At 70.6% G+C, this 114337-nt stretch carries 104 protein-coding genes, 2 tRNA genes and 2 pseudogenes (1 of these 108 only partly in view); 32 read left to right on the top strand and 76 right to left on the bottom strand.

Annotation, left to right across the window (positions count from 1 at the left end):
- The 3 genes from ACYVO2_RS01110 to bldG form a co-directional block, all read right to left on the bottom strand.
- Positions 1–1271, bottom strand: partial view of a sodium-translocating pyrophosphatase gene (locus tag ACYVO2_RS01110; protein WP_461005581.1) — the 5' portion only. 1234 nt of this gene lie to the left of the window's left edge; 1271 of the gene's 2505 nt are visible here — the first part of the coding sequence; the start codon lies at positions 1269–1271; the stop codon falls past the left edge of the window.
- Positions 1272–1939: 668 nt separating this feature from the next.
- The gene (locus ACYVO2_RS01105) at positions 1940–2356 is read right to left on the bottom strand and encodes an ATP-binding protein (RefSeq protein WP_461005580.1); all 417 of its coding nucleotides are present in this window, start codon (positions 2354–2356) and stop codon (positions 1940–1942) included.
- Between the two features lie 86 nt (positions 2357–2442).
- Positions 2443–2784: an anti-sigma factor antagonist BldG gene (gene bldG / locus ACYVO2_RS01100; protein ID WP_461005579.1), complete on the bottom strand. Its 342-nt coding sequence runs from the start codon at positions 2782–2784 to the stop codon at positions 2443–2445.
- 135 nt (positions 2785–2919) lie between these two features.
- On the opposite strand from bldG, the gene ACYVO2_RS01095 reads away from it, so the two are divergent.
- Positions 2920–5424 (top strand): DEAD/DEAH box helicase, encoded by a 2505-nt coding sequence (locus ACYVO2_RS01095; RefSeq protein WP_461005578.1) that lies wholly within the window; start codon positions 2920–2922, stop codon positions 5422–5424.
- Positions 5425–5529: 105 nt separating this feature from the next.
- Here ACYVO2_RS01095 and ACYVO2_RS01090 read toward each other — a convergent pair.
- The 7 genes and pseudogenes from ACYVO2_RS01090 to ssd form a co-directional block, all read right to left on the bottom strand.
- Positions 5530–5763 (bottom strand): annotated as a pseudogene (locus tag ACYVO2_RS01090) (Rv3654c family TadE-like protein); the annotation flags it as partial.
- Between the two features lie 41 nt (positions 5764–5804).
- Complete coding sequence (locus ACYVO2_RS01085) at positions 5805–6131, bottom strand: TadE family type IV pilus minor pilin (RefSeq protein ID WP_461005577.1); 327 nt, start codon at positions 6129–6131, stop codon at positions 5805–5807.
- A 157-nt stretch (positions 6132–6288) separates the two neighbouring features.
- Entirely contained in the window at positions 6289–6552 is a 264-nt protein-coding gene (locus ACYVO2_RS01080) for a DUF4244 domain-containing protein (RefSeq protein ID WP_461005758.1), read from the bottom strand.
- A gap of 55 nt (positions 6553–6607) precedes the next feature.
- Positions 6608–7441, bottom strand: coding sequence for a type II secretion system F family protein (locus ACYVO2_RS01075; RefSeq protein ID WP_461005576.1), 834 nt, complete (start codon positions 7439–7441; stop codon positions 6608–6610).
- Positions 7438–8343 carry a type II secretion system F family protein gene (locus ACYVO2_RS01070; protein ID WP_461005575.1) on the bottom strand — a complete coding sequence of 302 codons (906 nt, stop codon included), beginning with the start codon at positions 8341–8343 and terminating at the stop codon, positions 7438–7440. The genes ACYVO2_RS01075 and ACYVO2_RS01070 overlap by 4 nt, the downstream gene beginning before the upstream one ends.
- Complete coding sequence (locus tag ACYVO2_RS01065; RefSeq protein WP_461005574.1) at positions 8340–9545, bottom strand: TadA family conjugal transfer-associated ATPase; 1206 nt, start codon at positions 9543–9545, stop codon at positions 8340–8342. The genes ACYVO2_RS01070 and ACYVO2_RS01065 overlap by 4 nt, the downstream gene beginning before the upstream one ends.
- Positions 9542–10747, bottom strand: a complete 1206-nt coding sequence (gene ssd / locus ACYVO2_RS01060) for a septum site-determining protein Ssd (protein WP_461005573.1) — start codon at positions 10745–10747, stop codon at positions 9542–9544. The genes ACYVO2_RS01065 and ssd overlap by 4 nt, the downstream gene beginning before the upstream one ends.
- Before the next feature lie 548 nt (positions 10748–11295).
- On the opposite strand from ssd, the gene ACYVO2_RS01055 reads away from it, so the two are divergent.
- A complete protein-coding gene (locus tag ACYVO2_RS01055) occupies positions 11296–12129 on the top strand; it encodes an HAD family hydrolase (RefSeq protein ID WP_461005757.1) in 834 nt (277 codons plus the stop codon).
- Positions 12130–12518: 389 nt separating this feature from the next.
- Here ACYVO2_RS01055 and ACYVO2_RS01050 read toward each other — a convergent pair whose 3' ends face one another.
- A complete protein-coding gene (locus ACYVO2_RS01050; protein WP_461005572.1) occupies positions 12519–13358 on the bottom strand; it encodes a Fic family protein in 840 nt (279 codons plus the stop codon).
- 259 nt (positions 13359–13617) lie between these two features.
- Between ACYVO2_RS01050 and ACYVO2_RS01045 the strand changes: the two genes are divergently transcribed.
- Positions 13618–14598: an ATP-binding protein gene (locus ACYVO2_RS01045; RefSeq protein WP_461005571.1), complete on the top strand. Its 981-nt coding sequence runs from the start codon at positions 13618–13620 to the stop codon at positions 14596–14598.
- Between the two features lie 149 nt (positions 14599–14747).
- On the opposite strand, the gene ACYVO2_RS01040 is transcribed toward ACYVO2_RS01045, so the two are convergent.
- On the bottom strand, positions 14748–16106 hold the full coding sequence (locus ACYVO2_RS01040) for a polysaccharide deacetylase family protein (protein ID WP_461005570.1): 1359 nt from the start codon (positions 16104–16106) through the stop codon (positions 14748–14750).
- Between the two features lie 444 nt (positions 16107–16550).
- Between ACYVO2_RS01040 and ACYVO2_RS01035 the strand changes: the two genes are divergently transcribed.
- From ACYVO2_RS01035 to ACYVO2_RS01015, 5 genes are all read left to right on the top strand, one after another.
- Positions 16551–19061 (top strand): SulP family inorganic anion transporter, encoded by a 2511-nt coding sequence (locus tag ACYVO2_RS01035; protein WP_461005569.1) that lies wholly within the window; start codon positions 16551–16553, stop codon positions 19059–19061.
- Between the two features lie 256 nt (positions 19062–19317).
- Positions 19318–21276, top strand: a complete 1959-nt coding sequence (acs, locus tag ACYVO2_RS01030) for an acetate--CoA ligase (protein ID WP_461005568.1) — start codon at positions 19318–19320, stop codon at positions 21274–21276.
- Between the two features lie 291 nt (positions 21277–21567).
- A complete protein-coding gene (gene nhaA / locus ACYVO2_RS01025) occupies positions 21568–23031 on the top strand; it encodes a Na+/H+ antiporter NhaA (RefSeq protein WP_461005567.1) in 1464 nt (487 codons plus the stop codon).
- Between the two features lie 173 nt (positions 23032–23204).
- The gene (locus tag ACYVO2_RS01020) at positions 23205–23651 is read left to right on the top strand and encodes a phage holin family protein (protein WP_461005566.1); all 447 of its coding nucleotides are present in this window, start codon (positions 23205–23207) and stop codon (positions 23649–23651) included.
- Positions 23652–23887: 236 nt separating this feature from the next.
- On the top strand, positions 23888–24808 hold the full coding sequence (locus tag ACYVO2_RS01015; protein WP_461005565.1) for an alpha/beta fold hydrolase: 921 nt from the start codon (positions 23888–23890) through the stop codon (positions 24806–24808).
- Positions 24809–25193: 385 nt separating this feature from the next.
- Here ACYVO2_RS01015 and ACYVO2_RS01010 read toward each other — a convergent pair whose 3' ends face one another.
- The 4 genes from ACYVO2_RS01010 to ACYVO2_RS00995 all read right to left on the bottom strand — a co-directional run bounded on the left by ACYVO2_RS01010 (position 25194) and on the right by ACYVO2_RS00995 (position 28277).
- Positions 25194–26399, bottom strand: a complete 1206-nt coding sequence (locus ACYVO2_RS01010) for a MarP family serine protease (RefSeq protein ID WP_461005564.1) — start codon at positions 26397–26399, stop codon at positions 25194–25196.
- On the bottom strand, positions 26396–27121 hold the full coding sequence (locus ACYVO2_RS01005; protein ID WP_461005563.1) for an NUDIX hydrolase: 726 nt from the start codon (positions 27119–27121) through the stop codon (positions 26396–26398). The genes ACYVO2_RS01010 and ACYVO2_RS01005 overlap by 4 nt, the downstream gene beginning before the upstream one ends.
- Positions 27118–28002, bottom strand: a complete 885-nt coding sequence (locus ACYVO2_RS01000) for an endonuclease III domain-containing protein (protein ID WP_461005562.1) — start codon at positions 28000–28002, stop codon at positions 27118–27120. The genes ACYVO2_RS01005 and ACYVO2_RS01000 overlap by 4 nt, the downstream gene beginning before the upstream one ends.
- A gap of 128 nt (positions 28003–28130) precedes the next feature.
- Positions 28131–28277 (bottom strand): hypothetical protein, encoded by a 147-nt coding sequence (locus ACYVO2_RS00995; protein WP_461005561.1) that lies wholly within the window; start codon positions 28275–28277, stop codon positions 28131–28133.
- 354 nt (positions 28278–28631) lie between these two features.
- Between ACYVO2_RS00995 and ACYVO2_RS00990 the strand changes: the two genes are divergently transcribed.
- Positions 28632–28910 carry a GntR family transcriptional regulator gene (locus ACYVO2_RS00990; protein ID WP_461005560.1) on the top strand — a complete coding sequence of 93 codons (279 nt, stop codon included), beginning with the start codon at positions 28632–28634 and terminating at the stop codon, positions 28908–28910.
- A 51-nt stretch (positions 28911–28961) separates the two neighbouring features.
- Positions 28962–29159, top strand: coding sequence for a hypothetical protein (locus ACYVO2_RS00985; protein WP_461005559.1), 198 nt, complete (start codon positions 28962–28964; stop codon positions 29157–29159).
- Between the two features lie 65 nt (positions 29160–29224).
- Here the strand turns inward: ACYVO2_RS00985 and ACYVO2_RS00980 are convergent, their stop codons facing one another.
- From ACYVO2_RS00980 to ACYVO2_RS00965, 4 genes are all read right to left on the bottom strand, one after another.
- A complete protein-coding gene (locus tag ACYVO2_RS00980) occupies positions 29225–29557 on the bottom strand; it encodes a hypothetical protein (RefSeq protein WP_461005558.1) in 333 nt (110 codons plus the stop codon).
- A gap of 51 nt (positions 29558–29608) precedes the next feature.
- A complete protein-coding gene (locus ACYVO2_RS00975) occupies positions 29609–30463 on the bottom strand; it encodes a JmjC domain-containing protein (protein WP_461005557.1) in 855 nt (284 codons plus the stop codon).
- Positions 30464–30552: 89 nt separating this feature from the next.
- Positions 30553–30801, bottom strand: a complete 249-nt coding sequence (locus ACYVO2_RS00970) for a DUF397 domain-containing protein (RefSeq protein ID WP_461005556.1) — start codon at positions 30799–30801, stop codon at positions 30553–30555.
- Positions 30802–30887: 86 nt separating this feature from the next.
- The gene (locus tag ACYVO2_RS00965; protein WP_461005555.1) at positions 30888–31118 is read right to left on the bottom strand and encodes a helix-turn-helix domain-containing protein; all 231 of its coding nucleotides are present in this window, start codon (positions 31116–31118) and stop codon (positions 30888–30890) included.
- Positions 31119–31837: 719 nt separating this feature from the next.
- On the opposite strand from ACYVO2_RS00965, the gene ACYVO2_RS00960 reads away from it, so the two are divergent.
- Together ACYVO2_RS00960 and ACYVO2_RS00955 are read left to right on the top strand one after the other, a co-directional pair.
- Positions 31838–32710 (top strand): helix-turn-helix domain-containing protein, encoded by an 873-nt coding sequence (locus ACYVO2_RS00960; protein ID WP_461005554.1) that lies wholly within the window; start codon positions 31838–31840, stop codon positions 32708–32710.
- Positions 32707–32928: a DUF397 domain-containing protein gene (locus ACYVO2_RS00955; protein ID WP_461005553.1), complete on the top strand. Its 222-nt coding sequence runs from the start codon at positions 32707–32709 to the stop codon at positions 32926–32928. The genes ACYVO2_RS00960 and ACYVO2_RS00955 overlap by 4 nt, the downstream gene beginning before the upstream one ends.
- A gap of 100 nt (positions 32929–33028) precedes the next feature.
- On the opposite strand, the gene ACYVO2_RS00950 is transcribed toward ACYVO2_RS00955, so the two are convergent.
- The 3 genes from ACYVO2_RS00950 to ACYVO2_RS00940 all read right to left on the bottom strand — a co-directional run bounded on the left by ACYVO2_RS00950 (position 33029) and on the right by ACYVO2_RS00940 (position 34851).
- Positions 33029–33901: a hypothetical protein gene (locus ACYVO2_RS00950; protein ID WP_461005552.1), complete on the bottom strand. Its 873-nt coding sequence runs from the start codon at positions 33899–33901 to the stop codon at positions 33029–33031.
- A 99-nt stretch (positions 33902–34000) separates the two neighbouring features.
- Positions 34001–34390: a hypothetical protein gene (locus ACYVO2_RS00945; RefSeq protein ID WP_461005551.1), complete on the bottom strand. Its 390-nt coding sequence runs from the start codon at positions 34388–34390 to the stop codon at positions 34001–34003.
- Between the two features lie 209 nt (positions 34391–34599).
- A complete protein-coding gene (locus ACYVO2_RS00940) occupies positions 34600–34851 on the bottom strand; it encodes a hypothetical protein (protein ID WP_461005550.1) in 252 nt (83 codons plus the stop codon).
- 220 nt (positions 34852–35071) lie between these two features.
- Here ACYVO2_RS00940 and ACYVO2_RS00935 point away from each other — a divergent pair, with 220 nt between their 5' ends.
- The gene (locus ACYVO2_RS00935) at positions 35072–35521 is read left to right on the top strand and encodes an endonuclease domain-containing protein (RefSeq protein ID WP_461005549.1); all 450 of its coding nucleotides are present in this window, start codon (positions 35072–35074) and stop codon (positions 35519–35521) included.
- Positions 35522–35579: 58 nt separating this feature from the next.
- Here ACYVO2_RS00935 and ACYVO2_RS00930 read toward each other — a convergent pair whose 3' ends face one another.
- The 34 genes and pseudogenes from ACYVO2_RS00930 to ACYVO2_RS00765 form a co-directional block, all read right to left on the bottom strand.
- On the bottom strand, positions 35580–35834 hold the full coding sequence (locus tag ACYVO2_RS00930; protein WP_461005548.1) for a hypothetical protein: 255 nt from the start codon (positions 35832–35834) through the stop codon (positions 35580–35582).
- Positions 35835–35859: 25 nt separating this feature from the next.
- The gene (locus ACYVO2_RS00925; protein WP_461005547.1) at positions 35860–36024 is read right to left on the bottom strand and encodes a hypothetical protein; all 165 of its coding nucleotides are present in this window, start codon (positions 36022–36024) and stop codon (positions 35860–35862) included.
- 17 nt (positions 36025–36041) lie between these two features.
- A complete protein-coding gene (locus ACYVO2_RS00920; RefSeq protein WP_461005546.1) occupies positions 36042–36845 on the bottom strand; it encodes a sigma factor in 804 nt (267 codons plus the stop codon).
- 392 nt (positions 36846–37237) lie between these two features.
- Positions 37238–39094: a DNA polymerase gene (locus tag ACYVO2_RS00915; RefSeq protein ID WP_461005545.1), complete on the bottom strand. Its 1857-nt coding sequence runs from the start codon at positions 39092–39094 to the stop codon at positions 37238–37240.
- A gap of 72 nt (positions 39095–39166) precedes the next feature.
- Complete coding sequence (locus tag ACYVO2_RS00910) at positions 39167–41266, bottom strand: phage/plasmid primase, P4 family (RefSeq protein ID WP_461005544.1); 2100 nt, start codon at positions 41264–41266, stop codon at positions 39167–39169.
- Between the two features lie 469 nt (positions 41267–41735).
- Positions 41736–42275 carry a hypothetical protein gene (locus ACYVO2_RS00905; RefSeq protein WP_461005543.1) on the bottom strand — a complete coding sequence of 180 codons (540 nt, stop codon included), beginning with the start codon at positions 42273–42275 and terminating at the stop codon, positions 41736–41738.
- 257 nt (positions 42276–42532) lie between these two features.
- A complete protein-coding gene (locus ACYVO2_RS00900; protein ID WP_461005542.1) occupies positions 42533–42814 on the bottom strand; it encodes a hypothetical protein in 282 nt (93 codons plus the stop codon).
- Between the two features lie 174 nt (positions 42815–42988).
- Positions 42989–43699 (bottom strand): recombination directionality factor, encoded by a 711-nt coding sequence (locus ACYVO2_RS00895; protein ID WP_461005541.1) that lies wholly within the window; start codon positions 43697–43699, stop codon positions 42989–42991.
- Positions 43700–43832: 133 nt separating this feature from the next.
- On the bottom strand, positions 43833–44705 hold the full coding sequence (locus ACYVO2_RS00890) for a hypothetical protein (RefSeq protein WP_461005540.1): 873 nt from the start codon (positions 44703–44705) through the stop codon (positions 43833–43835).
- Between the two features lie 161 nt (positions 44706–44866).
- Positions 44867–45181, bottom strand: coding sequence for a hypothetical protein (locus ACYVO2_RS00885; protein ID WP_461005539.1), 315 nt, complete (start codon positions 45179–45181; stop codon positions 44867–44869).
- 108 nt (positions 45182–45289) lie between these two features.
- Entirely contained in the window at positions 45290–46969 is a 1680-nt protein-coding gene (locus ACYVO2_RS00880) for a hypothetical protein (protein WP_461005538.1), read from the bottom strand.
- Between the two features lie 178 nt (positions 46970–47147).
- Positions 47148–47711 (bottom strand): deoxynucleotide monophosphate kinase family protein, encoded by a 564-nt coding sequence (locus ACYVO2_RS00875; protein ID WP_461005537.1) that lies wholly within the window; start codon positions 47709–47711, stop codon positions 47148–47150.
- A 64-nt stretch (positions 47712–47775) separates the two neighbouring features.
- Positions 47776–47994, bottom strand: a complete 219-nt coding sequence (locus ACYVO2_RS00870) for a hypothetical protein (RefSeq protein ID WP_461005536.1) — start codon at positions 47992–47994, stop codon at positions 47776–47778.
- A 106-nt stretch (positions 47995–48100) separates the two neighbouring features.
- A complete protein-coding gene (locus tag ACYVO2_RS00865) occupies positions 48101–48859 on the bottom strand; it encodes a peptidoglycan-binding protein (protein ID WP_461005535.1) in 759 nt (252 codons plus the stop codon).
- Between the two features lie 79 nt (positions 48860–48938).
- Positions 48939–50990, bottom strand: coding sequence for a hypothetical protein (locus tag ACYVO2_RS00860; protein WP_461005534.1), 2052 nt, complete (start codon positions 50988–50990; stop codon positions 48939–48941).
- A gap of 100 nt (positions 50991–51090) precedes the next feature.
- Complete coding sequence (locus tag ACYVO2_RS00855) at positions 51091–51333, bottom strand: hypothetical protein (protein WP_461005533.1); 243 nt, start codon at positions 51331–51333, stop codon at positions 51091–51093.
- Between the two features lie 12 nt (positions 51334–51345).
- A complete protein-coding gene (locus ACYVO2_RS00850) occupies positions 51346–52116 on the bottom strand; it encodes a hypothetical protein (protein ID WP_461005532.1) in 771 nt (256 codons plus the stop codon).
- 19 nt (positions 52117–52135) lie between these two features.
- On the bottom strand, positions 52136–53197 hold the full coding sequence (locus ACYVO2_RS00845) for a hypothetical protein (protein ID WP_461005531.1): 1062 nt from the start codon (positions 53195–53197) through the stop codon (positions 52136–52138).
- An 8-nt stretch (positions 53198–53205) separates the two neighbouring features.
- Positions 53206–54003, bottom strand: a complete 798-nt coding sequence (locus ACYVO2_RS00840; RefSeq protein ID WP_461005530.1) for a hypothetical protein — start codon at positions 54001–54003, stop codon at positions 53206–53208.
- A 47-nt stretch (positions 54004–54050) separates the two neighbouring features.
- Positions 54051–56381, bottom strand: coding sequence for a phage tail tape measure protein (locus tag ACYVO2_RS00835; protein ID WP_461005529.1), 2331 nt, complete (start codon positions 56379–56381; stop codon positions 54051–54053).
- A 275-nt stretch (positions 56382–56656) separates the two neighbouring features.
- Entirely contained in the window at positions 56657–56935 is a 279-nt protein-coding gene (locus tag ACYVO2_RS00830) for a hypothetical protein (RefSeq protein ID WP_461005528.1), read from the bottom strand.
- A gap of 2 nt (positions 56936–56937) precedes the next feature.
- Positions 56938–57366, bottom strand: a complete 429-nt coding sequence (locus tag ACYVO2_RS00825) for an HK97-gp10 family putative phage morphogenesis protein (RefSeq protein WP_461005527.1) — start codon at positions 57364–57366, stop codon at positions 56938–56940.
- Between the two features lie 38 nt (positions 57367–57404).
- Positions 57405–58406: a phage tail tube protein gene (locus ACYVO2_RS00820; RefSeq protein ID WP_461005526.1), complete on the bottom strand. Its 1002-nt coding sequence runs from the start codon at positions 58404–58406 to the stop codon at positions 57405–57407.
- 8 nt (positions 58407–58414) lie between these two features.
- Entirely contained in the window at positions 58415–58846 is a 432-nt protein-coding gene (locus ACYVO2_RS00815; RefSeq protein ID WP_461005525.1) for a hypothetical protein, read from the bottom strand.
- Positions 58847–58854: 8 nt separating this feature from the next.
- The gene (locus ACYVO2_RS00810) at positions 58855–59220 is read right to left on the bottom strand and encodes a hypothetical protein (RefSeq protein WP_461005524.1); all 366 of its coding nucleotides are present in this window, start codon (positions 59218–59220) and stop codon (positions 58855–58857) included.
- A gap of 76 nt (positions 59221–59296) precedes the next feature.
- On the bottom strand, positions 59297–60475 hold the full coding sequence (locus ACYVO2_RS00805; RefSeq protein WP_461005523.1) for a phage major capsid protein: 1179 nt from the start codon (positions 60473–60475) through the stop codon (positions 59297–59299).
- Complete coding sequence (locus ACYVO2_RS00800; RefSeq protein ID WP_461005522.1) at positions 60475–61092, bottom strand: HK97 family phage prohead protease; 618 nt, start codon at positions 61090–61092, stop codon at positions 60475–60477. The genes ACYVO2_RS00805 and ACYVO2_RS00800 overlap by 1 nt, the downstream gene beginning before the upstream one ends.
- Positions 61055–62413, bottom strand: a complete 1359-nt coding sequence (locus tag ACYVO2_RS00795) for a phage portal protein (RefSeq protein WP_461005521.1) — start codon at positions 62411–62413, stop codon at positions 61055–61057. The genes ACYVO2_RS00800 and ACYVO2_RS00795 overlap by 38 nt, the downstream gene beginning before the upstream one ends.
- A 61-nt stretch (positions 62414–62474) precedes the next feature.
- Positions 62475–64037, bottom strand: a complete 1563-nt coding sequence (locus ACYVO2_RS00790) for a terminase large subunit domain-containing protein (protein ID WP_461005520.1) — start codon at positions 64035–64037, stop codon at positions 62475–62477.
- A gap of 41 nt (positions 64038–64078) precedes the next feature.
- Complete coding sequence (locus ACYVO2_RS00785; RefSeq protein ID WP_461005756.1) at positions 64079–64447, bottom strand: phage terminase small subunit P27 family; 369 nt, start codon at positions 64445–64447, stop codon at positions 64079–64081.
- A gap of 266 nt (positions 64448–64713) precedes the next feature.
- Positions 64714–64917 carry an HNH endonuclease gene (locus tag ACYVO2_RS00780; protein ID WP_461005519.1) on the bottom strand — a complete coding sequence of 68 codons (204 nt, stop codon included), beginning with the start codon at positions 64915–64917 and terminating at the stop codon, positions 64714–64716.
- A gap of 226 nt (positions 64918–65143) precedes the next feature.
- A tRNA-Leu gene (locus ACYVO2_RS00775) sits at positions 65144–65217 on the bottom strand.
- Between the two features lie 412 nt (positions 65218–65629).
- Positions 65630–67417, bottom strand: coding sequence for a recombinase family protein (locus tag ACYVO2_RS00770; protein WP_461005518.1), 1788 nt, complete (start codon positions 67415–67417; stop codon positions 65630–65632).
- A 154-nt stretch (positions 67418–67571) separates the two neighbouring features.
- Positions 67572–68069, bottom strand: a pseudogene (locus ACYVO2_RS00765) (endonuclease III domain-containing protein); the annotation flags it as partial.
- Positions 68070–68452: 383 nt separating this feature from the next.
- On the opposite strand from ACYVO2_RS00765, the gene ACYVO2_RS00760 reads away from it, so the two are divergent.
- Entirely contained in the window at positions 68453–69127 is a 675-nt protein-coding gene (locus tag ACYVO2_RS00760; RefSeq protein WP_461005517.1) for a Crp/Fnr family transcriptional regulator, read from the top strand.
- Between the two features lie 196 nt (positions 69128–69323).
- Here ACYVO2_RS00760 and ACYVO2_RS00755 read toward each other — a convergent pair whose 3' ends face one another.
- The 5 genes from ACYVO2_RS00755 to ACYVO2_RS00735 form a co-directional block, all read right to left on the bottom strand.
- Entirely contained in the window at positions 69324–70151 is an 828-nt protein-coding gene (locus tag ACYVO2_RS00755) for an MBL fold metallo-hydrolase (RefSeq protein WP_461005516.1), read from the bottom strand.
- A gap of 27 nt (positions 70152–70178) precedes the next feature.
- Positions 70179–71120 (bottom strand): NUDIX hydrolase, encoded by a 942-nt coding sequence (locus tag ACYVO2_RS00750; protein WP_461005515.1) that lies wholly within the window; start codon positions 71118–71120, stop codon positions 70179–70181.
- Positions 71121–71146: 26 nt separating this feature from the next.
- On the bottom strand, positions 71147–71620 hold the full coding sequence (locus ACYVO2_RS00745) for a RidA family protein (RefSeq protein WP_461005514.1): 474 nt from the start codon (positions 71618–71620) through the stop codon (positions 71147–71149).
- Positions 71617–71778, bottom strand: a complete 162-nt coding sequence (locus tag ACYVO2_RS00740) for a DUF4177 domain-containing protein (protein ID WP_461005513.1) — start codon at positions 71776–71778, stop codon at positions 71617–71619. The genes ACYVO2_RS00745 and ACYVO2_RS00740 overlap by 4 nt, the downstream gene beginning before the upstream one ends.
- Positions 71779–71867: 89 nt before the next feature.
- A complete protein-coding gene (locus tag ACYVO2_RS00735) occupies positions 71868–72422 on the bottom strand; it encodes a DoxX family protein (protein ID WP_461005512.1) in 555 nt (184 codons plus the stop codon).
- A gap of 336 nt (positions 72423–72758) precedes the next feature.
- Here ACYVO2_RS00735 and ACYVO2_RS00730 point away from each other — a divergent pair, with 336 nt between their 5' ends.
- Entirely contained in the window at positions 72759–73760 is a 1002-nt protein-coding gene (locus ACYVO2_RS00730) for an ArsA-related P-loop ATPase (protein ID WP_461005755.1), read from the top strand.
- On the top strand, positions 73757–75139 hold the full coding sequence (locus ACYVO2_RS00725) for an ArsA family ATPase (RefSeq protein ID WP_461005511.1): 1383 nt from the start codon (positions 73757–73759) through the stop codon (positions 75137–75139). Before ACYVO2_RS00730 ends, ACYVO2_RS00725 begins: the two co-directional genes overlap by 4 nt.
- A gap of 549 nt (positions 75140–75688) precedes the next feature.
- Here ACYVO2_RS00725 and ACYVO2_RS00720 read toward each other — a convergent pair.
- A complete protein-coding gene (locus ACYVO2_RS00720) occupies positions 75689–76036 on the bottom strand; it encodes a WhiB family transcriptional regulator (protein ID WP_461005510.1) in 348 nt (115 codons plus the stop codon).
- 416 nt (positions 76037–76452) lie between these two features.
- Here ACYVO2_RS00720 and ACYVO2_RS00715 point away from each other — a divergent pair, with 416 nt between their 5' ends.
- Positions 76453–78777 (top strand): transglycosylase domain-containing protein, encoded by a 2325-nt coding sequence (locus tag ACYVO2_RS00715; protein ID WP_461005509.1) that lies wholly within the window; start codon positions 76453–76455, stop codon positions 78775–78777.
- Positions 78778–78851: 74 nt separating this feature from the next.
- Here the strand turns inward: ACYVO2_RS00715 and ACYVO2_RS00710 are convergent, their stop codons facing one another.
- Positions 78852–79316 carry a GatB/YqeY domain-containing protein gene (locus ACYVO2_RS00710; RefSeq protein ID WP_461005508.1) on the bottom strand — a complete coding sequence of 155 codons (465 nt, stop codon included), beginning with the start codon at positions 79314–79316 and terminating at the stop codon, positions 78852–78854.
- A 60-nt stretch (positions 79317–79376) separates the two neighbouring features.
- On the opposite strand from ACYVO2_RS00710, the gene ACYVO2_RS00705 reads away from it, so the two are divergent.
- The 3 genes from ACYVO2_RS00705 to ACYVO2_RS00695 all read left to right on the top strand — a co-directional run bounded on the left by ACYVO2_RS00705 (position 79377) and on the right by ACYVO2_RS00695 (position 83958).
- The gene (locus ACYVO2_RS00705) at positions 79377–80309 is read left to right on the top strand and encodes a metallophosphoesterase (protein WP_461005507.1); all 933 of its coding nucleotides are present in this window, start codon (positions 79377–79379) and stop codon (positions 80307–80309) included.
- A 108-nt stretch (positions 80310–80417) separates the two neighbouring features.
- Positions 80418–80491: transfer RNA gene (locus ACYVO2_RS00700), tRNA-Pro, on the top strand.
- A 281-nt stretch (positions 80492–80772) separates the two neighbouring features.
- Positions 80773–83958 carry an ATP-binding protein gene (locus ACYVO2_RS00695; RefSeq protein WP_461005506.1) on the top strand — a complete coding sequence of 1062 codons (3186 nt, stop codon included), beginning with the start codon at positions 80773–80775 and terminating at the stop codon, positions 83956–83958.
- A gap of 23 nt (positions 83959–83981) precedes the next feature.
- Here the strand turns inward: ACYVO2_RS00695 and ACYVO2_RS00690 are convergent, their stop codons facing one another.
- The 8 genes from ACYVO2_RS00690 to ACYVO2_RS00655 form a co-directional block, all read right to left on the bottom strand.
- Entirely contained in the window at positions 83982–84860 is an 879-nt protein-coding gene (locus ACYVO2_RS00690) for an ABC transporter permease (protein WP_461005505.1), read from the bottom strand.
- Entirely contained in the window at positions 84857–85891 is a 1035-nt protein-coding gene (locus tag ACYVO2_RS00685; protein ID WP_461005504.1) for an ATP-binding cassette domain-containing protein, read from the bottom strand. The genes ACYVO2_RS00690 and ACYVO2_RS00685 overlap by 4 nt, the downstream gene beginning before the upstream one ends.
- 143 nt (positions 85892–86034) lie before the next feature.
- Positions 86035–86376 carry a hypothetical protein gene (locus ACYVO2_RS00680; RefSeq protein ID WP_461005503.1) on the bottom strand — a complete coding sequence of 114 codons (342 nt, stop codon included), beginning with the start codon at positions 86374–86376 and terminating at the stop codon, positions 86035–86037.
- Between the two features lie 79 nt (positions 86377–86455).
- A complete protein-coding gene (locus tag ACYVO2_RS00675; protein ID WP_461005502.1) occupies positions 86456–87280 on the bottom strand; it encodes an SURF1 family protein in 825 nt (274 codons plus the stop codon).
- A gap of 132 nt (positions 87281–87412) precedes the next feature.
- Positions 87413–88738, bottom strand: a complete 1326-nt coding sequence (locus ACYVO2_RS00670; protein ID WP_461005501.1) for a hypothetical protein — start codon at positions 88736–88738, stop codon at positions 87413–87415.
- Positions 88735–89376 carry a SigE family RNA polymerase sigma factor gene (locus ACYVO2_RS00665; protein WP_461005500.1) on the bottom strand — a complete coding sequence of 214 codons (642 nt, stop codon included), beginning with the start codon at positions 89374–89376 and terminating at the stop codon, positions 88735–88737. The genes ACYVO2_RS00670 and ACYVO2_RS00665 overlap by 4 nt, the downstream gene beginning before the upstream one ends.
- 416 nt (positions 89377–89792) lie before the next feature.
- Positions 89793–90857, bottom strand: coding sequence for an aspartate-semialdehyde dehydrogenase (locus ACYVO2_RS00660; RefSeq protein ID WP_461005499.1), 1065 nt, complete (start codon positions 90855–90857; stop codon positions 89793–89795).
- The gene (locus tag ACYVO2_RS00655) at positions 90854–92125 is read right to left on the bottom strand and encodes an aspartate kinase (RefSeq protein ID WP_461005498.1); all 1272 of its coding nucleotides are present in this window, start codon (positions 92123–92125) and stop codon (positions 90854–90856) included. The genes ACYVO2_RS00660 and ACYVO2_RS00655 overlap by 4 nt, the downstream gene beginning before the upstream one ends.
- A gap of 482 nt (positions 92126–92607) precedes the next feature.
- Between ACYVO2_RS00655 and ACYVO2_RS00650 the strand changes: the two genes are divergently transcribed.
- On the top strand, positions 92608–93921 hold the full coding sequence (locus tag ACYVO2_RS00650; RefSeq protein ID WP_461005497.1) for a hypothetical protein: 1314 nt from the start codon (positions 92608–92610) through the stop codon (positions 93919–93921).
- Between the two features lie 6 nt (positions 93922–93927).
- On the opposite strand, the gene ACYVO2_RS00645 is transcribed toward ACYVO2_RS00650, so the two are convergent.
- Complete coding sequence (locus ACYVO2_RS00645; protein ID WP_461005496.1) at positions 93928–95172, bottom strand: FAD-binding protein; 1245 nt, start codon at positions 95170–95172, stop codon at positions 93928–93930.
- Between the two features lie 342 nt (positions 95173–95514).
- Between ACYVO2_RS00645 and ACYVO2_RS00640 the strand changes: the two genes are divergently transcribed.
- Positions 95515–97179: a hypothetical protein gene (locus ACYVO2_RS00640; protein ID WP_461005495.1), complete on the top strand. Its 1665-nt coding sequence runs from the start codon at positions 95515–95517 to the stop codon at positions 97177–97179.
- On the opposite strand, the gene ACYVO2_RS00635 is transcribed toward ACYVO2_RS00640, so the two are convergent.
- Complete coding sequence (locus ACYVO2_RS00635) at positions 97119–98642, bottom strand: polysaccharide pyruvyl transferase family protein (protein WP_461005494.1); 1524 nt, start codon at positions 98640–98642, stop codon at positions 97119–97121. The genes ACYVO2_RS00640 and ACYVO2_RS00635 overlap by 61 nt on opposite strands.
- Before the next feature lie 238 nt (positions 98643–98880).
- Between ACYVO2_RS00635 and ACYVO2_RS00630 the strand changes: the two genes are divergently transcribed.
- From ACYVO2_RS00630 to ACYVO2_RS00595, 8 genes are all read left to right on the top strand, one after another.
- Positions 98881–99786, top strand: a complete 906-nt coding sequence (locus ACYVO2_RS00630) for a class I SAM-dependent methyltransferase (RefSeq protein WP_461005493.1) — start codon at positions 98881–98883, stop codon at positions 99784–99786.
- 54 nt (positions 99787–99840) lie between these two features.
- Positions 99841–100284, top strand: a complete 444-nt coding sequence (locus ACYVO2_RS00625; RefSeq protein ID WP_461005492.1) for a DUF3093 domain-containing protein — start codon at positions 99841–99843, stop codon at positions 100282–100284.
- Positions 100285–100401: 117 nt separating this feature from the next.
- Positions 100402–101169, top strand: coding sequence for a MerR family transcriptional regulator (locus ACYVO2_RS00620; protein ID WP_461005754.1), 768 nt, complete (start codon positions 100402–100404; stop codon positions 101167–101169).
- Positions 101166–101846 (top strand): hypothetical protein, encoded by a 681-nt coding sequence (locus ACYVO2_RS00615; RefSeq protein WP_461005491.1) that lies wholly within the window; start codon positions 101166–101168, stop codon positions 101844–101846. Before ACYVO2_RS00620 ends, ACYVO2_RS00615 begins: the two co-directional genes overlap by 4 nt.
- Positions 101847–102093: 247 nt before the next feature.
- Positions 102094–102810, top strand: a complete 717-nt coding sequence (locus ACYVO2_RS00610; protein ID WP_461005490.1) for a Crp/Fnr family transcriptional regulator — start codon at positions 102094–102096, stop codon at positions 102808–102810.
- A gap of 162 nt (positions 102811–102972) precedes the next feature.
- Positions 102973–103686, top strand: a complete 714-nt coding sequence (locus ACYVO2_RS00605) for a hypothetical protein (protein WP_461005753.1) — start codon at positions 102973–102975, stop codon at positions 103684–103686.
- Between the two features lie 13 nt (positions 103687–103699).
- A complete protein-coding gene (locus ACYVO2_RS00600; RefSeq protein WP_461005489.1) occupies positions 103700–105841 on the top strand; it encodes a hypothetical protein in 2142 nt (713 codons plus the stop codon).
- Complete coding sequence (locus tag ACYVO2_RS00595) at positions 105838–106698, top strand: hypothetical protein (RefSeq protein ID WP_461005488.1); 861 nt, start codon at positions 105838–105840, stop codon at positions 106696–106698. Before ACYVO2_RS00600 ends, ACYVO2_RS00595 begins: the two co-directional genes overlap by 4 nt.
- Before the next feature lie 15 nt (positions 106699–106713).
- On the opposite strand, the gene ACYVO2_RS00590 is transcribed toward ACYVO2_RS00595, so the two are convergent.
- Complete coding sequence (locus tag ACYVO2_RS00590; protein ID WP_461005487.1) at positions 106714–107250, bottom strand: hypothetical protein; 537 nt, start codon at positions 107248–107250, stop codon at positions 106714–106716.
- Positions 107251–107366: 116 nt separating this feature from the next.
- On the opposite strand from ACYVO2_RS00590, the gene ACYVO2_RS00585 reads away from it, so the two are divergent.
- Together ACYVO2_RS00585 and ACYVO2_RS00580 are read left to right on the top strand one after the other, a co-directional pair.
- On the top strand, positions 107367–108635 hold the full coding sequence (locus ACYVO2_RS00585; RefSeq protein WP_461005486.1) for an OmpA family protein: 1269 nt from the start codon (positions 107367–107369) through the stop codon (positions 108633–108635).
- A 113-nt stretch (positions 108636–108748) separates the two neighbouring features.
- Complete coding sequence (locus ACYVO2_RS00580) at positions 108749–109942, top strand: hypothetical protein (protein ID WP_461005485.1); 1194 nt, start codon at positions 108749–108751, stop codon at positions 109940–109942.
- A gap of 140 nt (positions 109943–110082) precedes the next feature.
- On the opposite strand, the gene ACYVO2_RS00575 is transcribed toward ACYVO2_RS00580, so the two are convergent.
- Positions 110083–114021: a glycoside hydrolase family 2 TIM barrel-domain containing protein gene (locus ACYVO2_RS00575; RefSeq protein WP_461005484.1), complete on the bottom strand. Its 3939-nt coding sequence runs from the start codon at positions 114019–114021 to the stop codon at positions 110083–110085.
- Positions 114022–114337 lie beyond the last annotated feature (316 nt).

The raw sequence follows: 114337 nt of genomic DNA, 5'->3' as shown, positions 1-114337 counted from the left end.
ATGAGCGCGGCGAGCACGATGCCGATGCTGACCGCGGCGAGCGCGAACACCCGCGGGTCGCCGTCGTGCTCGCTGATCCCGCTCGGCACGTTGTCGAGTTCGGCGAAACTCGACGGCAGATAGGCGAACGCGGCGATCGCGACCAGTCCCAGGGAGATCAGCGCGGAGATGAAGAATCCCCGGTTGATCGCGGTCATTCCGCTGCGGTCGTTCACCCGCGGGGAGACCGCGAAAATTCCGATCATCGCGGTGAGCACGCCGATCGCGGGAACGATCAACGGGAACGCCAGTCCGTCGTTCCCGAACGCCTCCAGGCCGAGGATCAACGCGGCCACCAGGGTCACCGCGTAGGACTCGAAAAGGTCGGCGGCCATGCCCGCGCAGTCGCCCACGTTGTCGCCGACGTTGTCGGCGATCGTGGCCGCGTTCCGCGGGTCGTCCTCGGGAATGCCCTGTTCGACCTTGCCGACCAGGTCGGCGCCGACATCGGCTGCCTTGGTGAAGATCCCGCCGCCGACCCGCATGAACATCGCCAGCAGCGCGGCGCCGAAACCGAAGCCCTCGAGCACCTTGGGGGCGCTCTCCTCGTAGATCAGCACCACCACGGCCGCGCCCAGCAGGCCGAGGCCGACGGTGAACATGCCGACCACACCGCCGGTGCGGAACGCGATCCGCATGGCGCGGTGGGAGACGGTCTTCACGTCCACGGCGGACTTCACCGCGCCGCCCTCGTCCGCGGCGCCCGACTGCGACGGGACACCGGGGGTGGCCGCGCGGGCCGCCGCGGCCACCCGCACGTTGCTGCGGACCGCGAGCCACATGCCGATGTAGCCCGTGGTCGCGGAGAACACCGCGCCGACCAGGAAGAAGAGCGATCGGCCGATCCGCTCGTTCCAGTCGTCCGCGGGCAGCAGCATGAGCAGGAAGAAGACGATGACGGCGAAGGTGCCGAGGGTGCGCAGTTGCCGCGCGAGGTAGGCGTTGGCGCCCTCCTGCACGGCCGCGGCGATCTCCTTCATCCTCGGCGTGCCCTCGTCCGCGCGGAGCACCTGGCGCACCAGGATGCCCGCGAGCACGAGCGCGGCCAGGGCCACGGCCCCGACGGCGAGGACGATGGCCCGGTTGCCCCCGGTGAGTACGGCCGTCACCTCGTTGGAATCCGCGGCGAGACTCCATTGTGCAATGAAATGATCTTTTGGCGGCCCGGTGGGAATGATCTCCGAGGAAGTGATCTCGGCAGCCTGATTTCCGGGGAAGGGAGACCCCGCCATTCGTCCTCCTTGACGTTTGGCACGTGGGTGCCGCGGAGGTCCTAGCGACCGCGGAACAGTCGCGACCATCGACGGTGCGCACGTAACTGCTCGGCTGTGCGGGCACGCTGAACCGGCCGGCGCGGGCCGGATCCAGCACCGCGGGACAGGGAGGAATTCTAGGGATCAAGGCGTGATCAAAACAGGGCGCGACGGACCATAATCACTTTCGTTCGCCCCTTGCAGTGAAGGTAAATGCAGAGTACTGACGCAGGAAACCCGGTAATGGGCAATGGGAATGATTTGATGTTTGAATTACCGGCGGGCCGGGGATCATTCCTGTTTGCGGTTCGCGCGCTGCATGTGACGCCTGGAGGGCGGGGGTGGGCGCTCGCGGCCTGCGGGGCGGTGGGGCCCTCGGGGGCGGTGCCGGGCGGTTGGCAGTGCCGGGCGGGCCGGGTGGCCTGGGGCCGGTGTCCTGCGGCTGTGCGGCGCGGGGTACCGCCCGCCGTACCGGGACGGAGGTGGCGGCGGTGCGCAGGCGGGGGGAGGGCGATTCGGCCCCGGGCGGGGACCCGCGGGGCGCGGAGTTCGGGCCGGGCGGGTCCGGGCGTGTCGGGGGGCCGGTGTCAGGGGCCGGTGGGCCGGGGCCAGCGGGCCGGCGCGGGGCGGGAGCCGCCCCGGCCGGGTCAGGAGAGGACGGAGGCCGGGGTGGTCGGCCAGCTCATCCTGATCGTGCCGCCGGTCTCACCGCTGGTGACCTCGACGTCGTCGACGAGGCCGCTGATCACCGCGAGGCCCATCTCGCCCTCCTCGCCGACGTCCTCACCGGGCGCGCCCACGGCCCCGGCGCTGCCCGGGACCTCGTCGCCCACCTCGATCGAGAACTTCTTCTCCTCCTCGACGAGCAGCACCCGCACGGGCCGGTCCACCCCGCTGCTGCGGTGGAGCCCGACGGCCCGGGAGCACGCCTCACCGACGGCGAGGCGCACCTCGTCGAGGACGGACTCGTCGACCCCGGCACGGCGGGCCACCGCCGCGGCGACCAGCCGCGCGGTCCGCACGTGTTCCGGCAGTGCGCTGAAGCGCAGTTCGACGGTGGCCATGTCGTCCCCCTCGGTGCTCGGGCGTGCCGCGCGGGGGCCCCGGACAGGTGCCCGGTGCCCCCCTGATTGCCGACCCTACGCGGTCGTCAGTCGGTCGCGGCGACGGCCTCGTCCACCGAGGTGTGGATGGGGAACACCTTGGTGAGGCCGGTGATCCGGAAGATCTTCAGAATGCGCTCCTGGTTGCACACCAGGCGCAGGGAGCCCTCGTGGGCACGCACACGCTTCAGACCCCCGACGAGCACCCCGAGGCCGGTCGAGTCGAGGAAGTCGACACCCTCCATGTCAACGACCAGGTGGTATTTGCCGTCGTTGACGAGCTCGACGAGCTGCTCCCGCAACTTGGGCGCGGTGTACACATCGATCTCGCCGCCGACATCGACGATCGTGCGATCGCCGACGGTACGGGTCGACAGGGACAGGTCCACGGATCCTCCAGCACCTTGCATCGAGCGGTCGCCCCCCATGGATCGGCAGCCGCGATGGCATTCAATCACTTACGCACAGGCGCGCACGACGCCTTGAAGCGATTGTCCGTCATGCCAGTGACACACTGAGTGTCAATGGCTCACGATTCCTTCCCGCAGGCGACGCGCCAACACGCTGCTCCCGGCGCGGTGCTCCGGCGGCTGGCCGAGGTACCGGACAGGGGTCAGCGCCTCACTCATACGGAGCACTTGCCCCCGCGCGTCGGCCGCCATGCCCCCTGGCCGGAGCGGATCCGGCCCGAGGTGGTGGCCGCGGTGCGGGCCACCGGGATCGACCGGCTCTGGGAGCACCAGGCGCGGGCCGCGGAGGCCGCCCTGGACGGCCGCTCGGTGGTGGTGGCCACCGGGACGGCCTCGGGGAAGTCGCTGGCCTATCTGCTCCCGGTCCTCACCTGCCTGCTCGACGGCGCCGAGGCCCCGAACGGCCGCGGCGCCACCGCGCTGTACCTGGCGCCCACCAAGGCCCTGGCCGCCGACCAGAAGCGGGCCCTGTCCGGCCTGGCGGCCGGCCTCGCCCCGGGCGTGCGGGCGGCCGTGTACGACGGCGACACCCCCGTGGAGGAGCGCGAGTGGATCCGCGGGTACGCCAACTACGTCCTCACCAACCCGGACATGCTCCACCGCGGCGTGCTGCCCGCCCACGCCCGCTGGTCCTCCTTCCTGCGCGCGCTGCGCTACGTGGTGGTGGACGAGTGCCACACCTACCGGGGCGTGTTCGGCTCGCACGTCGCCCAGGTGCTGCGGCGGCTGCGGCGGATCTGCGCCCGGTACGGCGCCGACCCCGTGTTCCTGCTGGCCTCCGCCACGGCCGCGGACCCCGGGGCCTCGGCCGGCCGCCTGACCGGCACGGACGTGATGGAGATCACGGAGGACGCGTCGCCGCGCGGCGAGGTCGTCTTCGCCCTGTGGGAGCCGCCGCTGACCGAGCTCAGCGGGGAGCACGGCGCCCCCGTGCGGCGCACCGCCACCGCGGAGAGCGCCGAGCTGCTGGCGGACCTGGTGACCAGGCGGGTGCGCACCGTGGCCTTCGTCCGCTCCCGCCGGGCCGCCGAGCTGATCGCCCTGGTGACCCAGGAGCGGCTCGCCGACTCCGGGACCGGCCTGTCCGGCCGGGTCGCCGCCTACCGGGGCGGCTATCTGCCGGAGGAGCGCAGGGCGCTGGAGCGGGCCCTGCACTCCGGGCGGCTGCTCGGCCTGGCCTCGACCAGCGCCCTCGAGCTCGGCGTGGACGTCTCCGGTCTCGACGCCGTCCTGCTCGTGGGCTATCCGGGGACCCGCGCCTCCCTGTGGCAGCAGGCCGGCCGGGCCGGGCGCGCCGGGGAGGGAGCTCTGGCCGTGCTGGTGGCGCGCGACGACCCGCTGGACACCTATCTGGTGCACCACCCCGACGCCCTGTTCCGGCGGCCGGTGGAGACCACCGTGCTCGACCCGGACAACCCCTATGTACTGGCGCCGCACCTGTGCGCCGCCGCCGCGGAGTTCCCGCTCACCGAGGCCGACGTGGACCTGTTCGGCCCCTCGGCCGCCGAGCTGCTGCCGCAGTTGGAACGGCGCGGGCTGCTGCGGCGCCGGGAGCTCGACGGGTCGGGGCGGGCCTCCGGGCGGGGCGGCGGGCGCACCGGGTGGTTCTGGACCCGGCGGGAGCGGGCCGCCGACCTGACCGACATCCGCGGCGCCGGGGGCCGCCCGGTGCGGGTGGTGGAGGAGGGCACCGGCAGGCTGCTGGGCACCGTGGACGCCGCTGCCGCCCACACCGCCGTGCACGAGGGAGCCGTCCACCTCCATCAGGGCCGCACCTATCTGGTCCGCACGCTGGACCTGGAGGAGTCGGTCGCCCTGGTCGAGGAGGCCGACCCGCCGTACACCACGATGGCCAGGGACACCACCTCCATCTCCGTGCTGGACACCGACGCCGAGGAGTCCTGGGGCGAGGCCCGGCTCTGCTTCGGGTCGGTGGAGGTCACCAACCAGGTGGTCTCCTTCCTGCGGCGCAAGCTGATCACCGGCGAGGTGCTCGGCGAGACGAAGCTGGACCTGCCGCCGCGCACCCTGCGCACCCGGGCCGTGTGGTGGACGGTGACCATGGACCAGTTGGAGCGGGCGAACGTCCTGCCGGAGGAGCTGCCCGGCGCCGCGCACGCCGCCGAGCACGCCTCCATCGGCATGCTGCCCCTGTTCGCCACGTGCGACCGCTGGGACATCGGAGGCGTGTCGGTGCCGCTGCACCCCGACACCGGCCTGCCCACCGTCTTCGTCTACGACGGGCACCCGGGCGGCGCGGGCTTCGCGGAGCGCGCCTTCCGCACGGCCCGCTCCTGGCTGACCGCGACCCGTGAGGCCATCGCCTCCTGCGAGTGCGAGTTCGGCTGCCCCTCGTGCATCCAGTCCCCCAAGTGCGGCAACGGCAACGAACCCCTGGACAAGCCCGGCGCGGTCCGCCTCCTGGACGCGCTGCTGTCCGCGGCCCCGGTGGCTCCCGAGACCGTCGATGGCGCAGGCACCACCACCCGGCCGGAGGGCTCCGGAGCCGCCGGGGCAGGGGCGGACGGCGAGGGACGAGGAGCCCCGGAGAGGGGCTGAGGAGGCTTGGGTGGCGGCGCCCGGCCCCGTGGCGGTCGCCGCCGCGGGGCCGGCCCGTGAGCGGGCCCGGGCGGGTGGCGCGGGCCACGGCAGCCCGTGCGGCCGGGTCTCCGCCGTGACGTCGGCGACATCGCCCCGCACATGGCACTCCACCAGCCGGGCGCCCTGCGCGGCGGCCACCCTCGCGGCCGAGGCACACGCCTTCCGCGGCCCGTCCAGGGCGAGGTCCGCCGCGGCGAGCGCCGCGAGGTCGGCCGCCGTCCACGCCCGGTGCCGCGCCGCCACCGCCTGCCCGAAGGCCAGCACCGCCGCGAACGCGCCGACCGCGGCGACCGCCATCACCAGCGCCCACACCGTCGCCGAGCCCCGGTCCCGCCCGCTCACGGCTCCCCCCGCCCGACGGTGTCCTCGGCGAGCGCCACCGCCTCGGCCCGCACCCGGGCGGACAGCAGGGACGACAGCCGCCCGGGGCCGAGCGCCCGCGCCACCACCTCCACCCGGACCAGGTCGCCCTCGCGCCAGGACCGCACCGAGGCCCCCTCCGGGGCGCTCCGCTGGGCCGCGGCGACCACCACCTCCTCCCCCTCGCCGCGCGCCGCCGCCCTGGCCCCGGCACCGGCCGCGTCCACGCAGGCGATCCGCGCCCCCGCCGCCAGCACCCCCCACACCAGCATCGCCGTGAACAGCACCAGGGCCGGGATCACCACGGCGGTCTCCGCCGTGACGTAGCCGCCGTCGCGCCGCCACCGGCCCCGCCCCGGCGGCCGGTCCTCCTCCGCCGCGGCGCCGCGGTTCCGCCGGGTGCCCGGCGCGGGCGGGCCGGGGGGCGCGGACGCCCTCCCGCCCTCGCGCCCGCCGCCCCTGTCAGAAGGGCGAGCGCAGCGCACTCTCCACCATCCCGCTCAGCGCGGAGGCGACCGCGTCGCTGGAGAGGACCTTGACCAGCACGGCGCCGAACCCGCAGGCCGCCACCGTCCCCACGGCGTACTCCGCCGTGGTCATCCCCGCGTCCCGCCGCCGTGCCGCGAGCACCCTGGCCCCCGCCCACCGCCGCACCGCGGTCACCGGACGCGCGACCGCCCACCGACCCCGCGGCGCCCGGCTTCCGTCCGGCCGCCCGCACGGCATGTGCCTCACCGTCATGTCTGTCCCCCTCCTGGGAGGTGCCGTATGTGTCGTTCCGTCAGTTGTGGGTGAGCATCGTGCCGGTCAGGCCGATCACCAGGGGCACGACGCCGACCAGCAGAAAGGCGGGAAGGAAGCACAGCCCCAGCGGTGCCGTGGCCAGCACTCCCGCGCGGCGGGCCCTGGCGTGCGCCTCCCTGGCGGTCTCGGCCCTGCACTGGGCGGCCAGGGCCTCCACCGGCCGCACCGGAGGGGCCCCGGAACCGCACGCCCGCTCCATCCGGCGGCCGAGCACCGCCGCGCCCGGCACCGCCCCGAACCTGGCCCAGCACCGCGCCGGATCACCGCCCAGGCGCAGCTCGGCTGCCACCCGCACCAGCCGCTCCCCCAGCGGGCCGCCGATCGACCCGCCCACCGCGGCGGCGGCCTGCCCCGGCCCGGCGCCCGCCGCCAGGCAGGCGGCCAGCAGGTCCGCGGCGAGCGGGAGCTGCCGCCGTATCCGCTCCGCGACAGCCGCCTCCTCAGCCCGCCCGGCCTCGGCGGACCGCCCGCGCTCCCGGACGAACACGGCGACCCCCACCGCGAGCCCGAGCACGGCCCCGACCAGGCCGCCGACCAGCAACGCGGTACCCGCGCCCGCCCCGGCCGCCCGCACATGCCCCGCGGGCACCCGCCGCCCGGAGCCGCGCCACCGCCGCAGCGCCCGCAGTCGCGCGACCACCCCGGGCCGGCCCTTCCCCGGCGGCACCCCTCCCGCCGCGGGCAGGACCGCCGCCAGGCGCCGCCGCACCCGCCCCGCCCTTCGCCTGCCGGCGAGGAGGGGCCACACCGCGCACACCGCCGCGACCAGCAGCGCCGCCACCAGCGCCTCGCGCACCGCGGGACCGCTCATGACGCGCCCCGCACGATCCGGGCCGTCCACGCGAACCCGGCCCACTCCAGGGCGGCGCCGAGGACCAGGCAGGCCAGCCCGGCCGGGGTGTGCAGCAGCACCCGCAGCGGGTCGGCCCCCAGGGCGGTGCCGAGCAGCACACCGGCCGCGGGCAGCAGGGCGAGCAGCACGGCCGTGGACCGCGGACCCGCCAGTTGGGCCTTGAGGTCCTCCCGCTGCCGCTCCTCGGCGCGCAGCGCCGCCGTCACCCGCTCCAGCCCCTCGGCGAGCCCGCCTCCGCTGTCCACGGCGACCTCCCAGCAGGCGGCCATCCCCGCCAGCCCCTCGGCGCCCGGCGCGGCGGCGGCCCGGCGCAGCGCCCCCGGCACGTCCCCGCCGAACCTGGCCGCGGCCAGCACCCCCGTCCGCGCGGCCGGGTCCTCCCGCAGCCCGCCGTCCGCGACGGCCTGCGCCAGCGCGTGCAGGGGCGGCCGTCCCGATCGCAGCTCCCCTGCCACGCAGGAGCACAGCTCGATCACCGCGGACCTGCGGGCGGCGGCGAGGCGCTCGGCGGCACGCCGCCGCAGCAGGCGGCGGACGACCGGCACCGCGGCCAGCCCGGCGAGCGCGGGCGCGGGGGAGCGCAGCAGCACCGCCGCGAGCACGCCGAGGCCCACGCACAGCCCTTCCCGCGCCCAGCGCGCCCGTACGAGGGCGAGCAGCTCACGCGGCGCTCCGGCCCGCTCCGCCCAACGGCGCGGCAGCAGGCCCCCGCCCAACGGCCCGGGCGGAGGCGCGCCGACCACCTGCCCGGCTGCGCCGGTGAGCCGGCGCGCCCGGCGCAGCGTCTCGTCGTGCCCGGACAGCGTCCAGGCGGCGGCGCCCGCCAGCCCCACCAGGGCGGCGGCCGTGACCTGGTTCACCGGGCACCTCCGCGCCGGCACAGCTCGTCCAGCCTGCGCCAGCCCCGCTCCCGCACCAGCCGGCCGTCCCGCTCCATGACGGCCGCCGGGACGGTGGCCACCAGGCCCGACGGGGTGCGCTCCAGCACGTGCACCTCGGCCACGCGGCGCCCGCCGCCGCGCTCGCGCACCATGTGCACCACCGCGGCGACCGCGGCGGCCAACTGGCTGTGCAGCGCGGGCCGGTCGAGCCCGGCCGCGGCGCCGAGGGCCTCCAGACGCGCGGGCACGTCGGCGGCGGCGTTGGCGTGCACCGTGCCGCAGCCGCCCTCGTGCCCGGTGTTCAGGGCGCTCAGCAGCTCCGTGACCTCGTGGCCGCGGACCTCGCCCACCACCAGGCGGTCGGGCCGCATCCGCAGCGCCTGCCTGACCAGGTCCCGCAGGGTCACCAGGCCCGCGCCCTCCTGGTTGGCCGGGCGGGCCTCGAGCCGCACCACGTGCGGGTGGTCGGGCCGCAGCTCCGCCGAGTCCTCGGCCACCACGATCCGCTCGTCGGGGGCCACCCGGCCGAGCAGGGTGCCGAGCAACGTCGTCTTGCCGCTGCCGGTGCCCCCGCTCACCAGGAAGGACAGCCGCGCGTCGAGCACCGCGCCGAGCAGCGCCGCGCCCTCGCGGCCGAGGGTGCCCGCTGCCACCAGCTCCTCCAGGGTGAACGCCCGCTCGCGCACCACCCGCAGCGACAGGCAGGCCGACCCGACGGCCACCGGCGGCAGCACCGCGTGCAGCCGGGTGCCGTCCGGCAGCCTTGCGTCCACCCACGGCCGGGCGTCGTCCAGCCGCCTGCCCGCCGATGTCGCGAGCCGCTGCGCGAGCCTGCGCACGGCGGCCGCGTCCGGGAAGGAGACACCGGCGCGCTCCAGGCCGCGCCCGCGGTCCACCCAGACCTCGTCGGGGCCGTTGACGAGCACGTCCGTGACGTCCTCGTGGGCGAGCAGCGGCTCCAGCGGGCCCGCCCCGACCATCTCCGAGCGCAGGGCGCGCACCACTCCGAGCACCGCGGTGTCACCGAGCAGCCTGCCCTGGGCCCGCAGGGCGGCCGCCACCCGGGCGGGAGTCGGTTCGTCGCCGGACTCGGCGAGCCTCAACCGGACGGCGTCCACCAGCGAGGCGTGGTCCTGCGCCGGTGCCGCGGTGCCCCGGGCCGGGGGCGGCAGCCCGCTCACGCCGCCACGCTCCCGGCCGCCGGGGGCAGCACCTCGGCGAGGAACGCGGAGCAGAACCGCGCCAGCGGGCCCTGAGGGCTGCCGCCTGGCGGCTGCCCGTCGGCCGGCGCCGCGGCGAGCCCCGGCTCGGGAGGGAGCTGCCCGGCGAGGCGCAGGCCCAGGGTCTCCGCGATCGCCTCGTCGTCCAGCCCGCGCGCCACCGGCCCGCGCACCACCACGCGCAGATCCCTGAGCACCATCCCCGCGGCCGCGGCCACCCGGCCGGCCGCCACCACGGCACGCACCTCGGACGGGACGACCAGCAGCCCCAGATCGGTCTGGGACAGCGCCTCGGCCACCGAGTCGTCCACCCGCCGGGGGAGGTCCACCACGACGAGGCCGCCGCGCCTGCGCACCGCGGCGAGCACGGAGCGCATCGCCTCCGGCGGGATGCTGACCGCGTCCCTGCGGTCCCACGAGAGCATCGCCAGCTTGTGGGAGCGGGGCAGGGACCTGTCCAGCACGCCCGTGCTGACCCGCCCCCGGGAGCCGGTCAGATCCGGCCAGCGCAGGCCCTCGGCGTCCTCGGTGCCGAGCAGGGCGTCCAGACCGCCGCCGAGCGGATCGCCGTCCACCAGGACGGCGCGCTGCCCGGAGCGCGCGGCCGTCACCGCCAGGGCGCAGGCCAGCGTGCTCGCCCCGGCGCCGCCGCGGCCGCCCAGCACGGCGACGGTGAGCGCCTGCCGGCCGACGCCCTCGGCGGCGTCGGCGATCCGGTCCACCAGCCACTGCTCGGCGTCGGGCAGGAACAGCACGTGGTCCGCGCCGATGTCGACGGCCCGCCGCCACACGTCGGGGTCGTCCAGGTCCCGTCCGATGAGCAGTACACCGCCGCGCCTCGCCGCGACACCGGCCCACGGCCCGGACACCCGCGCCGCCGACTCGTCCCCCACCAGCACCAGCGGCGCCCGCTCCCAACTGGCCCGGCCCGGTGGCGCCCCGTAGGCCACCTCCGGCTCGGTGCCCGCCGCCGCGCACAGGCGCAGCAGGTCGTCGAGCAGTTGCTCGTCCTCGGTGACGATCAGCGGACTGCCCGCGCGCTCCGTCGCGGGTGGGCGCCGCCGGCCGTCGCTCCCCCGCTGTCCCGGCTCCCCGCCGTCCCGGTGCTCCGCCTCGCGCCGCTCGCGCGGCTCCCATCCGTCGGTTCCGGTCGGTCCGGCCATGGTCCCTCCCCTCGTCGGCGCGCCCGGCGGCGCGCCGACGACCACGGTGGACCCGCTGCCGCCTCCCGTGCGGATCTTGCTGCCGATCTGTGGACAACTGACCGCTCGAGGAAAACTCCGTCACCCGTATGGGTGACTTAGTGGCTGTTCCGGAACATCGCGGCTCGGCAGGGCGTACTCACGAACAGAGCGCACAGTCCTCGGCACGGTTCGTACTCGCCCGCACATCGATCCCGACACAGCGCCACCGGCAGAACACTCATTGCAATGATGCGGCCAAGGAACTATCGGGCACGTCACAACGAAACGCGAAGATAGAGAGGAAGGGGTGCCGCGACGGAAGTCAGACGAAGACGCCGGAAAAGTATCCGGACATGCGACGACCCCCGCCGGGGGGGAGAGCGGGGGTCGTCCCCACGGCCGACTCGGGGGGGGAGGAGTCGGGCCGGGTTAGCACGGTCGCGAACGATCCGTGACTTCCATGGTGTACCCGAGAGCCTTCTCAAGCAAACCCACGCGCCCCAGCTTACGCCGAATGGTGGGCGCATATCCTCATCCTCGTGGAAAATCGCCCCCAGCCCCGCGCAGCGGCCTTCTTCGACCTGGACAAGACAGTCATCGCCAAGTCCAGCACTCTCGCCTTCGGCAAGCCCTTCTACCAAGGCGGCCTGATCAACCGCCGGGCGGTCCTGCGCACCGCCTACGCGCAGTTCGTCTACCTGGCCGGAGGCGCCGACCACGAGCAGATGGAGGGGATGCGCGAGTACCTCTCCAAGCTGTGCCGGGGGTGGAACGTCCAGCAGGTCAGGGAGATCATCGCCGAGACGCTGCACGAACTGATCGACCCGATCATCTACGACGAGGCGGCCTCCCTGATCGAGGAGCACCACGCGGCGGGGCGGGACGTGGTGATCGTGAGCACGTCCGGCGCCGAGGTGGTCGAGCCCATCGGCGAGATGCTCGGAGCCGACCACGTGGTCGCCACCCGCATGGCGGTCGAGGACGGGTGCTACACCGGCGAGATCCTCTACTACGCCTACGGCGAGACCAAGGCCCAGGCCGTGCGGGAGCTCTCCGAACTCGAGGACTACGACCTGACCCGCAGCTACGCGTACAGCGACTCGATCACGGATCTGCCCATGCTCGAGACCGTGGGCCATCCCCACGCGGTGAACCCGGACCGCGCGCTGCGCCGCGAGGCGGTCTCGCGGGGCTGGCCGGTGCTGGTCTTCAGCCGCCCGGTCCGGCTGCGCCAGCGCATCCCGTCACTGACGGCGGCCCAACTGCCGATGCTCGCCGCGGCCGCCGTGGGCGCCGCCGCGACCGCCGCGGGGCTGGTGTGGTTCGCCTCGCGCCGGCGCAGGCCGTCCGGTTTGGCGTGATTGGTGACCGAAGCCAAAGAAGTGCGGTGAACCCTTCCGGTCCGTCCCGGAGCGCGGTAGAAAGGAAGTAGGCCCGCGAGACCAGGGAAGACTCAAGAGGTCGCCCGCAGTGGCCCACGGACCGAGCACAGAAGTCGGGTACCCACGCGCAGCCGACCCGCGATAGGGCCAGCCGCACCAGGTACGGGCAAAGAACCCGGCCTGATGGGCAGAGAAGGTGCACGCACTGGTAACCCGGCGGACGTGCCAGCGGCGGCGCCCCACGGACGCCGCCGCATCTCTGTGTCAGCGCACCTCCGTGCCCGCGCGGACACGGCACACGCCTCAAGCGTCGGCGCGCGCCAACCCGGCCGACGCCGCGCCCGCCGCGCGCTCCCCTCGGCACCGCTTCAGGCCGCGCCTCGTTGCAGGGCCTCGCACACCGCGGTCGACTCGCGCGCGCCCAGCGTCACCGCCTCGGCGCAGTGGCCGATCCACGCCGCCACACCCTCCGGCGTCCCCGACGCATAGCCCTCCAGGGCCCGCGCGTACGCCTCCGTGCCCAGTTCGGCCAGCCCCACCTCGGCCGGGCACACGGACTTGGGGTCCAGTCCCGAGGCCACCAGGACGACGCGCTGCGCGGCCCTCGCGACCAGCCCGTTCATCGAGCCGAAGGGCCGCAGGGCGAGCAGTTCGCCGTGCACCACCGCGGCCTGCACCAGCGCCGGGGCGCCCGTTCCCGCGAGCATCACCCGGGCGAGCCCGTCCAGCCGCGCGGAGACCTCGTCCGCCGGCGGCACGGGCAGCCCCGCGGCCGGAGCCGGCGAGGGCACGGACTCCCCGTCGCGACGCGGGCGCCCGACCCGCTCCTCGTCCAGGACGCCGCTCGCCGCGACCAGGTGCAGCCGCGCCAGGACCCGCAGCGGCGACTGCCGCCACACGCCGAGCAGTTGCCCGGCCTCCGCGCACAGGCGCAGCGCGGCGCCCACCTGCTCGGCCCCGCTCTGCCCGCCGTCGGCGCCCGGCCGGAAGTCCGTGCGCCGGCGCACCTCCTCCAGCGCCCAGTCCGCGCCCTCGCACGCCGCCGATGCCCTCGCTCCGCGCAGCGCCGCCTCGGAGGAGACCTCGTTGCTGCGCCGGCGCATCACCCGGTGCCCGTAGACGCGGTCCACGGACCGGCGCACGGACTCCACGGACTCGGCCACGCCAGGCAGTCCGGCCAGCGCGGCGAGAGGGTCGCTCGTACTCATGGGTCAAGACCCTACGCACTCCCGCACGCCGGGTCCGGGAGACCCCCGATGGAGTGACCCGCACGGAGGGAGGGTCACTCTGCGCACAGGCACGGCTACGATTGCCCCCATTCACTCGGTGACGATAACGGTTACCAGTTCCGCCGAGACCGGCCGCCAGGACCGGCCGGGGGCACCGCGGGCCGGGTCGGCCCCGGCCTCGCGCCGCCCTCGGTCCGTACCTTCACCGGTCACGTTTCCGCAGTTCAGGAGCTCGCTCATGAAGATCGCCTTCGTCGGCAAGGGCGGCAGCGGCAAGACCACGCTGTCCTCGCTGTTCATCCGGCACCTGGCCGCCGCCCGGTTTCCCGTCGTCGCGGTGGACGCCGACATCAACCAGCACCTGGGCGCGGCCCTCGGCCTGGACGAGCGCGAGTGCGCCGCGCTGCCCGCGATGGGCGCCCACCTGCGCCGGATCAAGGACCATCTGCGCGGCACCAACCCCCGGATCACCGACGCCGACACGATGATCAAGACGACTCCGCCGGGCCGGGGCTCCCGGCTGCTGCGGGTGACCGAGGACAACCCGGTGTACGACCTGTGCGCGCGCCCCGTCCCCCTGGAGGGCGGAGTGGTCAGGCTGATGGCCACCGGCCCGTTCGAGGAGGCCGACCTCGGGGTCGCTTGCTACCACTCCAAGGTCGGCGCGGTGGAGCTGTACCTGAACCACCTGGTGGACGGCCCCGCCGAGTACGTCGTGGTGGACATGACCGCGGGCTCGGACTCCTTCGCCTCGGGCATGTTCACCCGGTTCGACATGACGTTCCTGGTGGCGGAGCCGACCCGCAAGGGCGTCTCCGTCTACCGGCAGTACCGCGACTACGCGCGCGACTACGACGTCGCGCTGCGCGTGGTGGGCAACAAGGTGCAGGGGCCGGACGACGTGGCGTTCCTGCGGGAAGAGGTGGGGGACGACCTGCTGGTGGCGTTCGGCCACTCGGACTGGGTGCGGTCGCTGGAGAAGGGGCGCCCACCCCGGTTCGACGCCCTGGAGGCGGACAACCAGGATGCGCTGGCCACGCTGGTCCGGACCGTGGACGCCGCCCTGGAGCGGCGCGACTGGGCCCGCTACACCCGGCAGATGGTGCACTTCCATCTGAAGAACGCCCGGAGCTGGGGCAACGCCAGGACGGGGACGGACCTGGCGGCGCAGGTGGACCCGGACTTCTGCCTCGGTGACGCCGCCGCCGCACCGGCCTGACGGTGCGCGCACCCCGAGCGGCCGGACGGAGTCAGCACCCTCCGAGCGGCCCGCCGCGGCTCTCCCCCCTCCCCCGGGCGACCGCGGCGGGCCTTCAACTCACGTGCGGCACGACGGCGCGGGCGCCGCCCTTGCCGCCGCCGCGGACCTCAGTCCGTCCGCGTGCGCCGGCGCGCCCCGCTCCCGCGCGCCCCCCTGCCCGCCGCCGCACGACCGGCCGTGGTGCCCGCGTCCTCGGGCCCGGACCGCGAGCCCGGCGCGGCGCCGCCGGAGGCGGCCAGGAACGTGGACCAGTCCGGCTTCTGCCCCACCTCGAGCGTCCGCAGCTTGTCCAGCACCTCGGGATCCTGCGCGTCGAGCCAGTCGGCGAGCTGGCGGAAGGACACGCACCGGACCTCGTCCTTCACGCACACCGTCTTGATGACGTCCTCCACGGCGCGCATGTAGATGCCGCCGTTCCACTGCTCGAAGTGGTTCCCGATGAACAGGGGCGCGCGGTTGCCTTCATAGGCGCGTTCGAAACCCGCGAGGAAGCCGTCGCGCGTCTGCTTCTCCCACTGGGCGTGCTTCGACGGGTCCCCGTTGACGGTGCCGGACTGGTTGGCGAGGAAGTTGTAGTCCATCGACAGCGTCTCGAAGCCGCGCCCCGGCATGGGGATCTGCTGCAACGGGAAGTCCCAGATGCCGCCCTTCTTCGACGGCCACACCTGGCGCCCGCCCGAGGAGCTGGCGTCGTAACGGAAGCCCATCTCCTTGGCGGCGGGAATCAGGTTCTCCTGGCCCTCCAGGCAGGGCGCGCGACCGCCGACAAGTTCCTTGCGGTAGTCGAAGGGCAGGGGTTCGACGTCCGTGAGACCGGTGTTGGTCCTCCAGTTGGCGACGAACGACCGGGCCTGCTTGATCTCGCTCTTCCACTCGGCCGTGGTCCAGGTGCCCACCCCGCCGTTCGGGCCGCAGAAGTGCCCGTTGAAGTGGGTGCCGATCTCGCTGCCGTCGAGCCAGGCGAGGCGGAGCTGCTCCAGCGTGGGCCGCAGGTCCTCATCGTCGATGAAGCCGATGTCGGAGGCGCCGCGCGGATGGCGCGGCGGGTCGTACAAGTCGCGCCGGGACTCGGGCAGGACGTAGACACCGCTGAGGAAGTACGTCATCGAGGCGTCGTACTTGCGGCCGACCTCGCGAAAGTGCGAGAAAAGCCGATTTCCGTCCTCGCCCGCGCCGTCCCAGGAGAAGACGACGAACTGGGGCGGGCGTTCTCCCGGGGCGAGGCGGGTCACCTTCGGCTGGTTGGGCTGCGGTCCGGTGTCCGCGGTCGACCCGTCGCCGATCAGCCGTTCCGGGCGGGTGTGGGGATTGTCCAGCGGGCCACGGCCGGGATTTCCGGTGCGGCCTCCCTCGCCGCGCCCGGTGTTCGTTTTCCCCGACGGGCCGTCACCGGCCGCGCACGCAATGGCGGTCGACGCCAGAACGGCCGCGGCGGCCGTCACGGCAATTGCCCGAGCGGACTTCATGGACCTACCTCGTTCCGTGTAGCGCACCCACGACATCCGTCTCGCGGGTCGAGCCTGCACACTCAAGGTGGCATGGCGCTCCGTCACCACGGTCCTGGGACACGTTTTTTCAGCTAATCATTTTTATTTCACTCGTTGGGGGGAACTTCGGTTGTCTCAGCGTCGACATACTTACCGGAACATTGGTTCGCCATTACGCTCTATTTACCGAAGGCTCGATCGCCAGTGACGCGTTCGAGCGTGTGTCGCACCGACCGCACCGGCCCCCGCCCCTGGGCGGCCGCCTCCCGCCGCACAGCCGTGACCCACGGAAGCCACCGCCCCGAGCACCCCTCGGGCTCCAGTGACTGCCCGGGCCCGCGTTCCCCCGGGCCCGGTACCCCGAAGCGCATCCGCGTCCGGACGCACCGTCCGGCCGCGCCGCTCACGAGGAGACGGGATCTCATGGACTCCGGCCCTGCCCGCAGTGGCAAGCCCCTGCCCGAACCGCCCACGACCGACCCCACCCCCGGCCCGCCGCCCGGTCCCCCGGCCGCACCGCGGGCCACCGCCCGCGAGCGCCGGCGAGCGGATCTGTCCGCGTCCGTCGTGGTGTTCCTCATCGCGATACCGCTGTCCCTCGGCATCGCCCTCGCCACCGGCGCGCCGCTCCAGGCGGGGCTGATCGCCGCCGCCGTCGGCGGCATCGTCGTCGGGGCGCTGGGCGGAGCCCCGTTGCAGGTCAGCGGGCCCGCCGCGGGCCTGGTCGTGGTCACCGCCGACCTGATCCAGCAGTACGGCTGGCGCACGACCTGCGCCATCACCGTGATGTCCGGGCTCGCCCAGCTCCTGCTCGGGTCGCTGCGCGTGGCCCGCGCCGCGCTGGCGGTGTCCCCCTCGATCGTCCACGGGATGCTCGCCGGGATCGGGCTCACCGTGGCGCTCGCCCAACTGCACGTCGTCCTCGGCGGCGGCCCCGAGAGCTCCGTCGTCGCCAACCTCGAGGCCCTGCCCGGCCAGCTCGTCGGCCACCACCCCACGGCGGTCGGCGTCGGGCTGCTCACCCTCGCGGTGCTGGTGGTCTGGCCCCGGCTGCCCGGCCGCGCCGGCGAGGGGCTGCGCAAGGTCCCGGCCCCGCTGGCGGCGGTGGTGACCGCCACGGCCGTCGCCTCCGGGTGCGGCCTCGACCTGGACCGGGTGGAGCTGCCCTCGTGGAACAGCCACGCCCTGCCCGGGCTGCCGGACGGCCCCGTGCTGGGCATCGCCGCGGCGGTGCTGACGGTGACGCTGGTGGCCAGCGTCGAGTCGCTGCTGTCCGCCGTGGCCGTGGACCGGCTCGCCGCCGCGCGCCCCGGCGGCGGCCCCCGCTCCGACCTGGACCGCGAACTGCTCGGCCAGGGCGCGGGGAACGTGGTGTCGGGCGCGCTCGGCGGCCTGCCCGTCACCGGGGTGGCCGTCCGCAGCAGCGCCAACGTCCGCGCGGGCGCGGCCACCCGCGCCTCCGGCGTCATGCACGGCTGCTGGGTGCTGCTGTGCGTCGGCCTGCTCGCCGGGCTGCTGGAGCGGATCCCGCTGGCCGCGCTGGCCGCGCTGGTGATGATGGTCGGGTTGCAGATGGTCAGCCTGCTGCACATAAGGAACGTCCGGCGGCACCGCGAGTTCCCGGTGTACCTGGCCACCGTCGTCGGCGTGCTGCTCGGCGGGGTGCTGGAGGGCGTCGCCGTGGGCATCGCCGTGGCCGTGGTGCTCGCGCTGCGCCGGCTCGCCCACACCCGGGTGCAGGTCGCGGAGGTGGACGGCGGGTACCGGGTGGACGTCGGCGGCCAGCTCACCTTCCTGGCGGTGCCCAAGCTGAGCCGCGCGCTCGCCCAGGTGCCGGACGGGGCGCGGGCGGTCCTGGAGCTCGGAGCCTCCTCCATGGACCACGCCGCGTCCGAGACGGTGCAGGCGTGGCGGGCCGGGCACGAGGCCCGCGGCGGCACGGTGGCCGTCCACGGCGAGCCCGGCCGGTACACGCGGGAGCCGGCCCCCTTCGAGCCGTCGGGGCCGCCCGGGTCCCCGGGTGGGACCGGGTCCGCGGGACGGGACGAGCGGGAGCAGGACGGGCTCACCAAGCGGGACGGGTCGCGGCGGGACGAGCGGGAGCAGGACGGTTCCGCGGGACGGGACGAGCGGGAGCCCGCAGCGCCCGGCGGGTCCGCGTGGGGCGGCGCCCCGCCGGTGGGCGCGGCCGGACGCCGGCCGTGGACGCCGTGGGGCGGCACCGGGCTCGACGGCTCCCGCGCCGCGGCCGGGCCGGCAGCCTGCGGCGGCGTGCGGCTGGTCGGCGGGGTCAGCACCTTCCAGCGGGAGACGGCGCCGCTGGTGCGCACCGAGCTCGCCCGGCTCGCCCGCGAGGGCCAGCGCCCGTCCCACCTGTTCCTGACCTGCGCGGACTCCCGGCTGGTCACCAGCATGATCACCTCCAGCGGCCCGGGCGACCTGTTCACCGTGCGGAACATGGGCAACCTGGTCCCGCCGCCCCACGAGGAGGACGGCGACGCCTCGGTGGCCGCCGCCATCGAGTACGCCGTGGAGGTGCTGCGGGTCGGCACCGTCACCGTCTGCGGGCACTCCGGCTGCGGCGCCATACAGACGCTGCTGCGCGGCGGCCGCGACGGTGACGCGGACACCTCGATGGCCCGCTGGCTGCGGCACGGCCGTCCCAGCCTGGAGCGGCTGGGCGACGCCGCGCCCCGGCTCGGCGACCGGCCCGCCGCCGACGACGTGGAGCGGCTGGCGCTGGCCAACGTGGTGCGGCAACTGGAGAACCTGCGGGCGCACCCGTGCGTGGCCGAGCGGGAGAAGGCGGGCGACCTGCACGTGACGGGCATGTACTTCGACTTCACCGCCGCCCAGGCGTACCTGCTCGACCCGGTCTCCGGCGCCTTCGAGCCGGTGCGGCCGGACGCCGAGGTGTGCGGCTGCGCGCCGTAGCGGCGCCGCCGCCGGGGCTCCCGCCCGCACCGGGAGCCCTCGCCGGGTCCGCGCGGGCCGCCGTCCGCGGAGGCGCGCGCGGCCCGCCGGCGGCGTCCGCGAACGGGGCATGCGGACGGGGCGCGCGGACGTCGGCCCTTGTCAGGCGATCGTGCTCCTGATGAGCTAGCCCCCGGGACACCCGTGACACGCCCGGAAAGGGAGATGTCGTGAGCAACGAGAGCCTGGCGAACCTGCTCGGGAAGGAGACGGGAAAGTGAGCGAGAACCCTTCCCTCTCCAACCTCCTCAAGGAAGACCGTAGGTTCCCGCCGCCGGCCGAGCTGGCGGCCGCGGCGAACGTCACCGCGGAGGCCTACGCACAGGCCGAGGCCGACCGGCTGGGGTTCTGGGCGGAACAGGCCCGCAGGCTCACCTGGAGCAAGGAACCGCAGGAGACGCTGGACTGGTCCAACCCGCCGTTCGCCAAATGGTTCGCCGACGGCGAGCTGAACGTCGCCTACAACTGCGTGGACCGGCACGTCGAGGCCGGCAACGGCGACCGCGTGGCCATCCACTTCGAGGGCGAGCCCGGCGACACGCGCACCATCACCTACGCGGAGCTGCGCCGCGAGGTCTGCAAGGCCGCCAACGCGCTGACGGAGCTGGGCGTGCGGGCCGGGGACCGGGTCGCGATCTACATGCCGATGATCCCGGAGGCCGTCGTCGCGATGCTGGCCTGCGCCCGCCTCGGCGCGCCGCACTCGCTGGTGTTCGGCGGCTTCTCCGCGGACGCGCTCGCCACCCGCATCGAGGACGCCGACGCCCGGCTGGTGATCACCGCCGACGGCGGCCACCGGCGCGGCAAGCCGACCTCGCTCAAGCCCACCGTGGACGAGGCCGTCTCGCGCACCCCGAAGGTGCGCAACGTCCTGGTGGTGCGCCGCACCGGGCAGGACGTGGGGTGGACCGAGGGCCGCGACCTGTGGTGGCACGAGGTGGTGGACGGCCAGTCCGACGAGCACACTCCGCAGTCCTTCCCCGCCGAGCACCCGCTGTTCATCCTGTACACCTCGGGCACCACCGGGAAGCCGAAGGGCATCCTGCACACCTCCGGCGGCTACCTGACGCAGACGGCGTACACCCACCACGCGGTGTTCGACCTCAAGCCGGAGACGGACGTGTACTGGTGCACGGCCGACGTCGGCTGGGTCACCGGGCACTCCTACATCGTCTACGGGCCGCTCGCCAACGGCGTCACCGAGGTGCTGTACGAGGGCACCCCGGACACCCCGCACCAGGGCCGCTGGTGGGAGATCGTCCAGAAGTACGGCGTGACGATCCTGTACACCGCGCCGACCGCGATCCGCACCTGCATGAAGTGGGGCGACGACATCCCGGCCGGCTTCGACCTGTCCAGCCTGCGCGTCCTCGGCTCCGTCGGCGAGCCGATCAACCCGGAGGCGTGGGTGTGGTACCGCAAGCACATCGGCGGCGACCGAACCCCGGTGGTGGACACCTGGTGGCAGACGGAGACCGGCGCCATCATGATCAGCCCGCTGCCGGGCGTCACCGCGGCCAAGCCGGGCTCGGCGCAGGTCCCGCTGCCGGGCATCGCCGCCACCGTCGTGGACGACGAGGCCAAGGAGGTGCCCAACGGCTCCGGCGGCTATCTGGTCCTCACCGAGCCGTGGCCGTCCATGCTGCGCACCATCTGGGGCGACGACCAGCGCTACCTGGACACCTACTGGTCGCGCTTCGAGAACAGGTACTTCGCGGGCGACGGCGCCAAGAAGGACGACGACGGCGACGTCTGGCTGCTCGGCCGGGTGGACGACGTCATGCTGGTCTCCGGGCACAACATCTCCACCACCGAGGTGGAGTCCGCGCTGGTCTCCCACCCGAAGGTGGCGGAGGCGGCCGTCGTGGGCGCGGCGGACGCCACGACGGGACAGGCCATCGTCGCGTTCGTCATCCTGCGCGGCAGCGCGTCGGAGGACGAGGGGCTCAGTGACGAGCTGCGGGCGCACGTCGGCCGGACCCTCGGCCCGATCGCCAAGCCCAAGCGCATCCTGCCGGTCGCGGAGCTGCCCAAGACCCGCTCCGGGAAGATCATGCGCCGTCTGCTGCGGGACGTGGCGGAGAACCGCGAGCTGGGTGACATCACCTCGCTCACCGACTCCACCGTGATGGAGCTGATCCAGGCCAAGCTGCCGAGCGCGCCCAGCGAGGACTGACCGGGCTGCCCGCCCTTCAGGGGGCGCCTTCGCTCGCCGAAGGCGCCCCTTTCTCTACCCCGGAGACCGCCCGCGCCGGTGAGCGCCGGATTGGCCCACGTCAGACGGGGCATGCGTAGGTATGCTGGCTCGCGGTCATACGGGATGACCATCGGACCGCAGGGAAGCCAGGACCGTCCCCGCGGACCGCCGAAGGCCGCGGACCGCGGGAAGAGAGCCACCGGGAGGGCATCGAGCAGGGACAGGTCGGTACAGGGCGCGCCGGGAAGTCTGGTCGGCATCGGTTCACGCATGCCCCGCCACCAGCCGGAGGTCGTCCCCTTGTCCGCCAAGCCCAGCCCCTCCCAGCAGCCGTCCCCGCCCGAGCCCACCCGCCGCTCCGTCTTCCTCGGCCGCCTGTCGCTGCCCGAGCGGACCTATGTCGCGGACGCGCTGCGCACCGAGACCGTCGGCGGGATGCTCCTGCTGCTGGCGGCCGTCACGGCGCTGGTCCTCGCCAACACCGGGCTGAGCGGCCTCTACACCGACGTCCGCGACCACCACCTGGGTCCGGAGTCGCTGCACCTGCACCTGTCGGTGGCCGACTGGGCCAAGGACGGCCTGCTGACGATCTTCTTCTTCGTCGCGGGCATCGAACTCAAGCGCGAGCTCGTCGCGGGGGAGCTGCGCAACCCGGCCGCCGCCGCCCTGCCCGTCGTCGCCGCCTTCTGCGGCATGGCGGTGCCCGCCCTGATCTACACGGCCGTCAACCTGGGCGCCGGCGGTGACACCGCGGGCTGGGCCGTGCCCATGGCCACCGACATCGCGTTCGCCCTCGCGGTGCTGGCCGTGCTCGGGACCGGGCTGCCGTCCGCGCTGCGCGCGTTCCTGCTCACCCTCGCGGTGGTGGACGACCTGGGCGCCATCCTGGTCATCGCCGTCTTCTTCACCTCCGAGCTGGACTTCCTCGCGCTCGCCGGGGCCTTCGCCGGGCTGGCGGTGTTCTGGCTGCTGCTGCGCAAGGACGTGCGCGGCTGGTACGTGTACGTGCCGCTCGGCGTGGTGGTGTGGGGGCTGATGCACGCCAGCGGCGTCCATGCCACCGTCGCCGGTGTCGCCATGGGCATGATGCTGCGCTGCGTGCGGCGCGAGGGTGAGGAGCACTCGCCGGGCGAGCGCGTGGAGCACCTGGTGCGGCCGCTGTCCGCAGGGCTGGCGGTGCCGCTGTTCGCGCTGTTCGCGGCCGGGGTGGCGGTGTCCGGCAGCGCCCTGGGCGAGGTGTTCACCGAGCCCGAACCGCTGGGCGTCGTGCTCGGCCTGTTCCTGGGCAAGGCCATCGGGATATTCGGCGGCTCGTGGCTGGCCGCGCGCTTCACCAAGGCGGAGCTCAACCCCGATCTGGAGTGGGCGGACGTCTTCGCCGTCTCGGTGCTGGCGGGGATCGGGTTCACCGTCTCCCTGCTCATCGGCGACCTGGCGTTCCCCGGCTCCCCCGAAACCGCCGAACGGGTGAAGGCCGCGGTGCTCACGGGGTCGCTGATCGCCGCCCTGGCCGCCGGGGTGCTGATCAAGCTGCGCAACCGCCGCTACCGCGACCTGCTGGCCGAGGAGGAGCGGGACGAGGACGGCAACGCCATCCCCGACATCTACGAACGCGACGACCCGGCGTGGCACGAGCGCATGGCCGCCCTGTACGACGCGAAGGCCGCCGAGCACCGCAGGCTCGCCGAGCAGGCCCGCCTGGGCGGCGGGCGGGGGACCGAGGACGGCGGCTGAGGGCGGTCACCCGCGCCCCGCGCCCCCTCCGGCGGCGGTGTCACCCCGGCGCGGCAGGGCAAAAGGCGGGGCGGAGTGGCCCGGTCGTCCCCTCTTGGGCATGATCGGGCATACTCCCGGGCCCGTCCGGAAAAGCGGCGGACCATCCGACAACGAACGACGGAGATTCCCCGATGAGCACTGCTGAGCGGCCGGTCCTCGCCGCCGACACTGACACCCGCACGGACAGCTCCCTCGCCGAGCTGGTGTCGAAGGCGACGGTCGAGATCTCGGGCCTGGTCCACGACGAGATCGCGCTGGCGAAGGCCGAGCTGCGGCAGGACGCCAAGACGGGCGGCATCGTCGGCGGCGCGGCGGCGGTGGCGGGGGGCCTGGTCGCGTTCTCCCTGCCCGTGCTGAGCTTCGCCGCCGCCTACGGGCTGCACAACCTCGGCCTCGGCCTGGCCTGGGCGTTCCTGATCGTGGGCGGGGCCTTCCTGGTGCTCGCGGCCGTCGTGGGCCTCGTCGCCGCGCGGGCCGTCAAGCGCATCTCGTTCGCCAGGCGCAGCATCGCCTCGATGAAGGAGACGGCGGCCACCTTCAAGGGCGTGAAGTCCCGCCCGGCGTCCGACCAGCCCTGACACCCGGCGCCCGGCCAAGCCCCGCACGCCGACCGGCCGACGCCGGGACCGCACCGCCACCGCACCGCCACCGCGTCCGGAGCGGCGTGCGGCCGCCCGCGCGCCCGCCGCGCCACCTCGCCGCCGCGTATGCCGAAGCCCCGGAACCCGCCCCTCCGCCTGCGGTCCGACAATACGGCCAATACGGCCGAAGGGTGCCGGGCCAAGCCGTTCCCCGCTGTGACACGCTCTAGGGCATGTCCGATCCTGATACCTCGCCGGTGCGGCTGGAAGGCCCGTGGACCCATCGGGACGTCGCCGCCAACGGCGCCCGGTTCCACGTCGTCGAGGCCGGCGAGGGCCCGCTGGTCCTGCTGGTGCACGGCTTCCCCCAGTTCTGGTGGGCCTGGCGGCACCAGTTGACGGCACTCGCCGCCGCCGGCTACCGGGCCGCCGCACTCGACCTGCGCGGGGTCGGCGGGAGCGACCGCACACCGCGCGGCTACGACCCGGTCAACCTCGCCCTGGACGTGTGCGGGGTGATCCGCTCCCTGGGCGAGCCCGACGCGGCGCTGGTCGGCCACGACCTGGGCGGTTATCTCGCCTGGACCGCCGGCGCGCTGCGCCCGAAGCTGATCCGGCGGCTGGCCGTGTGCTCCATGCCGCACCCGCGCCGCTGGCGCTCGGCGATGATCACCGACCCGCGGCAGACCGCGGCGGGCTCCTACGTGCTGGGCTTCCAGCGGCCATGGGTGCCGGAGCGGCAGCTCGTCGCGGACGACGCCGCGCTGGTCGGCAGGCTCGTCCACGACTGGTCGGGCCCCCGCAAGCCCGACGAGGCGGCGCTCGCCGTCTACCGCCGCGCCATGCTCGTCCCCAGCACCGCGCACTGCTCGGTGGAGCCCTACCGCTGGATGGTGCGCTCGCTGTTCCGGCCGGACGGATTCCAGTTCAACCGCAGGATGAAACGCCCGGTGCGGGTACCCACCCTGCACCTCCACGGTTCACTCGATCCGGTGATGCGCACTCGCAGCGCGGCGGGGTCGGGGGAGTATGTGGAGGCGCCCTACCGGTGGCGGCTGTTCGAAGGGCTCGGCCACTACCCCCACGAAGAGGACCCGGACGTCTTCTCGTCCGAGCTGGTCAACTGGCTGAAGGACCCCGAGCCCGACCGCTGAGCCACTCCGGCCCGGTTCGAACACCGCCCGTATCACGGCCCGTTGGTCCTGGCATAGGTCAGACGCATAGGCCGATTGGCGGGCCCCGGCGCGGTTACCGGTGGCAGGAGCGGGCACAACCGGGGGTATGGGTTGGACGCACGACTACCGTGACGTGTCTCACAATCGCCGCCGGGCCCCGAATCAGGCTGCCCCGCTCACACCCCCGCCGGACCGCAACGAAGTGGTCGATGCCAACCGCCTCGGACCGGCCACGGTGGGGATCCCCCGCATCATCGGGCGCCGGGCCCGCTGGATGACGGCCCGGCTCCGCCACGCCCGCAACGCCTGACGGGATCGCGGGCGCCGCGCGGCAGGGCGCGGCCCTGCCGGCCCGCGGCGCCCCCTACAGCGCGCAGCCCTGTGTGTCAGCCCGCGCCTGGGCGGTCAGGCCCGCCTCGGCGTCGGCGCGCACCTCGTCGGCGGTGAGCGCGTACCCGGTCTGGGAGTCGTCGAGCGACTTGGCGAATATCACGCCGTAGACCTCGCCCTGCGGGGTGAGCAGCGGCCCGCCGGAGTTGCCCTGGCGCACCAGGGCGAACAGCGAGTACACGTCGCGCCGCACCGTGTCGCGGTGGTAGATGTCCGGGCCCGACGCCTGGAGGCGCCCGCGCACCCGGGCGGCGCGCACGTCGAACCCGCCGTTCTCGGGGAAGCCCGCCACGATCGCGTCGTCCCTGGCCTCGGCGTCGTCGTCGGCGAAGGGCAGCGCGGGGGTGCTGTCGGGCAGCGACGGCACGTCCAGCACGGCGATGTCGCGCTCCCAGTCGTAGAGCACCACCGTGGCGTCGTACAGCCTGCCCTCGCCGCCGATCTGGACGGTCGGCTCGTCCACACCGCCGACCACGTGGGCGTTGGTCATCACCCGGTCCCTGGCGTAGACGAAGCCGGTGCCTTCGAGCACCTTGCTGCAACTGGTCGCGGTGCCGACGACCTTCACTATGCTCTGCCTGGCCTGCGCCACCACCGGGCTGCCGACCAGCGCGGCGTCCGGCGCGGGCACGTCGGTGATGGGCTCGTTCTGGAACGGCTGGAAGACCTGCGGCAGCCCGTTCTGCGCCAGCACCGCGCTGAAGTCGGCGAACCAGGTGTTGGCCTCGTGCGGCATCGCCTCCGAGACCCCGGCCAGGATCCGCGAGGAGCGCACCTCCCGGCCGACGGTGGGCAGGGTGGTGACGGCGAGCGCCGAGCCGATCAGCCACGCCACCAGCAGCATCGCCAGCACGTTGACCAGCGCGCCGCCGGTGGCGTCCAGCGCCCGGACCGGCTGCCAGGTGATGTGGTCGCGCGCCTTGTTGCCCAGGTGCGTGGTGAGCGCCTGCCCCACGGAGGCGAAGACGATCACCACCACCACGGCGAGCACCGGCACCACCGTGCCCTGCGCGTCCGGGGACGAGACCTGGTTCCACACCAGGGGCAGCAGGTAGACGGCGACTATGCCGCCCCCGACGAAGCCGATCACCGACAGGATGCCGACCACGAACCCCTGGCGGTAGCCGATCACGGCGAACCAGACGGCGGCGAGCAGCAGCAGGATGTCCAGCACGTTCACTGCCCGTGGCCCCTCCGTCGGAGCTCGTCGCGGTGGTCGAGGCGCAGCGCGTCGGCCGAGAGCTCCACCTCGCGCCCGCGGTCCCACTCCCGCTCCAGGGAGGAGAAGTGCAGCACCCGGTCGATCACCCCGGCGGTGAAGCCCCACACCAGCACGTCGCCGACCAGGAAGCCGGGCCCGCGGTGGCCGCTGGGATGGCGCACCCGCACCCGGTTGCCGGGGTCGGTCAGCTCGCTCAACGGGACTCTCATCACGGCGGCCACCTCGGAGTGATCGACAGGCGCGACCGGTGATGGAGTGCGCCACCAACCGAGTACGGGCGTGACCACGAAGTCGCTCACCGGGATGTACAGCCGGGGCAGCACGGCGAACACCTGGACGCCCTCGCGGCGCAGCCCCGTCTCCTCCTCGGCCTCCCGCAGCGCCGCCACCAGCGGGCCGTCGCCCTCCGGGTCCCCGTCCTCGGGGTCGAGGGCGCCGCCGGGGAAGGACGCCTGCCCCGCGTGGGAGCGCAGCGACTTGGCCCGCTGGATGAGCAGCAGGTCGGGGCCCGAGGGGCCCTCCCCGAACAGGACCAGGACGGCGGAGGCGCGGCCGCCGCGCGCGGGCGGCAGGAAGCGGCTGAGCTGCTCGGGGCGCACGGCGCCGGCCGCCCGCGCGAGGGGCCGCAGCCACTGCGGCAGCCCCTCGGCGGTGACCGTCACCGGACCCGCCGTCGTCACCGCGCCTCCCCGGGCGGGGTCCCGTCGCCCGCGGAGGCGTCGCCGGCCGCCGGCGGGCCGCCCGCCAGTGGCTGCGCGGGCTTGCCGGGGTAGCCGGAAGGGGGCTTCAGGCGCTGGCCCGGCAGACCGCCGAGCTCGTACTTGAGCAGCTTGCGGGCCTTGTCCGGGTCGGTCTCGCCCTCGCCGTAGGACGGGCACAGGGGGGCGATCGGGCAGGCGCCGCAGGCCGGCCTGCGGGAGTGGCAGATCCGGCGGCCGTGGAAGATCACCCGGTGGGAGAGCATGGTCCACTCGCTCTTGGGGAACAGCGCGCCGACCTCCTTCTCCACGCGGTCCGGGTCCTCCTCCGCGGTCCAGCGCCAGCGCCGCACCAGCCGTCCGAAGTGGGTGTCCACCGTGATGCCGGGCACCCCGAAGGGGGCATGCACATTAGCACCATGGTTCGGATCACCCTCCCTGCTCGCCTCACAGGCACAGGCGTTGCCAGTCACCACAAACGCGGTTTTCCGCCCCACGCCGGGGAGTTTGACCAGGTCAGCAAGGGTCTTGGGTACCCTGCCGCCATGGTCAGCCACGATGGCAGCGGCCAGACCCGTGATGCTCCGAGTCTTGGCGCGAAAGAACCCCGTGGGCTTGATCAGCTCCTCAACCTCTGCCGGGTCTGCCCCTGCTAGATCAGCGGGACGGGGGTACTTGGCGAACAGGGCCGGGGACACTTGGTTGACTCGTAGGTCCGTGGTCTGGGCGCTGAGCACCGTTGCGACCAGCAGTTGCCATGCGTTGACGTGATCAAGTTCGCAGTGCGCATACGGGTAAGTCTCAGCAAGAGCACGGTTGATCCTCCGTGCCCTTCTCACAAGCGCTAGCCGGGTCTCCGCCATACGGGTCAGCCTACGGGCCAGCGCAAAGCCCCGGGCCGTGACCGACCAGGACCCGAGTCGCCCCGTGGCCCAGCAAAAAGCCCCGCACCGGTCAGCGACCAGAGCGGGGCTTAGTGGCTCGTAGGGGCCTACTGCCTGCGTAGCTGCACGCCGGGGTAGTCGAGCCCCATCGTCGCCCAGAACAGCTCACGACGACGCTTCCGGCACTGCCGCTGCTCTAGGTGGGCGAGGTAGTACGGAGGGATGCGGTGCCGGGGGACTTCGACTATCGGCATGCTGCGCCGGAGCACGTGAACGGGCACGGGGAGCCTCGCAGAGCAGATCACCACGGGAGCGGGGGCAGGGGCGGGCACACGGTGCTTCCCGGTCGCGGGGAACAGCGCCTCAGTCCACCGCAGCAGAGTCCCCCGGGGGTTTGCTCCGGGAATGAGCGCCAGGGCGAGCCGCCCGAGAAGGCGCACGATAAGGTCACGCATGTCTTCAGCTCCTTGGAAGCTGTGGGCCATGCCCCGGGGCGGTGCCAGCCGCCGCCGGGGTCTTTCGTTGGTGACTCTACGCCTTTACGTCAAGACACGTAAAGGAACGTAAGAGCATGAGCGATGACGTTGGCGTGCGGCTAGCGTGAAGTCATGAGCTACGGACCAGACGACCAGATTGAGCGGGACGCGCCGGAGCCCCCGTTCCGGCAGCTTGCGGGGATTCTCAAGGCGCGGATTGAGCGCGGAGACTGGAAGCCCAACCGCCCGATCGCATCGGAAGCCCGCCTTGTAGATGAGTTCGGACTGAGCCGCCCGACCGTGCGCCGGGCCATTGCGGCGCTCGTTGATGAAGGGGTCGTCTTCGTCGTGCCGCAGCGCGGCACCTACGTAGCTGAGCGCTCCGGCCGCAGTGACCAAGCCGAGACCTGACTCCTACCTCGGTCGGAGGTATGCCCCAGCCTCGCCGCTTACGGTCGAAGCATGGACACGACACGACGGCTTACCGGCTGCCTGAGCCGGACGGACGCAGAGCGGCAGTGGCATGAGATGGCCGCCACCTTCACGGCGCTGCGCCTGCCTGAGCGTGTCGCCTGCCGGAAGTGGGGCCGAGGCTGGGCGCTGTTCGCTGTGCCTGCCGACGACGCCAGGACCAACAGCGGGCAGTCATCTGCGGCGTGAGCACTCCCGCCCGATGCCACCCCGAGCGGGAGTTCTGCCCAATTCCGACTGTAGCCCGCAACGGACTAGCGCCAGCGCTGATCGAGGCCCTTGCCGAACCTCTTCAGGATTTGAGCGTACGGACCATCTAACGAGCCCTTCGGAAACCCGATTTCCTGATAGTCAACGATTGGGTCACCCGCCTCGATCATCTCGGTTGCACAGTCGGTGCACCACACCAGAAAGAGCGGCAGCGGGTTATCGGCAGAGCGCGGAGCCTGAAAAATGCGCTCCTCGTCCGCGTACTCTTCCAAGTCAACTAACAGGCTGACCTGTTTTCCGGGGAACTTCGTGGACGGCGCCCCGGCGGTCTTCCCGCAGTGATTACAGAGCCGGTTTCGCCGGTGCTTGCCCGCCATACTGCCCCCTGCTGTTCCGTCGCCTGGGTGGTCAGTGGGGGAGTCTACTCGTCACTTCCTGCCCAGCATGGCCATCTGCTGAGCCAGCCAGAGATCCTGCCCTACCGGGGCCTCTTCCCACCCGTTGATCGTGTCCACGGCGAGTGCCGCCGTGTCCAGAACGAGCTGGGCGAAGTCGGCGTCACTCAGGCCCGGGGGCAGCGCGGCCCGCAACTCGACCTCTTCCGTCAGCTTGTCAACGAGCCTTTCTAGCACCCAATGCCGGGTCAAGAGCTGCACACCCAACGTGACGTGCAGGCTGTGTTCTTCGCCGGTCCGGCCGTGATGCACCCATCCCCGGGGAATCCACAGAACCTCTCCGGCGTGCAGCGTGATTTCGAAGTCCGGGGCTCCTGCGGTCACCGCTTCCCGCTGCTCCGGGGTGAAGCCGACCTTTGTCCAAGCGTGCCGCTCCAAGGGGTCGGTGAATACCGGCCGGTTGAGCCGCCAGAGCTTCGCCCCCTCGACCTGAGCGAGCCACACATGATGGGTGTCCCAGTGCGGCGGATACCCCTTGGCGTTCGGCGGAGTCAGGTAGGCATTCCCGGTTACCTGGTGCCCAAGCTCTCCGGCCAATGCGCGGCAGAACGAAATGAGCGGGGGCCACGTCAGATGCAGGCCGTTAAGCCCAAGCGTGTCGGTCACGTGATCGGCGCTCGGCCGAGAACCGGTCAATACACCTTCCCGAACCATGGCCATCTGGAAGGGCTGACATCCCGGCTCGGAGACGATACGGCGGGCGTCGTCCCGACTGAGGAGCGAGTGAATGTCTCGCGGGGAGGGAGACTTGAACACCCGGGGCGTGTCCGGCCACTTCCGGCGGAACACTTCCGGGTCATCGACTAAGCGAGCAAGCGCCGAGGTCATTCTCTTTTCTCCTTTCTGTGACGAGGTTGAGGAGAGCGGCCCCCCGCCGCATCAGTGGCGAGGGGCCGTTCCGCTGACGTGTTCGCGCGTCAGCCGTTCAGCAGGTGGTCGAACTCGCCCGCCTTGGCGCCCGACAGGAACGCGCGGAACTCGGAGTCCGTGAACTGCATGCCGCTGCGGGTCTTCGTGTCACCGATGGCGACACCGGCACCGTTGGGCAGCGCGGCGAGGGTGACACAGTCGTCCAGGGTGCCCGGGGTGGAAGCCGACGACTTCTCCCACTGGACGCCCGGGAACTCCGGGATGCTGAAGTTGTCGAGCTTGATCGACTCACTCATGGGTGATTCTCCCTAGCTTCTCGCTTGGTGCGGGGTGCGTCCCCGCGCCGTTGTGCTCCCCCGTCCGCCCCAACCGGGACGGAGTCTCAGGTTTTCTTCCGCAGAGCGCCTGCGCCTCGGGTGACTCCGCCACGCTTTCGGAATTTCACTCCGGACTCTGACAGAATCCGATGGACGAAGCCATAGGACCGGCCAGTACGTCTCATCAGGGAACGAATAGGTACTCCGCGTTCGTACTCCTGTTTGTAGTAGGCCGCTACCTGTATACGCTGTGCGCCCAACACTTTTTCTTTGGGCTTTATCACCGGCGCCTGCATACATTCCCTTTGTTGTTCGTTTTGCGCTAAGGCCAGCCACTCCGACTATCGAGGCCGAAGTTTGGTGCCCGTCCAGCGGGGGATTGGCGGCGCCTACCGACGTCCCCGCCAGACGGGAGCTTTTAGGTGCCCCTCCTCCTTCATTCGCTTGCCGAGAATTGAACAAGGCGGGGCGGTCCGCTCCGAATTGATACTCGTGAGCACGTTGCTCATCGTGGGAGAGCAGCAACAAGCCGGAGCGGAGTTCATGAGGCGCCGCAGAGATGGCGTGGCCCGCTCACCCCGCCTTCATGCGGCTCTGCTGATTGGCCTCAGCCACCGGGGGAAGGAGCTGATCGCTCAAGGGAACCGGCCGCAGATTCTCGGGACGGGCAGACCACTCGTAGCCTCCACCCTCCGGCCTCAGCCACGTCTTGGAGTTCCACCAGCGGTTTACGACGCGCCCGACACGTGGGTTGCCGTGGCGGTCCACGTTGCCCAGATCCTTGACCAGCGTCCCCAGCTCGGGCGCGTCGGGCTCGTGGTCCGGGGCGGGTGCCTGTGTGCTGTCCGCGTGGTGTTGAGGGGGTGTGGGAGTCATGAGAACCTCTTGCCGTCTCTCGCTACGCTCCTTGAGCGGGCCGTCACTTGATGCACTGACAGGCTGGCCGACCGCGCACAGCGGTTGCTAGAGGTTGCCGCTGGACAGTTTGAACTGTCCAAGACCTTCGGGAGTTCAGATGAGCACCGAACACCAGGACGACGACCCGGCGGCCTCACCGCTCCGCCACTTCGGCAACGAAGTGCGGCTAGAGCGTGAGCGGTTGGGGATGACCCGGGATCAACTAGGCGACGCGGCCAACTGCGGTTACTCCCTGGTTGCCAAGATTGAGGCAGGCGAGCGCCTTCCCTCGGAAGAGTTCGCGAAGGCGTGTGATCGCGTGTTCCCCCACTCAGGGGGACGCTTCGCGCGACTGTGGCCACTAGCGTTGCGGTTCGCGTTTCCGCCGTGGTTCCGCCCGTACGTTGAGTTGGAGCGGAAGGCAGTCGAGATCCGCATGTTCCATCCGCAACTGTTGCCGGGCTTGGTGCAGACTCCCGAGTACGCGCGGGCGGTTCTCCGGCCGGGCCGACCGACCAACCTTGACGACTTGGTGACGGCTCGCATTGAGCGTCAGCGCGTGCTAACCCGAGAGAAGCCCGCGCGTCTGTGGCTTGTCCTCAACGAAGCGGTTCTTACCAACACCGTCGGCAACGCGAAGATCATGCAAGGTCAGCTTGCGCGCTTGCGTGAGCTTGCCGAGACGCCTGTTCACCGTGTCCAGATCATCCGCAACCGGGGCCAGCACCACGGATGGGCGAGCCCGTTCGGTCTCCTCTCGTTCAACAAGAGCGACAAAGGGCCCGCGCGAGGCGGGCGGCAGCCTAGGGCCGGGGCCGACGCAGGGAACGACGTCGTACACGTAGACGGGTTCCCCCGGGGGTACATCCTTGCTGAGCCGGACGACGTTGCAGCGGCGCAAGATGCCTATGATCTCCTCAGAGCCATGGCCGCTTCGCCGGACGAGTCGGCAGAGATCATCGACGCCGTTTTGAAGGATCACTATCCATGAGCAACCGCCCCCACATATCAGAAGCGGACTGGCACAGTTCGTCCTACAGCCAGGTGAACGGCGGTGAGTGCGTTCAATGGGCCCCGGGGTACGCGAAGGCGCAAGGCATCGTCCCCGTCCGTGACAGCAAAGACCCAGCCGGGCCCGCACTAACCTTCTCGCCGGACGGCTGGGCATCGTTCGTCGCTGCCGTCCGCCGTGGAGACTTCGAGGAGTAGGCCCCGTCTTCACCCACCGCCCCGCCGCTCTGCTTCCTCGGAGTGGCGGGGCGGCTCATTACTCTGCGTGAAAATTTTAGCTCCAGCCGGCAGAGAATCCCTAGGGCGAAACGGACATAGATGGCACCGCGGCCTCACTGCGAGTGAGGATCGCGTCAGCGGCGCGGCCGTCCGCCAGCACGTCAGAGACCGTCGTCACGGTGGCGACCGTGGCCATGACCGTGACCGCTTCCGGCGTGCTCTCCCGCTCTGCCGTCGCTCGCTCCCCCGTTGCCGTGTTGGTCACCTCAACGGCGACTTCGGTCGGTGCCCCGGGAAGCGGCGCGGGGGGTGGCGTGACCGTCACCTCAACTACTAGCGGTACGCCCTCTGCTGAGCCGTCAGCGGCCGTCAGCGTGGCCGTCACGGTCACGGCGTCCGTCTGCGGGTCGGTGGCTGTCACCTCAAGCTCAACGGCCGTGTCGGCAACGGTCGTGAGGTAGGCGCGGAGCGGCGACGCCCAATCAGGTACCGCGTCAGCGATCCGTTCACCGCCGGGTGCCATGCGGTCGAGCACGTCACCAAGGTTTTCCTTGTCGAACAGTCCGCGACGCTGGTCCTGGTCCTGGTCCTGGTTGCTGCCGCTGTCCTTCGGCTGGCCCACGGGGGCGCGGGGTGGCGTCGCTGCTTCGCCGGGGTTGCTCTCGCCCAGCTCCTTGCCGTCGTCCACTCCGGGGCCGCTGCCGTGCGCGGGCGGCGCGTCGGGGGACGCGGGAGGTTGGGGCGCCGCAGGGGGCACAGTGGCCGTTGACGGCCGCTCAGGGCCCGGTGTGTGGCCGTCGGGCTTGGTGGCGTCGGCCGGTTCACTGTCGGGCTCGATGGTCACGCCGCGCCCGCCTTCCGGCTGGCGTTCGGCGACGGCCGAAGTCCATGTCAGCAGTCCGAAGACAGCGAGCGAAGCGCCGAGCGCTGCGGCGTTGCGGATGTGGTGCATGAGTACCCCTGCGATGGTGCGGCCCTCTTGGGCGTGCGGTGCGTCGGCGCGTCTGCGTCGGCGTTCCCCCGGTGTGGTCGTTGGTGGTGGTGTCCGCCGTCACGCTGCGAGCGTTGCGGCAAGCTCTTCGTCGTCGTCCTGGCCGTGGCAGTGCTGGCCGTAGTCGCATGCCGACCAGACGCCTTCCGGGTACGGGAGGTAGATGCCGGTCTCTGGGCTCAGGTACCACTCAGACGACCCCGCGAGGTCCCCTGAGAGCCGAGCACGGGCCAGCAGGCGGAAACCGTCGTAATGCCCGATCCGAGCGAGCAGACGGGCCACCAGTGCCCCTTGGGCCCTCAGCACGGCCCCCATGTCGGTGCACGTCGTGATGCGCTCTTCCCCCACAGGAGACGGCAGGTCGGGGCACGGATGCCAGTCAAGCCGGTTGTCCCCCAGCTCAGGCACCCATGCCGACACCAGCACGACCCCTGCACTGTGTGTAGTCATGCCGTCACCATAGAACACATGTTCGGGAAGTGGTAGCGACCAGGCTCGATGTCCTACCTCAGTAGGAGTAGAGACTCCCCGACTCATCCGGGGGTTGTATCTCGCCGCATGGTGATTTTCTCATGTGGTCAGCGTCACAAACACGAAAGAGCCCTCGCCATTTCTGACGAGGGCTCATTTCAGGTCACCGACTCACGTGAGTCGGTGCTTTAATCGTTCGCGCTCTCCATCATCGCGAAGCCTTCAAGGGCGACCCAGCGGCGCCGGGCATCATCCGTCGCTTCTTCGTAGTTGGCCACCAGCCAGTCACAGGCGCCTTGCCAGTTCGCAGAGTTGCCCAGCGCTCGCCCCTCGCGCTTTACGAGGCAGTAAGCAGCCGTCACCTGCTCCGGCGTTGAGGCATCCCCCAGCGCCTCACTGACGCGAGCCAGAAACGCCGCACGCTCTTCCTTGGTCGCCACGACGCCCCCCTCACCCTCCGAACAGCGAAGCCAAGACGATGATGGTCAGCACGAACAGGAACACCTTGGTTCCCGGCGTCGCCCCCATCTGCCTGCGCCCGCCGCATGTACATGACCATCCCCCGTGCCAGTAGCACGCCGGGTGGTGATCCTTGGAGCGATTCACGACTCCCCCTTTAATGAGCCACCGACTCACGTGAGTCGGTGGTATTCTGCTCCGATGCCCGATACGTCGAAACGTTGCAATGCATGCGGAGAAACGAAACCGGTAGACGAATTCCCCGCGAACGGCCGCCTTCGTAGCGGCGAAGTGAAGCGGACCCAGCCGTGCAAGCAATGCAAAGCCCTGAAGATGGCAGAGCAGCGCAAGGCTGAAGCAGAGGCAGGCGTAGCAAGGGACCACGGCCAAGAGAAGGTGCGCCGACTGGCGAAGGCTCTGGGCATGTCGGTGGACGATCTCAATGCGCTGATGGATCGCGCGTGCGATGTCTGCGGCGCAGAGTCAGGGTCGAGACGGCAGCGCAACAGTGCCTACCGCAAGGGGGGAACAGGGGAAATCCTTGGAACCGTGTGCCAGAGCTGTGCATCCGGCATCGGCTATTTCGAGCACGACCCGGAGCGGATCGAGCGAGCCTTGACGTTCCTCCGGAGGGTGGACGCGGGCCGCTGACACTCCGCCCCTGACGGTCACGCCAGACCACCGACTCACGTGAGTCGGTGGTCTGCGGCTACCAGCGGGAGGCGCGCGCTTCGGCGTGGACCCTCGCAGTGCGAAGCGGCGACCGGTCCGGGGTCTCGACGGCGTTCGCTGCGTCTATGAGCCATGCGGCAAGGTTGCGCGCTTCTGTCGGGGTCAGCTTCACACGGTCACCCGGCACGGCGACACTCAGCGTCCCCCGCTCCTTGTCGTTGTGCCACGCGAGCACGCGCCCGCCGCCCTTCGCGGCAAGGGTTGCCTTCGTCTCTCGGGTCACGTTCAGCACTGCGATTCTCCTCAGGTTGGGCGGTTCAGGGGTTGAGGTCTTCGATTTTCCGCATGAGCCGGAAGGCGTCATCGGCCGACATGTCCACCGTGGCGACAGTCCGCCCGGCAGCGTCACGTACGTGGATGTCGTAGGAGGCTCCCACGCGGGTCACTTCGACGGTTCCGCCTTCAGCGGTCGCAAAACGCATTGCGCTGACCCTTTCGACTAGGCGGCGGCGAGCCAGAGTTCAGCGAACCGATCTTTGGCTTTGCTGCGAACGACGCGGACTTGACGCGGTGGAATGCCGTAGTCGGCGGCAAGTTCGTCGTCTCGTTCGGTGCCGTAGAAGTCCACGGGAACGATTCCGGTAAGCGCCATGAGTACGATTCGCTGTTGCTCGCCGAGTCGAGCAAGCACCTTGCGCACCTTCAGGCCGGTCTTCTTGCTGCGCTGCCGCGCGTAGTCGCTGGGGTCCAGCAGATCGACCGGCACGCCGCTTTCAGCGGCGAGTGTGTCGGCCAGGGTGACGACTTCACCGGTTTCGCTCTCGCCACGCGGAGCGTCCAGGTACTCAAGTCCCTGGTAACTCAGACGGGCCGCGTAGGCGGTCTCGGGGCTGAGTCGCCGGTCCCCCATGGCTTCCTTCGTGGTGGCCACCCACTCCGCTTCGTATGGGTCGCCCCCGGCGAGGGATAGCGCCCGCTCGAATGCGGCTGCCACGGACCGCGAGACTCCGTGTCGGGTCTCTTCCTTCCGGGTGTCGCTCATGACTCCCTTGAGGGTCCGGTCCATGAAGGTGAAGAACTCCGCGACCGTGCGGCCTTTGAAGCGCTTGAGCCCTTCCCACACGGCTATGCGTCCGGTCTGGGCAAGGTCGTCGGCAAGGGTTTGGTCCGTGCGTCCGGCGCCAGTGGCGTACTTCCAAGCCAATTGCTGTATCCGCTGCTCCGTTGCCTTGACGACTGCCGTGACGGCCTTAAGGTCGTTGTCCTTCGCGGCGGCAATCTGGGCTTCGGTGAGGTCTATCAAGGAGTGCTCCGCGTATTCCGGGGACGCTGCACTCCGCTGGGGAGCGCAAGGGTTGCCCGGAACGGGGGCAGAGCGCGCTAGACCGTTTGGTGAGCCGAATCACCGAAGCGTCTGGACATGCGGGGGCATGACAAAGCCCCGTCCGGGATCGCTCGAACGGGGCTTGCGCATTGCCTTCGTCGTTGCGGTGGCGTTGAACCTAGGCAGCGCAACGACCAGCAACAACAGGCGTGTTGGCGGGTTAGACCGCTTGTCTTTTGGAAGGTTGTTGAGTGTTCTAAAGGCGATACTGGGGCTCAGCCTTCGGGCGGAGCGCTCCCCTTTCGGTCATCCTTGAGGCGGAGTCAGGTCACGCCGAGGTAACAGACCACCGACTCACGTGAGTCGGTGGTCTAGAAGTCGGCTCCATACAGCGAACCCCACGAACGGCCCCCTATGTCGGCCCCGCTGACGACGGGAACGCCGAACAGATCGAATGTCATTGCCTTCTCGAATTCGCGGGCGATTCCTTCGGCGTCACCGCACGGGACCGAAGCCAAGATTTCGTCATGGATCGGCAGGCGCATGAACGGCAGGAGTCCGGCAGCTTCGGCGTTCAGCAAGGCTTGGCCCAATAGGTCCCGCGCGGCGCTCTGACACTGGTAGTTGACAACGGCGTACACCCGGTCACGGTCAAGAGGCATCCGTCGCCCAGTGGCCGACACCGTAACCATGCCGGTTGCCCGTGCTTCACGCTGCCAGCGCGCCGACGCTCGCCGGATTTCGGGGAACGCACGGTCGTACTCGACAAAGGCACGGGCCATATCGGCTTCGCTGGCCCCGGTCTGGCGTGCGGCCGTCTTAACCCCTCCCCCGTACACCTTCGAGAAGCCGGATCCCTTGTAGAGCTTCCGGTCACCCTGTGTGGCTCCAGGCCCTTTGATGAGCCGAGCCGTGAACATGTGAATGTCGAAGTCGGCGCCGCCGCTCCGAAAACCCTCCTTCATTCGTTTCACGTCGGCGAGCGCTGCGAGTACCCGCATTTCCACGGCCTGAAAGTCCGTGGAAACCATGACGTGACCTTCGTCGGCGAGGAGGCAGCGTCGAATCATCTGGTCACTGGACGGCAGAGTTTGAAGTGCGGGCCGGGTGACACTCATGCGCCCGGTGCGGGCAGCCAGGGAGTTGACGAACGGATGCACCCTGCCTGTGCCGTCCACGGTCTCTAGGAATGTCTCGGCATAGGACGAACGCCACTTCCCCGCCCGCTTGCTCCTCAAGACGGCTTCAGCCAGGGGATTGGGCGTGCGGACGCCCAGGCGCTTCCATTGCAAGTCCATGTCCGCGAGCGCGAGCAGTACGGCTTTGTCCACCTTGACGGCCCCGCCTGCCGTTCGCTCCGTCAGCGTCTCGCCCATACCAGCGAGCGCTTCCGCTATTTGCTTGTTGGAGTTGACCGACTCGACGCCGTACCGGGCGGCAACGGCGGCGTTTTCGCAGGCATCCTCGCGGAGAGCAGCGTCAAGCTCACGAGTGAACGGTTCGTCAAGGATGAGTCCCGCACGCTGCATATGGGCACATATCCGGGCTATCTCGTGCTCGTATTCAATCAGCCGATCACGCACTCCCAGCCGGGATAGCTCAGCGGAAAGGCAGGGTTCCAGCCGGGCCGTCAGTACCACGTCAAGCCCCGCGTAGAGGTTGTAGGTCGGATGCTCTACGTTGATGCGGGCGAAGCCGTTGGACTTGGTGAGCCCCAGTCCGCGAAAGACGGTCACAAGGTCCCCCTGAGTGTCAGGGGCCGTGCGGTCAACGTAGTACGCGGATAGGGGCTTGAGGCCGGTTCCGATGCCTCCCTCTTGCGGCTGCCGGGGGTCTATCAAAGCAGCCATCACGCGCGTGTCCCGGGTTCGGGGCGCCAAGTCCTCAAGCGGTATGCCCGCATGCGCGTCCAATACCAGCCAGTCAAAGGCAGCGTTGTGAACGAGGAACCGGCGAGCCTTCGTCAGCACTTCGAGCGCCGCACGCCGAAATGGGCCCCCGCGCTCCCAGTGGATAACCCACGCGGTATGCGCGTCGCCGAATTGGACCGTGCGCAAGCGGTAGCCGTCACTGAACACATCAAGCCCGCTGGTCTCCGTGTCCAGTGCGATCGGGCCCCGCTGAGCCGCCTGCCGCGCCCAGTCAGTGAATGCGTCAAGCTCTTCCGGGGTCGCCGGTACGTGGACGTTCACCACGTCTTCGGCTACGGGGTGGCGGTAGGTCAGCACGTGCACGCTCCTTAACGCGAGCAGACCACCGACTCACGTGAGTCGGTGGTCTGCCGTCCGGGGTAGGTGGGGTTACTTGGCGAAGATGCCGGGCCCGTCTGCGCGCGCTGCCGCTTCCGCCACACGCACACCAGCGAGAGCGACACCCGCCCGCTTGATCACGCGGGTAACCCCCCGTTCCTCAAGAGCGCCGTAGAACGTGCGGCGAGTCCATCGCTCCTTCTGAGGCAAGTTCTCCGCTTCGCACCAATCCAAGTAATGGTTGAAAGCGTCGTTGCCGTTCATTACGTGGGAGTCGTCGCAGTGCTCAAGGACACCGGGAAGGAATCCGGCGAGTGCGTCACTGGTCGCCCGGTACTCACTGCTTGCCCTGGTAATGGCAGCGGGGTCTTTGAGTCCGTCGCGGTACCACTCGACAGCCCCACGGACAGCCCATGCGGCAATGCCTTCGCCTTCTTGCATGAGCTTGGCGTCAAGTCCGTGGTCCCGTTCATGGGGGGCGAACCACCGCGTGAAAGGCAGCAACTTGACGCGCCGCCAAAGCCCTTCGTCCGCGCCTTTGAATTTCGGCTTGTGATTGGTGGCGAGGAACAACAGGAACGTCGGCTTGAACTCGAAGAACTCTTGCCGCAGGAAACGCGCGCTGATCATGTCCTTTCCGGTCACGCGCTTGAGCACGCTCTCGGACATGGGCTTGCCGGACTCACCTTCGGACGCCATGACCAGCCGAGAGCCCCTGAGCGCGGCAACGTCGTTCGGGATGCCTCCGGACGGCTTCTCTTCGAAAGTGGCGAACGGGGTGGTCCGGCTGATGGCCCGGAAGACGGCCGTAAGTGTGTCCGTGGCGACGCTCTTGCCGTTGGCCCCTTTGCCCCAGAGCACACAGAAGCACTGTTCGGCGTTGCTGCCGGTGATGCCGTAGCCGATGAGTCTTTGGAAGTAGCCGGGCAACTCCGGGTCGCCGGGGAAAATTTCCGCGAGGAACTGTTCCCAGCGCGGGCACTCGGCATCGGGGTTGTAGTCGAGATCGAGCCGGTACGTGATCATGTCGCGCTTGTCATGCGGGCGAAGGGTGCCCGTGCGAAGATCCACGGTTCCGTTCTTGAAGCTCAGCAGATCCGGCCGGTTGTCGAAATCCGATGCGTCCACGTGCACCGTGGGTACGCTCCGAAGTTCAGTGAGCAACGAATCAATGCGGGTGGTCATGGTGAAGCCGCGTGCCTTTTGGGTCTCACCCGCAAGTACCAGGGCGGCGCCCATGCGGTGGATTTCCTGGCGAACGCGAACCTCCGAGCGTTCCCACGTTCGGCCGTTCCACACGTAGTAGCCCAACCCCGGGGCGTGACGTATGCACCCGTCGGCCCACGCGACCAGGGCGTGAGCGTTCATGGCGTCGGACTCGCCGTAGCGGTTGATGAGCCCGGCGAGGATGCGGGCCGCTTCGGTGCCTTCGTCGCGGGTCACCACGTCCGCGCCCGTGCGGTCGGTCAGCTCGGCGGAGACCGCCTCCGCCTCGGCTTCGGCCGGACTGGTCAGCGGGCGGGCCGACTTGACCGCATGGTGGAGCGCGAACGGGAAGCCGTGGGGGTCGCGCGCTCGCCAGTCGGTGAGATCGTCGCCTGAGTGGGGGATGGTCAGCGTGTAGACGGCCACGCCGTGGGCGGCAAGCCCTTCAGAGAGCCGCCTAGTGAACCCCTGCCCGGCCGTGTCATTGTCCCCGGCGACGATAACTTGCGATCCCCTGAGCCCTTCCGCAAGTTCGGCGGCAAGGTCGGGGCTCCCGGCAAGGGAGGCGCCCCGGACGGCCACAGCGTCATAGCCCACGGCGCACGCTGTGAGCGCGTCTCCCGGCCCTTCAGTGACCAGGGCGACCCCGTAGCCACCCTGTCCCCGGAAAACGCCGTACGGGGTCCACCGCTGCCCTTCGGGGTTGCGGAGCGAAACCCAGCGCCCCGGGCACGCCCCGCTTAGGTCCCGACCCTGCAAACCACGGGCCGTGCCACCGAAGTCGAGAAGGGGCACGGTCAGCCGTGGGTGGCGCGCGAACGCCCGGGACCGGTAGGGGAAGTTGGGGGCGCTGAACCCGTCGTCAGCGCCGAGCCGGAGTTCTTCGGCAAGGTCTTCGTCAATGCCGAAGCGCTTGGCCGCGTACGCCATGGCGAGCGTCCCCACACGCGACACTGGATCGTGTAGGCACTCCACGGCCTGTCCTACGTAAAGCGCCAGCGCGGCCGTCGGCCCCGGCCCGACCGGCGCCGGTCGCTCACGCGGCACCGTGGCCCCCGGGCCAGTCGCGTTGAACATGTCTCCCCACACCAACCCAGCAGCGCCGATCACGTCTCCGGCAGAGCACCCGGCACGGCACGTGATGCGTACCTTGTGGTCATCCCCGCGCCAGATGCGGAGCGATGGGCGCGTGTCCTGGTGTGCCGGACAGAGAGCCAGATAGCCCCCGTCCGGCTGTTCCGTCACGTCAGCGAACCGGGCTAGTACCTGAGCGAAGGTCATTCCGTCGCCTCCTTCCGTCACTCCCCCTTGAGCGCGCGCGTTGCCAGGTCCGTCCGTGACTCTGGGTACGCCCCGCGGTGGCCGAGAATCCGACCAGAAACGGACATAGGGGAAGCCGGCGAGCCGCGGATTTTTACTTTCTGTGACGCTTGGCCCGCACGTCGGCCAGCAACAATTGGAAGTCCTCAAGCTGCGTGGCCATGTACCACTTGCCGGAGTCCAACCCTCGCAGCGAGGCAGCGAAGGAATACCGGGCCGCAAAGGCGCGCGACGACATCCCCAGCGCGAGCCGCACGCGCGTCCACGTCCGGACGCTGAAATGCACCTTGCCCCGTCGCACATTCAACCGGGGCACCTTGACCACAGCGACGCCGTACGGGAAGCCCGCGTGACCGGCCTCAACCTCCGCTTGCCGCAGAAAGGTTGGCACACTCGCGCGCTTGACGTTCTTGCACTCAAGGACGAACGGAACCGCGTGCACGTCACCCACGTCCGCCGCCCCCTCTTGCGCCGGGCGGCGGACGTTGTGGGCGTCGTACGGATCCAAAAACTTGCCGTACTCATCGACCAGACCTAGCGCCGTGTTCAGGTAATCGCGCACATCGGATTCCCATTGCGTCCCCTTCGCCTTGTTCGGGTTAACCACGACGACACCACCGAACGTCAGCGCCACGCATGAGGGCCGCTGTCGCAGCGTCCACGCACCTTGACCAGTCGGCCCGCCTCTCGGCGCCAGGGGTCAGCCATACCGTGTCACCCCGGCCCATCCGCCTCATGTCTCCAAGTGCGGGCGCAGCGTCGGCTGTAACCATTCGCTCCATACCTCTCCAGACCACCGACTCACGTGAGTCGGTGCTATAGGCGAAAGGGCCGGACGGCCCCGCCTTGGGAACCGTCCGGCCCTTGTGTTGATCGCCGGTCGTGCCGCTGTCAGTCGCCGTACCGCGAGGCGTCCGCCATGATCAGTCGCGCGTGTTCCGCGCCTATCCACTCCGCCCGCATGGTGCGGCGCTTGGTGAACCCGCTCTCAGTGCCGGTCGGCAGCACCTTGAGCATGGGACGTAGCCGTCCGTCCACCAGGACAGCCGTCACCTGCTGAATGATGGCGTCGGAGACGCGCACCCGGTTCCCCTGCCGAGCCGCGTAGTTGATGAGATCGCCGGGGTACAGCTCTTCCCCGGCGTAGTCCGTGACCACTCCCCGCTTAGCCAATGTCTAGCCCTTCGTCGTCGTTCACGCCGAAGCGCCGCCGCCTTTCGCTGATCACTGCCTTTCGCTCATGAGGCGCGAACTCCCAAAGCGGGGAACGGATCACGTCGTCATGTGCGCATCTGAGGAAGAGCGGAAAGGGTGCGGGCAAGCCAGCGCCCATGAGGGGGATTTCCATTACCGCTCGTCAGCGATGGCGTCGTTATAGCTCTTGAGCACCTTGATTACGGGCTTGTAGTAGCTGACGGCGAGCCCCTTGTTCTTGCCCTTCTTGATGGTGTATTCGACTAGTTCTAGGGCCAGTTCCGCCAGCGCCGGGCCGTCGATGGCGGCAAGGCTGTTGTCGTACTCGTGAAGCACGCTGGCCATGACCCAACTTGAGGTCTGGAACTTGAACTTTCCCAAGTCCGGGTCATCGGCCAGACGGAACGTAACCGTGATGGACGGCGACGGCCCCATGAAGTCCTTCGCTGCCTGCTTGCGCTCGGCGAAGAGTTCGGGGCAGTGGCAGGGCTTTCCCTTCTTGTCGTCCGGCGAGATAAACACCGACCCGTCGCAGTGATGCACTAGCTTGTTTCGGTTCCAGAGCTTCATGTCGGCGTGAATCGACTCGCGTCCGTCCAGTACGATGGGGATGGAGTCTCGATCGGTAAACACGTCGATGAAGTTTTCTCCGGTACTCTCCGTCTCGATCGGCTCGCCCCCGAAGAGCTGGGCAACGGACGCAGCAACCACGGGGTCACCCGTGGAAATGCGCCAATCCGAGAGCGGTTCAGGCTGGCCGTCCACCTGTCGGCCGGAGTGGAACCGCCCAACGGTGTCGTCGCTGAAGGTCGGCTTCGGCTTGGGCCGGGCGTTCGGGTCGGTGTCGAAGATGGTCAGCGCCATGCGCGTTGGTCTCCTCATTGCGGCGGACTGGAAAGGGGCGGGCGGAAGAGGTACCGACCAGCGACTCACGTGAGTCGGTGGTCTCCGTCTTGCGCCCGCCCCCTGCTTGGCCTAGAGCGAGGGGGTTGCCCGACTACCGGGCCCGGCGCTGAGTGCCGGTCTCAAGGCCGGTCGCGCTCTTGGCAATCGGGCGTCCGATGACCGTCTTGGAAACCTCACGGTCCCACGTGAACACCTTCCGGAGCGCGAGGAAGAACTTGAACACGGTGTCATCGACCCGTACCGGCTTGAACGACCACAGTTCGGGGGTGATGTGCAGGACTGCGCCGCCATCGAACTTCGGCATGGGCCCACTCGTCCCGTCCGGCGCAATGATCCGGTCGGCGTGCGCGTAGGCGCTCATCTGCAAGGCCACGTCGGGGTAGGTGTCCTTGCTGGTCTTCCAGTCCGCGATCAGGAGATGCGGAGTGCCGGACCGGTCCGGTGTGGCCTTGCCGTGGTCGTCCAGCCACACGCGGAGTACAGCGTCAAACGACCCGGCGTAGTCGTGCTGGTCGCTCCATGCCACGTCTTCGGCGCGGACCAATTCAGGGTTCACCGCTGCCAGGAAATCGGCGAAGCGCTCCCGGTATGGCTCAAGGTCGGGGTGGACGCGCGTCACGAACTCCCCGCGTGCGTCGCGCTCAGTGAGCCGGTCGGCTCCCCGAATCATGCGCTCGAACAGGTCGTGAGCGTCGCTGCCCACGTCGGCGCGCGTCTTCGTGTACCGGCGCGCGGCACCCTTGAGGTAGTCGATTGCCCCCTGCCGGTCGCGCTCCGCCATCTGCGCGACGAACGGCAGGCTGTCAACGGCCAGTTCCGCCGTCATGCGTGCGTACCAGAAGTTCAGGAAGGGCTTGGGCAGCATCGACACCACGGACGTTACGCCGGGGGCTTTGATCTCCGGCCGGTCCGGGTGGATGTAGAAGCGGCTGCCGCCTCGCTGGATAGTGCGTACGCGTCCCACGCGTACCCCCTTCGGCTAGGTTCGCTGTCACCTAGCCGGGGAGCGCGGAGGTTGCCCACGCCCTTGAGGACCCCTGCGCGCCCGTCTGCGGGCATGAAGTAGCCCCGCCCGACCCACGGGGGCCAGACGGGGCTACAAGGCGCTCAGACGGGCGCTCAGGGTCAGCGGTGGTGCATCCGGTGCCGGTCGGCAGCGAGCATGACCGTCCCGTCATGGTGCCGGGCCCTTTCGCTGCCTGCGCGGGTCAGCTCGTTGCGGTAGGCAACGCAGTCATCGCACACCGGCTGCTTCACGGACCGCTCGAAGGCGGCCGGGTCAGGATTGGGGTTGTGGCGTGCCTCGCCGTCCAGAACGACCACATCGGGCGGCAAGCCGGTCTCAGGGTCGATGCGCACAACGTTGACGCACTCGGGGCACGCCATGAACCCCTTCTTGCAGTCGGCGCACCGCATTACCCCCATGACTTCGCCGGTCATCGGTCCTCCCCTCCTAGGCACCGACTCACGTGAGTCGGTGGTCTGACGGAAAGCCCCCGGACTCTTCGCGTAAGGTCCGGGGGCTTCCCTGCGACTACCTGAGCGGTCCTACTGCTGGGCCTTGAGTTCCTTGCGCATGGCCGTCAGAAGGGCGGTCAGCTCATCAAGCGCCTCTTCCTGCTCGGCAGGGTCCTCAAGCGCCGCAATGGCCTTGATCTGGCGCTTGAACGCCTTCTCGGTCTTCTTGACCCATTCGGCGCGGAGTTCCCTAGGGCTCTTCTCCTCCTCCTTGCCGTCCGCACTGAGGGTCGCCTCGGCCTCTTCGGGCGAGATCTCGCCCGCTGCAACGGCCTCTTCGATCTTCTTGCGCTCAAGCGCCTTCTTCTCGCGGTTCGCCCTCGCGATTTCCGCGCGGGTCTGCGTCGGCAGGGCCTTGCCCGCCTTCTCGTAGTAGGCGTTGATCGCGTCGGACGGCTTCATGTCCGGGAACGCCTCAAGCGCCTTCTTGAAGCGCGCCCGCTCCGCCTCGACCACCTTCAGCTCTTCGGGGTCGTCCGGGGTGGTGTCCAGCGACCGGACGTAGCCAACCAGTACATCGGTCATGGCGTTGCGGACGTCCTTCTTGATGTCCCCAATGGCCTCACGGATGATGTCGGCGTTCTCGTCCGTGCCCTCTTCCGGCAGACCCTCAAGGACGGTGTCGTAAACCTTGGTGGCAGCCTTCTTGGCCTGGTCGCTGCGGGCGGTCAGGTCGGGGTCGCCGTCCTTGTCAAGAATGTGGGTGCGGATGTCGAAGATGGCTTCGGCCACCTCCTTGCCCCGGGCGAACTTCTCTCCGGCAACCTTCCTGACCTTATCGGCAGCCGCAGCGATTCGGTTGGGGACACCCTCCACCTTCATGAAGTCCTGAGTGGCCAGAACGACCGGGGCGGCCTTCTCCGCCTTCGCCTTCGCCTTCTCCGCCTTCGCCTTCTCGGCGTCGCTCTTCGTCTTCTGAAACTCAGCGCGGAGCTTGGCCTTGATGGCGGCGGCGCCCGTGCCGGTGATCGCCTGAATCGCGGTGGTGATCTGGTCGGCGAGTTCCTTGGCCGAATCGTCCTTGCCCTCAGCGATGAGAGACGGCAGGCGCTCAATGTCCGCCCGGATCTCCTCAGCGGCCTTGTCCTGAGCTTCCTTGAGCATCGTCGCCTTCGCGGCCATGGTGTCCTTCTCCGTCTTCTCTTCGTTGGTGTCGGCGTCAACCGGCGTGGTTACTGTAGCGGGGATCGAGCGCCCCGGTTCGGGAATCTTCGAATTCTCTACGGAGACGGCCACGGGGCCCGTGGGAACGACCTTGCTGCACGCGGCACAAAGCTCAAGGTTGGGATTCTGGTCCGTGGCGGGGCCCCAGCTCCGAAGGGGGTTCTTCAGTTTGACGGAGCAGTAGGGAATGTTTCCGCTTTCGGTCGTCTCCTTGATGGCGTGCGGCACCCCGCCGCTTCCCGTCGCGCTGCCGATCTGGACATTTCCGCGAACCTCGCTCAGCTTGAGCTTTGCAGCCACGTTCCCCGCCTTTTCCAGTTCGGCGCTTTCGCGCTCCATGATTTTCCAGCAAGACCGGCAAGGCATGTAGTCGAACGAATCGATCGGGTCGATGTACCGGCTTCCGGCGGTCAGCATGAGCCTGCCGCAGAGGCTTTCGTCGTTCCCACGACTGATGTGGCTCGACTTGCCCTTGCCGATGACGCAGAAGCCGCGAGACGGCTCCTCATCCAACCAACGCTGTATGTCGCTAACGGACTCGCTCACCGCCCGCCCCTCCGTCCCCTTCGGCCCCGCTTGCTGTGGTGCTTGCGGGGCCCACAATGGCACACGCGCACACGCGCGCGCAACTCACCGACTCACGTGAGTCGGTGGCTCAAACGCAAGAAGCCCCCCACCTGCACGGATGCAAGTGAGGGGCCTGCCAATCGCTCTTGACGTGTCGTCAAGTGAGTTGATCTACAAGGCGGTTGAGGTCATCAACCGTGCCTGTGTTGGCAATGGTCACGTCGGCCGGATAGCCGTCTAGCGCGGTCTCGCTCTGGTGCTGGGCCGTCCGGTCGCTGGCACACTGACGGGTGACTCTCGCCAGCTTGAACCCACGTGCCTTGAGTGCCGCCGCTTCGTTCGGGTAGCGGCAATCCGTGATGACAACGGGGAGGTTCCACGCGTCGGCCACGTCCACCTTGTCCAGTGCGATACCGAGCCAGAACCCGGCATCGTGGTCGCGCGCCGCCTGTCCGGCTCGCTGTAGCGTGCGCCGAACTTCCGGGAACTCGTCCTTGGCGCGTTCCCAGCCGACGCGCCGCACAACGTCAGTCAGCCGTATCGGCAAGGGCTCGTAACCCGAAGGCTCATAAGCAACGATTGGGTCGATGCTCAAGGCCATTTCCTTGAGCGGGTCAGCGAACGCAATTCGCGTGTAGGCGTGGTGGCTTACCAGCCGGGCGGCAATGGTGTCTTTGCCGGAGCGGGCGCGACCGATGAGAGCGATGTGCGGGGGTCCCATGCGGGGCTTACCTCCCGTGGCTAGGTGTTCTTCCCCACCCACGGGAGCGCCGGAGTTGCCTGCCTTACAGCTTGCGGCGCCGGACGACGATTCCGGCCGTCTCAAGCGCATCGAGCGTCTTGCCGTTCTCTACGCGCTGCACGGCCTCACCGGTGCCCAGCACGGCCGCAGCGACGGCCAGGATGAGCGCGGACGGCAGCGCGGGGGCGTAGTGCGCGACCAGGGCGAGCACGGCGACCAGGACGGCGTAAAGCCGGGTGGCGTGGTCCTTGATGAAGGTCATTCGGCTATCTCCCTTTCGTGACTGTGAGTGAAAAATCCGCAGCTCGCCGGCTTCCCCTATGTCCATTTCTGGGAGGATTCTCGGCCACCGCGGGATGTACCCTGCGTTACGAAACGCGAGGCACCTTGAGCGCATCCCACGTGGTCCTTCCCGGCCACCCGTCGGCGTCCTTGCCGGTGAATCCGCGCTTGCGCTGCCACGCCGCGTAACTCGCGCGGTCGGCCTCGGTCCACTGAGGACCAGGACCAGACGCATACCGCCCACACCCCACGGCTACGAGACGCTTGCCCATGGCTGTGACGACGGGGCTCTTGGGGTTCGCCTTGAACCACGCGGCCCCGGGGAACGGCTGGTAACCGGGCGGCTTGCCTGCGAGAGCCTTGGCGCGCTTCACGATCTCGGGAAGCTGGGCAACGACCTTGCCCCCGGGGCACGATGTGTGCCCGCCCCACGCGCTCCCACCCATGCCGTGGTAGCCCAGCCCTCGGCCCGTGGGGCTGGACGTGAGCTGTAGCGGCACGTCATGCGTCTTGTGGGCCCACGCCAGCACCTCAGCGCACCGGTTGAGCTGAGCCTCTGTGAGCGAGTCGCCCCCGCGTCCCTCGTTCTCGATGCTCAACCAAGTGCGGTTTCCGGTCCCCTGCGCCCACGCGCGGTCAGTCGTGTCAACCCACTGGTACAAGGCGCCGCTACGTCCGGTGCCGAAGTGACTGGACGCCCTTGAGTCGGGGTTGCGGAACCACGAATCCGTACCGGCAAGGCTGCCATCCATGATGTGGACGACGATGCCGTTTACGGCCTCTTGTCCGCCGTCCGTGAAGTTGCGTGGGATCGGTCGCCACGTAGCGCCGCTGAATCGTGCCATGCGTCCGCTTCCTCTCACGAGAAGGCCCCACCCGGAATCTCCGGACGGGGCATAGGCACCGACTCACGCGAGTCGGTGGTCAGATAAGGGCAAGCGCCATGATTGCGGGGTCTAGCCCGACTTCCCCCGTGGACTGATTCACGCTTGTCGGCAGGGAAGTTTGGCCGCTTGAGATGCACCAATGGCGCTGGAATGCCGCGCCCAAGAAGAAGTTCCCCGGATTCGAGGGGGCCTCATTCTGTATGTGCATGTAGTAGAAATCCGAGGCGCCGCCTGCCGACATGAGGAACGCAGACCAATAGCGTCCCGGTTGGAGAGTCGGGGAAGTGGTCAGCGGCACGGGAACCGCTCCGATGTGGTTGTCCCGCATGCCTGCTGCCGAGCCGCTGAGCTGACCGGCGGCGGGCAAACTGGACACCAATCCTGATGTGGCAACGCGTGAACCGGCTTCGTTGTAGATACCCGCATAGAAGCGCGCTGCCGGGATAGCCGTCGAGCCCGCCCACCCCCGCGCCATGATGACCACGTGGCTTACCGGGGTCGGCTCGGTGATGTGCATTCCGCAGAGGTAGATGCGCCCGACCACGGCGGCCTTGAGAGTTGTGGGGTTGGCAACGGAAGCCGGGTCAACCGACCACGCCTGAAACCCCAGTGCTTGCGGGGTCCACGCGTTCCGCCCTGCCGGAGAGACAGGGAACGCCGTGCCGTCGCCTCGCTTGAAGTGCGGCACGCCGCTCTTGGAGTAGAGCTGTACACCGCCCGGCCCGTTAGCCGGGTCGGTAGGGATATCGATCATGCCGACCGCTCCGGCGGCGGTTACCTGTGCGCCACCCAGTGGTGACGTTGTGCCAAATGCCGACCGCCTGTCTGAGCGACGCAGGAAGAGCGCAATGCCCGCGTCGCTGCCGTCGTCACGGCGTGCGCTGATCCGGATATTCGAGCCCGCGTCGCTACCGCTCTCGGCAGTGCCGTCGAGCTGCACTTGCCAGCGGTCGATGCCGCCGGATTGGAGCCTGATGGGTCGGTAGGTGCTCGCCGAGCCGTCCAGTGACAGGGAGCCGACCGTCCTGCCGTCGCTGCCCGCCATGGCGCCCACGTCGGCAGCGGCGAGAGTCACGGTCGGGCCGGGCTTGCCGTTGACGCTCGTGACGGCATTCGGGTCGGCCATGACCGGTAGCTGAGTGGCGGGCACCTTGCCTGAGCCGTCCAGCGCGGCGACCCCGCCCGCAGCACCCTTGTCGGCGGCGGGGATTGCGCCTACGTCGGCAGCATCCAACATGATCTCCGGCCCTAGGTCCCCGTTCACGGAGTTGACCGACCCGTTCCCCGGGTCACCCTTCGGTCCCTGCGGGCCCATAGGTCCGGGCGCCCCTTCCGGCCCCGTGTCGCCCTTCGGTCCTTGCGGGCCGGGAACGACGCTGTCCGCGCCGGGTGGCCCCTGCGGGCCGGTCGCACCCGTGGCGCCGATCGGCCCCGTGTCGCCCTTCGGGCCCATGAGGTTCGCGACATTGCCCCAGCCGGACGCCTGGCGCTGCCACACGTCACCTGTGTCGGCCCGCAGCAAGAAGTCACCGGGCGTGGCGTCGTCGCTGGGGGGCGTGGTCGTGCTGGCGTACCATGCGGCCCCCCTCAGCGCGTCGCCCAGTCTCGCCCACGTGCCGCGCGCCCTGGTCCACATCGTGACCGTTGTGGACGTGACACCCAACAGTGTTCGTGTGTCGTACTGCGTGAAGAAGTCGCCGTCACGCCCCAGTTCGGAAGTCGGCGCGGCCGTGCCGGTGAAGATCTGCGAGCCCGCCACGGGCACATAGTTGGGCGTGGACGGATCGGCGGGGGCGATATCGGCAAGGTCAACGTCCGGCACCCCCTTGGGCAGTAGCACGCTGAACGTGCGCCCGCCGATCACGCCGCTTAGGTTCTCCTTGACCACGTAGGACCAGCCGGACGGCTGCATGTTGGGCGCGTCGGTGGCCGGTAGACGGACGGAAAAGCGGCCGTTCTCGTCAAGGGTGGCGACGACGGGACCGGCAACGAACAGGTCCGAGTCCGGGAACGTAATCAGCGTTGGCGCAGAGAACGTCACCGTCCCGGCAAGCGGCCGTCCGTCGGGTCCCATGTAGGTGCCGTGCACCGCGACCGTGGGAATGCTGGCGGGGAGTGAGAGCGGCAAGCGGGCCCCCTAGGCATGAAGGACCACCGACTCGCGCGAGTCGGTGGTCTGGTGTGTGTGGTCAGCGGCTCAGAAGTTCGGCGATCTGAGTCCGCAACTCTGCGTTTTCACGCCGCAGCGCGCGAACCTCGGCGTGTAGTGCGGCTAGCTCTTCAGACTGCCGCTCCGACTTGCTCCGGTAGGCTTCCGCCTCTTGTCTCCATGACGCTTCCATGCCAGCACGGAATCTGTGCAGCGAGAAAGCCAGGAAGGCGAGAAGGGGCAGGGCGATTTCGGCGGCCCCATACAGCCGGGTGAAGTCCATTGATCCCTCCCCTCAAACGCTGAAATGCTCCTCCGTGAGATCGGGGTCACGGCCCCATGAGGCGCTTGTCCCGCGCCCCCACGCCCAGCCTTTCGGGGTGGCTTCCGGGATTCGGCTTTGCGGCAGGCCGACGCAGTAGTGCATCGGAGAAATCCTGTACGCGCCGTCATCTGCATTGGGAACGGTGACGAAGTCGGGTGCCCATTTACTCCCTGCGCGGTAGCTGGTGATCCAATGCTGCCTGCCTTGGGAATCCGCCTGATACTGCCAGTTGAGAATTCCGTCGCTGCTGCTTCCTTCGACGGCGGCAACGGCATAGATGGTCTGCCCTTTCGGGTCGTCCGGCCCCATCTTGTATCGGTGCTGTAGCTCGATGGTGTAAATGGTGGTGTCGTCGGCGTAGTCCCAGCCATAAGGAATCCCGTGGACCCAGCGCATGACGACAACACCGACCACACGGTTAGTGGTCCCGGTGAGGTTCAGGACGGCGGACGCGCTGACGATCTCCCGTTCAGCTCTGCCGGTGTGCCGGAATGCAGCTAGCCGCACTTCGGCCTCACGTCGGCCCGTGAGGAGAAGGTCAGTAATGAACTTCACCTCCACGCGATCGAACGAGAGCCCCGTAGCGTTCGCGATCCCCACGGACGACCAGATGTTGCCCCCTGTTGGGGGTCTGCTTTGCGTGGCCCACTCGACGACGGGGTAGCGGTCGAACTTGTTGGCGTCCAGCGGGGCCCGCTCAATGGCCGTCATGCGCCGCTTGAGTTCGGCGAGTTCACCCACCAGCGACGGGGGGACGGCGTTAGCTTGGGTTGGCATTACTCCACAGTTCCCTACTCGCTAGAGCGAGCCGGATGCTCTCGCTTCCGTTCGCGTCCACGGTGGTCGCGCATTCGGTCACCACGAATTCATCGAAGAGCGCGACATACCCGGCGTCAACGCTGATGGCTGCCACTTCACCGGGCACGAAGTCAAGTGGGCTGAACCGGTCGGGGTAGAGGGTGAGTTCCGGAATCGCTACCGGCACAGCGCCCGCATTGATGGTTGCCTGTGCCTTGTCTATGAGCGTCCGTGTTTCCTTCACGTCGGTGTACGCGCCGACCATGACGCGTTCGGGCATGCGGGTCGCAAGCGAGCGGTTCTCGACGATGCCGACCAGCTTTTCCCCGTTGCCCTTGTCGGCCCCGGTCGCGTAGGCGACCGTGCATAGGGCCGTGCTGTCATAGCTGACGCTGGTCACATTGCAGTTCACGCGGTGCGTCAGCGAGCGCGAGGCAACCGCGCCGGAACGGCTGGTGATGACGAACCGGTGCCCCACCTTCCTGCCGACCGTCACCCAGTGGGGCACGTACCGAAAGTTGAATCCGCCGACGTTGTCGGCAAGCTCTTCGATCGCCTCGGCAACATTCTTCAGCTCGTAGCGAGTCCACACCGTGGTACGCACGTGGCCGGTTGGCTGCACAAGGCCGGTGTCCGTGCCAATGCCGTTGTCGGCGTTGAAATAGGCGAACCAATCCTTCAGTATGGTTGCCTGTTCCTTGCTCTTGGCCGTCCACCCGTCAGTGAAGTGGCGGCCCTGGTAGTGGGAGTGAAAGCCGGACGCGTTCAACGAAAGGGTTCCCGCCGCAAGGTCGGCAGCGAGAGCCCAGAGAATCCCACCCCACACCGGGACGCCGTCCCGCAGCACGACAAGCCCGCTCACGCCGGGGCTCAGGGTTTCGGGGTCGGCTTCCGGCGCGAAGAGCGGAATTCCCACCGTGGCGGTACCGGCGGCATTCAGCGCATGCGTGAACTGGATATCCGTTACCGGCAGCGCGGCTATCACGTTGCCGCTTTTCAGCTCCGTCTGAACGACGGAATACATAGCACTCATCATGCCCACCTGTTCCGCCACGAGAACTCAGCCAACGTCGCCCGCGTGGTCGCTTCGCTGTAGAGGCTCAGCCGATGGTTGCCGTAGGAGTATTCGGGCCACATCGAGCCCGGGGTGATCTGCCCACCAAGGGGGGCTCCGGTATCGCTGATCACGGTCTGCGCGGCACTGTCGATGGTCGCGCTGCCGCTGTACGCGAGGCCGAAGAACTGCCCGGTGATCTCGTCTGTCAGCTTGATATTCCTCGCGTTGTCCAGCTTGATCACGGGAAGCGCGGGCACCGAACCCACCTGCCGGAACCACAACTTGGGGTTCGACCCCTGCCACGGACTTGACAGCCCCAGCGAGACCGGAGCGTCCCCGTAGATGTACGGATCGGTAGCGAAGAGTTCGACCACGACGTTGCACACGCGGTGCGCGAAGTTGAGATCGAGGGGGGCGGTGCGCTTGCGCGGGCGGACGTTCACGAAAGCCGTTCTGTCGCCCGCCACGCCGGGGAAGTGGAACCGTAGGGGACTTTCCCGGTCTGCGGGCACGAACGCCGCGTACACGGCGCTCACGGCGTCCGTGAACTCTTCCCGCGTTGCGCCGTAGACCTCAAGCGTGAGCGTCACGGCACGCCCGTTCATATAGTCGTCGCCAGGGTAGAGCCCGTGCCTTTGAACAAGGGTTAGGTCTGCCGTCCGCACATCGGGCAGCGAAAGCAGGCCGTCAACGGCTACCAGGGAAATGGCAGAGTCGGGCACCCCCATGACAAGCCCGTTGTACTCGCACGTCCAGTCGTCCAGCTCCGCCATTCCTACCCCCTGACTGTTCAGACCACCGACTCACGTGAGTCGGTGGTCTACCGGGGCGCGACCCGAAGGGCCCATGCCACTTCGCGCCCGATTGCGAAAGGGTCGGCGTTGCTGGTCACGTTGACCGTTACGCCACCATTGGCCGGGGCGGCATGGTTCGGGACCACGTGGGAACCGCCCGGCAGGTTGACCCACTCGGCTCCGCGCTCGCCGACTCTCGTCCAGCCGGACGCCGGACCGCCCATGGCGCGAATCTTCGGAATGGGATTGTCCGGCAGATTGACGCCTACGGAACCGATGCCAATTCGATTGGGAATGGCCCCGTTGAGTAGGTCAATTACATCGTTGACCGCGTTCTTGACTCCCCGGCCAACCGCACGGCCGATGTCCGCCCCGAATTCTGCTGTCTGGGAGAGGCCGTTGCCCAGGCCGTCAATGATCTTTCCGCCGATGCTGCGGGCAGCGCTGCCGACCCTGCCGACGTGGCCGAGCATTCGGCCGGGCAGGTCCCGGAAGAATCCGACCACCGCGTCTAGGCCAGCCTTCGCTTTGTCCCTCACCCACGTGAAAGCGGCGGCCGTCTTCGTCCTGATGGTGTCCCAGTGCTTGATCAGAATGCCCGGCCCGGTGAAGTTCAGGAACAAGGTCTTGAGCCACCCGAAGACGGCCTTGATCTTTTCCCACACCCATTCGAAGGCTTCGCCGGTCCATCGCTTGATCTTGTCCCAGTTGGCCCAGATGAGCAGAGCGAGCCCGACAATAGCAGCGATAAGCAGCGGAATCGGCCCCATGGCTATGAGCCACGCGGCAGCCATGCGGGCAGCTTGGATCATGGCCTGAGTGCCCATGAGTACCCACTGAGCGACCATGATTGCGCCGTTGGCGATTGCTGCGGTGCCCCCGGCTATCCACTGCCCGACGACGATGGCGCCGGATATGACGGCCTGAGCGCCTGCCCTCACCCAGCCGCCCACAACGGCCCATGAAGCTGCCACCTGAGTGACTGCTGACCCCGTGGCCGTCGTCGCCGTGGTGATCCACGCGCCCACGGCCTTGGCTCCGGCCAGGACGGATTGGACCCCCCACTGAATGAGCGCGGGCAACAGAACGGCCGTCAGCACAGCGGCTACTGTGAGGATGGGGACTTTGTTCTCTTCCGTCCAGCGGGCGAGGGAAGAGAGATTGTCGGCTAGTCCCTCGACGGCAGGGAGCACTGTCCCGCCGATGACGTCAACGGCAAGCGTCTGGAGGTTTCGCCAAAAGGCAGTGATCTTCCGCGACGCGTTGTCGTGCATGGTGTCGCCCGCGCGCTTGGCCGCGCCGTCCACCTTGCCCAGCGACTCAACGGCGGTGTCAACGTCGAGCGAATAGAGCGCGTCTCCCAAATCCTCGCTTTGAGTGCCGAAGAGTGCGACGGCTGCCGCTGAGCGCTCGGCAGGGTCCTTGATAGCCCGTAGCCGGTCCAGCGTCACGCCTAGGGCTTCCCGGGCAGCCGGACCGCCCGCCGCAATCTTGGCGCGCATGTCGTCGGCGTTGAGCCCGATTGCCTTGAAGCCGTCCGCCGTCGTCTGGCTTCCGTCGATGGCGCGAATGGAGAATTCTTTGATGGCGTCGGCGACGATATCAGCGTCTCGCGCACCGCCCTGTAGCCCCTGAGAGATGAGGCCCATAGCGGTTTTGCCGTCAAGACCGAACTTGCGGAATTGGGTGCCGTACTCATTGAAGGTGTCCAAGAGGTCTTGCGCTTTGTTGCCGCCCTCTTGGGCGCCACGGACGAGGATGTCAAAAGCTTCGTCCGCGTCCTTGGCCATGCCGGTTTTGATCATCTGGCCGACGGCATTCGCGGTCGGCCCCACCTCTTCGCCCAGCACGGCGGCAACGTCCATGGCGGACTTGCCGATCTTTTCCATTTCGGTAGCCGTGGCCCCGGCGGGAACTAGCCCTTGCTGCCAAAGCGACTTCAGTGCCTCATTGGCGTCGGCAACGGATTCTCCCCAGCCGGACGTGTAGATCTCGCCTGCCGCTTCGCCCAACCGCTTGGCTTCCTCCGGGCTCGCGCCAAGCTGAGCGGCAAGGAGATCACTCCCTGCTTCCTTCTCCATGGCAGAGCCGATACCAGCGACCAGGGCAGCGCCTATCGCCACACCGGCAGCAGCAGCGAGCCCGCCGAAGCGGTCGGCGAAGCCACCTACTTCGTCACTCGCTTCGTCGCCCGCTTCGGCAACCTCTTCGCTGAGCTGGGCAGCCTCTTCGGCGGCTTCCCTGAGCGCGGTCTCAACCTGGTCGGCGAACGCGGTCACGTCCCGCGTTCCCTCGTTGAGCGACCGGCTCAGGTCGTCCAGATCACCCAACAAGGTAATCGTGATCGGCTTAGCCACAGCACCCCCCGTTGTTACTCTGTGTATATCCCGCGGGCCGCCAGTTCAGGGGGTTTGCTATACGCAGAGTGAGATTTACGTCATGACCGGCGTCCGGTGCTCCCCATGCACCGTGCGGCCGGAGCGCCCACGCGATAGGCGATGGTCGTGTTTCTGCTGTGCCTCAAGGTCGGCAATCATCTGGTCGGCCAGCGTGTTGAAATCCCTCAGCGAGAGCGCGCGCACGTCGGACCACGTGAGCCCCGTGAAGTGGCCGACCAGCCGCGCGCACGTGATCACTCGCTGAGCGCGGTAGGGTCCTTCGGCTTGCTCTTGAACGCGATGCGCAGCTTGCCCGCATCTTCAGCCGAGAAGTTCGGGTCCTCACGACGCTTGATGACGACGGCCATTGCGCGAAGAAGCTTTGCCTTGCGCGCCCCCGGCTTGGCAAGCTGATCGAGGGGGCCGTCAATCACCTCTTCAATAATCTCGATTTCGTCAATGGAAAGACTGTCGATATCCAGCGACAGAACCTCTCCCAGCTCACCAGCGGCAGCGTTCTTCTTCGCACCCATACTCAGCTCTCCAACTTCTCACGGAGCACGGCGGTAATCTCGCGCTCGTATGTCTCGGAAACCTTTTCGCTGTTGCGAGCCATGGCCCGGTAAAGGAACCGGTTCGGCTTGATGCCCCGACGCGGGAAGCCGAAGTGCACGGCCCCGGCATAGGGGACGCGGGCGGCGCTGCCCGCTTTGATGGCAGCGGAGTTGGCCGACGCGACCACCTTGACCGACTTGGCGAGCCTGCCCGGTCGGTACTTCTTGCCGTCCTTCGGCGTGCGCGTACGCTGCGGAACGCCGCGCTGAGCATCCGGCTTGACTATCTCCGCTGCCTCTTTGTTGACTTCCCGGACCTTCTTGGAAAGATCCTTGTCCTTGAGCTGACGAAGGGTTCTCTTCAATTGGTTCAGCCCTTCGACCTGGACCGAGAACCGCGAGCCCGCCATGCACCCCCCTCACCGACTCACGTGAGTCGGTGGTCTAGTCACTCGCCGATTGAGGAAAAGCCGGGGGTCGGCTCAACGTACGTGACCTTGATAGCCGACCGGCCGTCACCCGGGTCCAGAACACGGAACGGAAGCTCACTCATCGTCACGTCATCAACGGACGCTGCGGGACTGTCCCCCGTGAACTGGATTGCCGGACATTCAATGCTCATGGACGTGCCCGGAGTGATGCCGTCGAACTCGACGACCAGGGACGCCACTTCCCCGCCGATGAACGCTTCATAGAGCTTCACGGCACCGCTGTTGAACTCGCCTTCCAGCGACCCCTCATAGGTCGGCATAGCCGCGCGCACGGGGGCCTTCTTGAGTGCGTTGGCACGCAGGAACCGCCGGTCGGTCTTCATGCCCCGGTCGCCGGTCAACTCCAGCTTGTTCGCATCCACAGTGACGGCCGCGCCGTCGATGGTCAGCGCGATGGCCGTACGCGTCCAGTCATAGACGTACGCCTCTTCGGGGTAGCTGATTGGCAGCGCGTCAGCGGGCTTGTCCGAATGGCTGACGTCCTGAAAGTCGAACGTGGCGGTGAGGGTGACCGCGTTCTCTACCTCGGCGGTCAGTTCCCACTCAGTGACGACGCACCCGACGTGCTTGTAGGCCACGGACTTTCCGTCTGTGGTCGGCCGGATCATCTGGGCCGTGAACGAGGGTGACGCACTGTTGGCGCCGCTCTCGAAGACGTGGGCGGTAAGGCCCGTGGCCGGGTCAGCGGTCCCGCCGTCGTACACGTCGAACGCTGCGGAGAGAAGGGCGACGGCGCCCGCGTCCAGTAGGTCAACCTCCAGTTCGCCCTCACCCCCCATGTTCACCACGTTCCGCCGGTCGGCCCGAGCGGTTTGCATACCAGCGCGGAAGCCCACGGATTCGATGAACTGACGGGCGGTCTTCCAGCTATCGGACTTGCCCTCATAGCCCAGCGTGGACGTTGCGGCGGTGCCGTACGTCGATTCCTTGCCAATGCCAATGGCAGCGTCTAGCGCCACGGTTCCCCCTAAGTGACTCTGCCGCGAATCCTCACGCGGACGGTAAGCGCGGCGTACACGCCGTCAGTGGTTTCGGCCGTCTCTGTTTCTGAGGATTCCGGCCGAACGTCGATGAGCCCCGGCACGCCCGCAGGTTCAACAGCGCGGCAAGCCTCCGTAACGGCGTCGCGAAGGCTATAGACGACTCTCTCAGCGCCTATCGGGTCGCCGGGCGAGATGACCAGCGCATGCACGTCCACGTACCCCGTGACGGCCGTGGGCTTGCGCGGCCCCTGCCGGAACGCCACGGGCGCTAGCTCATCGTCGGCGGAGGCACCCAGCCAGACTTGTTGCCGCCGGTCGCTCTTGCCGGTCTCAGCGAAAGTGCATTGGACCCCGGTCGGGGTGGCCGCCTTGAGCCGGTCGAACAAGGCAACCTTTGCTTCGAAGATCAGCGCCACGATGCCCCTCACATGAAGATGAACGGCAGCCGCACGCGGTACCGGTTCAACTGGGCATTCACTTCCGGCAGGCTGGTCGGGCGCCATGTACCGCCCGCCTGTGCAAGCTGAACAGAACCGAACTCGCCTTGAAGCTGTAGCGCTCGGTCCGGCACGCGAGACACCAGATCAAGGCAGTACTGTCGGGCGAGGGTCCGCACACACCACCGGATCGTTTCCGGGGGCGCGTCGGTCCCCTCCCATTTCCGCCCGCAGTAGCTTTCGACCGTCTCAACGGCGTACGCGATTGCGTCTGTCAGCGTCTCATTCGGGAAGACCGACACATCATCCATGCCGTCCAGCGCGCGAACGTCTTCTACGGTTGCATAGGACATGCGAACCCCCCCTCGGTGCGAGGCAGACCACCGACTCACGTGAGTCGGTGGTCTGCGCTCAGCCGCCCGCCGAGCCTTACGGCTTGGGGGTCACGGTCAGAACCTTCGCCGACCGCTCATCCACTAGAAGCCCGTCGGCCCGCTGAATGAAGCGGTACACGATTTGGTCGTTGGTGAACCGGGCATCCACGGACCGCTCAACGCGGAGCGGACCGGCGAGCCGGACCTTGTACTTGCTCAGGTCGCCGAACAGAACCTTGTCGTTCGGGACCACCACGTCAGTCACCACGGTCTTGCCATTGAACGTGTCCGGGGCACCCGCCGTAAGGGCCGACTGCCATAGGTACTGGCCGTTGGCGTCCTTCAGCTTGCGCATGGCACCGGCCGTCTGGTCGGAAACCACGTAGACGGCGTTGGTCCGGTAGGACGACGGAAGCTCGTAGAACAGGTCAATGAGCGCGTCCGAAACGGTGTTGTCCTTCGCCCCCGCCTGCCACGTGGCGACGGCGGCCGGAGCAGCGTTCAGGATGCCCCTCGGCTGCCCGGTGCCGGTACCGGCTAGAAAGTGCTCGCCCATTCCGTGGCCCAGCGCCGGACCGGCGTCCGACACCAGGAAGCCCACAAGGTCAAGCGCCTGATCCTGCACGAACTCCGTGGAAACCACGGATGCGTACGCGTACTTGTAGGCGCCGACCGACCGCTGAACAGTCGCCGGGGTGCTCTCGGGAATGTTGGCGTTCTCGGCGACGATGCCCGCCGACGCGCGTCCGGTCACAACCGTGAAGTCGATGGACTCGCCCCCGGACGTGGTGAGGATCGAAGCGCCATTGCGCATCACCGTGGAACGCTCGACAGCCTCCGCGAGAAGCTGACCGAACAGAGTCCGGGGAATGACGTTCTTGCCGGTGTTGGTATCGACAACGGCCCGCTTCTCGGGGGTGAAGATAAGCGACTCGTAGGGGTTCAGCGCGCGAAGCTTCGATGCCGCATCGGCTAGCTTGTCCTGAGCCTCACGCTTGCTCCCGGTTCCGTTGAGCCCGGCCATGAGCGCACTCACGGACTCGGATGCCTTGATGGCCTCAACACCCCGCTTCACGCGGCCGTCATAGTCAGCAATGGCGTCGAGTAGCTGAGTCTCCTTCTCGCGCGCGTCGGCGTCCATTTCCTTACCGGCGTATTCATCGGTCAGCGCCCGAAGCTCGGCGTGGGCCCGCTCGCGCGCCTCAAAGTTCGCGCTCAGAGTCTTGGCGTCCATTACTGGACTCCCCCCTTGGGTCGAAGTGCGCGGACCAGTGCACGCGCGGGATGGTCGGCCACCGACTCACGTGAGTCGGTGGTCTGGTCGAGAATGCCGAGACTCAGCGCAATGGAACGGCTGAGCCCGGCGTCGGTGGTCGGGTAGGCAGGATTGAGGACCGGGCCCAGTTCGAGGACATCCATGCTGGTGATTTCACGGATGGGCAGGCCGGTATCTACGTCAGGCTTGTCGTGGACTCGCTGTCCCCTCTCGTTCACGCGGAAGGTGAACGAGGAACCGCGCACGTCCCCCCGATTGAGGAGTTCGGCAAGGTCACGGCCGACCGTGGTGTTGGGCAGGTCGATCTCGTACCAGCCGCCGGAGGTGTCTTCACCGGCCCGCAGCGTGCCCGAACTCGCCCGCCCAAGAATGTTGTTGATGTTGTGGTTGAACGTGGCGAGCACGTCGTTCGCCCTGAGCGAGTCGGCCCCGGCCCCGGGCATGATGCGTTCCCGGAATCCGCCTAGGTTGTGGCTCAGGTCGTGGAACCGGTAGGCGTACCCGCGCATGGTCACGGTCTCGCCTTCGGCGCGTACCTCAGCCGGTAGTGCCAGATTCCTTCGCTCCGTCGTCATCGGGCGCGTCCCCCTCTTCGTCGTCCCCGTTCTCTGCCGGGGGTTCGTCTGCGGGCGGAGGCTCGATGGCAGCGGGCTTGGCGGGCGGTTCGTCGGCTGTCACGTCGGCAAGATTCATGGGCACGCGGTGTGCCTGCCCCATGCCGTCCGGCAGGGGTTCGAGGTCTTCCCACGCGCGCACTTCGTCAATGCTGTAGATGCCTTGCTGCAAGCCGATTGAGTACATGCTCATGCGCTCAGTCGGGGCGCCGCGCTGGATGCCGTCCAAGTTGAACTTGACGAACTTCTGTCGGTCCGCCGTCTCAGCGAAGACCAGCCGTGTAAAGCCCGCTTCGATTCGCTCTAGCCACGGGCGAAGGCTGAACATTGCAAACGCTTGATTCTGCTCAGCGAGCCCTGAGCCCCAGCTAGTTGAGTTGGTGGCATCGGCTATCAGGTGGGGAGGCACGCCGAAGATGCGCGCGATTTCCGGGACCTGAAATTGCCGGGTTTGCAAGAATTGTGCTTCGTCCGGCGACAGGGCGACCTTGGAGAACTTCGCCCCTTCGGTCAGCAGCGCCACACGGTGGGCGTTGTCCGCGCCGGAGTTCGCCAGTCGCCATGCTTCGCGGGCGCGCGCTAGCCCTTCTTCGGACATGGCGCCGGGCACTTCGATGAGCGCTCCGGGCATTGCGCCGTTAGCAAAGAACTTGGCCCCGTAGGTCTGCGCCGCCATGGCGAGCCCGATGGATTCGCGCGCGAACGAGATAGGCGATACGCCGGTGAACTCACCGGGCAGCATCATCCCGGGGATGTGGAGGATTTCGCGGGTGGTGAACCAGCCTAGGGCGACTTCGTTGCCGTCGTCGTCATAGTCGGCCACGTAGAAGACCTTGCGGCGCTTGCCGTCCACCACGACCGTATGCGTGTCAATGCGGTTGGGGTCCAGTACCTCAAGCCCGACGATGTTCGGCCCGTCCCAGAGAACGGCAAGGTAGGCGTTGCCGTCCAGCAGCAGAGACAGCACGACCTGAGACAGTAGGTCGATGCGGCCAAGCCCGCCGGGCTCCGCGTTCGGGTAGTCCAGCCACGGGGGCGACTTGATCTCTTTGCGGACTCCGCCCCTGCGGGAGTAGGTGGCTACCGGCAGCGTGCATATCGTCTCGCTCAGCAGGCGGACGCACGCGAAGACGGCCGACACCGTGAGCGCACTGTTCGCGTCCACCTTCTGTCCGGCAGCAGACATGACGCCGGGCAGCGGGAACAGATCAGTTGCAGGGTCCCACTGGGCCCGCTTCTCAACGCCACGAGAGCCCCGGAAGAGCGCACGCCAAAAGCCCATGTGAGCCACCCCCGCGTGACTCACGGCACCGACTCACGTGAGTCGGTGGTCTGGAGTCGTGCTAGTCGTCGTTTAGGAGTTGATCGAATTCCGGGGCGCCCACGTTGTGCACGCGGCCGTCTTTGTCTTCCCACGTGGCGACAATGGCCGTTTCAATCAAGTGGGGGTTGTCTTCCCGGAACATCACTGCGCCGTGAACGGCAAGGATCATGGCAACGCAAAGGTCGATCTTCCGTCGGGAACTCGCGTGCTCTTTCGTGACGCGTGCGCCGTTCTTGTCCTCTCGAAGCACCGCGTTACCGACGTGCCGAGCGAGCGCAGGGTTACCGTCATGCGACAACCGGCCGTCACGGCAGGCGTCGTAAACGGTCTGAGTCGCCGGAACCATGCGCTTGAGGCTGTTCGTCGGGAAAGCCTCAACCGGGTACCCCTCGGCCTCAAGGTTGTCTAGCGTCTCTTCCCAGCGGTATGGGTCGGCAACGAGGTTCCGCACGCTGTATCTGTCCAGCGCGGAGCGGAGAGCGTCACGCACGTCCGCCATGGGGACGCGCCAGTGTGCGTCATCCGGCGGGGCCTCCCAGTGCCCCAGCACGAACACCCGAAGGTCATGCACGCGGGCAGCAACCAGGGCCGTACTGTCACCCGTCCAAGAGCCGTCAAAGCCCAACACCACGGCGTCACCGGGGTTCAGGGTGTCGTCTACCGCAAGGAAGTCCCACAGTCCATGAGGCAGCCACGTGGACGCGCCCCGAACGAACTGACTAAGCCGGTAAATGCGGAAACTTGCTTCTGTGCTCCGCTGAGCGGCAGCGCGGAAGTCCTCTTCGTTCAGGATCTCGTACGACGGATTGCACGCACGCCACACGTCGGGGTCTAGATGGTCCACCTGTTCCCCAATGCGCGGGCCCCACGACCGATAGAAAAGCGTCGGGTCCGTGGCCTCACCGGAGTTGACCCGCTCACCCTGTTCACAGAGCTTGGCGAACGGGCCGTCAGGGTCGGGGCCAGCCGTCGAGACAACCCACGTAATCGGCTGGTTCCGCGCGGCACTGCCCAGGGTCAGCGCGTCGAACAGGTCGGCCGTCTTGCTGAACGCGTACTCGTCAAGGCTGACCGCCGAGGGATTGAGACCCTGTTGCCGCCCGGCGTCCGCAGAGACCACGCGATAGGTGGAGTCCTTGAACTTGATCACGTCGCGCTGAACATCGCAGACGGCAGAGAGCTTCGGAGAAGCGTTCACCATCTGCTTTGCAGCGTCGAAGACCATACGGGCCTGATTGCGGTCGTTGGCCGCAGCGATGATCTGTCGCTGAGCGTCGGCGCGGTCGGCTATCAGGTGGTAAAGCATGATGGCCGCCGCAAGCGTTGACTTGCCGTTCTTCCTCGCAATACAGACCACGCACATGCGGTGCTTGCGAATCCACCGACCGAATGCGTCTTGCCGGAGTTCGTAGGCGTCAACAAGTAGTTCACGCTGCCATCCGAGAAGCCGGAAAGGCTGACCGGCGAAAGAGCCGGTAAGGCGGCAGAACTGCTCAATCCAGTTGGCGACCCGGTACCCCTCGGAGGGGAACGGCGCATCTGCCGGAATGTGGCGCGCGATGACGGGATCAATGCCGGACACGCGCACCTCCCGTCAAGGCACCGACTCACGTGAGTCGGTGGTCAGAAGTCCTCAGGTCCGGCTGCCACGCGCCGAGCCTCGGCCGCAACGATCCCCAGCCGCATTCGCGCTTCCGGCGTGAAGCCGATCACGGTCTCTATGGCGCGTAGTTCGCGCTCTGTGGACTCGACATAGCGCATGGCGGGATGGACGGCAGGCTGACCGGTAGACCCCACGGTCATAAGCCCGTCGTTGTCGATGGCGGCAAGTAGCGCCGCTCGCCGGTCATGCAGTTCGCAGTAGCGCAAGATGATGTTCCGGTCCGTGTCCGGCGAGTACGCCCCGTTGCCCGCAGACCAGACGTTCCGCCATACCTCACGACCGACGCGCATGAGTCCGCCAGGTACACGCGGGGCCCGTCCCTCGTACACCACGGGGGCGGCAGGCTCGGCGGCGGTGTTCGCGTTGCCGTTTCGCATGTCGGGATTCTTGCTTCGGGACACGTTGACACCACCTTCCGGGGGCTTAGAGACCCCTTAACGGGTGCCTTTCTCGCGTGCCGGAATGCAGGCTTGCCCAGTGTCCGCGCGGGCGGACACCCCAAAAACGGCGCCACACCTAGCGCGCGTTTCCCGAGCTTGGGCCGGGATCGCCAGGGAACGCGTCAGCCGAACTTTCGGCGCGCCCCACCCCACCCTCAGAAGGGCGGAGCCGCATGGCCGAAGTCATTTCGCGTCTTGGCCTTGTGACAAGCCTTGCAAAGAGGCTGCACATTGCCCGCGACGTCTTCGCCACCCTTGGCAAGCGGGATAATGTGGTCAACCTCAATGGCCGACGCCAGGAAGGCGAGACCGCACGACGCACACACGCCACGACCAGCCTTGCGCAGAACCTTGCGCATGATTGCCGCCGCATTGCGACCACGGGCGATAGCCTCACGTCGCTTGCGGTGCGACCGGTAAGACCGGCCACTCTCATACGCCTTGTGATGCACGGGGCACCGACCCTTGCGGGTGGCCCACTCTCGACAGTCAAGGCACCGGGTACGCATAGGTCACCCCCCATCAGGGGGCACCCCCCTACCCTCGGCCGATACCGCCGACTCACGTGAGTCGGTGGTATGCACGTACCCGCCCCCGGACTCGAACCGGGAACCTTCGCGGTCTAAGCGCGACGCCTCTTGCCGTTGGGCTAGGCGGGCAGGGAGAGCGCGGGTCTCAGTCCGCCGTAAGCGCATAAGGGGTGCGCGGTATCCCCCGCTCTCTACTAGTACTAGAGCGCAAGGGTTCCCTAGAGCACGCTTGTTGCCCGGCATGCGGAGTGGGGTTGAGTGACGCCGGTCACAGTGCGGTGATTCGGTGATTGAAGGGCTCTTCCGGTTTTCCTCGTAGGTTTCTACTGGGGAAGCCAAAAGACTCCAAGAACCGCCGCTTCACCGCACTCCGCCGCTGAGCCGGACTGCATGAACATGTCAAGCCCCTGAGTCGAAGAGAGCCCCCGAACCCCGAAGGGCTCAGGGGCCGTCTGCGGGCGCCGGGCAGCTTGCGGGCGTGAAGCCCTGCCGGGGCCGTCTCAGGCGCCCAGTGAGCCGCCTGGAGCCGTTCAGCGCGCCCTCAGCCTTCCGCGTCGTCGCCCTGGTCGAGCTGCACGAACTCCACCTCTACGCGGGCCGACACGTCATAGCCCCCGCGAACCCTGCCACGGTGCGCGCTCTCAACGGCCTTGACCGTGACGCGCCGAACGAACAGCTCAACGAAGCGGCGCTTCTCGCCCAGTTCAGCGGATGCCCACCACGAACCTTCCCCCAACGGGTCACCGTTGTCGGCCCCGTCTAGCCATTCCGAGAGCGGCAGCGCGATCGTTTCCGGGTCGGCCAGTTCCTCAAGGCGAACATCCGCAGCTCTAATGCGCGCCTCAATGCGCGCCTTCTTCCCCTTGAACCTTTCTCGGCCCATGGGTCCCTCGTACAGACCTGCGTCTAGGTCGTCGTAAAGGTCGCTCAGCGCGTTGTTTGCGTCGGCCCGCTCCGCAACTACTTCCGTTCGCTCTGCGGCCGTCTCGGGACTCTCCACGGACCGAGAGAAGACCCGCGTAGCCTCAGCCACGATTGCCAGCGCGTCAGCATCAGCGGTGCCGTCGGTAACGCTCTGGATCACAGCGAAGATGCGCCGGGCTACGTAGTCATCAAGGTGGCTTTGCATGACCCGGTTCAAGCCCGAGTGCTCGCCGGGCTTGGCGGCAACGGTCGTGCCCCGGGTGCAGAGATACACCGGCTTGAGCCCGCTATTCTGCGCCTTGCCCGGCCGTCCGCACTCGCACGTGAGCACTGGCGTACGTGGCGCGCTTCGTAGTCCGCTAAGGAGGGACGTTCCGCGCGCTACGCCTTCTCCCTGGCCCCGTCCCAAGAGCCAGTCCCGGAGTACGAACCATTGCGCTGGGGGAATGATCGGCTCGCAGATCATCTCCGGGCGGCCATCCTCATCCCGGATGATCCGGTAGCCGGTCAAGGTGCTGGTCTTGGTGCCGTTCTCTCGCATCTTGTATATCGGCTCGGCCCGCATACCGGCGATTGCCGGATTGAGGAGAATCCATTTCAGCGTGCGAACCTGCCACTGAGAGTTTGCCCGCTCCTTCCCCTTCCGCTGGCCCCGTGTCGGAATCCGCTTTGCGTTCATGTCGTCGCACAGCGCGGAAAGGGTGCCAGGGTTGCGCTGCCCCGGCTTTCGGGTGACGGGGTCGTGCATGTGCTTGAAGATCAACGCGACGATCCGGCGGAGGTTGGCGGACTCATCCTTATTGTGGATGAGGCGCATACACGTGAGCTTGCCATCTATGTACGCAACAGCGTCGAGACCGTACGGAGTTTGCCCGCCGAGCCATGAGCCCTTGGCCCGCTGTGCGGCCTTTACGTCGCGGACCTTCTTGGACTTGACGGCCGATTCCTTGTTGACGGCGTCAAGCCTCATGATTAGGTAAATCAGCGCCATCGTGTCGCGCGGCGCAAAGATTCCCTCAGTCACGCTTACGATCGTGATCCCGAGCCGGTGAAGCTCCAGAACGATCGGGGCAGCATCCTGAATCTCGCGCCGGGAAAAACGGCTCACGTCATAGACGACAAGCACGTTGAACGCCCCAGCGCGGGCAGCTTTGAGCATTTCCTCAAAGCCTTCACGGTAGGCGTCCGGGTCCCAGCCCGAAACGCCGATGTCCTCGAAGTGCCGCACGAACCGGGCCTGAAGCTCAGCGGTGCGGGACTCGTTGGCTGCGCGTTGGGTGAGCGGGGATGCCTCAGTCTTGTTCGTCTTGGCGGATGACTGCCGCACGTAGCTGACGGCTACGGCTTCGATGACGGGGGCGGACAAGAAGGCCGGGGGTACGTCCGCCGTGGTCGTGGTGGGCAACGCGCGCTCCTAGGGGTCGTAGTGGCCCCTTGGGCTCACCTCTCCCTAGGCAGAGAGCGCGCCGGTTGCCCGACCGTGGTGCCTAGGTAGCGAACGCGTACGCGTTGCCTACCTGGGCGCCGCCGCTCCCCGACCGTGGTGCCGAAGTGTGAAACCCGAACGCGTTGCCGAGGACGACGTTCGCCGTCTTGCGGCCGACGCCGGGCAGGGTGACCAGGTCCTCGAGGCGGCCGGGCACCTCGCCGTCGAAGCGGTCGCGCAGCGCGGCGGACAGGCCGAGCAGCGACCTGGCCTTGGCCCGGAAGAACCCGGTGGGCCGGATCAGCTCCTCCAGCTCGCTCGGGTCGGCCGCCGCCATGTCCTCCGGGGTGGGGTAGCGGGCGAACAGCGCGGGAGTGGTCTGGTTGACCCGCAGGTCGGTGGTCTGGGCGGACAGGACGGTGGCCACGAGCAACTGGAACGGGCTGTCGAAGTCCAGTTCGGGGTGGGCGTAGGGGTAGAGCTCGGCCAGCTCGCGGTTGATGCGGCGGGCTCGGCGCACCAGGGCGAGGTGCGACTCCGGTTTCGGCTTTCGCGGCCTCGCCGGGGGTTTCGGCGCCCCCGCCCCGGGGGACTGCGTTCCCGATGTTGCGTTCGTCTGTGGTGCGCTCATGGTTCCCGGCGTTTCGGACGTACCCGGTGCTTCGGACGAACCGCGCCCGCGCGGAGTTCCCGGCTCCCGGGCGGGCCGCCGGGGCCCCGGCGCGCTCCCGGCGCCGCCCGGAGCGTTCGACTCCTGTTCGCCCACGGCTGAATCCACGGCTGCCTCCTTCACCCGACCGGCGCCCCCGACCACGCCGCGCAGGCGTTTTTGGGCACCCGGTCAGCCTACGTGTTGGGTACGTCGAGCGGTCCGCGGCGAGGGGAACAGGACCCCAACCGGCCCCCCTGTGCACTGGCACACATCGCCGTAGGTCAAACTTGTGACTGATCGCACTGTTTAACCGCGGGCACAATGGGGGGAGCCATCCCCCGCGGCCGGCAAGGAGGACACTCGTGGACGACGTTCTGCGGCGCGCCCCGCTCTTCGCGGCACTGGACGACGAGCAGGCCGCCGAACTGCGCGCCTCCATGGCCGAGGTCACGCTGGCGCGTGGCGATTCGCTGTTCCACGAGGGGGAGCCCGGCGACCGGCTGTACGTCGTGACCGAGGGCAAGGTGAAGCTGCACCGCACCTCCCCCGACGGCCGCGAGAACATGCTGGCCGTGGTGGGGCCCGGGGAGATGATCGGCGAGCTCTCGCTGTTCGACCCGGGGCCGCGCACCGCGACGGCCACCGCGCTCACCGAGGTGAAGCTGCTCGGCCTGGGCCACGGCGACCTCCAGCCCTGGCTGAACGCCCGGCCCGAGGTGGCCAGCGCCCTGCTGCGGGCGGTGGCCCGGCGGCTGCGGCGCACCAACGACGTGATGTCCGACCTGGTCTTCTCGGACGTGCCCGGCCGCGTCGCCAAGCAGTTGCTCGAGTTGTCGCGCCGCTTCGGGGTGCAGTCGGACGAGGGCATCCACGTCGTCCACGACCTGACCCAGGAGGAGCTCGCCCAGCTCGTGGGCGCCTCCCGCGAGACGGTGAACAAGGCGCTCGCCGACTTCGCCAGCCGCGGCTGGCTGCGCCTGGAGGCGCGCGCGGTGATCCTGCTGGACGTGGAGCGCCTGGCCAAGCGGTCGCGCTGACGCCCCGGCGGGGCGCGGGGCCGGTTCCCGCGCCCGAAAGCCGTCACGGGGCGCACCGCGCCGCCCGGGGCGCGCGGGATCGGTGCGCGCCGGTGGCACGCTCACGGGCGCCCCGGAGAGCCGGAACCCGGCGGCACGACCGGCCCGTTCACTCAGTGTGACGACTTCACCGCGCGCCGCCCCGGGAGCGGCCGCCTCATCCCTCGATGAGGCCGTGCTCCTTCAGGTAGTCGAGCTGTGCCCGCACCGAGAGCTCGGCGGCGGGCCACAGCGCCCGGTCCACGTCCGCGTACACCCGCGCCACCACCTCGCCCGGGGTCGCCGCTCCGCTCTCCACCGCCGTCTCCACCTGGGCGAGCCGCGCCGCGCGGTGGGCCAGGTAGTACTCCACCGCGCCCCGCGCGTCCTGGAGCACCGGCCCGTGCCCCGGCAGCACGGTGTCCACGCCCTCCTCCACGGTCAGCGCCCGCAGCCGCCGCAGCGAGTCCAGGTAGTCGCCGAGCCGCCCGTCCGGGTGGGCGACCACCGTGGTGCCCCGGCCGAGGACGGTGTCGCCGGTGAGCACCGCGTCGTCCGCCGGGAGGTGGAAGCACAGCGAGTCGGCGGTGTGCCCCGGCGTGGGCACCACCCGCAGCTCGAGCCCGCCCACGTCCAGGGTCTGCCCGGCCGCGAGCCCCTCGTCGCCGAGCCGCAGCGCGGGGTCGAGGGCGCGCACCGGGGTGCCGGTGAGCTCGGCGAACCGGGCGGCGCCCGCCGCGTGGTCCGGGTGCCCGTGCGTGAGCAGCGTCAGCGCCACCCGCTTGCCGCTCTCCTCCGCCGCGCGTATCACCGCGTGCAGGTGCTCCTCGTCCAGCGGGCCCGGGTCGACCACCACGGCGAGGGGCGAGCCGGGCTCGGCGAGGATCCAGGTGTTGGTGCCGTCCAGCGTCATCGGGGACGGGTTCGGGGCGAGCACGCAGGTGGCCCGCGGGGTGGCCCGGCCGCCGACCGCGGGCTCCGGGTCGCCGGGCAGAGTGCTGGTCATCGTCGTCCCCTCCTCATCGCGCCGTCCTCATCCCGTGCCCCGCACGGTTCGGGTGAACTCCTCGTGGCCGGGCCAGGACAGCACCACGTCGCCGCCCTCCAGCCGGGCCCTGGCCAGCACGGGCGTCATGTCGCGGCCAACGGCGGCGGCCAGCGCCTCGCGGGCGGTGCCGTAAGCGGTGAGCGAGCGGAGCGTGCTGATCGTCGGCGGCATCATCAGGAACTCGCCCGCGTCGTAGCGGTCGGCCGCCTCCCGCGGGCTCAGCCACACGGTGCGGTCGGCCTCGCCGGACACGTCCCTGGCGCGCTGCCCCCGCGGGAGGGCGCACACGAAGAACCAGGTGTCGTAGCGCCGCTCCTCGAACTCCGGGGTGATCCACCGCGCCCACGCGCCCAGCAGGTCGGAGCGGAGCACAAGTCCGCGGCGGGCCAGCAACTCCGCGAACGGCAGCTCGCGGGCGACCAGCGCGGCGCGCTCGGCCTCCCAGTCGTCGCCTGTGGTGTCCGCCACCACCGAGTCCTCGTCCGGGCCGGCCAGCAGCACTCCGGACTCCTCGAACGTCTCCCGGACGGCAGCGCACACCACGGCCTGCGCCACGGCGGGCTCGCACCCCAGGCGGGCGGCCCACTGCGCGGCGTCGGGACCGGCCCAGCGCAGCCGCTGCTGCTCGTCGCGCGGATCGACGGAGCCGCCCGGATACGCGTACGCGCCTCCGGCGAAGGCCATGGAGGCGCGTCTGCGCAGCAGGTGGACGGCGAGCCCCGACGCGGTGTCGCGCAGCAGCATCACGGTCGCGGCCCGCCTGGGCGGGACGGGGGTGAGCTCCCCGCTCGCCAGCGCCCTGATCCGCTCGGGCCAGGAGGGGGGCCACCACTGTCCCCGGCCGCGCCCGGATGAGCCGTCGCCGTGTCCGGAGCCGGGGCCGGGATCGCCGGCCCGCCCGGGGTCGCCGCCGTGTTCGGTTGCCATGCGGGGATGCTAACCCCACGGGCCGCTCACTCCGCCGGGTCGGTGACCTCGACCTGGATCTCCAGCTCGACCGGCGCGTCCAGCGGCAGCACCGCGACGCCGACCGCGCTGCGGGCGTGCCTGCCGGCCTCGCCGAGCACCTCGCCCAGCAGCTCGCTGGCGCCGTTGATCACCCCGGGCTGGGCGGTGAAGCCGGGCGCCGAGGCGACGAAGCCCACGACCTTGACCACGCGGACGATCCGGTCCAGGTCGCCGATCACGGACTTCACCGCGGCCAGGGCGTTCAGGGCGCAGATGCGGGCCAGGTCCTTGGCCTCGTCGGCGGTCACGCCGTCGCCGACCTTGCCGGTCAGCGTCAGCTTGCCGTCCACGAGAGGAAGCTGCCCCGAGGTGTGCACGTACACCCCGGAACGCACCGCCGGCACATAGGAGGCCAGCGGCGGGGCGACCTCGGGAAGGGTCAGGCCGAGCGAGGCCAGCCGGTCCTCGACGGCGCTCACCCCTGCTTCTCCCGCTTCAGGTAGGCGACGAGCTGCTCGGGGTTGTTGGGGCCGGGGACGACCTGGACGAGCTCCCAGCCGTCCTCGCCCCAGGTGTCCAGGATCTGCTTGGTGGCGTGCACCAGAAGGGGCACTGTGGCGTACTCGTACTTGGTCATGGGGCGACTCTAATAGTTGCGGAGGACCGCGCACCGCCGCGCCCGGGTCCGTGCCGGGTGCGACGGTGCGGGAAGGCGGGGTGCCGGGGTCAGCCGCGCATCAGGAGGGTGATGGCGGCGGCCACCACGGCCAGCGCCAGCGCGGCGCCGTACAGGGGGCGCGGGGTGCGCAGGGCGGGGATCATCCGGTCGGCCGCCCAGCGGCCGGGCCCGGTCAGCGCGAGACCCGCGGCGCCCGCGGCGATGAGGAGCGGGAACTCCACGCCGCCGATCCAGCCGTTGTCCCGCTCTATCCACAGCACGTTGAGCATGGTGCCGAGCACGGCGGCCCCGGCCAGCGGGGTGAGCAGGCCCAGGGCCAGGCCGAGCCCGCCGAGCAGCTCGGACAGGCCGGCGATGACGGCCATGGTCCGGCCGGAGGGGTAGCCCAGCATCGTGAAGAACTGGTCGGTGCCGTCGAGCCCGGGACCGTCGAACCAGCCGAACAGCTTCTGGGAGCCGTGCGCGGCGATGGTCAGGCCCACGGCGACGCGGAGTACGAGCAGGCCCGCGTCGAGGCCGATCTGCTCACGGGCGGCGAGGCCGCCGGCCGACGAGGGGACCGGCGCCGACTGGTGGGGGAGGGTGCGGCTGGAGGGGGCCATGGGGGTTCTCCTCGGGTCGCAGACATGGTCGATCGCCGCCCGGACGCACGGCTTCCGTTTATCTTGCCAGAAAACTGTTGAACATTCTAGCGACCGTCCGTGGTGAAGCGGTGAACACTCCCGGCGGAGGACCTGGGCGCGCCCGGTGGGGGCGCGGGCGCGGAGCGGGGTCGGCACCCGCCAGGCCGTACCGGAAAATGCCTGGTCACGGTGGTGCGGCCAGGAGACGGCAGGGCCAGCCACATGAGATCCGCTTCCTGTGGTTAGGCTCACGACGTGAGTCGGAAGAGTCGGAACGAGGAACTCCGCGGCGGCCACGCTCCCGACTGGGAGGGAGTGCGGCTCCACGTCGTCAGCGGCAAGGGCGGCACCGGCAAGACCACGGTCGCCGCCGCCCTCGCGCTGGCGCTGGCCGCCGACGGCCGCCGCACGCTGCTCATCGAGGTGGAGGGGCGCCAGGGCATCGCCCAGTTGTTCGAGAGCGAGGCGCTCCCCTACGAGGAGCGGAAGATCGCGGCAGCTCCCGGAGGCGGCGAGGTGCACGCGCTCGCCATCGACCCGGAGCTGGCCCTGCTCGACTACCTGGAGATGTTCTACAAGCTCGGCCGCGCGGGCAAGGCGCTCCAGAAGCTCGGCGCGATCGACTTCGCGACCACCATCGCCCCCGGCCTGCGGGACGTGCTGCTGACCGGCAAGGCGTGCGAGGCCGTGCGCCGCAAGGACAAGAACGGGCGGCGCGTGTACGACGCCGTCGTCATGGACGCCCCGCCCACCGGCCGGATCACCCGCTTCCTCAACGTCAACACCGAGGTCGCCGGGCTCGCCCGCTTCGGCCCGATCCACAACCAGGCCCAGGCCGTGATGCGGGTCCTGCGCTCCTCGGAGACCGCCGTGCACCTGGTGACCCTGCTGGAGGAGATGCCCGTCCAGGAGACCGTGGACGGGATCGCCGAGCTGCGGGGCGCGGGCCTGCCGGTCGGCGGGATCGTGGTGAACATGGTGCGCCCCGGCGTGCTGGACAGCGAGGAGGTGTACGCGGTGGAGAACGGTGAGCGCGCCGCGGTCGCCGAGGCGCTGGCCGGCGTCGGCCTCGGTGCCCGGCGCGCGGGCGGCGGCAAGCGGCGCGCGGCGTCCGCCAAGAGCGCGGAGGCCCTGATCGAGCCCCTGCTGGAGCAGGCCCGCGAGCACGCCGAGCGGCTCGCGCTCGAAGAGCGCGAACGCACCGAGATCGAGGCCGTCGGCCTGCCCACCTACGAACTGGAACTGCTGGGCGAAGGCGCCGACCTCGCCGGCCTGTACCGGCTGGCGGCGGCGTTGCGGGAGCAGGGAGCGGCATGACGGAGACCCTGGACACGACGCCGTTGGACGTGGACCGGATACTGCGCGACGAGCGGATCCGGATCATCGTGTGCTGCGGCTCGGGCGGCGTCGGCAAGACCACGACGGCCGCGGCCCTCGGGGTGCGGGCCGCGGAGGCCGGCCGCAAGGTCGTCGTCCTGACCATCGACCCGGCGCGGCGCCTGGCCCAGTCGATGGGCCTGACCGAGCTGGACAACACCCCGCGCCGCGTGGCGGGCGTGGGCCGGTCGGGCGGCGAGCTGCACGCGATGATGCTCGACATGAAGCGGACGTTCGACGAGATCGTCCTCGCGCACGCCGACGCCGAGCGGGCCCGCATGATCCTGGAGAACCCCTTCTACCAGTCGCTCTCGGCCGGGTTCGCCGGAACCCAGGAGTACATGGCGATGGAGAAGCTGGGCCAGTTGCGCGCCACGGGCGAGTGGGACCTGATCGTGGTGGACACCCCGCCGAGCCGCTCCGCCCTGGACTTCCTGGACGCGCCGCAGCGGATGAGCTCGTTCCTCGACGGGCGGTTCATCCGGGTCCTGACGGCGCCGGCGAAGGTCGGCGGCCGCAGCGCCATGAAGTTCCTCAACGTGGGGATGAGCATGGTGACCGGCGCCCTGAACAAGCTGCTCGGCGCCCATGTCCTGCGGGACGTGCAGACGTTCGTGGCGGCCACCGAGACCATGTTCGGCGGCTTCCGGGAGCGCGCCGAGAAGACCTACCAACTGCTCCAGGCCCCGGGGACGGCGTTCCTCGTGGTGGCCGCGCCCGAGCGGGACGCGCTGCGCGAGGCGTCGTACTTCGTGGACCGGCTCGCCGAGGACCGGATGCCGCTGGCCGGCCTGGTCCTCAACCGGGTGCACGTCAGCGGAGCGGCCCATCTGACCGCGGAGCGGGCGCTCGCGGCGGCCGAGGCCCTGGAGGACGCGGCGGGCGAGGGCACGAACGGCGCCGCCACCAGCGGCATTGACGCTTCCACCGAAAATCAAGCAATCGTAGGCATTAAGGATCGTCAACGGGGGAAAGCTGCACTGCGGACCGGCAACTTCTCTCCCGAGGACGAGGACGGAGCGACCACCTCCCCCGGTTCCCGCTCCTCGTCCGGCTCCACCCCCGGTCCCGACGGATCACGGCCCGCCGACGACACGACGAACGGCGCGACCGGCCACACCCCGGAGCTCCTCGCCGCGGGGCTGCTGCGCCTGCACGCCGAACGCATGCACGTGGTCGCGCGCGAACGGCGCACGCGCGACCGCTTCTTCGCCGTGCACCCCGAGGTGCCGGTGGTGGAGGTGCCCGCCCTGCCTGGCGATGTGCACGACGTGGACGGGCTGCGGGCCATCGGCGAGCGGCTCGCCGCCGGGGCCTGAGGCACGCGCGGGTACCTGCGCACGGGCATGCCACCGACGCGCGGCGCGGACAACTGAGCGGACAACTGAACAGCGGCCGACCGGGGAGTCGAGGCACGGCCGAGCTGCGGCAACCACCGAGGAGCCCGCACAACCGGGACACGGCGAGGACGACCGAGCCCACGGCGGCACCTCGCGTGCGCCGCGCACTCCGGCGCGGCCGCGTGCGAGCGCACGCCCTGGGCGTCAGGCGCACACGCACGCCGAGAGCTGAGGAGGCGTCACTGCCACGTCACCGGGCGCCGTTCGGCACCGCGTTCGCGCGGGCACCCCGACTCGGGCGTCCGGTCCGGGCAGTCGCGTCGGGCAGTCGGGTCGGCGGCACACTCCGCGGCGCGCCGCCGTCCTTCACCCGGACGTTCTCGACACCCGCGACGGGCCCACTCGCCGCCACCGGCCCGCGGCACCGCCGCCGTCCACGCCCGGGACCGTCCACGACAGGCGGGTCGTTCGCCCGCGCCGTCGCAGGTCAGCCGGCGCGCGGCGCGTCCGTACCGGGGCGCGGCCGGGTCAGCCCGCCTTGGCGTAGTCCTTGGTGTAGTCCTTGTCGTCTTCGTAGTCCTGCTCGAGCGGAGCGGTGGTGCGCTCGTACTCGGCACGCGCCGTCTCCAGCAGGCGGCGCCAGGACGTGACCAGCGGGCGCCGGCGCAGCAGCGCCCTGCGCTCGCGTTCGGTCATCCCGCCCCACACGCCGAACTCGACGCGGTTGTCGAGGGCGTCGGCCAGGCACTCGGTCCGCACGGGGCACCCGGTGCACACCGCCTTCGCCCTGTTCTGCGCCGCTCCCTGGACGAACAGCTCGTCCGGATCGCTGGTGCGGCACGCTGCCTGCGTACTCCAGTCGGTAACCCAGCTCATGCTGGCGCCGTCCTCTCCCGAATCGAGGCTCCCCCACGGCGGTAGTGGCGCTTTCGCCGCTACCACTCGGGACGTTACGGAAGAGAGATACGGTTCAACAGCCCCTTGGGGCTCAATCTTGAATGGCCCGAACGGACTATGGGTGCGCGGGAGATCACCCACCGGAGTGAGTGGTGGGCATTTACCCCCAAAGGCGTCGCAATCCCAGGGCGACAAGGCGCTGAACCGTTTCTGCACCGACCCTTCCCTGTGGCATATGCCGGGAAACAGTGCCAATCCTCGACACCCACAAGAGTGACCACCGCCACCCGCTCAGCGGCCCCTCCGCACCCCGCCCCGGCCCGCCGCCCGCACCACGACCGCGGCGTGCGAACGCCTGCGCGCACGTACGCGGATTCGCACCGTAGGCTGACCCCATGCCTTACACGCGTTCGGGCGGTGGACGCTCAGCGGTCCAGCAGGCCGTCGCCTTCCTCGGGGTCAGCGTGCTCTCCGGCGTCGTCCTCGCGGGCATCGCCCTGCCGGCCGTCGGCGCCGCGGGCCTGGGTGTCAAGAACACCGCACAGGACTTCGAAGAACTGCCCAGCGAGCTCAAGCAGCCCACGCTGAGCCAGGCGTCCCACATCCTCGACGCCGAAGGCGGCAAGATCGCCACCGTCTTCTCGCGCGACCGCACGATCGTGTCCCTGGACGACATCGCCCCCGTGATGCGCGAGGCCATCGTCGCCATCGAGGACTCCCGCTTCTACGAGCACGGCGCGGTGGACCCCAAGGGCATCCTGCGCGCGCTCGGCAAGAACGCCGAGTCCGGCGACGTCTCCGAGGGCGCCTCCACGCTCACCCAGCAGTACGTGAAGAACGTCTTCGTCGAGGAGGCGGGCGACGACTCCAAGGCGGTCGCCGAGGCGACCAGGCAGACGCTCCGCCGCAAGATCGACGAGCTGAAGTACGCCATCCAGATCGAGAAGGAACTGGGCAAGAAGAAGATCCTGGAGAACTACCTCAACATCACCTTCTTCGGGCAGCAGGCGTACGGCGTCGAGGCCGCCTCCAAGCGCTACTTCAGCAAGTCCGCCAAGGACCTGACCCTCACCGAGGCGGCCCTGCTCGCCGGGATCGTGCAGTCCCCCAGCCGGTACGACCCGATCAACGACGAGCAGGAGGCGAAGCGGCGCCGCAACACCGTCCTCCAGCGGATGTACGAGGTCGGCGACATCACCAGGAAGGAAGCCGAGGAGGCCAAGGCCAAGCCGCTCGGCCTGAAGGTCAGCAGCCCCAAGAACGGCTGCATCACCGCCGCGGACGGCGCCGGCTTCTTCTGCGACTACGTGCGCGAGCTCCTCCTGTCCGACCCCACCTTCGGCAAGACCCGCCAGGACCGGCTCAAGCGCTGGAACCAGGGCGGCCTGACGATCCGGACCACCCTGGACCCGCAGGCCCAGAAGTCCGTGCAGGCGTCGATCAAGGACCGGGTGTACGCCAACGACCCGGTGGCCTCGGCGGTCACCCTGGTGGAGCCGGGCACCGGCAAGATCCGGGCGATGGGCCAGAGCCGCCCGTACGGCGTCGGGCCGGACGAGACCGTGATCAACTACTCGGTGGACAAGTCCGTGGGCGGCGGCGTGGGCTACCAGCCGGGCTCCACGTTCAAGCCGATCACCGCGGCGGCGGCGCTGGAGCGGGGCATCACGCCCGACAAGAGCTACCCGTCGCCCTACAAGATGCCCAACCCCGACGTCACGGACTGCTCGGGCGAACTGCTCCGGGGCTCGGGCACGGTGGAGAACGAGACCGAGTCCGAGGTGGGCCCCTACTCCATGGCCGAGGCCATGAAGATGTCGGTCAACACCTACTTCACCGCCCTCCAGTCGGACATCGGCCTGTGCCAGGTCACGAAGATGGCCGAGGCCCTGGGGATCTCGAAGCGGGCGGACGGTGGCGAGTTCGGCCTCGGAGCCGCGTTCACCCTCGGGTCCAACGAGGTCTCCCCGCTGACCATGGCCAGCGCCTACGCGGCCTTCGCCAACCGCGGCGTGTACTGCGCGCCGCGCGCGATCGAGTCCGTCACCGACGCCAAGGGCAAGAAGCTGAAGGTGCCCCAGGCCGAGTGCAAGCGGGCCATGTCCGAGAAGACCGCCGACACCATCAACGCCATGCTCAAGGGCGTGGTCGACTTCGGCACCGGCCAGCAGGCGGGCCTGTCCGACCGCGACAGCGCGGGCAAGACCGGCACCACCGACTTCCGCTACGCCGCCTGGTTCGTGGGCTACACCCCGAACATGTCCGGCGCCGTGTGGATGGGCGACCCGGAGCACAAGCGGAAGATGATCAACATCACCATCGGCGGCAGGTCCTACCCGAAGGTGTACGGCGCCGACGGTCCCGCCCCGATCTGGCGGGAGGCCATCCGGGGCGCGCTGGAGGGCAAGCCGGTCGAGGAATTCGTCGAGGTGAAGCTGCCGCAGGACCGGCCGGAGGACCCGGGCGACGGCGGTGACACCGGCGGCAACGGGGACACCGGCGGCAACGGCAACAACGGGGACAACGAGGACAACGAGCCGGAGCGGCGCGGCCAGCCCGACATCCCGGAGACGCTGCCCTCCTTCCCGTCGGGCGACAACGGCGGCAGCGGCGACACCGGCGGCTGGGGCGGCAACGGGGGCGGCGGCGGCAACGGAGGGGGCAACGGCAACGGAGGCGGCGGCAACGGGGGCGGCGGCTGGCCCTGGGAGCAGCCGTAACCCCGCGGCACCGACCACGACGAGGGGCGCCCTTCCGCGGGAAGGGCGCCCCTCGTCCGTGTCCGCCGTCCGGCTCAGCTACCGAGCTGCCGCCTGACCTCGGCGGCCACCCGGCCGCCCTCGGCGCGGCCCGCCACCTTGGGGCCGGCGAGCTTCATGATCGCCCCCATGGCCCGTGGGCCCTCGGCCCCCTGCGCCGCGGCCTCCTTGATCGCCTCCGCGACCACGGCCGCCAGCTCCTCGTCGCCGAGCTGCTTGGGCAGGTAACCGGCGAGCACCTCGCCCTCGGCCCGCTCCCGGGCCGCCGACTCGGGGCGCCCGCCCTGCTCGAACGCCTCGGCCGCCTCGCGGCGCTTCTTCGCCTCGCGGGTGATCACCTTGAGCACCTCGTCGTCGGAGAGCTCGCGGGCCACCTCGCCCGCCACCTCTTCCTTGCTGAGGGCGGAGAGCGTCAGCCGGAGCGTGGCGGCGCGCAGCTCGTCGCGCTCCTTGATGGCCGCTGTGAGGTCGTCGCGCAGGCGTGACTTGAGGGTGGTCATGGTCCGAGTCTGCCAGTCCCCTCGCCGCGACGCCCACGCGATTTCTGGGACGATGGGGCCATGCGCCCTCTGTTTGGAGTACCGCTGGGAATCGCCGCGGCCGGGGCCGCGGGGCTGGTCTACGCCGCCGGATACGAGGCCCGTGCCTTCCGACTGCGCCGCGTGGAGGTTCCCGTGCTCCCCCCGGGGACCCGGCCGCTGCGCGTCCTCCAGGTCTCGGACATCCACTTCGTCACCGGCCAGCGCAAGAAGCAGCGCTGGTTGCAGTCCCTGGCGGGGCTGCGCCCGGACTTCGTCGTCAACACCGGTGACAACCTCTCCGACCCCACGGCCGTGCCCGACGTCCTGGACGCGCTCGGCCCGCTGATGGAGTTCCCCGGCGCCTACGTGTTCGGCTCGAACGACTACTACGGCCCGAAGCTGCGCAACCCCGGCCGCTACATCGTCGCCAGGTTCACCGGCCGGCACGGCATGAACGGCAACAAGCCGATCACCGGAGCCATCCACAACCCGTGGGAGCAACTGCGCGACGGCTTCGACAGCGCCGGGTGGGTGAACCTCACCAACACCCGCGGCCGGATCAAGCTGGACGACCTGGAGATCGCGCTCACCGGCCTGGACGACCCCCACATCAAGCGGGACCGCCACACCGAGGTCGAGGGCGGCCCCGACCCGTCCGCCGACCTCTCCCTGGCCGTGGTGCACGCCCCCTACCTGCGCGTCCTGGACGCCTTCGCCGCCGACGGCTACCCGCTGATCCTGGCCGGCCACACCCACGGCGGCCAGCTCTGCCTGCCGTTCTACGGCGCCCTGGTCACCAACTGCGACATCGACCCCGACCGGGTGAAGGGCCTGTCCACCCACACCCACGCGGGCCGCACGTCGTACCTCCACGTCTCCGCGGGCTGCGGCACCAACCGCTATACCCCCGTCCGCTTCGCCTGCTTCCCCGAGGCCACTCTGCTCACCCTGACCCCACAAGCCCGTCCCTGACCCCCGCCACCGCGGGCACCGCCTGAGCCCGGCCTGAGGCCGTCCTGAGCCGCCCGGAAACGGATTTCGCCCTGGCGAGGGCGTCCGCTAGAGTAGTGGTCGTTGCTTCGGGGTGTAGCGCAGCTTGGCAGCGCGCTTCGTTCGGGACGAAGAGGTCGTGGGTTCAAATCCCGCCACCCCGACACAGGTCAGGGGCCTGATCCATTGTGGATCGGGCCCCTGGCGCGTTTGTGGGGTGTGTGGTGGGGCGCCGGGGGCGCGTGACGTTCGGTCAGGGGCGGGGGTGAGGGGTGGGGGGCCTTCGGGACGGGGGTTTCGAGGGCGTGGTGGTGGGGGGTGTCAGTGGTGTCGTTCACACTGGACGCGGTTCTGGTGTGTTCTCGACACAGTGGTGGCCGTCGGCCGGTGGTGAGTGGTGCGGGGCCGGGGCGGTGGTGGCCACGGGAAGACTGCGGCGTTTGTTATGACTTCTGCGCTGAATTCCGCGCTGATCGGCCGGGAGCACCCCGCGGCGGTTCTGCGTGCCGAGGTCGGGCGGGCGGCGGTGAGCCACGGGGGGCTGGTGCTGGTCACCGGTGAGGCGGGCATCGGGAAGACGGCGCTGGTGACGGAGGCCGCCGAGGAGGCGCGGCGGCAGGGGGCGCTGGTGCTCAGCGGCTCGTGCTGGGACTCCGACAACGCGCCCGGGTACTGGCCGTGGGTGCAGGTGGTGCGCGGGCTGCGGCGCGGGGTGTCGGTCGAGGAGTGGGCGGAGGTGGAGGCGGGGCCGCTCGGCGCGCTGCTCGGGGAGGTGGCCAGGGGTGAGGCCGAGGAGGGGTTCCGGCTGTTCGACGCGGTGACGTCGGCGCTGGTGGCGGTGACGCAGCGGCGGCCCGTCCTGGTGGTGCTGGAGGACCTGCACTGGGCGGACACGGCGTCGCTGCGGCTGCTGGAGTTCGCGGCGCAGCACACCTGGTTCGAGCGGGTGCTGCTGGTGGGGACGTACCGGGACGCCGAGGTGGAGGCGGGCGAGCATCCGCTGCGTCCGCTGATCATGCCGTTGGTGGCGAAGGCGACGACGGTGACGCTGACCGGGCTCGGGAAGCAGGACGTCGGGGCGCTGATCGCGCGGACGGTGGGCCGTGAGCCGGATCCCGGGCTGGTCGCGGAGGTGCACCGGCGGACCGGGGGCAATCCGTTCTTCGTCGAGCAGACGGCGCGGCTGTGGCACAGCGGCGGGCCGGTCGGCGGGGTGGCGCCCGGGGTGCGGGACGCGGTGCGGCGGCGGCTGTCGTCGCTGCCGGAGCAGGTGGTGGGGCTGCTGACGTCGGCGGCGGTGCTGGGGCGGGAGTTCCACCAGGGGGTGCTGGCCGCGGCGGCGGGTGCCCCCGCGGCGCGGGTGGGGCGGCTGCTGGGGCAGGCGGTGGCGGCGCGGCTGGTCACGGCGCTGGGTGAGGGGCGGTTCGGGTTCACCCACGACCTGGTGCGCGAGACGCTGTACGAGGAGCTGGGCGAGGCCGAGGCGCGGCGGCGGCACGCGGCGGTGGTGCGGGCGGTGGACGGGGCGCCCGGTCTGGTGGAGCGGCTGATGCCCGCCGATCTGGCCCGGCACGCCTATCTGGCCGGTGACGACCTGGAACCGGGCCGCGCGGTGGACCACCTGATGGCCGCGGCGCAGGACGCGGGCAGGCGGTTGGCCGCCGAGGAGGCCGTGCGGCACTTCCGGCGCGCGCTGGAGCGGGCGGACGGCTCGGCCGAACCGCGCAGACGGGCCGTGATCATGCTGGAGCTGGGCCAGGAGCTGCTGCACCAGGGCGACCGGGAGGACGCCTGGCGGACGTTCGACGAGGCCCTCACCCTGGCCCGGGACATGGGCGACGCCGAGCTGCTGACCCGGGTGGCGCTGACGCTGTACGGGGTGTTCGACCCCCGCGGCAGGCCGCAGTCCGCGGGTGACCTGCTGATCGAGGCGTACGAGAAGCTGGTGCGGGGCGGCTCCTCCCCCGAGGGCCCGCTGCCGTCGGACCGGCTGGCGCAGGAGCTGGCCAGCCGCATCACCGAGGCGGCCCGGCGGGCGAAGGACGACGAGGCCCTCGCCTTCAGCCTGTGGGCCCGGCACAACGCGATCTACGGGCCGGGCACCGGGCGGGAGCGGGAGGCGATCACCGGGGAGCTGGTCGAGGTGGCACGCCGCATCGGCGACCGGGACATGGCCTTCTACGCCTCGGCGCTGCGGTGGGTGGCGCTGCTGGAGCAGGGCGACCCGCGGTACCTGGAGCAGTTCGACGCGTGCATCGCGGACGCCCGGGCCAGCGGCCTGCCCCGCCTGTCGCTGGGCTCGGCGATCGACCGGAGCATCATCGCCGCGCTGAAGGGCCGGCTGGACGAGGCGGAGACGCTGCTGGACGAGGCCCTCGCGGTCAGCCGGCGGCACCAGCACCAGGAGCACGTGTACTCCATGGCGTACCAGCACCGCTGGGCGCTGCGGCTGCTCCAGGGGCGGTTCGAGGAGCTGGACGAGCTGCACCGGGCGCTGCGGGAGTCCGAGCACCCCAACTGGCGGCTGCTGGAGGCGATCGGCGCGGTGCAGCGGGGGGACACCGGGCACGCGCTGGGGTACCTCGCGGAGGTGGCCGCGGGGGGCGGTGAGCCGTGCGGGCCGGCCGCACTGCCGCTGTGGCTGCGGTTCCAGGCGCAGGCCGCCGCCGCGTCCGGGGACGCGGCGCTGTGCGAGCGGGCGCGGAAGGCGCTGGCGCCGTTCGCCGGGCAGTGGCTGGTGTCGCAGTTCGGCTGGGACGTCAGCGGCCCCGTCACCCTGTGGCTGGGGCTGCTGGACGCGGCGCTGGAGCGGTGGGACGCGGCGGTGGACGGGTTCACCGCCGCGCACGAGTCCGCGCGGCGGCTCCAGGCGCTGCCGTGGTCGGTGGAGGCCAGGCTGCGGCTCGCCCAGGCGCTGCTGGCCCGCGGGGCGGGCGGGGACGGGCAGGCCGCGGCGGCGCTGCTGGACGAGGTGGAGCGGGACGCGTCCGCGATGGGGATGCGCCAGGTGCTGGAGCGGGTGCGGGGGACGCGCTCCGGGGAGCGGGCGCTGTCCGACGGCGCGGCGCGGCCGGGGCCGGTGGCGGTGTTCCGGTGCGACGGCGGGGTGTGGACGCTGTCGTTCCAGGGCCGGACGGTGCACATGCCCGACGCGAAAGGGCTGCGCGACCTGCGGATCCTGCTGGAGCGGCCGGGGGCGTTCGTCTCCGCGGTGGAGCTGCTCAACCCCGAGGGCGGGGAGCTGGTGGTGGCGGCGCGGCGACTGGGCGGGGACGCGGTGCTGGACGAGGAGGCCAAGGCCCGCTACCGGGCCCGGCTCGCCGCGCTGGACGAGGAGATCGACCGGGCGGCCGCCCGCGGGGACGACCGGCGCGCCGCCGAGTTCGACCGGGAGCGGGCGGCGCTGCTGCACGAGCTGCGCGCCGCGGCGGGCCTGGCGGGACGGAGCAGGCGGCTCGGCGACGAGGCCGAGCGCGCCCGCAAGACCGTCACCGCCCGGATCCGGGACACGCTGCGCAGGCTCGACGAGCGGCACCCGGAGCTCGCCGCGCATCTGCGGGAGGCCGTCTCCACGGGGGCGACCTGCCGCTACCAGCCGCCGGAGCGCGTCGAGTGGCGGCTCCGGGGCTGACGGCGGCGAGCCCTCCGGGCGGGTCACTTGCGGTTGTACAGGCGCATGGTGATGGGGCCGAAGACCAGCGCGAACACCGCGGACCAGCCCAGCGACCAGGCGATGTCCCCGGCGGGCCAGTCGCCCGCCATCAGTCCGCGCACCGCGGACGCCAGGTGGGTGACGGGGCTGTTGTTGACGAACGCCTGGAGCCAGCCCGGCATGGTCCTGGGCTCCACGAAGATGTCGCTGAGGAACGTCAGCGGGAAGATCACCATCATGCTGACGCCCATCACCGACTTCTCGGTGCGCAGCATCAGGCCGAACATCGTCCACACCCAGGAGAAGGAGAACGAGAACACCAGCAGCAGCGCGACCCCCGCGAGCACTCCCAGCACTCCGCCGTCCGGGCGGAACCCCATGATCAGGCCGACGATCAGCATGACGGTCGAGGCCATGGTGTAGCGCAGCATGTCGCCGAGCAGGTAGCCGACCATCGCCGAGGGGCGCCACACCGGCAGGGTGCGGAAGCGGTCGAAGACGCCCTTGGTGATGTCGGTGTTGACGGCGACGCCGGTGTACATCGTGATCATCACGACGCTCATCACCAGGATGCCCGGGAGCAGGTATTGCAGGTACTCCGTGGTGGATCCGGCCAGCGCGCCTCCGAACAGGTAGGTGTACATCAGCACCATCATGATCGGGAAGGCGGTGACGTCGAACAACTGCTCGGGGACGTGCTTGATCTTCAGCATGGCCCGCCAGCCGAACGTCATCGACGCCGACAGAGGGCTGGGGCGCGGCGGCCGTTCGCCGGGACTGAGCAGCGCCGCGAGGCTCTCGACGGCGAGGGGGGCGGGCGGCGCCTGCTCGGCGGCGTCCGCGGCGGCTCCGGTGGTGGGCTCGGTGGTGTCGGTGGTCATGCCGCCGTCTCCTTCCGCTCGGCTCGCTCGACGGTGGGTCGCGCCGCGGGCGCGGCGCCTTCGCCGGAGCGTTCGGTCAGGGCCAGGAAGACCTCGTCCAGGCTGGGCTGGCCCAGGGAGAAGTCGTCCACGGTGATCCCGTGGCGGGCCAGCTCCGTCAGGGCCCGCGCGGCGTGCTCGGCGGCACCCCGCTCGGCTCCCTCGCTGGACACGCGGGCGGTGAGCGCCACCGGGTCGGCGTCCAACTGGACCGGCATCTCCAGCGCCCGGGAGAGCACCTGCTGGGCCTCCGCCCGCTGCTCGGGGTCGCGCAGCCGGACGTGCACCGCGCCGGCGCCCACCGAGGACTTCAGCTCGCCCGGGGTGCCCTCGGCGATGACCTTGCCCGAGTCGATCACCGCGATCCGGGAGGCCAGCCTGTCGGCCTCCTCCAGGTACTGGGTCGTCAGCAGGACGGTGGTGCCCTGGGCGACGACGGTGCGCACGATCTCCCACACCTGGTTGCGGCTGCGCGGGTCGAGGCCCGTGGTCGGCTCGTCCAGGAAGAGCAGGTCGGGCGTGTTGAGGATGCTGGCGGCGATGTCCAGGCGGCGGCGCATGCCTCCGGAGAAGGTCTTCACCAGGCGGTCGGCCGCGTCGGTGAGGCCGAACGCCTCCAGCATCCGCTCGGCCCGCTCCCGCGCGGCCGGTTTGCGGTGGCCCAGCAGACGGGCCAGCAGCACCAGGTTCTCGCGGCCGGTCAGCTCCTCGTCGACGGACGCGAACTGGCCGGTCAGGCTGACCCGTTGCCGTACCGCGTCCGGCTCGCGCAGCAGGTCGTGGCCGAACACCTCCGCGGTGCCGTCGTCCGGGCGCAGCAGCGTGGCCAGCATCTTGACGGTGGTGGTCTTGCCCGCGCCGTTGGGGCCGAGCACCCCGTACACCGTTCCCGCGGGCACGGCGAGGTCGACGCCGTCCACCGCCCGTTTCTCGCCGAACACCTTGACCAACCCGGACGTGCGTATCGCCAGGCCGGCAGAGCGCTTGCTCATGATCGGTTCTCTCCATCCCTACGGTCATGGGGTGGGCGCGAGAGACGGGCGGGCAATCGCTGGATCGGATCTCGCGACCGGACATCGGGGATGAAGCGGACATCGGGTGGAGGCCGCGGCGGGTGGGCCGGGCCCGCTTGCGGTCAGTAGACCTGCACCCGCCACCGCTCCACCCACAGCAGGCGGCCCGTCTCCGAGTCGCGTATCCCGATCCGCTCCCCGTCCACCGCGCGCACCTCGCCGTACACCGGGCCCCGCGGGGTGTCGGCGCGGACGATGTCGTGCACGTCCAGGTCGTGCTCGACCGGGCGCGACCACTGCCTGCCGCACCGCTCGCACCGGTGGCGGACGACCCGGTCCCCGCTCTCCGTGGTGAGCGGCTCTCCCGCGCCCGCCTCGCGCTCCCGGCAGTCCCGGCAGCCGGCGCGGGCGCGCAGGCGGGCGAGCAGGCGCGTCAGGCCGCGCGGCCGTGCCGGGCGTTCCATGGGGACCTCCCCGAGTCCGGGATCACGTCGTCGCGCTCCCATCGGCGCGCCTGGGGCTGCGGAGGGGCCGGCCCTCCGGCTACCCGCTCCGCGACGCGGTGGGCGCCGGGGCGGGGGCGGGGTCGCGGGGCGGGGCGAGGCCCAGGGCGATGTCGCGCTGGACCTCGGCCTCGCGGCGGACGTAGCGGAACCACATGAACAGCACGAACCCGGCGAAGGCGAACCACTCGCCGGTGTACCCGAGGTTCTGGAACGCCTTCATGTCCAGGCCGCCGCCGCGCGGGGCGGCGGGGGGCACGGCCTTCAGGCCCCGGTCGGCCGGGTCCAGGGTGATCCAGGCGTCGTAGACCTGGTACGGGAGGAGGTTCACCAGGGCGGAGGCGCGGATGATGCCGACCTGGCCCTCGGGCAGTCCGCCCGCGGTGTGGGTGCCGTGGGTGTCGTTGTCCTCGGGCTGCTGGACGGCGCCGCGCACGGTGACCTCGCCGGCGGGCGGCGCGGGGGCGGTGGCCGGGGCGGCGCCCGGGTGCCAGCCGCGCACCACCGGGACGGCCTTGCCCTGCCCGGTCCGCAGCGGGGTGAGGACGTAGTAGCCGCGCCGGCCGTCCAGGGTGCGGTCGGGGACGAGCAGTTGGTTGGCGGCGTCGTAGCGGCCGGTGGCGGTGACGGGGTCGCCCGCCTCCTCCGGGGCGACGAACTCGTCGGGCCCGCCGTCGCCCATCAGGTCGGTGAACGGCACGGCGGCGGCGGTGTCCCGGGGGCCGCGCTCGGTCTCCCGGTGCGTCTCCACCCGGTCCCCGAAGCGCCCGAGCTGCCAGCTTCCCATCACCAGGCACACCACGACGGCGAGCACGGCGACCAGCGTGCCGGCGAGCCAGCGCGGGGTGAGGAGGAACCGGTACACGCGTCAACGGTAACGGCGTCCCGGTGAAACGACGGGGGCGGGTCCGTCGTAGGACCCGCCCCCGCTCTCCTCCCCCTCCGAGGTCTCACCGCCCGGGAGCCGGCCGCCGCCGGTCCTCCCGGGCCCCGTGTCCTAGGCCGCCTGCTCCGGTGGCGTCCAGTACACGGTGCCCGCGCACACGCCGGTGACGGTGCCGGTCTGGGCCGGGCCGCCGCCGTCCGGGGTGTAGGCGACCACGACGCTGCCCGGCTCCGGCGGGTCCGGGTCGCTCGACGGGGACTCCTCGCCCGCGGGGCCCTCCGCGGAGCCGTCGCCGCCGGACGGGTCGGACGTCGCCGCGCAGCCGGTGGTGCCCGACTCCGGGACCCAGCCGAACCGCACCGTGAAGGTCTGGCCGGGCAGCAGCAGGATCCGCTGCTGGGCCACATCGGACAGTCCGCTCGCCGGATCTCCCGCGGTGTGCGGGCTGGTCAGCACGCGGGCCGGGTCGGCCCCGCCCTGGGCGGTGGCGCCGACGTCGCCCGCGCCGTCCACCGAGCACTTCCCGGAGGAGGCGTTGACCAGGTGGAACGCCCCGTACACCCGGCCCTCGCCGTCGGCGGTCCCCACCTCGACGCCGTAGGCGCCGAGCCGGTCGGCCGTGCACATGGGCACGGCCGTGTCGAAGCCGGCGCCGCCGTCGCCGTCCGGCAGGCCGGTCGCGTCCGGCTGCACCGGGTCGGTGTCCGGTCCGGTGGCGCTCTTGGAGGGGCCGGCGCTCTCCTCGGTGCGCGGCGACGCGGACTCGGGCTCGCGCTCCGCGCTCGCGCTGGGGCGCGCCGTGGGGGCGGCGGTCCGCACCTCCTTCGCGGGGTGGGTCTCCGACTCGTGGGCCGCGTTGGACGCGGAGTCGGACGCGGTGGTGGTGTGGATCAGCGCGGGGACCGCGGCCACCGCCACCAGCACCGAAGCGGCCAGGCCCATCATGGCCTGCCTGCGGTGGGCGCGGCGGGCCGGGATCGCGCGCCTGAGGTGCTCCAGGCTGCCCGGGGTCGGCTCGACGCCTCGCACGGTGTCGTGGAGCAGGCGCCGCAGCACCTCCTCCTCGGACTCCAGGCTGGGGCGGCAGGCCCGGGCGTCGCCGCCGGGGACGGCCCGCTCGGGGCCTTCGTCCCGGCCGTCGCCCCGGTCGTCGTCGCCCCGGCCGTCGTCGCCCCGGACGCTCTCGCCGCGGCTGTCCCCGCCGTCGCCGGCGGGTCCGGGCTCGCGGTCCCGGTCGTCGTCGGTGCCGCCCCGGACCTCGTGGGCGTCCTGGTCCTGTGGGCCCTCGGGAACGTCCCCGCCGGGGTGGGGGGGTTCCGGGCCGGAGTCCGCGGTGGAAGCCATGCGCGTGTGCTCGACGGGGTCCCGGCGGTCACCGGGGCCTCGCTCCTCGCCGTCTCGTTCCTTGCCGTTGCCGTTGTCGTTGCCGGACCTCATGCCTGCGCCTCCATGGCGACGCGCAGCGCCGCTATGCCACGGGAGCCGTATGCCTTGACCGAGCCGACGGATATCCCGAGGGTCTCGGCTGTCTGCGCCTCGGTCATGTCGGCGAAGTACCGCAGCACCAGCACCTCGCGCTGGCGGCGCTGGAGGCCGCGCAGCGCCTTGATGAGCTGGTCCCGCTCGAGCTGCTCGTACGCGCCCTCCTCGGCGCTGGCCATGTCCGGCATCGGCTTGGACAGCAGCCGAAGGCCGAGGATGCGGCGGCGCAGCGCCGACCTGGAGAGGTTCACCACCGTCTGGCGCAGGTAGGCGAGGGTCTTCTCGGGGTCCCGCACCCGGCTGCGCGCGGAGTGCACGCGGATGAACGCCTCCTGGACGACGTCCTCGCACGACGCGGTGTCGTCGAGGAGCAGCGCGGCGAGGCCGAGCAGGGAGCGGTAGTGGGCGCGGTAGGTCTCGGTCAGATGGTCGACCGTGGTGCCCATCACCGTTGCCTTGTCGCGCTCCTCCCGCTCAGCAGGGACGCGCACGACCGGCCAAGGCGCGATCACGGGCAGCCCACTGGGGGCGCGCAGCGCCCGCGACGACCGCTCGCCGCGGCTGATCGGCTCGATTCCCAGTGCTTCTGCCACGTGTATTGGACACGTCTCCCCCCGCCATGGTTGTACGTCATGGACGCCGTTTCCGACGGCGTGCTGAACGTCCGCATCTGCACGAAATACCTCTCCTGGCGCCTGCGCGGCGTCGCGGTGCCACCCGGCCGCGCCGCGCCGGGGGAGGGCCCGGACACGAAGACGTCCCCCCGCCACCCCTGGTTGCCGGTGGCGGAGGGACGAATTTTTGAACGAATCAACTCCGGAAGGCAAGCGGTCCAGACCAGTCGGCGAACGATCCCGCCACCGGCCGGACCCGTCGGTTCCGGCCGGGAGCGGGCGCCGCCGTCCGCGGGTCCCGGCCCGGCGCCCGCCCTCGGCCGGCCTCGGTCGGCCCCGGAGCAGCCTCGGAGCGGCCTGGGCGGGCCCTCGGCCGGCCTCCCGCCGCCTCCCGGTCAGCCCTCGGTCAGCTCCGCGGCGACGACCTCGGCGATCTGGGCGGTGTTCAGGGCGGCGCCCTTGCGCAGGTTGTCGCCGCAGACGAACAGCTCAAGCGCGCACGGGTCGTCCAGCGAGCGCCGGACCCGGCCCACCCAGGTGGGGTCGGTGCCCACCACGTCGGCGGGCGTCGGGAACTCACCGGCGGCCGGATCGTCGTACAGGACCACGCCGGGCGCGTCCCGCAGGATCTCGTGCGCCTGCCGCACGGTGACCTCCCGCTCGAAGCGGGCGTGCACCGACAGCGAGTGCGTGGTGATCACGGGGACGCGGACGCAGGTGGCGGTGACCTTCAGGCCGGGCAGCCCCAGGATCTTGCGGGACTCGTTGCGGACCTTCAGCTCCTCCGAGGACCAGCCGTCGTCCTTCAGCGAGCCCGCCCACGGCACCACGTTCAGCGCCATCGGCGCGGGGAACGGGCCGAAGTCGCCGACCGCGCGCCGCACGTCGCCCGGCTGGGTGCCGAGGTTGGAGCCCGCCACCTTGGAGATCTGGTCGCGCAGGGTGTCGATGCCCGCCTGGCCCGCGCCGGAGACCGCCTGGTAGGAGGAGACGATCAGCTCGGTGAGGCCGAACTCGGCGTGCAGCGCGCCCAGCGCCACGATCATCGACAGCGTCGTGCAGTTGGGGTTGGCGATGATGCCGCGCGGGCGGTTGCGGGCGGCGTGCGCGTTGACCTCGGGGACGACCAGCGGCACCTCGTCGTCCATGCGGAACGCCGCCGAGTTGTCCACGGCCACCGCGCCCTTGGCCGCCGCGATCGGCGCCCACTGGGCGGACAGCTCGTCGGGCACGTCGAACATCGCGACGTCCACGCCCTCGAAGCACTCCTCGCTGAGCGCGACGACCTCGACCTCCTCACCGCGCACCGTGAGCCTGCGGCCCGCCGAGCGCGGGGACGCCACCAGGCGGATCTCGCCCCAGACGTCCTCGCGGGTGGACAGCAGCTCCAGCATCGCGGTGCCGACGGCACCGGTCGCCCCGACCACCGCGAGGGTCGGCTTGCGCTTGGCGGCGCTCATCGTCCGGTCCCCCCGTAGACGACGGCCTCGTCGGTCTCGCTGTCCAGGCCGAAGGCGGTGTGCACGGCGCGCACGGCGTCGGCGACCTCGTCCTCGCGGGTCACCACGGAGATGCGGATCTCCGAGGTGGAGATCAGCTCGATGTTCACCCCGGCTCCGGCCAGCGCCTCGAAGAAGGTGGCGGTCACCCCGGGGTTGGTGCGCATCCCGGCGCCGACCAGCGAGATCTTGCCGATCTGGTCGTCGTAGCGCAGCGACTCGAAGCCGATCTCACCCTGCGCCCGCTCCAGCGCCTCGATGGCCTTGCGGCCGTCGGTCTTCGGCAGCGTGAACGAGATGTCCGTCAGGCCCGTGGCGGCGGCGGAGACGTTCTGCACGACCATGTCGATGTTCAGCTCGGCGTCGGCGATGGACCGGAAGATCCGCGCCGCCTCGCCGGGCTTGTCCGGCACGCCGACCACCGTGATCTTGGCCTCGGACGTGTCGTGGGCGACCCCCGAGATGATCGCCTGCTCCATGGATTCCGCTCCTTCGGGCTTGTTCCGCACCCAGGTGCCCATGTGGCCGGAGAAGGACGACCTGACATGGATGGGCATGTTGTAGCGGCGCGCGTACTCCACGCACCGGTGCAGCAGCACCTTCGAGCCGCTCGCCGCCAGCTCGAGCATGTCCTCGTAGGGGATCTCGTCGATCTTGCGGGCCTTCTTCACCACGCGGGGGTCGGCGGTGAACACGCCGTCCACGTCGGTGTAGATCTCGCAGACCTCGGCGTTCAGCGCCGCCGCCAGCGCGACCGCGGTGGTGTCCGAGCCGCCCCGGCCGAGGGTGGTGATGTCCTTGCTCTCCTGGGAGACCCCCTGGAAGCCCGCGACGATCGCGACGGCGCCGCGGTCCAGCGCCTCCCGGATGCGGCCCGGGGTGACGTCGATGATCCGCGCCTTGCCGTGGGCGGAGTCCGTGATGACGCCCGCCTGGCTGCCGGTGAACGACAGCGCCTCGTGGCCGAGGTTTTTGATCGCCATCGCCAGCAGCGCCATGGAGATCCGCTCTCCGGCGGTCAGCAGCATGTCGAACTCGCGCCCGGCAGGAAAGGGGGATACCTGCTCGGCGAGGTCGATCAGCTCGTCCGTGGTGTCGCCCATCGCGGACACCACGACGACCACTTCGTGCCCGGTCTTCTTGGCGTCGACGATTCGCTTGGCAACCCGCTTGATGCCGTCGGCATCGGCAACGGAGGAGCCGCCGTACTTCTGCACGACAAGGCCCACGTGCGCTCCTCGCAACTTGGTCTTCCCGGGGCCGCGCCCCTGGACCCCCAGCGGGGGAATGCGGTCGGTTCAGTCTAACGAGCAGGCGGGCAACCACCCTGATGTATCGCATGATGAGACGAGCTGCTCATCTTGTGATCAAGGGGTCCGGCGGGCCGGGCCGGAAGCCGTGCGGCCCGGGGGTCCGGGCGGCAAAACCTTTTGCGTGCGCGAGCACGGGGCCGGGATGATCCGGCGCATGACCGGCAGCGCTTTCCGCGGCTCACCACGCCCGGCGCCCCCCGCCTCCCCCGCCTCGTCCCACCTCCGCGGCTTCCGCCACTCGGGCGGCTCCCGCGGCGTGTGCGGCGTGTGCGGCTCCCGCGACCGGAAGGGCGGCCACCGCCCCGCGCGGTGAGGCGCGTCCCCGGGGCCCGCGGCCCGCCCCGGCGCGGCACACCCACCGTCCACGGCACACCCCACGGGAACGAGGAGAGGCTGCTTTGCACGAGGAGACCACCGCACCGGCACCCGACGACGAACCCCCCGCCCTCGCCGCGGCCTGGCGCCTGGCCCGCTCCGGCGATGTGAGCGGGGCCATGCGCGAGCTGCGCCTGCACGGCCCCGGCCTGCCGCCCGCGGACGTGGCCCCGCTGGTCGGGCGGGTGGCCGCGCTGGCGGGGATGGACGACCTGGCGGCGGCGAGCGGCGCGCTGGCGGCCGCGCCGGGGCGCCCCCGGGAGCTGTACGAGTACGGGTACGCCTGCGTGGAGCGCGGCGCGTCCTTCCTGGCGGTGCCCGCGCTCGCCGAGGCGCTGCGCCTGGCGCCGGACGCCCGGCCGGTGCTGGTCGAGCTGGCCGCCGCACTGGAGCGGGAGGAGCGGCACACCGAGGCGGCGGCGCTGCTGCGGGAGCGCGAGGCGGAACTGCGCCCGTGGCCCGAGCGGTACCTGCTGGCCCACAACGCGCTGCTGTCCGGCGACGTGGACGGCGCCCGCGAGGCCGCGGACCGCCTGCCGCCCCCGGACGAGGACTCCTGGCGGCCCGCGCACGCCCGGCTGCGGCGCCTGCTGGACCGGGCCGCGGCCGCCCGCGGCCCCGCCCCGCTGGACCGCAGGGACCTGCGGGGCTGGCACTTCACGCTCACCGGCGGCCTGCTGACCACGCTGTCGCCGTACGGCTGGGACGCGGGCATGAACGGCCGGTACGGCTACCTCCAGGACAGTGCCGACCTGTGCCTGCTCGGGCTGCGGCGGCTGCGCGCCGTGCTGGAGGCGTCCGGCCGCTCCCCCGCCGCGGTGGCGCCGCTGCCGGACCGCTCCAGCCGGATCGCGGGCCTGGCCGCCGCCCGCCTGCTGGGCCTGCCCGCGCTCCCGTACACCCCGGGCCGCCCGGACACGCTGGTGGTGGCGTACGACCTGCGCGACGCGGACCGGGAGCTGGTCTCCGGCCTGCGGGAGCGTGCGCCGGGCGAGATCCTGTTCGAGCACGCCACCTGCTGGACGTCCCCGCCCGCCGTGTCCGCGGACGTGAGCACGCTGCTGGCCCAGATGTGCGTGCCGCCGTGGGGCGCCCGGCTGCGCGCCCAGCCGGACGGGACGGTGGAGCGGCAGCCGGAGGACGAGCGCCCCGAGGAGGAGCTCGCCGAGGAGCTGCTCGCGGCGGGCGGCGAGCCGGACCCGGGCGACGGCGGGACCCCGCCCGACCCCGAGCGCGCGCCGGCCGCCTTCGCCGCCGCGGTGGCCGCGCACTGGGCGGTCGGGCCCCGCGACCGGTCGGCCTCGCCCGGACCGGTCGCCAGCGGCCGTTTCACGTGAAACCGGTCAGGCGCCGAACCACTGCTCCGTGAGGTCGTTGCGGAACTTCCCCTCCGGGTCGAAGCGGCGCACCAGCTCCCGGAAGTCCTCCCACCGCGCATAGGAGGCGGCGAGGGCTCCGGGAGCCGTGCGGGACAGCTTCCCCCAGTGCGGCCGGGGCCCGAACGGGGCGAGCGCCTGCTCGATCCGCTCCAGCACGGGCTCCACGGCGGCGACGTCCGGCACCCAGGTGAAGTGGAAGGCGACGCTGTCCCGGCCGTGGCTGGGGCTGAGCCAGCAGGCGTCGGCGGCGACCGTGCGGATCTCGGAGACCAGCAGCACCGGGGAGACCACCGGGCCCAGCTCGCGCAGCGCCTTCACCGCCTCCCCGGCGTCCGCCCGCGCCACGAAGTACTCCGACTGGAGCTCCGCCCCGACGCTGGGCACGAACCCGGCCCGGAAGTGGGGGAGCCGCTCGTCCCACGGCCCCGGCACGCCCGACTGCTCGGTGGCGTTGGCCACCGGCATGCCCGGGACCGGGTGCCTGGGCCCGTCGGCGGGGCGGGCCCCGGTCCCGGCCAGGTCGGGGCGGGGGTCGGCGGTGCGGCGCTTGACCCACAGCCGCACGCCCGCCGTCCAGTCGGTGAACGCGCTGACGCTGTACGCGGCCCCGAACAGCTCCTCGAACCGCTCGGTGAGCACCTGCCACGGCAGGTCCTCGTACACGTACTGCTCCACCTCGTACCCGGGCACCACGTCCAGGGTCAGGGCGGTGACGACGCCGAGGGCGCCCAGCGATGTCACGGCGCCGTCGAACTCCGCGGCGCCGCGCTCGACCACGGCCGTCCCGCCGTCGGCGGTGACCAGCTCCACCCCGCGCACGGCCGCCGCCAGCGTCGGGTTGCCGTTCCCCGAGCCGTGCGTGCCGGTGGCGCAGGCCCCGGCGACGGTGAAGTGCGGGGTGGACGGCAGGTTGGCCAGCGCCACCCCGTGCCGCCGCAGCACCGCGCACAGTTCGGCGAAGGTGGTCCCGGCGCCGACGCGCACGGTGCCCGCGGCGGCGTCCACCTCCACCGCGGGCGGCAGTCGGTCGAGGCGTATCAGGGTGCCCGGGGTGTCCGCGATCCGGTTGAACGAGTGCCCCGAGCCCAGGGCCCGCACCCGTGCGCCGGAGGCCACCAGTTCCCGCAGCCGATCGAGGCTCTCCGGACGGTGCATGTGACGGGCGGAGAACTCCACGTTCCCCGCCCAGTTGGTCAGGCGTGCGGCCATGGTTCCCCCTGGTGAGCGACTCGTGCCGGCGGGGGACATCATCACAGGGGACCGCCGCCCCCACCAGCCCCACCTGCACGGATTCCCCGGCCAGCCCCGGGGGCGCGAATGGCTCACCGCATTCCCGCATTTCCCGTCGCGCGCACCGTGCACGGCTTTCCCAGAATTCCCCGGCGGATTGACACCGAGAATTCCGGGGAATGACGAGAAGACGCCCCGACCCGGCGGAAACCGTGATTCCTCTGCGGTTTCGCGCCCGGCGCGGGAAAATTCACTCACCATGCCCCTCCCCGCAGGAGCCGCGGAAGCGGCGGAAGACGCATGGAATGATCGGGGGATTTCATGCCCGGTGAAACGGAGAGCAACGCTCCATTCGAGCGTTCCCTGAACGACCAGAGCCGGACCGGCCACAGCCCGTCCGGCCAGCCCTCGCAGAGCCAGTCCCCGCAGAGCCAGCCCTCGCACGGCCGGACCCGGAGCGAGCGCTCCCCGCGCGTCCGCGGCGATCTCGTCGGCGCCCAGGTGGCGGTCGCCGACAAGGTCGTCCGGATCCGCGCGGACGGCCACTCCGCCGTCGTGTTCGCCGGCGCCTCGGGCACCCCGCTGGAGCGGCGTCCCCTGCCCCCGGCCATCGACACCGGGCACGGCGTCACGGGGCACGGCGTCACCGCGCGCGGCCGGGAGCGGGAGCTGGCCCGGCTCGCGGAGGCGGTGGCGGCCGGGGAGACCGTGCAGGTGCACGGCGGGCGCGGCACCGGCAAGACGACCCTGCTGCTGCACGCGGCGGACCGCGGCGTCCTCTGCGCCGGTGCGCTGCCCGGCTGCGAGGGCGCCCTGCTGCTGTCGGCGCGCGGCCTGACCGTGGCGGAGCTGCTCCAGGAGGTCGTGCTGGCCACGCACACCTCGCCCGGGCCGCGCCTGCCCGCGCCGGGCGAGCTGCGGGCGCTGCTGGCCGCGCTGCGCGTGCTGCTCGTCGTGGACGACCTGGAGTGCACCGGGGAGGAGCTGGCCCGGTTGACCGGCGCCCTGCCGCGCAGCGTGCTGGTGGTGGCGTCCGCACGCGCGACCCTCACCGGCCGCGGCTGCCCGATCGGTCTGGGCGGACTGCCGTTCCCCTCGGCGGCGGCGCTGTTCCGCGACGCGCTGCGCCGGGAGCTCACCGAGGACGAGACCGCACGCGCGCACCGGGTGTGGCGGGCCACCGGCGGCCATGCCGGGCGGCTCGGCATGACCGCCGCGTATCTGCGGCGGGCCGGCGAGCACGGCGTGCCGCCGCGGGTGCCGCCCGCCGACGGCCTCGCGCTGCTGGTGCCGCGGCTGGTGCAGTGGCTGGGCGAGCCGGCGGCGGGGCTGCTGCGGTGGCTGGCGGCGGCGGGGGACGCCGAGTGGGGCGCGGCCCTGGCGGCGGGACTGCGGGAGGACGGCGCCGAGGGCGTGGCGGAGCTGGTCCGTTCCCACCTGCTGGAGCGGCGCGGGGAGCGGCTGCGCCTGGCCGGCGGGGTGGCCGCGGCCGTGGACGGCGCCCGGCCGGAGACGGTGCGGGCGGTGGCGGAACGGGTCGCCGCGTGGGTGGCGTCGGCCGGGGCCCGGGAGGCGGCCGCGGAGGCGGAGGTGATCACCGCTCTCGCGGCGCGGGCGTCGTCGGCCGGGCTGCACCGGGCGGTGCTCGGCCTGGCCCGCGCCGCGGCGCCCCGGCTGATGCTGGGCCTGCGCTGGCGGGAGTGGGGGCGGGTGCTCGAGCTCGGCCTCGGGTCGGCGCGCGCTTCCGGGTCGGCGCGGGACGAGGCGTACTTCACCCACGAGGCCGGGATCCACGCGCTGTGCGCCGGCGACGTGGCCGGGGCCACCGCGCTGCTGACCGCGGCCGCCGCGCTCGGCGTGCACGTGGCGGACGTCCCGGACGGCTCCCCGGGCCCCCGTCAGGCCCCCGGTCCCCGCCGCGGCCGTCAGGCCCGCCCGGCCCCGCCCCCTCGCCCGACTCCGCCCGGCACCGGACGGGCGTCCTGAACGGCGAGGCGCCGCGGGCGCTCCGCCGGGCACGGTGGGGGCCGCCGGCGCGGTGGGCGCCGCCGCGTCCCGCCGGAGTGGGCGGCGGGCGCGGGCACCTGTAAGCGCCGCGCCACCGCGCCGGAGCGGAGCCGCTGCAAGCGCACCCGGGGCCGCCGCGGCTGCCCGTCGCAGGCGCGCACCAGCGCGTCCGCCATCAGATGGCCGCGCTCGACGTAGCCGGGCAGGGCGATCTCGAGTTCGGCCAGGTACTCGGCGCGGCCCTTCTCCAGCCGGGCCAGCAGCTCGGCCAGGCCGTCGGCGGACACCTCGTCGGCCCTGACCACCCACTCCTCCAGGCCCAGGTTGCGCATGATGCCGCGCGTCTTGTGCTCGTACTCGACGGCGACGCAGGGGATGCGGGCGGTGAGCGCGAAGATCACGGAGTGGAACCGGGTGCCGACCAGGTAGTCCAGCTCGCTGACCAGGGCGATGGTGCGGGCGTAGTCGCCGCCGGTGTCCACGACGACGGGTCGCCGGTCGCCGCGGCACCGCGCCGCCACCGCCCGGGACACCACCCGGTCGTCGTCCTGCCCGTCCAGCCCGGTGGCCAGCGGAAAGATCATCACACGGTGGCCGGGGAGCTCGTGGACGCGGTCGACGAACGCGGCGAGCTCCGCCTCGTAGCGCTCCTGCCGGTCGCCGGGCAGGCAGCGGCGCAGCGTCACCCCGACCAGCACCTCGTCCTCGGTGACGCCGTGCGCCGCCCGCCAGGACCGGCCGCCGCGGGCCCGGGGCGGCGGGTCCAGGGTGAACGCCAGGTCCACCGAGCGTCTGGCCACCCCCGGCGGCAGGGACAGCTTGCGCAGCTCGGCGAGGCTGATGTCCTCCCGGGCGAGCACGGCCTTGGCCCGGCCCAGGGTGCGGGCGACCAGGCGGGTGTGCCAGTGCCCGGGACTGCGGAACGGGCCGTACGTCTGCGGGGTGAGCACCACGGGTTTGCCCAGGCGCTGCCCGAGGACGAGCGGCAGCAACTGGTGGACGACGCCCGCGCCCGGGTTCGGCTGGGACGCCCCCTGGAGGTACGGGCCCGCGCCGACCAGCGAGACCAGCACGTCGGCCCGTTCGATCGCGGCGAGCTCCGCGCGGACCTCCGGCGGCAGCACCCTGGCCGCGGGCCGGTACCACCGCACCGGCCCGGTGAACCACAGCAGGCCCACCAGTGCGAGGAGGGCCTGCCGGGCCGCGCGGCGCGGCCGGGAGACTCCCTCCTCGTGCACGTACCGGCGCATCGAGCCGATGTTCGGCACGCCGTCGAAGTCCGGGTGGACCCGCGGGTCCTCCATGCCGGCGATGGCCGCCTCGCACCCCGGGAAGGCCCGTTCCACCTGCGAGAGCAGCGCTCGCAGCAGGGCCGCGTCCCCGACGTTCTCCCGCACGTAGGCGCCGACGATCAGCACCCTGCGCCGAGTGTCCATAGGCATTGGTCTCCGTAGCTGCGCTGGGGCACCGGTCCGCGGACCGGCCTTGGGCCGGGCGGCGCACTCAGGGGGGCGCCGCCGGGGGCGTCCGTAGTACCCGCGCTGCGGCCATCGACGCGCGGGATGTGCGCCGGATGACGTACACCGGAGTGGACGCGGACAGGACGAACCCCCATCAACCCGCGCAGAATGGCCGGTGATCCCCCGCTCCACCACGGCGCCGCGAGAGGACGACCCGCCCATGTCCCCGAAGCCGATGTCCCACGAGCCCACGCCCACCGCGCCCGCGCCCGGCACACCCCCACCCGCGCCCCGGGAGCCGTCCCCCGGCGAGCCGCCGCCCCCGGCGCGCACCCCGCCGCCCACCGGCCGCCGCCCCGGGAACGTCAACCGCTCCACCCTCGGCCACCGCGTCCGCTACGCCCTGCGCCACCCGGACCGCGTCCCCGCCCATCTGGCCCGGGCCGGACGGGACACCTGGCTGCGCCTGCGCCACCCCGACCACGTGTCCTACTACCGGGCGGTGATGCGCTCGGACACCGCGCGCAGCCCCGACGCGGCGGTCGGCAGCCGGACGCACGAACGCTGGCTCGCCCTCGGCGCCATGCAGTTCGACTACCTGGTCTCCCACGGCCTGACCCCGCGGGACAGGATGCTGGAGATCGGCTGCGGCAACCTCCGCGCGGGCTGGCGGTTCATCGAGTACCTGGAGACGGGCAACTACTACGGGATCGACATCTCGCCCGACATCCTCATCGCCGCCCAGGACACCCTCGTCCGCCACCGGCTCCAGGAGAAGCTGCCGACCCTGACGCCCGTGCGCGACCTGCGGTTCTCCTTCCTGCCCGACGCGCACTTCCGCGTCGTCCACGCGCACAGCGTCTTCTCCCACTCGCCGCTGCCGGTGATCGACGAGTGCCTCGCCCACGTGGGCCGGGTGCTGGCGCCCGGCGGCTGGTTCGACTTCACCTTCGACCGCACCGAGGGCGAGGAGCACCACGTGCTGCGCGAGGACTTCTACTACCGCACCGAGACGCTGATCGCCCTCGCCCTGCGGCACGGCCTGTCCGCGCGCCTCATGGCCGACTGGGAGCGGCTTCCGCACGGGCAGTCGAAGATCCGGGTGACGCACCGGCGACCGAGCTGACCCGGGCCCCACCCCGCCCGCGGCCGCGCCCGCCCCCGCTGCCATGGTGTGCTCATGCCTCTCTACGACGAGCGCCTGGCCGTCCCCCGCTGGTGGTGGCTGCTGGTCCCGGCCGTGGGCCTGGCCGTGGCCACGCTGATGCTCGCGTTCGGCCCGGTGCCCGCGGCGGTCGCGCTCGCCGTCACCTCCTGCGCCGCGGCCGCCGGGCTCCACGTCTACGGCTCGTCACGCATCCTCGTCACCGGCGGCGCGCTGACGGCGGGCCGGATCCGGATCCCGGTGGAGGCGCTGGGGCTGCCCGAGATCCTGGACGAGGAGGAGGCGTTCGCCTGGCGCACCCGCAGGGCGGACCCGCACGCGCTGATGCTGCTGCGCGGCTATGTGCCCACGGCCGTCCGCATCGAGATCAAGGACCGCTCGCTCGGCGCCCCCTACCTCTACCTGTCCACCCGCCGCCCCATGACCCTGGTCGCGATCCTGGCGTTCACCCGGCAGTGACCAGGACGGGCCCTCCCGCGCCCTCCCGGCACGTGGAGTTGACCTTGCCGCGACGTCAACGTTTCCACTGGTGGCATGAACGTTCCCACAGGCGGCACCGACGCCTCCCCGGGCGGCATGCGGATCGGCGAGGTCGCCGCACTGGCCGGGGTGTCCACCCGGACCGTGCGCCACTACCACCACCTGGGGCTCCTCCCCGAGCCCCGGCGCCTGCCCAACGGCTACCGGGAGTACGGCCTGCGGGACGCGGTCGCCCTCGCCCGGGTGCGCCGCCTGGCGGAGCTCGGCCTGTCCCTGGACGAGATCCGCGACGTCCTCGCCGACGACCGGGGCCGTGAGCTGCGCGAGGTCCTGCTGGAGCTGGACGCGGACCTGGCCCGCCGGCAGGAGGCGATCGGCGCCCGGCGCGCCCGGCTGGCGGCGCTGCTGGCCGAGGCGGACCCGGACCCCGACGCCGCCGTCTCCCCCGAGATGGCCGAGATCCTGCGTGTCCTGCCGTCGGAGACCTCCCCGTTCGCGCGCCTGGACCGCGAGTTCCTCGCCCTGATCGACACCGGGGCGAGCCCCGCCGACCGCGCCGGGTTCGCCGCCCTGCTCCACCGGCTGACCGAACCCGCCGCCGCCGCCCGGACCAGGGACCTCTACGCCCGCCTTGACGACCTCGCCGACGCCGACCCGGCCGACCCCCGGGTGCCCGCGCTGGCCCGCGACCTCGCCGCCCACCTGCCGGACGAGCTGGCGTCGGCCCTGCTCGAATCCGTCCGCGGCAGCGCGGCCCCGCAGTGGCTCCAGGCCCTGTCCCACGAACTGTCCCCCGCCCAGGCCGAGGTGTTCCGGCACCTGGTCACCGCCCTGACACCGCCGACCGAGGACGGAGCACGATGACGACGACGAAACCCGCCCGAGCCGCCGTCCGCAGCGCCTGGGAACGCCTGATCCCCGTGCCGGTGCGCCGCGTCGTCGGCTTCGACACCAAGGGCATGGTCAGCCTGGCCCTGTGGATCGCCCGCCGCCGCCACGGCGTCCCGCCCGGCGCCACCGCCGTCCCCTACTCCGGCGCCCAGACCGCCACCATGCTGCTGTTCCTGTTCGCCATGGCCACGGAGCTGGTGGCCGTGGAACTCCTGCTGCGCGCCGTGGACGCCCCCGCCGCCCTGCGCGCCGCGTTCCTCCTCGTCGACGGCTACTCGATCCTGTTCGTCCTGGCCGTCGTCGCCGCCTGCGTCACCCGCCCCCACGTCATCACCGCCGACGAGGTGCGCATCCGCTACGGCGCCTTCTTCGACCTGCGCGTCCCCCGCGACCGCATCGCCGCGGCCCGCCCGGTCCGCAACCACAACGAGCCCCGCCTGATCACCGCGGACGGCGAAAGGCTCGCCATAGCCGTCTCCGCCCAGACCAACCTCGCCCTGGACCTGACCACCCCCCTCACCGCCACCCGCCCCCTGGGCCGCCCCACCACGGCCCGCACCATCCACTTCCACGCGGACGACCCCCTCACCGCCCTGCGGGCCCTGCGGGCCCCCCGGCACGAGGAGGCGGCACCGGAGCCGAACCCGTAGCGGGACGGCCCGGCTCCACTTTCACGCCCTTCACGTGCATCTCGCCGTGGTCCGGAAGAAATCTCACCCTCCGGTTCGGGGACGCAGGCGCTCACTGAATATTTTCGCGCTCCGGCGCACGCTTAGCGCATCAACTTCCCAGCACGCGCACTCTGCCCACGCGTCTCGGTACCTGCTGTCCTGGACCCCGCAAATCGCACGGATCTGCGGCAGGTCACGCCGTGGAGTGAGAAGGAGAGGACCACCCTTGACCCCACAGTTCGAGCCCAGGAACCAGGAGAGCTGGCAGCACCGCAGCTTTCTCGGCACTCTGCGGGAACCCGCGCGTACCGAGTTGCTGGGGCTCGGTACCCGCTGCCGCTACCGGGCGGGGGAAACGCTGATCCGTGAGGGAGACCGCTCCAACCACGTCATCCTGCTGCGGACGGGTATCGTCAAGGTCACCGCCCGGCTGGAGAACGGCCATGAAGCCCTACTCGCCATCAGGGTGGGCGGGGACGTCGTCGGCGAGATGGCTGCCATGGACGACGCACCGAGGTCGGCCACGGTCACCGCCTGCGGGGAGACGGTCGCCAGCATCGTTCGCGAATCGGACCTGCGCCTTTTCCTCGGCAAGCGCCCCGAGGCCTGGCATGCGCTCGCCGGAATCGTCACTCAGCGCCTTCGCTGGGCAAACCGCCGGCGGACCGAGTTCGGAGGCTACCCGGTCAAGGTCCGGCTCGCCCGCGTGCTCGCCGAGCTGGCCGCCTCGCACGGGCATCGAGTGCGTCGTGGGGTGGTCATAGGAGTGAACCTGACCCAGCCGGAGCTGGCCGCTCTCACCGCCTCCGCGGACATCACGATCCACAAGGCACTGGCCGAACTTCGCAAGGAGGGCCTCATCACCACCGGTTACCGACGCACCACCGTCCTCGATCTCGACCGCCTGCGGGAGATCGCTCGGCTGGGAGCAACCGTGCTGTAGTCAGCCGCCGCCGAAAACCATATTTATACGATCCGCTCAGCGTTCACCGCCTAGGGCGCCATAGTTGACGCCCAACACGCTCAACTACCGCAGGCAGGTGATCGAGTAATGCCATCTCATTCCCCTCCGCCGCTCGAGCCGCACGGCATCATCACCCGGCATATGTGCTTGGCGGCCGACGTGGAGAAGTACAGCCGCTTCGACACCCCTGTTCAGGAGATCTGCCAAGCCGACCTGGATCGGGTGCTGGAGGAAGCGGCGGTGCTGAGCGGTCTCGACCGTGCATCCTGGCCCCGCCAACCGCAGGGTGACCAGGAGTTCGCCGTCCTGCCTCCGGACACGCCGGAGGCGCTGGTGCTCGGGGACTTCGTGCGGCACTTGGCCGTCCGACTCGGCGAGCGCAACGGCAACCGCAGCGAGGACGACCGAATGCGTCTCCGTTTGGCCGTCGACGTCGGCGTGGCCCGTACCGCGACGCTGGGCTACTCCGGGCCGGCTCCGGTCGCTGTGGCGCGCTACCTCAACGCTCCCCAGCTCAAACGAGTTCTGGAGGCCCTGGACTCTGCCGACCTCGCTGTGATCGTCTCCGACCGCCTCTACCAGGACGTCGTCAGGCTGCGGGTACAGGGCCTCGACCCGCGCAGGTACGTCAGGACCCACGTCCGCCAGAAGGAGTTCAGCGGCTACGGCTGGATCCACGTCCCCGAGCACGGACCAGAGGAGCTTCTCCCGCTGATCACCGATCCGGAGCCGGAAAGTGGGGCACCGGGCGTCGCGTCGGCACCCGGCAGCGGGGTTCGACGTGTCGAGGGAGATGTCCTCCACTTCGGCAGCGGAGATGCGGCCAGGATCATGCACAAGAAGTACTACCGGTGACGGAGTGTCGGACATGGGCGACACAACCAACACCGCGAACGAGGACATGAGCAAGCCGACCGACGGCCCACACGCAGAGTCACTCACAGACCCCGGCGACGAGGAGGGCCTGCACGCCCAGTCCGAGGAGGAGCAGGCCGAGCGGGCCGACGTCATCCGCCGCCTGCGCATGCAGGGCCTCGACGCGACCACCATCTCGGGGCGCGCCATTGGTCTCGGCAGCGGAGACGCCGCTGAGACGATCAACAACTACTACGGCGTCGGACCTGAGGTGCAGCCCGTCGACGGCAGGCTGACCGAGGAGGACCTGGACCGTCTCCGCGAGCTGTACGTCATGCCTGGGGACACGCATCGGGCGCTGTGCAGGCAGTTGCACGAAGCAGGGGTCGCGATACTGCGTGGAGCCCCCGGCACGGGCCGGTACACCACCGCGGTGCTCGCGGCGCACGAGGTGAGGGACGCAGACGTCGTCGTGCTCGACCCGGAGACCGACGTGAGGCGGCTGCTGCACTCGCAGAGCCGTCTCCAGCCAGGCTTGGGACACGTCGTGGAAGGGGACGGCAGGTTGTGGGCCGCCAACCTGCGTCTGCAACACCTCAGCAGGCTGAAGGGGGAAGCCTACCGACGATCTCCTCTGGTGATCATCGTCGACGATCAGGTGTCGGTCGAAGCGCTGGACGAATATGTGGTCGAGCACAGAGTCCCTGATGACTTGCGGTTCAGGGTTCTGGAGAAACGTCTGACCCGTCTGCTCGCCGACCACCCGGCGGACTGCCGGAAACTGCTGGAGCACGAAACCCTCCGCGATGAGCTGCATGGACGCTTGTCCATGACGGAAGTCGTCCGGCTGGCCCGGCAACTGGCGGAGGGACAGGCGACCGGACAGGATGCAGACCATCTGGTGCAAGGTCTGCGGGCACGCCTCCGTGCCCGGGCGGAGGAACTGCTCACCGTAGACGCGCGAGCGCCGGGCGGTGGGACCGAAAAACAGGAAGTCTCCCTGTGGTCCCGGGCCTTCCTCTTGGCCTGTGTAGTGCTCAACGGGATGCCGCTGAGTCGCGTCAGCAGGGAGTCCCACCACCTCGCTGAGCTACTGCACGGCGTTCGCTCACCGTCCTCGGCCCCCGAGATGCCCCTGTTCCAAGAGAGCCTGAAGGACTGGCTGCACGACTGCGATGTCGAGTTCACCAACCGCGAGGGCAACGAGGTCGATGCCAGACACCCGGAGTGCCGCGTCCGCATGGGCCGACGCGGTCTCGGCGAGGCAGTCCTCGAGGTGCTGTGGCACGACCACACGGGGGCACGGGGTCCATTGCTGAAGTGGCTGGACGAGCTCGTCACCAGAGGTGAGGAGGACGTCCGGGTGGCAGCGGCCCAGGCGGCCGGCCTGCTGGCGACCTTCGACTGGTCCTACGTGGAGGAGGAACTACTCTCCATATGGGCGGCCGACAGGAGCGAGCACGCCGAACGACGGCGCTTTGCCGCGGCCTGGGCGTTGGAGCGGGCGGCGGCCGATCCGGTGCTCGTGCCCCGGACCAGGACCCTGCTACGGGCGTGGTCCCGTCGGCGGGACTACCAGGCGTGTGCAATGGCTGCTTACGGAACAGGCATCGGAGCGCTCTTCCCCGCGGAGGCTCTGGGCAGTCTGGAGCGCATCGCACGGTCGATGGGAGCCAGGAGCGTCCGAGGTGCCGTCCGGGAGATCTACGCGGCCGGCTCTCAAGTCCAAGCGCTGGAGAAGCTGGCCACTTGGTCTTCCTCACCACACTACGGGCTGCATCAGGATGCCGCGAGATGCCTGCACCAGCTCAGCATGTTTCGCGGCAACCTGGCGATCACGGGTCTGCTGGAGGACCCGGTCGCACGCGGACACCTACTGCGACTGGCCCGGCGCACCCTGCTGAGCCGCCACCACGTCGTCGCACGGCACGGTTGGCAGACCGTCCGCCTCTGGGTGGAGCGGGCGGGGGACGAGCCGGGGCTCGACGAGGTGGTGGGCGAGTTCGTCGCCGAGCTGCCGTCCGGAACGGCCCTCGAGGTGGGCGGCCTGCGCCAGCGCCTCCTCTTCTACTTGCGGCTGTGGGCACACAACAACGTCGGAGCCGACGCGGCCGCACACATCTGTGAACTCGTATCGGAAAGGTGGACGACGTGACCAGCACCCCGCGTCGTGGCCCACTGGGCTGGCTGCGTGCCCTGTTCGGCGGGACCCGTCCCGCCGAACCGCCAGTGGTGGACGTCCCGGAGATCAATGGCGTGAACCGCGTCACCACGGTGACGTTCGACACCCCCGCGCTCGGCAGCGGGTTCTGCTTTCAGGTCGAGGTCCGCTGCGACTGGTGCGCCCAAGGCCGACTGGACATCGCCACGCTCAGTCACGCCATCGACGTGCACCAGGCGGCCATGCCGCACCGACTCGCCGAGCGGGTCCGCGACGCTGCCCGTCAGTACGAGCCGTTCCACGTGGAGGCGGCCGAGCGCGCCGTCAACGAAGCACTGGAGGACGAGTGCTTCGACAACGGACTGGTGACGTGCCACTCAACGGCCTACCTCCGACCGGCGCCCGAGGTTCTTGAGCAGCAGCGGCAGGCCGCCCTCGAGCTCCAGCGAATCGAGCACCGGTACGCGAAGTCCGCTCTCCAGGTCCGGCTGCTCGAAGAGGTCTGCGAGCAGTGGCGCTCCTTCCTCGCACGAGGGCTGGTCAACGTACGCGGAGACGAGCGGACAGCCGCATGGCTCACCCCGTGGGCGGTGCTCTTCACCGAGCAACCCGACCAGGCGGCCACCGGGGTCGCGGAGCTGTTCTCGCAGCGCCGCGAGCAGTTCGACCAGTTCATCGGGCTGCTCGGGCGGCAGGTGAAGGAATACGAGGCCCAAGACCTGTTTGACTTCGTTGCCAAGAACGAGCGGCAGCTTGCGCACGCGATGCAGTTGTTTGGTCTTCCGACGCCTGAGGAGGCCGGGAACGGGCCGGACGACCCGCTGTCCCCTTCCCGGCTGGCGTGGCACTGACTTCGGGACTGCCGCTCAGGCCACCAGAGGACCGATCAGTGCGGAGAGCCCGGCGGCCGCCGCCATCAGGCCCGTCCACATGACGCTGCGGCCGACATACCGGTGCTTGGTCATGGCCACCCTCGCCAATACCGGGATGAGCTGCCATACCTCGTCCCGCTCCCGGGCCTCACCGGGTGTCGGCGGAGTTCCGTCGAGGGTGGCCAGCAGCGGCAGGCTGAACCGGTTGGGAGCGGGCGGCGGTCCCAACCGGGGTCGCAGTGCCTGGACGGCGCAGTAGACGGCGGGCAAGAACGCCGCCAGGTGCAGCACCAGCAAGCCGACCGCCACCCAAGCCCCGGGCCCGCCGCGTTCCCATGCTTGCCGGACCGCACCGCCCTGCGGCACGGAGACGGCCATTAATCCCGCCTGGACAGCCACCAGAACCCCGAGCTTCGCGTCGGCGAACTGGGCCGCTCCCTGAAGCGAGGCGTACACGGCCAATCCCGATCGAAGGCCCAGCGTTGCTTCGTCGTCCGTCCCCGTGGGACGGGCGCTGGTGCTGTTGGCCAAGACAGAACCGGACACAGGAACCTCCCGGTGAAAAGCGGCTCGGACCCTCCCAGTAACAGCCCTGGCAAGCCTCGACAACAGTCATAAATGCGCATTCATCCCATTTAGGAGAGCTTATGAGCTATCTGTCGCAAACACGCCCGGGCCAGTTCGTGGCCAGCGCCCTGGCACTGACCGCCCTGGTGGCGGGCAGTGGCTGCGGCGCCTTCGACACGCCCGAGTCGCGCCCCTGCGCCTGGCTGGACCATGGCTCCGATGAAGTGCACGCGCCCCAGCCGCAGACCGCAGTGCTGGTGGACCGCAGCTTCTCCGCGCGGCCCAACCGGACCACGGCAGAGGACACCCGGGTGCCGGACTGGGCCTCCACCCTGCTGTCCTCTCAGTGGCTCTCCCTGTCACTGTTGGAGGGCCGCTCCCTCTCCATCGCGGGTTTCGACGGGACTCGGGCAACCGTCGACTGGACGGTGGACCACGCGCCCGTCAAGCCGGTCGAGGGCAACGACACCCTCAAGAAGGACCGGCGCAACGCCCGGGCCGACTGTCTGGACAAGCAGCTCCGTCGGACTTCCACCACATCACCGGCCGCCGACCGCACGGACGTGCTCGGGGCGCTCGCCGCGGCCGCCGACCAGCTCGCCTCCGGCGGCAGTCGGAGAGTCCTTGTGGCGACCGACGGGCTGACCAACACCGGTTGCGCCGATCTGCGTTCCGCTGGCTTTGACGGCGACGAGGAGATCAAGGCAGTGGTCAACCGCTGTCACGAGGCCGGTGAACTGCCCGATCTGACGGGCGCCGAGGTGAACCTCGTCGGCATCGGCCGCAGCGCTTCCGGGAAGGCACCGTCGTCACCGCAGACAGCCTGGCTGGTCAGGCTCTGGTCCCGGCTGTGCGAGGCCACCGGGGCCCTCTCGTGCAAGGTGGCCCCGAGCGCCAAGATGAAGGCGGCAGGCAGGAACACCCCAGCGGGCAAGCCCGAACCCGAGGTCTCCTTCCCTGCGGTCTCCGAACGGCCGACGGGGCGAGTGACCACGATCACCCTCCCCGGTTCCGTCCTGTTCGACACAGACCGCGCGGAGCTGACCTCCGCAGCCACAAGCGCCCTGGATGACGCGGCACGGCGCATCGAGGAGCTCGACGCCGTATCCGTCGCCGTCTCGGGCCACACCGACTCGCGGGGCACTGAGCAGCGGGGCAGGCACCTGTCCCTGGCTCGCGCACACGCCGTACGCTCTGCTCTCGCCCAGCGCGGTATCCCGGTTGCCTCTGTGCGCGGCTACTCCGACGACCGGCCTAGCTGCTCCCCCGAGTATCGAGAAGGCATACCCGACTACGCGGCCATGGCTTGCAACCGCCGAGTGGAGATCGCCGTGGCCGTGCGCGGCTGAGCGCATCGCCACCGCCCTTGACCGTTCCAACACAATGCAGAAGGACGTCGTGCATGTCCCAGTTTCATCGGGGCACTCTCTGCCACCACGGCTGCGGGTGCGACATACGGCACATGGTGAAGAGCGCGGAGCAGGGCCCCGAACGCGATCCGGAGCGCCTGGACAACGGCGAGATGCGGATGCTGCTTCGCGCAGTCCGCGATGTCGCCGAACTCGTGAGTCACAACCGCGAGCAGCTCGCCGCCGCCCGCGCTCGCACCATCGATGCCCACGCCAGAACGGAAGAGGCGGTGCAGGCCCTGGCACGTTTCGAATGCGCCGCCACTCTGCGCGCAGCACGCTCCGCGCAGGAGACGGTCAACGCCCGGCACGCAGAGGACGGGCCGTATGACCGGCGCCGCCGCGACACGTGGATACGGCTGCTGCGCTGGCCGGTCATCGCCGCCATGGCCGTGTTCGACGCGTGGTACTTCATGAGGGTCTTCCAGTACCTCACCACCACCGAGGAGAACATCTCATCTGTCGAGCAGGCAGTCTCCTTCCTCCCCGGGGTGGTTCTGGCTCTGGCGCTCATGCTGTCCGGCCAGGCGATCGCCCCTCCCGTGCACCACCTGCGCGAACGGCTGCGCTCCCTGCGCGGGGACCGCCCGGGACTCGGTTTGCTCGCCTCACTCGCCCTCCCTGTGCTCTACCTCACCGCCGTGCTGGCCACCGTCACCGTGTGGGCAGTCCTCCGAGCGCGGGACACCGCGGTGGGCGAGGAAGAGATCCAAGGCTCCCGGTACGCACCCGGTTGGGTGGCCATGCTGATGCTGGTGCTCGCGATCACCGCAGTGACAATGAAGGTGGTGGCCCACAATCCGTACGCGGACAGCGCCGCGGAGGCGGGCCGCAGCCTGCGGCGCGCCCGGCTGACGTACGCCTGGCTCGCCCGGCGGGCTGGAGGAGCCCTGCGCGCGCACGAAGAAGCCTGGAGCGACCTGTGCGCGATGCGTGACGAACTGGCATCGCACGTGCGTCTGGAGAGCATGCGCGTGTGGGAGGCGGCGATCCTCACCGCCCGCATGCTTCACGGCCAGGCAGGACATCTGCCACCCGCGCCCGCTGCCCTCTCGGGCGACGGGATGGGCCAGGTACCGGCCCCCAATTGGATGGCGCCCCTCTTCTCCGGCGTCGTCGAGCCCCCGCCGGAACTCGGCCCCTTGATCGAGGCCCACCGTGTCGCCGCCACCTGCGCCCCCGGGGAGCTGCGTGCTCGCCGCGACCAACTCATCACCCGTATCGATCAGCAACTCACCCCGGCGTGACAGGGACATCCTGGGGCGGCCGGAGAGCGGCGAAGGCACGGACAGCCCATGCGAACCGGCCGTGGGTCACGATGCGTCCAGCCAGCAGGACGCGAGTCCGGGCCCGGGCCCGGAGCCCCGCCCCGGGCCCGGCCCGGCGCCTACCCCTCCCCCGCCGTGGGCCGCCGGGAGAGTTTCGTCGCGTCGCGGACGTCGCTCAGGGGGCGCAGGCGGTACGTGTACGTGTAGTCGCGGTTGGCGAGGAGCTTGTACTCGTCGTGGGTGTGGGCGCCCCAACTGTTGTCGCCGCCCACGCCCATCTGGCGGTGGCTGAGGCGGAGGACGACCTCGTCGCGGGGGGTGAGCTGGTAGTCGTGGCGCACGCCGGAGGACAGGTCCTCGGGGGTGAAGTGGGAGGCGTTGACCTCCAGCAGGGGCTCGCCGGTGGCCAGCAGGCCCGCGCCGTGGCGGTCGGTGAGGGCGATCCAGCGGACGTCGGTCTTCCCGCCGTTCTCCTGCGGGCGGATGTAGGGGGTCCACTGGCCGGAGACGGTCCCGGAGTACAGGCCGACGTCGGTGCCGTTGTTGCGGTCCCAGTGGTTCTCCTCGGGGCCGCGGCCGTACCAGTGCAGGTGCTCCAGGCGGCCCGGCAGGAACAGCAGGGTGCCGACCTCCGGGATGTAGGGGAGGGTCGCGGCGCCCGGGCGCAGGGTGTTGTCGACCTTGATCTCGCCGTTGCCGAAGACCGTGTAGGTGGTGGTGTAGGTGGACCGCACGGTGGTGGGCAGGGTGCCGCTGACGGTGATCTCCACGGCCTTGTCGCGCAGGGCGCGCACGCGGACGTCCGTCACCTCGCGGCCGGCGCCGGCGTCGCGCCAGGTCTGGTTGCGGGTGTGCTGGCCGTTGCCCTTGTCGTTGTCGGTGGGCGCCCGCCAGAAGTTCGGCGCGGGCCCCGAGGTGATCAGCGGGACGCCGCCGGCCTCGTAGGAGGTGATGACGCCGCTGCCCTTGTCGACGGTGACGGAGAAGCCGTCGCCGGTCACCGTGACGGAGCCGGCGCCGTCCCGGTGGGTCAGCGACGGCACGCTCTCCAGCGGCACCGGGGTCACGGCCGGGCTGCCGACGTCCAGGGGGAGCTGCTGCCTGGCCACCTCGAAGCCGGCCTTCGCCCACTTGGTGGGCTCCTTGGTGGTGAACGACAGGTGCAGGAAGTACTCCGCGCCCGGCGCCGGGTCGGCCGGGAGCCGCACGGGCACGGTGATGTCCTTGGCGGTCAGCGGCGGGACGTCCAGTTGGGCGCGGGTCAGTCTGCCGCGCTGCACGACCTCGCCGTCGGCGACGAGGGACCACCCGCCGTCGAACTCGCGGAGGTTGGTGAACAGGTACTCGTTGGTGAGGGTGACCGCACCCGAGGTGAGGGTGCCGCCGCCGGAGGTGGGGGCGACCTGGACGGCCTGGTAGACCTGCTTGACCTCCGCGGCCTTGCCGGTGTGCCCGCGGTCGGCGGTGACGATGCCGTCGGCGACGAAGTTGCCGTCGTTGGGGTTGTCGCGCCAGTCGCCGCCGTAGGCGAAGAACGTCCGGTCCTTCGGCCGCTTCTCGGTGAACGCCACGGTGGCGGCGTCGAACCAGAACCGCACGCCGTCGTCGCCGGGGCCGCGCCCCTCCGACGCCAGCTCGCCCGCGGTCAGGGCGCGGGCGTAGACGCGGGCCCGCCTGATGGTGCCGCTGAACTCCCGGGTCCAGTTGTCCACGTCGGTGCCGAGCGCCAGCGGCGCGGTGTTGCCTGCGGGCCGCTGGGTGGTGGTGCGGGTGGCCCGCGCCGCGCCGTCGACGTACAGGGTCACGGTGCCCGCGTCCGCGTCGAAGACGCCCGCCACGTGGTGCTCCCTGCCGGTCCAGTCGTCCGGCAGCGCCCAGCTCGCGGTGGCCCACTGGCCGCCGCCGTGGATGAAGAACTCCAGGTTCCTGTTCGTCTGCTTCAGCGCGTACTGGGTGTCGCCCTTGGCGAGGATGGGCTGGTGGTAGCCGGTGACGTGCGGGGTGACCCACGCCTCGAGCGTCAGGGAGCCGGTGATGTCGAGCCGGGCGTCGCGGGCGAAGACGGTGCCGCCGCTGACGCCCTTGCCCCGGTCGAAGGTGCCGCCTGGGGCGAGGATCTCGCCGCGCAGCGCGCCGGGCCCGGACTCGGTGAACAGCTTGCGCGTCGGGGTGGGCCAGCTCAGTGACTGGTCCGCGAAGTCCCAGATCCAGCCGCCCTGGAGGACGTCGTGGCGGCGGATGACGTCCCAGTACTTCTTGAAGTTGCCGTTCGAGTTCCCCATCGCGTGGGAGTACTCGATCATGACGTACGGCCGGGTGTCGCCGGTGTCCTTGGCGCGGGCCTCGACGCGGGCGGGGCTCTCGTACATCTCCGAGCGGATGTCGCTGATCTCGGGCCGGTCGTCGCCCTCGTACTGGATGACGCGGGTGGGGTCGTAGGAGCGGATCCAGTCGCGCATGGCGACGAAGGTGCTGCCGCCGCCCGCCTCGTTGCCGAGCGACCAGATGACCACCGAGGCGTGGTTCTTGTCGCGGTGGACCATGTTCCGGGCACGGGCCACACACGCCCTGCTCCACTCGGGGTGGTTGCCCGGGTACCGGTCGCGGACGGCGTGGGTCTCGACGTTCGCCTCGTCCACGAGGTACAGGCCGTACTCGTCGGCGAGCTCGTACCACAGCGGGTTGTTTGGGTAGTGCGAGGTGCGGACGCTGTTGATGTTCATTCGCTTGACGACCTCGATGTCCTTGACCATGTCGGCGCGGGTGAGGGCCGTGCCGCGGTCGGGGTGCATCTCGTGCCGGTTGGTGCCCCGGAAGGAGACCGGACGGCCGTTGATGCGCATCAGCCCGTCCTTGATCGCGAACTCCCGGAAGCCGACGCGGTGCGACAGCGTCTCGATCACCCTGCCCGCCGGGTCGCGCAGCCGCAGCACCGCGGTGTACAGGTTCGGGTGCTCGGCCGACCAGAGCCTCGGCGACGGCACGGCCTTCGCGGCCCGCACGGTCACGTCCTCGCCCGCCGGCGCGGAGCCGAGGTCCACGGCCTGGTGCAGCGGCCGGGACCAGACCGCGTGCCCGCGCGCGTCGTACAACTGCGTCTCGACGGAGTACTGCCCGGCCCCGGCCCCGCCGCCGTAGTCGCGCACGCTCGCGGTGACCGAGAGCTCGGCCGCCGTGTAGCCGTCGCTCAGCGGGGTGTCCAGCTTGAAGTCGCGCAGGTGCACGGCCGGGGTGGAGAACAGGTGGACCGAGCGGAAGATCCCGCTCAGCCGGATCATGTCCTGGTCCTCCAGCCAGTCGCCGTCGGAGTAGCGGTACACCTCCACCGCGATCTGGTTGGTGCCGGGCCTGAGGTACGAGGTGATGTCGTACTCCGCGGGGACGTAGGAGTCCTCGTGGTAGCCGACCAGCTCGCCGTTGATCCACACGTAGTGGGCGGACTTGACCCCCTCGAAGTGCAGGAACGTCCGCCGATCGGCCCAGCTCCGGGGCACGGTGAAGGTCCGTCTGTACTGGCCGACGGGGTTGTAGCGGGTCGGCGCGGCGGGCGGCTGCGCGTCCTCGCCGAGGCCGTTGGGGCCCCACCACGGGTAGGTGATGTTGACGTAGATCGGGAAGTCGTAGCCGTGCAACTGCCAGACGGAGGGGACGGGGATGGTGTCCCAGGAGGAGTCGTCGAGGTCGGTGCGGTGGAAGTCGGGGTCCCGGTCGTCGGGCCGGTCCGCGTAGGCGAACTTCCACTTCCCGTCGAGGCTCAGCCGGTACGGCGAGCGCGTGCGGTCCCCGGCCAGCGCCTGCCCGAGGTCGGCGTACGGCATCAGCGTGGTGTGCGGCGGCTCGGTGCCCAACTGGAAGACGCCGAACCCGTCGTTCCATTCCGGAGGGCCGTCGGCCGCCCCGCTCCGCCCGGCCGCGAACGCCGCGGCGGGCGACCCGGCCAGGGCGAGCCCGCCGAGGACGGCGGCTCCCCCCTCCAGGAGACGGCGCCGGCTGACGAACGTCCGGGGCGGGGCGGGCTGGTCGGCGGGGGACGGGCGTGCGTCGGATGAGTACGGCATGGCCATGGCCTTCCTCGGGACGCCCCGGCCACGGGCAGGCGCGGGGAGGGTGCCCCGCCGAGCGGCACGGCACCGTCGGCGCGCCGCACGGACCGGGGACACGTCGGATCCTGTGCATGCGGGTGGACGGAGTTCCGGGAGGCGCGCGGGGCCCGCGCGGCGGTCCTGGGGGAGCGGGTGGTCCGGCGGGGCGCCGGAGTCCGGCGGCGGCGGCACGGATCGCGACCGGGCTCGGCGCGTCGTCGAGCACTGGCCGGCGGGCCGGCGCAGCGGGACGGTGCGGTGTACGGGCGGTACGGACGGAGCGCTTCGACGC

Source organism: Streptomyces capparidis, assembly GCF_054782095.1.
The sequence above is the reverse complement of the archived record's forward strand: the minus strand, read 5'-3'. Positions and strand labels throughout refer to the sequence as shown.

Bases quoted from the DNA above. Each gene is read 5' to 3' on its own strand.
- ACYVO2_RS00980 (WP_461005558.1), bottom strand. From the start codon at position 29,557: ATGGCGGGCAAGCACCGGCGAAACCGGCTCTGTAATCACTGCGGGAAG.
- ACYVO2_RS00885 (WP_461005539.1), bottom strand. From the start codon at position 45,181: ATGACCGGCGAAGTCATGGGGGTAATGCGGTGCGCCGACTGCAAGAAG.
- ACYVO2_RS00845 (WP_461005531.1), bottom strand. From the start codon at position 53,197: ATGTATTCCGTCGTTCAGACGGAGCTGAAAAGCGGCAACGTGATAGCC.
- ACYVO2_RS00715 (WP_461005509.1), top strand. From the start codon at position 76,453: ATGCCTTACACGCGTTCGGGCGGTGGACGCTCAGCGGTCCAGCAGGCC.
- ACYVO2_RS01080 (WP_461005758.1), bottom strand. From the start codon at position 6,552: ATGCCGTGCGGGCGGCCGGACGGAAGCCGGGCGCCGCGGGGTCGGTGG.
- ACYVO2_RS00645 (WP_461005496.1), bottom strand. From the start codon at position 95,172: ATGGCCGCACGCCTGACCAACTGGGCGGGGAACGTGGAGTTCTCCGCC.
- ACYVO2_RS01020 (WP_461005566.1), top strand. From the start codon at position 23,205: ATGAGCACTGCTGAGCGGCCGGTCCTCGCCGCCGACACTGACACCCGC.
- ACYVO2_RS00625 (WP_461005492.1), top strand. From the start codon at position 99,841: ATGCCTCTCTACGACGAGCGCCTGGCCGTCCCCCGCTGGTGGTGGCTG.
- ACYVO2_RS00855 (WP_461005533.1), bottom strand. From the start codon at position 51,333: ATGGACTTCACCCGGCTGTATGGGGCCGCCGAAATCGCCCTGCCCCTT.
- ACYVO2_RS00680 (WP_461005503.1), bottom strand. From the start codon at position 86,376: ATGGAACGCCCGGCACGGCCGCGCGGCCTGACGCGCCTGCTCGCCCGC.
- ACYVO2_RS00825 (WP_461005527.1), bottom strand. From the start codon at position 57,366: ATGGCGGGCTCGCGGTTCTCGGTCCAGGTCGAAGGGCTGAACCAATTG.
- ACYVO2_RS00950 (WP_461005552.1), bottom strand. From the start codon at position 33,901: ATGCACCACATCCGCAACGCCGCAGCGCTCGGCGCTTCGCTCGCTGTC.
- ACYVO2_RS00735 (WP_461005512.1), bottom strand. From the start codon at position 72,422: ATGGCCCCCTCCAGCCGCACCCTCCCCCACCAGTCGGCGCCGGTCCCC.
- ACYVO2_RS00945 (WP_461005551.1), bottom strand. From the start codon at position 34,390: ATGACTACACACAGTGCAGGGGTCGTGCTGGTGTCGGCATGGGTGCCT.
- ACYVO2_RS00575 (WP_461005484.1), bottom strand. From the start codon at position 114,021: ATGCCGTACTCATCCGACGCACGCCCGTCCCCCGCCGACCAGCCCGCC.
- ACYVO2_RS00640 (WP_461005495.1), top strand. From the start codon at position 95,515: ATGCCCGGTGAAACGGAGAGCAACGCTCCATTCGAGCGTTCCCTGAAC.
- ACYVO2_RS00580 (WP_461005485.1), top strand. From the start codon at position 108,749: ATGGTGAAGAGCGCGGAGCAGGGCCCCGAACGCGATCCGGAGCGCCTG.
- ACYVO2_RS00925 (WP_461005547.1), bottom strand. From the start codon at position 36,024: ATGCGTTTTGCGACCGCTGAAGGCGGAACCGTCGAAGTGACCCGCGTG.
- ACYVO2_RS01095 (WP_461005578.1), top strand. From the start codon at position 2,920: ATGGCTCACGATTCCTTCCCGCAGGCGACGCGCCAACACGCTGCTCCC.
- ACYVO2_RS00630 (WP_461005493.1), top strand. From the start codon at position 98,881: ATGTCCCCGAAGCCGATGTCCCACGAGCCCACGCCCACCGCGCCCGCG.
- ACYVO2_RS00955 (WP_461005553.1), top strand. From the start codon at position 32,707: ATGAGCAACCGCCCCCACATATCAGAAGCGGACTGGCACAGTTCGTCC.
- ACYVO2_RS01050 (WP_461005572.1), bottom strand. From the start codon at position 13,358: ATGAGTACGAGCGACCCTCTCGCCGCGCTGGCCGGACTGCCTGGCGTG.
- ACYVO2_RS00660 (WP_461005499.1), bottom strand. From the start codon at position 90,857: ATGAGCGCCGCCAAGCGCAAGCCGACCCTCGCGGTGGTCGGGGCGACC.
- ACYVO2_RS00620 (WP_461005754.1), top strand. From the start codon at position 100,402: ATGCGGATCGGCGAGGTCGCCGCACTGGCCGGGGTGTCCACCCGGACC.
- ACYVO2_RS00720 (WP_461005510.1), bottom strand. From the start codon at position 76,036: ATGAGCTGGGTTACCGACTGGAGTACGCAGGCAGCGTGCCGCACCAGC.
- ACYVO2_RS00685 (WP_461005504.1), bottom strand. From the start codon at position 85,891: ATGAGCAAGCGCTCTGCCGGCCTGGCGATACGCACGTCCGGGTTGGTC.
- ACYVO2_RS01000 (WP_461005562.1), bottom strand. From the start codon at position 28,002: ATGGCGGAGACCCGGCTAGCGCTTGTGAGAAGGGCACGGAGGATCAAC.
- ACYVO2_RS00795 (WP_461005521.1), bottom strand. From the start codon at position 62,413: ATGGGCTTTTGGCGTGCGCTCTTCCGGGGCTCTCGTGGCGTTGAGAAG.
- ACYVO2_RS00780 (WP_461005519.1), bottom strand. From the start codon at position 64,917: ATGCGCAAGGTTCTGCGCAAGGCTGGTCGTGGCGTGTGTGCGTCGTGC.
- ACYVO2_RS00810 (WP_461005524.1), bottom strand. From the start codon at position 59,220: ATGTCCTATGCAACCGTAGAAGACGTTCGCGCGCTGGACGGCATGGAT.
- ACYVO2_RS00985 (WP_461005559.1), top strand. From the start codon at position 28,962: ATGGACACGACACGACGGCTTACCGGCTGCCTGAGCCGGACGGACGCA.
- ACYVO2_RS00725 (WP_461005511.1), top strand. From the start codon at position 73,757: ATGACGGAGACCCTGGACACGACGCCGTTGGACGTGGACCGGATACTG.
- ACYVO2_RS01105 (WP_461005580.1), bottom strand. From the start codon at position 2,356: ATGGCCACCGTCGAACTGCGCTTCAGCGCACTGCCGGAACACGTGCGG.
- ACYVO2_RS00935 (WP_461005549.1), top strand. From the start codon at position 35,072: ATGCCCGATACGTCGAAACGTTGCAATGCATGCGGAGAAACGAAACCG.
- ACYVO2_RS00865 (WP_461005535.1), bottom strand. From the start codon at position 48,859: ATGGCACGATTCAGCGGCGCTACGTGGCGACCGATCCCACGCAACTTC.
- ACYVO2_RS00990 (WP_461005560.1), top strand. From the start codon at position 28,632: ATGAGCTACGGACCAGACGACCAGATTGAGCGGGACGCGCCGGAGCCC.
- ACYVO2_RS01075 (WP_461005576.1), bottom strand. From the start codon at position 7,441: ATGAGCGGTCCCGCGGTGCGCGAGGCGCTGGTGGCGGCGCTGCTGGTC.
- ACYVO2_RS00995 (WP_461005561.1), bottom strand. From the start codon at position 28,277: ATGCCGATAGTCGAAGTCCCCCGGCACCGCATCCCTCCGTACTACCTC.
- ACYVO2_RS00975 (WP_461005557.1), bottom strand. From the start codon at position 30,463: ATGACCTCGGCGCTTGCTCGCTTAGTCGATGACCCGGAAGTGTTCCGC.
- ACYVO2_RS00960 (WP_461005554.1), top strand. From the start codon at position 31,838: ATGAGCACCGAACACCAGGACGACGACCCGGCGGCCTCACCGCTCCGC.
- ACYVO2_RS00740 (WP_461005513.1), bottom strand. From the start codon at position 71,778: ATGACCAAGTACGAGTACGCCACAGTGCCCCTTCTGGTGCACGCCACC.
- ssd (WP_461005573.1), bottom strand. From the start codon at position 10,747: ATGGCCGGACCGACCGGAACCGACGGATGGGAGCCGCGCGAGCGGCGC.
- ACYVO2_RS01040 (WP_461005570.1), bottom strand. From the start codon at position 16,106: ATGAAGTCCGCTCGGGCAATTGCCGTGACGGCCGCCGCGGCCGTTCTG.
- ACYVO2_RS00875 (WP_461005537.1), bottom strand. From the start codon at position 47,711: ATGGGACCCCCGCACATCGCTCTCATCGGTCGCGCCCGCTCCGGCAAA.
- ACYVO2_RS00690 (WP_461005505.1), bottom strand. From the start codon at position 84,860: ATGACCACCGACACCACCGAGCCCACCACCGGAGCCGCCGCGGACGCC.
- ACYVO2_RS00965 (WP_461005555.1), bottom strand. From the start codon at position 31,118: ATGCAGGCGCCGGTGATAAAGCCCAAAGAAAAAGTGTTGGGCGCACAG.
- ACYVO2_RS00600 (WP_461005489.1), top strand. From the start codon at position 103,700: ATGGGCGACACAACCAACACCGCGAACGAGGACATGAGCAAGCCGACC.
- ACYVO2_RS00670 (WP_461005501.1), bottom strand. From the start codon at position 88,738: ATGAGGTCCGGCAACGACAACGGCAACGGCAAGGAACGAGACGGCGAG.
- ACYVO2_RS00615 (WP_461005491.1), top strand. From the start codon at position 101,166: ATGACGACGACGAAACCCGCCCGAGCCGCCGTCCGCAGCGCCTGGGAA.
- ACYVO2_RS01035 (WP_461005569.1), top strand. From the start codon at position 16,551: ATGGACTCCGGCCCTGCCCGCAGTGGCAAGCCCCTGCCCGAACCGCCC.
- ACYVO2_RS00800 (WP_461005522.1), bottom strand. From the start codon at position 61,092: ATGACGACGGAGCGAAGGAATCTGGCACTACCGGCTGAGGTACGCGCC.
- ACYVO2_RS00605 (WP_461005753.1), top strand. From the start codon at position 102,973: ATGTGCTTGGCGGCCGACGTGGAGAAGTACAGCCGCTTCGACACCCCT.
- ACYVO2_RS00750 (WP_461005515.1), bottom strand. From the start codon at position 71,120: ATGGCAACCGAACACGGCGGCGACCCCGGGCGGGCCGGCGATCCCGGC.
- ACYVO2_RS00970 (WP_461005556.1), bottom strand. From the start codon at position 30,801: ATGAGTGAGTCGATCAAGCTCGACAACTTCAGCATCCCGGAGTTCCCG.
- ACYVO2_RS00585 (WP_461005486.1), top strand. From the start codon at position 107,367: ATGAGCTATCTGTCGCAAACACGCCCGGGCCAGTTCGTGGCCAGCGCC.
- ACYVO2_RS00840 (WP_461005530.1), bottom strand. From the start codon at position 54,003: ATGGCGGAGCTGGACGACTGGACGTGCGAGTACAACGGGCTTGTCATG.
- ACYVO2_RS00635 (WP_461005494.1), bottom strand. From the start codon at position 98,642: ATGCCTATGGACACTCGGCGCAGGGTGCTGATCGTCGGCGCCTACGTG.
- ACYVO2_RS00695 (WP_461005506.1), top strand. From the start codon at position 80,773: ATGACTTCTGCGCTGAATTCCGCGCTGATCGGCCGGGAGCACCCCGCG.
- nhaA (WP_461005567.1), top strand. From the start codon at position 21,568: ATGCCCCGCCACCAGCCGGAGGTCGTCCCCTTGTCCGCCAAGCCCAGC.
- ACYVO2_RS00895 (WP_461005541.1), bottom strand. From the start codon at position 43,699: ATGGCGCTGACCATCTTCGACACCGACCCGAACGCCCGGCCCAAGCCG.
- ACYVO2_RS00830 (WP_461005528.1), bottom strand. From the start codon at position 56,935: ATGGGTGCGAAGAAGAACGCTGCCGCTGGTGAGCTGGGAGAGGTTCTG.
- ACYVO2_RS00805 (WP_461005523.1), bottom strand. From the start codon at position 60,475: ATGGACGCCAAGACTCTGAGCGCGAACTTTGAGGCGCGCGAGCGGGCC.
- ACYVO2_RS00705 (WP_461005507.1), top strand. From the start codon at position 79,377: ATGCGCCCTCTGTTTGGAGTACCGCTGGGAATCGCCGCGGCCGGGGCC.
- ACYVO2_RS00710 (WP_461005508.1), bottom strand. From the start codon at position 79,316: ATGACCACCCTCAAGTCACGCCTGCGCGACGACCTCACAGCGGCCATC.
- ACYVO2_RS01045 (WP_461005571.1), top strand. From the start codon at position 13,618: ATGAAGATCGCCTTCGTCGGCAAGGGCGGCAGCGGCAAGACCACGCTG.
- ACYVO2_RS00870 (WP_461005536.1), bottom strand. From the start codon at position 47,994: ATGACCTTCATCAAGGACCACGCCACCCGGCTTTACGCCGTCCTGGTC.
- ACYVO2_RS01015 (WP_461005565.1), top strand. From the start codon at position 23,888: ATGTCCGATCCTGATACCTCGCCGGTGCGGCTGGAAGGCCCGTGGACC.
- ACYVO2_RS00755 (WP_461005516.1), bottom strand. From the start codon at position 70,151: ATGACCAGCACTCTGCCCGGCGACCCGGAGCCCGCGGTCGGCGGCCGG.